Raw genomic sequence first — 95,490 nt, 5'->3', positions numbered from 1 at the left:
GGACGTAACTGGCGCGAGATCATGCGAGATCAGCTGCCAGCTACATTGAATCTGGCGACTCCTATCCCCGTCATCCGCGGCTAGACGCAATACGTCGACGAAATTCGCTAAGGCCCCAAGCGTGAAACGAGGCTCGAGAATAAGCCCAACCGAAAGCCGAGGGCCATGGTGTGGTCTCCCCTCTACTTGAGAAGTTCGCCGTGCGATGCCTTGCATACCGACCGTCCCATTTATCCTCTAAAAATGTCGCAACCATCCTTTAGTATTTATCGCAGGCGATTAATAGTGGCGAATGCGTGGATCGGCCAACAACTCGGCCGTATTCGGACCAAATGGCCTAATAGAAAGAGTCATTTTTCAGATGAGCGCCGCCCACAAAGCACCTCGTACAATTGTATTCTATCTGCTTCCGCATTTTACCTTAATTGCATTTTCAAGCGCCGTAGAAGCGCTTCGATTGGCAAATAACGTCCTCGGTTTCAATGCCTACAGCTGGAGATTTGTTTCTCTCGATGGTGAAAATGTGACGGCCAGTTGCGGTCTGGAAATCGCCGTTCACAATTCGATTGCTGTCGAACGAAGTCACCTGGGCGGCGACAAGCACCCTACGATGGCGATCGTGTGTGGCGGCCGCAATGTGGAAAGGCACAACAACAAGGCTGCAATCGCTTGGCTTCGCGAAAGCCGACACAAAGGAGTCGCGCTGGGAAGCGTTTGCACTGGGGCCTTTTTCTTAGCACAATCAGGGCTGCTCGACGGAAAGCGTTGCACCATCCACTGGGAAAACTATCCGGGATTTGTGGAACGGTTTTCGAATGTGCGTGCAACTACTGGCATCTATGAAGTCGACGGCGGGTTCTATACCTGCGCTGGGGGAACTGCCTCCTTTGACATGATCTTGCACCTCGTCAGCCAGGAATTCGGCGAGCAGGTGCCTGCAAGCATTTGCGATCAAGCGCTCGTTGAACGCATCCGTAAACACGACGATCGGCAGCGACTTCCTAGATCGATCAAGATTGGCACAACCAACCCCATTATTCTGAAGCTGGTGGAGAAAATGGAGGCAACTCTTTGCGAACCCATGCCCGTGGACGACCTGGCTTCGTATGTTCGCCTGTCAAGAAGACAAATTGAACGCCTGTTTCGAACAGAGCTGAGGTCCTCCCCTTCGCGCTATTATATGGAACTGCGACTGGAGCTCGCTCGGCAATTGTTGGTACAGACAGCGATGCCGGTGGTTGAGGTGGCAATTGCGAGCGGATTTGTTTCGCAGTCTCATTTCTCTAGGTGTTATCGCGAGGCATTTGACTATTCGCCACACGAGGCTCGGCTTCCCCACCCTACCCGGTCATTCCAAGTGCCACCGTCGCGCAAGGATCCATTGTTGGAAAAGGCTCACCATTTCCCGGCGGAAAGACATGGTCAATTGGCTTGAAACTTGAAACACGCGAAACCGGTGTCGCCTTCAAAACCGCCTATAGGCACCAGGTCTGAGTTGTTCGACCATTTTGCGGCAGCGCTGGAGCGATCAACTTTTCACGCCGCGATAGATGATCTCATAGTAGCTGAGAGCGATGGCGGCGGCATGCTGCCTACCGTCTGGTTTGTACCACCGCGACATCCAGTTCAGCATCGATAAGATACCTTTGGCACAAATCGCGATGTCATCAATGGCGAAGCACCCCGTGCTTGCTCCTTCAGAAAGCAGGCCCCGAAGTAGCGCTTCATACCTGTCTCGGGTTTCGAGTTGACGGTCGCTGCGGGCATTCCTAGCGATACCACTTGTACCGTGAAATAATGCAACGAATGCAATATAGTGCGTTTCAAAAAATTCCGCGTGGGACGTCATAAATATCTTAAGTTTATCTCGGGGTAATTCGTCAGAAGTTATCTTCGCGTGCACGTGATCATACAGCCCATCCAGGAGATAGACGACGATTTCATCGTATATCACCTGCTTTGACTGGAAGTAGTGATAAACGGCCGCTTTGGTAACCCCGACCGCGTCCGCGACATCCTGGAGAGAGGTTTGTTCGAAGCCCTTCTCTGCGAACAGGCGCGCTGCTGCACTCTGAATTGTCTGCCGGGGTGCGTCCATCGTTGGGGGCCGCCCCACCGGTCCTTTGGTCGACTGCTTCATGGCTATCCATATCCTATTGACGTTGGTGGCCGTATATTTTATTACCGGCCGCACGGTATGTAATTATAGATTGCACCAAAGGGGTTTACGAAATGGGCCAATTGCCTCTTTCCAACGTGGTAGTTGTCGACCTGTCGAGAGTGCTCGCGGGCCCCTTGAGCTCGATGGTCTTGGGCGATCTGGGTGCAGACGTAATCAAGGTGGAGCATCCTTTGCGGGGTGACGACACGCGAGATTGGGGAATCCAAATCTCACCCGGTAATACGTCCTATTACTATAGCTTTAATCGAAACAAGCGGTCGATTGCCCTCGATCTTACAACCGACGAAGGGCGCGAAGCCGTACGAACGCTCTGTGCGAAGGCGGATATCATTGTCGAAAACTTCAAAGCTGGAGGAATGGAGAAGTTTGGGCTCGGATACGATACCCTTAAGCAACTGAACCCCCGGCTGATCTATTGCGCAATCTCCGGCTATGACCGCTACGGCTCTGAAGGTCCCCGCCCCGGCTATGACCTTGTCATCCAGGGTGAATCTGGCTTGATGGCAATTAACGGCGAGGCAGAACAAGCGCCACTGAAGTTTGGTGTAGCAGCTGTCGATCTTTTTACAGGCATGTATGCCGCGCAGGCTATTTTGGGGGCGCTGTACGAGCGTGAACGTACAGGCCAGGGCCGCAGGATCGATTTGGCGCTCTACGACTGCGGCATAATGATTAGCTCCTATTACGGGCTTGAGGCCCTGCTCAAAGGTGAAGATCCGCCACGTTTTGGCAACTCCCACCCTTCAATTGTCCCGTATGGCGTCTTCGACGCTGCAGATGGGCAATTGGTAATCGCCGTAGGCACCAACCGTCAATTTGCCAGCCTCTGCGAAGTCCTTGGCTGTCAAGATCTTGGTCGCGATCAGCGCTTTTCAACCAATCTCCTACGGTCGAAGAACAGAGACACCCTGCTCCCATTGCTAACCTCGAAGCTGGCAGTGCATTCCCGGTCGGAACTTTTGAGACAGATTGCTGCTGCGGGCATCCCCTGTGGTGAAGTCGTCGGATTACACGACGCTCTTACCAGCCCTCGGACTCGTGAGGCCGGACTGGTAACGCAGCTCGACCATCCAGAAGCGGGGGAAACACCAGTTCTTACACCGCCTTGGCGGTTCGATGGCAGCCGGGTCCCAGTTCGACGTCCACCAATGCTGAACGAGCATTCCGCCGAAATCCGCGCCAGCTTGCTTGCTAAGTAAAGGGCCAAACGACATGGATCTCTCATTTTCACAGGACGAAATCGCATTTCGCGATGATCTTAGAGCTCTGTTTCGCCGCGAAATCCCATCTCGCATTCGAGAAATGGTGAGTGCAGGACATTCCCTAAGCAAGCAGGACCTGATTGATTCACAACGCATCCTGAACAAGCTAGGGCTCGCGGTACCGCATTGGCCAGTGGAATGGGGTGGTCGCGATTGGACGGCAATTCAACGCTATATTTTCATCGAAGAATTGCAACGCGCAGCGGTCCCCCTGCCCCTGCAGTTCAACTGTTTTATGGTGGGCCCTGTCATTGCCCGGTTCGGCACAACGGAGCAGAAAACGCGCTTTTTGCAGCGTGCAGCCAACCTAGACGATTGGTGGTGTCAGGGATTCTCTGAGCCGGATGCAGGATCAGACCTTGCATCGCTCAAAATGAAGGCCGAGCGGAGTGGCAGCGGCGGTTACATCCTGAACGGTCAGAAAACTTGGACGACCTACGCCCAATACGCCGATTGGATCTTCTGCCTCGTCAGAACTGATTCCAACGTCAAGAAGCAGGCGGGAATCTCCTTCATCCTTGTCGATATGAAATCGCCGGGGATAACCGTGCGCCCCATCATTACGGTTGATGGCCGACACGAGGTCAATGAGGTGTTCTTCGACAATGTCGAGGTTCCGAAAGACAACCTGGTCGGCGAAGAAAACCGCGGTTGGGACTATGCAAAATTCCTTTTGGCCAATGAGCGATCGGGAATTGCGCGCATCGGTCTTTCTAAGGAGCGAGTGGCCCGCGTTCGTAGGCTGGCGCAGCGAACGCGGGCCGGAGGCGGGACTGTATGGGACAGTGAATCGTTTCGAACTCGCGTGATCCACCTGGAGACCGATCTCAAGGCTCTGGAGATGACGCAGATGCAAGTGCTTGCACGCCAATCGCTGAATCCGGAAACCACACAACCCGACCCAACGTCTTCCATTCTGAAGATTCGAGGTTCTCAGCTTCAACAAGCCGCCACGGAACTCCTCATGGAAATCGCGGGGGCAGACGGACTGTTGGACGGGGGAGATCCTGCCTCTGCCCTGACAGACAACAATGCAACGACGAACACCTCGTCAGCAATGTCCCTCTACCTGAACTTCAGAAAGGTCTCGATCTACGGCGGATCGAATGAGATCCAGCGCAGCATTATCGCCAAGACAATTTTGGGGCTTTGAAACTATGAACTTCGAGTACGCCGATGAGCAAAAGATGCTCGACGAGAGCATCGTTAGACTTCTGTCCGAACACGAACCGGTTCACGTGTCCGACGCCGACGATGAAGCCCGCCTATGGCCAAATTACGCCGAACTAGGTCTTCTGGGAATGAGTTTCGATGAAGCCGACGGCGGCCTTAACGCTGGCCCGATCGAAACCATGATCATCATGAGGGCCATCGGAAGATATTTGTGTACGGCACCGTATCTGGCAAGCGCGGTCTATGGAACGCGCCTTTTCAAGTCGTTAGCTGTCGAGTCCCAGAAATCAGAATTGGTTGACGCTCTGGTCTCTGGCGCGGCGCAGCTCGCAGTAGCGCACACCGAACCAGGTGCAAGATATCGGCTGTCTCATGTTGGCCTGACTGCTAAGGCCGACGATGAATCGTATGTCCTGACGGGGACCAAACAACTGGTTCTGGGAGGCGCTTCCGCAAGTCATTTCATCGTCAGTGCGCGGACATCAGGAGGGACTGCCGACTGCGAGGGGATCACGCTATTTCTGCTTTCGCGTTCAGTCCAAGGATTGGTCGTTGCAAGGGCGCGCGCCATTGATGGACGAGCCTTGGCCACGGTCCATCTCGAAGGTGTTCGGGTAGGCAAGGATGCTGTTCTGGGGAGCGTTGATGGCGGCTTCGAACCTATTCTAGGGTGTTGTCACGTTAACTGGGCTACAGTTGCCTGCCTGACGGTTTGGGCGTAAATTTTGGCGATGCAGACATCAGATATCATCTTCAAGCGTCACCGTTTTCCGCCACAGATTATTGCTCATGCGGTGTGGCTTTATCTGCGGTTCAACCTTAGTCTGCGTGAAGTTGAGGAAATGCTGCTTGAGCGTGGAATCGACGTATCATACGAGACAGTTCGTCGTTGGATCGCCAAGTTCGGCCCCCAGATCACACGCAACTTGCGGCGGCGTCAGGCGCGCCCCGGCGATATTTGGTATTTGGACGAAGTGGTCGTCAAATGCGCTGGAGAAAAATTCTGGCTTTGGCGTGCGGTGGATCAACATGGCTCCGTTCTCGAAGAAATCTTGCAGAAGCGGCGTGATAAAAGGGCGGCAAAGCGATTGCTTGTGGCGTTAATGAAGCGCTATGGCTTTGCTCCCAAACGGATCATCACCGATAAGCTCCGCTCCTACGGTGCAGCAAAGGCAGAAGTGGCACCCGGCCTTGACCATTGGTCGCACAAGGGCCTCAATAATCGGGCCGAAAATAGCCATCTGCCGTTTAGGAAACGGGAGCGAACCATGCAAGGTCATCGGTCACCTGGAGCGTTGCAACGGTTCGTCTCCATGCACTCAGCGACCCGCAATTGTTTCTCTGTTCCATCTCGTCGCCGAGCCGCACACACAATTCGCTACCATCGCCTCGAAGCTTTCGATGCATGGAAAATTGCGGCCTGTTTCGCCTGAATATCTACGAGCCCCTGGCCTTTCCGGCCAGAGAAACTTAACGTGACAACACCGTTCGAGACCAAGGGCTGGCCGGCTCCCGGCTTCGCTGCCTTCGTCTCTTCAGTCATCGAGGGCGGTGTCGATCCGTCGGAAATGGATGGCATCCGCGTCAAGCTCAAGGAGGTAGGCCTTGAGCCTTATGATTGCCTGTCACCGGCGCTGATGGATTTCCTTGCAACCTGGACCGCGAAGAAATCCGGCGTTCTTGCTGCGTGACCTAAAAGGCGGGCCGCTCGAGTGGCCCGCCACATCTAAAGCCAACACCGAGACCAGTCATGAAAGAAATCTCTGCCAGCAAGTCGTTCGGCGGCACGCAATATCTCTTCTCGCACTCATCCGAAGCCTGCCAGTGCGACATGACATTCGCAGTCTTCATGCCACCGCAGGCGCAGACAGCCAAGGTTCCGGTCCTGTGGTATCTTTCGGGGCTCACCTGCACGCACCAGAACGTCATGGACAAGGGCGAATATCGAAAGGTTGCCGCCGAACTGGGCGTTGCCATCGTCTGCCCGGATACAAGTCCGCGTGGCGACGACATACCCGACGAGCCGGACAACTGGCAATTCGGCAAGGGAGCCGGATTTTATCTGGACGCCACCCAAGCGCCCTTCGCCACGAACTACAATATGGAAACCTACATCCTGGAAGAGCTGCCCAGATTGCTGGACGAAAGCAGCCTTGCGCTGGATTTCGGTCGCCAGAGCATACTCGGTCACTCCATGGGAGGGCATGGCGCGCTGACGCTGGCGCTGAAGAACCCCGAGGGGTTTGCTTCCGTATCCGCCTTTGCACCGATCACCCAGCCGTCAACGGCCGATTGGTCCCGCCCCGCGTTGGAGAAGTTTCTGGGGGCAGACCCGTCCGCATGGCGGGCTTTTGATGCGACCCTGCTGATTGAAGACGGCCGCCGCGTGAAGGAAATCCTCGTCGACCAGGGCACCGCCGATCCGTGTCTCGAAACGGGCCTGCGCCCTGAGCTGCTCAAAGCCGCTTGTGACGAGGCGGACATCCCGCTCACGCTCAACCTGCGCGAAGGATACGATCACTCTTACCTTTTCATCTCGACATTCATGGCGGATCACATCCGCTGGCATGCGGAACGCCTGCAGCGCTGACGGCGGCCGTTTCGACTTTCGGATTGGAATCGTTCTTGGCGACAATCCAAAAAACCGCGCTGGACGCAACGTTTGTTTGATGCGGTCTGCAGTAGCGACCGTAACATCCGGTCGTCTTTCGACGCCGGATGCCAAGGTAGGACAGCTCGCCTGGATGATCTACTGGAGATCATCCCGGCCTCTTTTCATCTCAATCAGGCGAGTGCTGCCTTGACGGTGTTGTCACGTTAAGTTTCTCTGGCCGGAAAGGCCAGGGGCTCGTAGATATTCAGGCGAAACAGGCCGCAATTTTCCATGCATCGAAAGCTTCGAGGCGATGGTAGCGAATTGTGTGTGCGGCTCGGCGACGAGATGGAACAGAGAAACAATTGCGGGTCGCTGAGTGCATGGAGACGAACCGTTGCAACGCTCCAGGTGACCGATGACCTTGCATGGTTCGCTCCCGTTTCCTAAACGGCAGATGGCTATTTTCGGCCCGATTATTGAGGCCCTTGTGCGACCAATGGTCAAGGCCGGGTGCCACTTCTGCCTTTGCTGCACCGTAGGAGCGGAGCTTATCGGTGATGATCCGTTTGGGAGCAAAGCCATAGCGCTTCATTAACGCCACAAGCAATCGCTTTGCCGCCCTTTTATCACGCCGCTTCTGCAAGATTTCTTCGAGAACGGAGCCATGTTGATCCACCGCACGCCAAAGCCAGAATTTTTCTCCAGCGCATTTGACGACCACTTCGTCCAAATACCAAATATCGCCGGGGCGCGCCTGACGCCGCCGCAAGTTGCGTGTGATCTGGGGGCCGAACTTGGCGATCCAACGACGAACTGTCTCGTATGATACGTCGATTCCACGCTCAAGCAGCATTTCCTCAACTTCACGCAGACTAAGGTTGAACCGCAGATAAAGCCACACCGCATGAGCAATAATCTGTGGCGGAAAACGGTGACGCTTGAAGATGATATCTGATGTCTGCATCGCCAAAATTTACGCCCAAACCGTCAGGCAGGCAACTGTAGCCCAGTTAACGTGACAACACCTCTCGAACAGTTCCGGATGGATGAAGGACAGGCGGAGGCGTCGCCTTAACCGGCTGGTGCGGATCGAGGCAATAGTCTATCGGGTGGCGTCGCCTTAACCTGACGTAGGAGGCAATCATTTCTTTGTCCTGAATTTCAGGCTTGGATCGGCAACGCGATCTCACGCCAGGTGGCGCTGGCGAGGGCGCGGAGTTGGCGATGATCAGCGGCATTCAGGTGTTTTCGATGAAGTTGGAAAAGATTGGCAATTTGGCCGTGGGTTGAGACGAAACGTTGGCATTGACCTGCCGACTTGAACCGCATCATGCGTCGCTCTCGTCGTCGAACGGGAAGGTGAGAATTTTCTGCGAGGTTGTTGAGCCCTTTGTGCGAACGGTGTTCGATCCCCAGCATGATCTCTCGCTTTGCGGCGGAATAAGAACGCAGCTTGTCTGTCACCATCACGCGCGGCGCAACACCTTGGCTCTTCAACAATTTGCGCATCAGCCGAAGAGCGGCTCCCTTGTTTCTGCGGCTTTGCGGCAGAGCATCGAGAACGTAGCCGTTGGCATCGACGGCGCGCCACAGCCAGTATTTCTTGCCCTTGATCGATACGACCATCTCATCGAGATGCCATTTGTCTGCGAAGTTGCCGATCGACCGCCGCTTGAGTTGGTGGGCGAATTTCAGGCCAAACTTAGTCGTCCATTCTGAGACGGTCTGAAACGAGACGGCAATGCCGCGCTCGGCAAGCAGGTCTTCGATATCGCGCAGGCTCAGCGGGAACCGGTAATAGAGCCATACCGCATGCGCGATGATCTCGGCTGGAAAGCGGTGGCGTTTGTATCGGGCGGACGCATCGTCAGTCATGCCGATAGACTATTGCCTCGATCCGCACCAGCCGGTTAAGGCGACGCCTCCCTGCCGCACTCAAGCAGCACGGCGGAGCCGATTCGCCAGTACGCGCTGGGCGTCCCCGTGCCGCTTCTTCAACTACAGTACTGTCGAGATCGGCAATAGCGCCACCGAACAGGCGATCCGGCCAATCGCATTCGGCTCTAAGGACCGGTTGTTTGCTGAAGCGGACAAGGGCGTCGCTCTCGTCGCTCATCGAAACCGCGAAGCTCAACGGCTATTGCCGTAGTACATCGCCCAGCACCCTCACCGGACGTTTACCAGGCACTCTGGTGTCGGCTTCCCCTCGTATCTCTGACGCCTCCGTGATCGACGTGAAAGAAGGAATCACAGTCGATTCATGGGGCACAAAGACTATGAACGATGTAGGTAATTGAGGGTTTGGGCGGTCGGATGCATTAGTGCGATAGTATTTTCGAAAGAAACATTTGCGCTCGCTCACTTCGAGGAGTGCCGAAAAAGTCACTCTTCGTCGCATCTTCGACAATTTCGCCCTTGTCCATAAAAATTACGCGGTCTGCTACCTTCTTCGCAAACCCCATTTCGTGCGTGACAACCATCATGGTCATCCCTTCCTGCGCGAGTTCGACCATAACGTCGAGCACTTCGTTGATCATCTCAGGATCGAGTGCTGAGGTGGGTTCATCGAAAAGCATGCAAATCGGGTCCATGACAAGCGCACGCGCAATCGCCACGCGCTGCTGCTGGCCTCCCGAAAGCTGGCCAGGGAATTTTTCCGCGTGCGCCTTCAGCCCAACTCGATCAAGGAGTTTCATAGCCTTTGCCATCGCCTCATCGCGGCGCCGGCCAAGTACCTTCATCTGACCCAGGCAGAGATTCTCATAAATTCGGAGGTGGGGAAAAAGTTCGAAATGTTGGAAAACCATACCCACCCGGGAGCGAAGCTTCGTAAGATTCGTCTTCTTGTCAGTAACTTCAACCCCGTCGAGAACAATTCTCCCCTCTTGGATGGGCTCCAAGGCATTAACGCATTTAATGAGCGTTGATTTCCCGGACCCGGATGGACCGCAAATCACGACAACTTCGCCCTTGTTGACGTTTGTCGAACAATCCGTCAGCACGCGAAAAGACTGCCCGTACCATTTGCTAACATGGCTGAGTTCGATCATGGCTGCTCCTTCGAGCGGACGCGAGGTGTTGGGGGACACTTGGGATTGGATCGTAGCAGACATTTGATCACCGTATGATTGCTGTGCGCGCTTCGAGGCGCTTGACCAGGAAGGAGGCGGCGAATGAGATCACGAAGTATATGATCGCCGCGAAGAGATACATTTCCACAAGGCGACCATCGCGCTGTGCGACTTTAGAAGCAGCACCGAGGAAGTCTGTCAGCGAAATGACATATACGAGAGATGTATCTTGAAAGAGGATGATCGTTTGCGTCAACATGACCGGCAGCATATTGCGGAATGCCTGCGGCAGAACGATATAGCCCATCACCTGTGAGTAGTTTAACCCTATTGCATACCCGGCGCCGGTCTGTCCGCGAGGGATCGACTGGATTCCGGCTCGCATGATTTCTGAGAAGTATGCTGCCTCGAAAAGGGTGAACGTGATGAGTGCCGACGCAAATGCGCCCACGGCGATCGGCTGGCTCGCTCCGATGAGCCAGGCCCCAATATAGGGGACGAGGAAGTAGAACCAGAAAATTACAAGTACGAGCGGAAGAGACCGCATCAGGTTCACGTACCCGCCGGCGAGTGTCGACAAGGCTTTGATCGAGCTAAGCCGCATGAGTGCTAGGAGGGTTCCAAGCACGATCCCCCCGATGGTGGCGAGCGCGGTCAGTAGCAGCGTGAAACGCATGCCATCCCAGAATAGATAGGGAAGAGAACGGGCGATGACGTCGAAGTCAAAACTATAGAACATCGTTAACGCCCCGCAGTATAGCCAGGTACAGCAACCCGGTGTTCAAGGTAGCGCATCCCGATCGTTACCAGGATGTTGACAGTGAGATAAAGGACAGTCGCGACGGTGAACGCCTCGAATATCTGAAAGGTGAATTCCTGCATGGCTCGGGCGCGGGCAGTGAGTTCTACCAGTCCGATCGTGAGTGCCACCGACGTATTCTTGATCGTGTTCAGGAACTCAGACGTCAGTGGAGGCAGGATGATCCGAAATGCCATTGGCAGCAGAACATATCGATAGGTTTGCGGTGTCGTAAGCCCGATTGCGGCACCCGCCAGCTTCTGACCACGGGGCAGTGAGCTGATGCCCGCACGGAGCTGTTCCGCGACTCGTGCCGACATATAAAAGCCGAGCCCCAAGACCGTCGTCCAGAACGCCGAATTTGGCAACGCTTTCAACCAGTTGCCCATGCTTTGCGGTAGCAGTTCAGGCAACACGAAATACCAAAGGAAAAGCTGTACAAGGAAAGGAATGTTGCGAAACAATTCCACATATGCGCTCGCAATCCTTTGGGCAGGCCCGGACGGCATCGTCCGCATCACCCCGACGACAAGACCCAGTGACAGCGCAAGAAGCCATGCACCTACTGCGGTGACTAGCGTTACTTGCAGACCCCGCAACAGCATTTCCAAGTAACTACCCGACCCATCCAGCGATTGCTGGAAGAGAATTCCCCAGTTCCAGTTATAGTTCATAGAGCCCTCCGTACGCTCCAAGCCTCATGGCGACGTTCTTTCGCCATGAGGCAGTTGTTGGAATTATTGCAGGTAGGAGGCCGTGTCGGCGGAGTCGGAAGGGTTCTCGAACGCGCGCTTCAATGCCGGGTCAAGCGGGACGTTCAGGTTAAGCCCGCGGGGCGGGATGGCCTGGTTGAACCACTTGTTGTAGATATCCAGCATCTCCGGGCTCTTGTAGAGCGCGGCGGTCGCGTCATCTACGAGTTCCTTGAACTCCGCATCGTCGCGACGGAGCATGATTGCATAGGGTTGGGGATTGGAAAATGCCTCCTGCGAGATTGCATAGCCGGACGGATCGCGCGACCCGGCAACGAGCGAGGCCAGCAGAATGTCGTCCATCACGAATGCTGCCGCACGACCCGTTTCGACCATAAGGAACGCTTCCGCATGGTCGTTTGCGGCAATGATGTTCATGCCGAGTTGCTGCGCCGTATTCACTTCGTTCAGCTCTTGGATATTGACCGTTCCGGATGTCGACACGACTGACTGGCCTTTGAGGTCGGCAATCGAGCTGAGATTGCTCGATTTCTTGGCAACGAACCTGTTTGCAGTCAGAAAGTATGTATTGCTGAACGCCACCTGCTTCTGGCGCTCTGCAGTATTGAAGGTTGAGCCGCACTCGAGATCAACGGTCCCGTTTGCGATCAACGGGATGCGCGTTGCCGAAGTAACGGGGTTAAATCGCACCTCAAGCTTATCAAGCTTGAGCCGCTCTTTGACGGCGTCGACGACCTTCAGGCAGATATCAACAGCATAACCGACCGGCTGCTGCTTGTCGTCGAGATATGAGAAGGGCACGGACGAGTCGCGGTAGCCGACCGTGATCACTCCTGTGTCCTTGATCTTTTTCAGCGTTCCGGTGAGATCATCTGCCGACGCACCACCACACATTGCTGTCATGACGACTGCAAAAGCACAAAGTTTCTTCAACATCGTATTCCTCCAGAGGTTGCAATTAGAAAGAGATAGCTGGCTGCTGGTTTCTTGGTCGCGTTGCAGACCCATGTGGCGGATGTTCAATATCCAATTGGTACGTTGCCTTGCGACTGCTCCCAAACAGAAAAGGCACCGGCCACGACACACCGCCTCACAACACGGTCAGTCGCATGTGACGTTCACGCAAACCATTTTGACCGTCGCTGCCTCTTCCTAGAGGGTATAATAAATGCGATAGGTGACTGCCGGTCAAATGCATTATAGCGGCCGATCTATGTGCAAATATTATATGATGGAGAAGATTATGCTGAAGCATAGGCAGGTGGAGGCGTTCCGCGCGGTCATCATCAGCGGTTCAGTGTCGACTGCGGCGGACATTCTCGGAATCACTCAACCTGCGGTCAGTCGGCTCGTGAAAGATTTGGAATACGAGACGCGCTTGAATTTGTTCGAACGCTCTGGAGGTCGACTTGTTGCAACCGGCGACGCGATGGCACTCTATCGCGAGATCGACCGCTCATTTGTTGGACTTGAGCGTATCGCCGGCTTGGCGCGCGATTTGAGAGAAAGACGAGGAGGTTCTCTGCGCATCGCGGCACTGCCGGGACTAGCAAACGGGTTCCTGCCGGCCTTTGCCGCAGGTTTTCTTGCCAAAAGGCCATCGTTAAATATGTCGCTTCACGGCATGAATTCTCATTTCGTCCTCGAATGGATCAGCACCGGCCATTGTGATCTCGGAATCGTCGAGAACACGCAACTCACCAACGTCACCATCGAAGAACTGCCACCCTGCGATATGGTAGCGGTGCTCCCTCTCCAACACCGGCTCGTGGAACGCGAGCGAATCGTTCCCGAGGACTTTGACAATGAGGATTTCATCTCACTCATACAGCCGTCGGTAATGCATGTCATGGTCGATGCCATAATGCGCGAGCGAGGAATAATCAGACGTATTAAGGCTGAAACTCCACTCTCCATGATTGTTTGTGGTATGGTTTCAGCAGGATTCGGCGTTTCGATCGTCGATCCGTTTACTGCCGATAGATATTCTTCATCTTTGGTAGTTCGGCCAATCGATCCGCCAATCTCTATCAATTGGACAATCGTGCTACCGACGCACATAAAAGCGTCTTCGATTACGAACGAGTTTATAGTCGAGTTTCGAAAAAGCTTTCGAAATTTTCTTTCGGAGCGATCGACTTCAGCAAAGCTTGCCTAGCCGTATGTTATCCTCATCGTCATGAACGACTGATATCGCGAAAATGGGTTTGGGGGCACATTCTTCAGCGCGGTCACTACAGAGTGCGGGCTGATCTGGCAATCCAAGTCCGACGTCAAGCAATCTCCCTCAATGTCAATCGCGCGCAGAACTAAAGCTCCACTTCCAGGGCGAGCCCTCGCGCCCGAGCAATATCCACCGCAACTGACGCCACCGCGAGATCCTGGAGGCCAACGCCCGTGCCGTCGAACAACGTGATCTCCTCCGGCGAGGTCCGCCCCGGCGCCAGGCCGGCGATCACCGCGCCGAGCGGCGTGATGTCGCCGGTCGCGATCAATCCCTGCGCCACCGCGTGCTGCGCCTCACCGATGGTGACGGACTGTTCAACCTCATCGGCAAAGAGCCGAGCGCGTGGGAAAAGAGCCGCCTCTACTTCCTGCTTCCCTTTAGTGTCGGTCCCCATGCAAGCGAGATGGGTTCCTGGGCGAATATGCCCGGAAAGAAGAATCGGTGCGAAGCTGGATGTGATCGTGATGATGACATCGGCCTGTGCCCCGAGTTGTGGCAGGTCGACCACCTCGAAAGGCAGGCCGAGTTCGACCGCCGTGTCGGCCAGCCGCGACAGCATTTCGGGGTGCAAGTTCCAACCAACCACCTTGTCGAATTTGCGCGCCCGCACTGCGGCGCGCATCTGGAAGGCGGACTGGTGACCGGCCCCGACCATGCCGAGCACGCGGGCGTCGGGGCGGGCCAGATGCTTGATCGACACCGCCGAGGCGGCGGCCGTGCGCAGCGCGGTCAGCAGGTTACCGCCGACCGCCGCCTTGATCCGGCCGGTGTCCGGGTCGAACAGCAGCACCGTGGACTGGTGGTTGGTCAAGCCCTTCGCCATGTTGCCCGGCCAGTAGCCGCCCGCCTTGACCCCAAGGACGAGCCCCGCACTGTCGAAGCCAGCCTTGAAGCCGTAGAGCGCGTCGGCATAGCCGATCGCCTCTCGGATGACGGGGAAGTTACGGGCCTCGTCTCGCGCCATGGCAGCGAAGACGCTTTCGATGGCTTCAAAGACAGCGGCCTCGCTCATGAGGTCGGAGATCAGACGCTCCGGTACGATGATCATGGATTGACTCCTCCAAGAATAACACCGGAGCGCCCAGTTGCGCTTCGCAGGTACGTTCTCAATACGCCTTGCCGCGTGCCGACACCGGCCAGACCGTCTCGACCTTACCGTTGCGCACCCCGACATACCAGTCATGGACGTTGCAGGTCGGATCGCAATGGCCGGGCACCAGCCTGAGCTTGTCGTTGACCTTCAGCACGCCCTTGGGGTCATCGATCACACCGTGCTCGTCGCTGCACTTGATGTATTTCACGTCGTCGCGGCCGTAGATGAAGGGCAGGCCGCTGTCGACCGATTGCGCCTTGAGGCCGGCGTCGCAGATGGCGCGGTCGGGCTTGGCGTGGCTCATCACGCTGGTCAGGATGAACAGCGCGTTCTCCCATTCGCCCTTGTCGATGCGGTGGCCATCCTTATCGAGGATGCGGCCGTAGTCAGCGTCCATGAAGGCGTAGGAGCCGCATTGCAGCTCGTTATAGACGCCCGAGCCCGTCTCGAAATAATAGGAGCCGGTGCCGCCGCCGGAAACCAGTTCCGGCTCCAGCCCGACAGCCTTCAGGCCCTCGACGGCGTCCTTGACCATGGCGATCGCCGCGTCGAGCTTCTCCTTACGCGCCTCATAGCTGTCGATGTGCTGCATCGCGCCCTGGTAGGCCTGGATGCCGGTGAACTTGAGGCCCGGCGCCGCGTCGGCGGCCTGGGCGATCTTCACGACGGCGTCGGTCGAGGTGACGCCGCAGCGGCCGGCGCCGCAGTCGATCTCCACGAAGATTTCGAGCTGCGTGCCGTGCTTTTCGGCGGCAGCAGACAGGTCAGCGATGTTGGCAACGTCATCGACGCAGACGATGATGCGCGAGCCGAGCTTGGGCAGGCGGGCCAGCCGGTCAATCTTGGCCGGGTCGCGCACCTGGTTCGACACCAGCACGTCCTTGATGCCGCCGCGCACGAAGACTTCCGCCTCGCTGACCTTCTGGCAGCAGACGCCGACCGAGCCGCCGAGCCTCTCCTGCAGTTTCTGCACGTCAACCGACTTATGCATCTTGCCGTGGCTGCGATGGCGCATACCGTTCGCCTTGGCGTAATCGCCCATCTTGCGGATATTGCGCTCCAGCGCGTCGAGGTCGAGGATCAGGCAGGGCGTCTGGATCTGGGATTCGTCCATGCCGGGGACCGCCGGCACGTCGAAACCGACGTCGAGTTGTTCAGTTTGAGTCGTCGCGTTCATGCTCTTCTCCTCAGTTCCACGGTAATTTGTCGAGATCCACATTGCCGCCCGTCACGATCACGCCGACGCGCTTGCCGGCAAAGACATCAGGGTTCTTCAGGATGGTCGCCAGCGGCACGGCGCTGGACGGCTCCATCACGATCTTCATGCGCTTCCAGATCAGCTTCATCGCGTCGACGATCTCCTGCTCGGAAGCCGTCAGGATGTCGGTGACGTTGTTCTTCACGAAATGCCAGGTCAGTTCCTTCAGCGGCACTTTCAGGCCGTCGGCGACCGTTTCTGGCGCGTCGTCGGCGATGATGCGGCCGGCCTTGAAGCTACGGTAGGCGTCGTCGGCCTGCTCGGGCTCGGCGGCGTAGATCTTTACGCCGGGCGCGAGATTGGAGAGCGTCAGGCAGCTTCCCGACACCATGCCGCCGCCGCCAATCGGCGCGACCACGGCGTCGAGACCGTCGACCTGCTCGATCAACTCGGCAGAGCAGGTCGCCTGCCCGGCGATGACACGATGGTCGTTATAGGGATGCACGAATTCCGCGCCGGTCTCGGCAACAACCTCGGCAAAGACGGCCTCACGCGACGAGGTTGACGGCTCGCATTCGACGACACGACCGCCGTAGCCCCGGACCGCATCCTTCTTAGCCTGCGGCGCGGTGCGCGGCATCACTACGGTGCAGGGAATGCCGCGCCGACCAGCTGCATAGGAAAGGCAGGTTCCGTGATTGCCGGACGAGTGCGTTGCAACACCCTTCTTCGCCTGCTCGTCGTTCAGGCCAAACACCGCGTTCGACGCGCCGCGCGCTTTGAAGGCCCCAGCCTTCTGAAGGTTCTCGCACTTGAAGAAGAGTTCGGCGCCAGCAAGTCCATTGATGAATGTCGATGTGAGAACGGGTGTGCGATGAATATGGGGTTCGATTAAGGCTCGTGCTGCAAGCACGTCGGTAAGATTCGGAATGTACATATCCAAGCGCGCTCCTTACGCTGTAATCGCTGCGGCGCCTCGATCGGTATCGCTCGGATCGAGAGCAACAGCATCAAGTTCGATGAGGTATCCATGATGAAGCGCCGGCACTGGAACGACCGACCGGGCAGGACGCGCTTCACCGAACGCCTTGGCATATGCTGCGTTGAAGCTGCTCCAATGCTCGACGCCGACGATGTAAGCTGTGACTTTCACGACATGAGAAGGCGTCGCACCAGCCGCCTCGAGTACGGCCAGCAAATTCCGGAGAACGAGACTGGCCTGGTTATCGAAGAGATCGTCAGATTGCTCCGACTGGCCTTCTGGTTTGATCGGAAGCTGACCGGAAACATGAATGAATCCACCCGCTCGGGCCGCCTGACTGTAGTGACCCAAAGGCTTCGGGGCGTGACTCGTTAATATGTGTTCTATTTGCGCCATTTCGCGTCTCCGAGGTGATTGCGAGGTGCAGATTGATCTTGACACCGGCTCTGCGCTGTACTCACGACCGCGTAAGTACTTAACTTGCCGGACCCGTTTGCTTGGATTTGCCAATACCAAAGCGGTTTGGTGCGAAGGGCGAAATGTCGATTGAGGTCTTTTCGCCTGCGAGGAGCTCTGAGACGAGCGTTGCGGTCATCGGCGCCCCTGTCATGCCGAGATGACCATGGCCGAAAGCATAGATTACGTCGGGTGTCCGGGTTGCCCGGCCAATCACGGGGAGCGAATCCGGGATGCTCGGCCGGAACCCCATCCATTTGGAATATCGTTCTTCAGAACTCGCAGGCGCGAGGGCTGGAAGAAGTTTTCGAGCGTGCGTATAGAGCACATGCGCACGTTTCCAGTTAGGAGCGGCTGTGAGCCCAGCGAACTCAACCGTACCCGCCACGCGAAGCCCCATTTCCATAGGTGTCGCGATGAATTTTCCTGACGCATCGGTCGTCGGAATGCGTGGAGCGGCTTCCGGATTCGCGATGACGATATGATATCCACGTTCGGTATCGAGCGGGATGTCATCGCCTAGCGAATTAGCAAGTGATTTCGAGTGTGCGCCGGCTGCGACAACCGCTGCATCAACGGCCAGAACGCCGTTCGTGGTTGTAATGCCTTTAAGCGCCCTACCTTCAGTCTCAAAGCCGATGACACGCGCAGATACGAATTCGCCACCGTTCGCGATAAAACGCCGAAACAAGAGGGTCACGAGCCCTTGCGGATTAATCGTGTGACCGTTCTCTTCTATAAGAATGCCCTTGGTAAACGCATGCGACAAGTTCGGATCGAAATCCCGCAACGCATCGGCGCTGAGGATCTGCGTGCGAACACCGTTGAGACGCCGCAGTTCCCAACCTCCGCGGTCCTTGGCGAAGTCTGCTTCTCCACGATATACGGTCAGATGACCTTCATGGCGGATCAGATGGCTCGCATCAGCCTCCTCCGCCAATGACTTGATCAGAGGCACCGTGGACTTGATGAGATTGCGGAGTGCTTTCGCCTGCTCCTTCACCTTGTTTGGTCTTCCGGCTAACAGAAAGCGAATCAACCAGGGCATGATGGTTGGAAAATAGCTGAACCGGATTGACAACGGCCCCATCGGGTCAAGGAGCCACTTCGGCACGCTCGTCAAGTTTCCCGGCATGGACATAGGGACGACGGATGAGCCGTTGAAGCATCCGGCATTCCCAAACGATGCACCTTCGCCAGGAGGGTTCGGGTCAATCAAGGTGACTTTGAATCCGCGGCGCTGAAGCATCAGCGCCGTGCATACGCCGACGATTCCGGCTCCAGCGATGCCTACTTTTTTGTGGTTCTCAGACATAGGATGCTCCCGCGGAGCCGACAGTCTCTCGCTGCCTAGCCACCGTTTCGCGGTAGGTGATAAAATTCGGCGTGCCTTACCTTGCTGCGGTAACGACGATTTCGATCAGGACGTCCTGGCCAAGATCTGAAACCCCTATCGTCGCACGCGCGGGCAAATCCTGTGCGTCGAGCCAAGAAGTCCAGACGTCGTTCATCTCTTGCTTCAGGTTCATGTCAGTGATGAACAAGGTCGCGGAAATTAGTTTCGTCTTGTCGGTTCCCGCTTCTGCGAGGAATTTGTCGAGCTTGGCACAAACTTGCGTCGTTTGGGCCCGCATCGAGGCGCCCTTGAGTTCATCGGCCAGCACGCCACCGAAGTAAATCACATCAGCATATTCAACTGACCGATGCATGATTGGTGTTCTGTCTCGACGTGTGATCATCGTCTTGCTCCTGCATTCATGGAATCGTGCCAACTACAGGTCGCGCTGTAGGCAGGATTCGGTGTTAGGCACTGCAGCTACGTCCGGCTCCACACCTCAGCCCTGGCTGCCTTCATGCCGCCTATATGCATAATATTTCAACATGATAACGCTTAGTCAAATGCCAATTATTGCGCTATCTATAATCAAATATTATATTATCGACGGAGGTTAGAAATATGGTGTTGTCACGTTAACTGGGCTACAGTTGCCTGCCTGACGGTTTGGGCGTAAATTTTGGCGATGCAGACATCAGATATCATCTTCAAGCGTCACCGTTTTCCGCCACAGATTATTGCTCATGCGGTGTGGCTTTATCTGCGGTTCAACCTTAGTCTGCGTGAAGTTGAGGAAATGCTGCTTGAGCGTGGAATCGACGTATCATACGAGACAGTTCGTCGTTGGATCGCCAAGTTCGGCCCCCAGATCACACGCAACTTGCGGCGGCGTCAGGCGCGCCCCGGCGATATTTGGTATTTGGACGAAGTGGTCGTCAAATGCGCTGGAGAAAAATTCTGGCTTTGGCGTGCGGTGGATCAACATGGCTCCGTTCTCGAAGAAATCTTGCAGAAGCGGCGTGATAAAAGGGCGGCAAAGCGATTGCTTGTGGCGTTAATGAAGCGCTATGGCTTTGCTCCCAAACGGATCATCACCGATAAGCTCCGCTCCTACGGTGCAGCAAAGGCAGAAGTGGCACCCGGCCTTGACCATTGGTCGCACAAGGGCCTCAATAATCGGGCCGAAAATAGCCATCTGCCGTTTAGGAAACGGGAGCGAACCATGCAAGGTCATCGGTCACCTGGAGCGTTGCAACGGTTCGTCTCCATGCACTCAGCGACCCGCAATTGTTTCTCTGTTCCATCTCGTCGCCGAGCCGCACACACAATTCGCTACCATCGCCTCGAAGCTTTCGATGCATGGAAAATTGCGGCCTGTTTCGCCTGAATATCTACGAGCCCCTGGCCTTTCCGGCCAGAGAAACTTAACGTGACAACACCGCCATTGCGCAGGATCGTGTAGGCGATGCCCGAGGCCTTGAGCTCGGCTTCGGTTGTCTTGTGTTCGTCGGCAAGGCTTAGCGGCGAGGTATCTGCGGCGAGCAGGCTTGTATAGACGATCCATTTCACGCCGGCTTTCTTGGCCGCAGCAATCACGTTGCTGTGCTGGACGGCGCGCTGACCGACTTCGCTCGACGAGATCAGGAGGAGCGTCTCCACACCCTGAAGGGCGGCAGTCAGTGTCTCCGGCTTGCCGTAATCGGCCTGACGCGCAGGCACGCCGAGGTCGGCAGCCTTTTCCGGCGAGCGGGCAAGAGCGACGATCGAATTTGCATCGACCTTCTGCTTCAGCTTTTCGATGACAAGGCGACCCAGCTGGCCGGTGGCTCCTGTTACTGCGATGGTCATTTTCGAATTCCTTTGTTCATGCAATGACAAAAGTGATATAACGCCGAAACGAACTATTCGTAAGTACCAACAAAAAGGTAAGCGATAAAAAATATGAAAGACCCCTCGCAGACCGAAAAGCCAACGGTGCTGCAGACGCTTGGGCGGGGAAATCTGCTTGCCTCTGAATGTCCATCGCGTGTCGTCCTGAAACACCTGACCAGCCGCTGGGGCGTATTGGTTCTGATCGCGCTACAGGGCGGCACCCATCGCTTCAGCGACCTTCGACGGAAGATCGGTGGCGTCAGTGAGCGAATGCTTGCACAGACCCTGCAGTTTCTGGAGGCGGATGGCATCGTCCTTCGACGGGATTTCCAGGTGGTGCCGCCGCATGTTGACTATTCGCTGACACCGCTTGGCGAGGAAGCCGCCGCCCAGGTTCGCTGCCTGGCAGACTGGATCGAGACGAACCTGCCCCAGATCGGAAAGAACTGGGCCGACGGATCGATTGTGGTGGATCGCGACAAGGCGTGACCAGAGTCTTTTGGTCAAATTTACGTCATCTGCCGAGCAATCGTTCGCTTGTGCAACCTGCCCGCTCTTCAATTACCGGAACGCTGCATTCGGACAGTGGGCAGAGGTTTTTTATTGCCGGTCCCTACGATCACACCCAATGCGCCGACGATAATCACGCTTTCGTTCGGCAGACATCTTTCGCCGGGCGGTCACGCAGCGCGAGTGTGTCTTAAAAGAGACGGTTCTGGCCCCGTGAGCGGACTACACTCTGAAAGGTTCAGAACAAGGAAAAAGCCACCGGCCGCCCTGCGACCGATGGCGCTTTCAGGACGGGATCAAGCGGCGCGGTTTACGTCCGCATGAGATCCAGTTAAACGATGGGGCCTTAGACGCATTGCCGTCTACTACCATTTCGGCGCTCCTCGACTGGTAGCCGTCTTGCAATTTGAACTGGTCGAGCAGTTTCGTTAGTGCCGCTGCTTGAGCTGCAAGGCTGTGGCTTGCCGCCGTAGTCTGCTCCACCATCGCGGCATTCTTCTGCGTGCCCTGATCCATCAGGTTGACGGCGCTGTTGATCTCAGTCAGGCCGGTCGATTGTTCGCGAGAGGATACGACAATGGTCGCGACATTGTCGTTCACTAACCTCACCTCCGAAACGATCGTATTAAGGGCTTCCCCCGTTTGGTTTACGAGCGAAACACCGTCACGCACTCTTTCGCCCGAAACGGTGATGAGAGCCTTGATTTCCTTGGCGGCGTGGCCGAACGCTTGGCGAGTTCACGAACCTCCTGAGCGACAACCGCGAATCCCTTCCCGGCTTCACCGGCGCGAGCCGCTTCAACGCCAGCGTTTAGCGCAAGAAGGTTGGTTTGGAACGCGATATCGTCGATGACGCCGATGATGTTACCGATTTCGTTGGATGATGCTTCGATAGCCTCCATGGCGATGACCGCCTGTCGCACGATCTCACCGGACCGCTCTGCCCCAGCTCGGGTACGATCGACCAGATGGCCCGCTTCGTTGGCGCGCCCTGACGAGTCCTTGACCGCCGTCGTTACCTGAGGCGGAACCGGCAACGAAGGCCTGGTTCGCGATCAAGATGGTCCCATGACATATGGCATCTTCGATGCATTCCCGGACGATGCCGGCCGCGACGCCCACCTGGCAGGGAAGGTAGCGGATGCATTGACGACGCGCGCGGAAGAGCTTTTTCGCGCGCCACCTCAGATCGAAAAGATCGATGTGATCGCAGCCAAGCTGCCATGAACCGACACGAGCGGGCGTTTCACTGTCGGCGGTGGAAAGGCGCGATCGCGTTCCTGCACCTATCGGCCAGGCAGACATTCGACAAGCTCGGCATTCCGAGGCAGACCTTCGATCGCTGGCATGCCGGTTGCTGAGCGCGAGCAGTAGAGGCAGTTCGGCAGTTCCATGCTGTTCGAACTAGACGAGACCGATCGCCGCAATCCAGTTTTCGACCGGATCACCGCTGCTCATCTGTGGCTGAACGAGGCCGTCAACCATGAATGTCGGGCTAACATGGATGCCGTTCTGTCGCGCATATCTGGCGTGCCACTTCATCTCGCAATCGAGATCGGGAATGAGAAAGGGCTCGGCCACCGCGATCCCGCTATGTGCTTCGATCCGGGCGATCAATTGCCGCGGCGTGCTGGCGAGATTAGGCCCGGAGCAGTGATGTTCGAACTCGAATTCCTCGCGACGGGCAAAGACCGCCTTCATGACCGTCCTTGCCGCCTCGCGGCCACCCGGTCCGGTCGAGGCGGCGAGGATCGCCCGGGTGACGATTCCGGAAAACAGGTGCCAGGGCTGCGACTGGATGCGGATCTTCACCGTAACGCGATCTTCGCCGGCCTTTTCGAGCAGTGGCTCCAGCTTCGCGAAAGCCTTGGCCGAAAACGGGCAAGTCGGCTCCAGGAACATTTCGACGATGCGGGGACCGTGGCCCCAGACCAGCGGATCGGCCTGCCATTGGCTGTCGCTCATGCTTCTCTTTCTCCTTGACTCGTATGGCTTTGTCAGACCGGCGCTTTGGCGCTGCCCCTCAGCTTAAAGGTGTCTGCGGCCAACATGCGCACGTGCTCGGCGATCGGCATAGCCGAGGTCGCTGCGGGTGACGGCGCGTTGCAGATATGGATCGTCCGCGCCGTGTTGAGGATCAGGAAATCGTGGACCAGCGTTCCGTCGCGCATCACCGCCTGGGCGCGGACCCCCGGAGGGTGAGGCTGCAGGTCGTCGATGTCCAGCGAAGGGCAATAGCGTTGGCAGGCCTTGAGGTAGCGCTGGCGAAACACCGAATTCGCCATCTCAGTCAGCCCCGAAGACAAATTCTGGGCCAACGTGCGCCAGAAACCGGGGAAGGACGCCAGCGCTGCCACGTCGCGCGGATTGAACGACGTCTTGCTGTATCCCTCCCGCGCCAACGACAATACGGCGTTCGGCCCGACAGTAACATAGCCGCCGATCATGCGCGTGAGGTGAATGCCGAGAAAGGGCAGTTCCGGATCGGGCACCGGATAGATCAGGTGCTTGACGATCGCGTCGTGGCGCGGCGCGAGGCGAGGTGTTGTCACGTTAACTGGGCTACAGTTGCCTGCCTGACGGTTTGGGCGTAAATTTTGGCGATGCAGACATCAGATATCATCTTCAAGCGTCACCGTTTTCCGCCACAGATTATTGCTCATGCGGTGTGGCTTTATCTGCGGTTCAACCTTAGTCTGCGTGAAGTTGAGGAAATGCTGCTTGAGCGTGGAATCGACGTATCATACGAGACAGTTCGTCGTTGGATCGCCAAGTTCGGCCCCCAGATCACACGCAACTTGCGGCGGCGTCAGGCGCGCCCCGGCGATATTTGGTATTTGGACGAAGTGGTCGTCAAATGCGCTGGAGAAAAATTCTGGCTTTGGCGTGCGGTTGATCAACATGGCTCCGTTCTCGAAGAAATCTTGCAGAAGCGGCGTGATAAAAGGGCGGCAAAGCGACTGCTCGTGGCGTTAATGAAGCGCTATGGCTTTGCTCCCAAACGGATCATCACCGATAAGCTCCGCTCCTACGGTGCAGCAAAGGCAGAAGTGGCACCCGGCCTTGGCCATTGGTCGCACAAGGGCCTCAATAATCGGGCTGAAAATAGCCATCTGCCGTTTAGGAATCGGGAGCGAACCATGCAAGGTCATCGGTCACCTGGAGCGTTGCAACGGTTCGTCTCCATGCACTCAGCGACCCGCAATTGTTTCTCTGTTCCATCTCGTCGCCGAGCCGCACACACAATTCGCTACCATCGCCTCGAAGCTTTCGATGCATGGAAAATTGCGGCCTGTTTCGCCTGAATATCTACGAGCCCCTGGCCTTTCCGGCCAGAGAAACTTAACGTGACAACACCCGCCAAATCCTTCGACGCTCCCATTGAGTAAGCTACAGCATCAATGTTTGACCATTTCCGCTCTGCCATTCCCCCGGCCAAACAGACGGCTATTTCTCTGACCAACATTTGCCAAACATCCTCAAGCGTATCTGCAGCAATCAATGGATTTCTATGAACGGACAATCCTAGGTCGCCATCAACTGCCCTGCGATAAACAGATACGCCCACAATTTCCGCACCGAGAACTGATGCAACAAGGGCGTGACCGGCTTCGTGTTTCGCGGTGGAGCGCCGTCCTTGCGGTGCATAGAGCCACCAAATCCATCGCGTGAGCCGTCGAAGCCATTGGATGCATATAACAGCGCTCAGCGTCAAAAGCACGGCTAACACCGCACCTGAAAAAAAAGCAAAGTTCAATGCGTGATCGACGTCAATTGGAGCGTCAGATACAGGTGGCGGTGCAATCATGCTATTATAGCGCCTGTGCAATTAGATCAAAGACGCGGCTTGGCAACCTTGTCCATATCGACGCCCTGCTTCAACTTGGCCTCTATGGCAGCATCCAGGGCGGTCTGATGACCATAGGCCCGCTTGACATCGACAAGGGTGAATTCTGCCGAGTTTAGTTCGGGCTGGAATGTGCTCATGCTGACGACCATGATCCCGTCGCACCGGTCATCCTTAATAACAGAATTTCGCTCCCCAACCTGATATTTCCCTAAGTACTGCCATTGACTGTGAAAGAATGCTGCGCATGGCTTCTGCGCGATCTCAATGTTTCGATTATCGGATGACCGCTGGACTTCTACAAAATCGCAAAGGCTTCCTTCGTTGACGCGATTGCAATTTTCCTTGGTTTTGGGAGCTTCGGTATCCGAGACCAAGCGGCCATTCGCGTAGAGATAGTATAGCTTGAGGAATCCGCCTTCATCTTCGACAATAGAAGGCTGACCGTATTTCTCGGCAACTTGCTTTCGGAAAACGTCTGCGGTCGTAAAGGTCTCAAATCCCACGATACGACGAATCGAAAGCGCTCTGTTATCGTAGACCTCGGAAGCAAAATTCACGTAGACCTGATTCTTTCCGTCACTAGTTCCAGAAGCGATCTCGTTGACGAACTCAATCTCGGCGCGTGCGCCTTCAGGCGTTGATACCGATCCCTTCAGCCGGGTTTCTTCCGGCTCACGACCGTCCGGAAATTCGGCCTTCAGCTTCGTCTTTACGTCCTCTATCGTATCGCCGGGGTGAATACCGAGAATGTCGAAGTTGGCGGATTTCTCGAAACGATCGCCGGCCGGGCTCCTATCGACGGTCTCGAAGGTTTGCGCGATCGCTGTCGAGGCACTGAGCGCCGAGAGGGCGGCTACGATGACAAGGCAAGATTTCATGTCCCCTCCCCTCCCATTTATCGCCAGACGAGCGGCGTAGGCTTGCCGTCAGCGATCGGCATGTCCGACTGGCCGCATGTCTTGCCCTTGTAGGTCATGCCCTTGGAAACCGGTTTTCCTTCGTCAGTGAGGCAGACTGCGGTCAGGTCATAAGGGCTTTTTTGGGCGGCCGTGCAGCCAGCAAGGGCGACCATGGCAAAGGCGATGTAGGTGAACTTCATAAGCGGAAACCTCGTTATAGCTGACGGGAATAGCGATACTTAGCAAAATGCCGCATAAAGCATCAACCGCATCTGCTACATCTCGAAAGTCTTGCCCTGCTCATGTCCCTGCTGGTGGCTGTGAGCCGCCTGCAGGGTGTTGGCCTGCTCGAAGGTTTCTGCGCGTGAGACGATGAACTGCGCGCGCGAAAAGCCCGCCGTGAATGCCTCAAGTCGTTCCGGCGAAGCATTCGGAATCGCACGCGAAAGGCGGTCCCGGTCGAGCTCCAGCGAACCGGGAGCGCCAAAGCGGTCACGAATGTTGGCGATAAAGCCGCGCAATTCGGTCAAGGCTTGCTTATGGTCGCCCTGTCCGAGCACCGCGCCCAGCTCGTGGGCGGGTGTCTTTTCAATCCGGCCGACCAGCTCGCGGGCAGCGGGTGACAGATCGTTGACCGGCTCGCGCATAAGAGTGCGAAAGCGCTCTTCGTCGCGACGAAGGTCCACGGCCAGGGAGCCACGTACCTGCCCGTAATCATGGAGCGCAGCGACGGCGAGCGGAACGGCAGCAAGCGCCTTTTCGCGGGCCGCGTCATCGCGGCCGAAAAGGCTGCGGTTGCCGTGGAGCGAGCCGAAAGCCTCCGGATTGGTTCGCATTTCCTGCGCAAATTCGGAAACGGGACGGCGTTCAACCTCGATGCGGTTGCGCAATTCGGCAAGGACCGCTTGCGGATCTTGCCAGACTGCCGAAACCGCCGTCTCAAGGCGGCTGTTCGCGGCCTGCATGGTCGGCCGGGCCGAAATCCTCTCCGCCACGGTCTCATCGATGCTTCGCGGCCAATCGGTAACGGCGGCAATGAGCGGCGCTTGTGCCTGCTCATACGCGGGTTGGAGTTGGCGAGGATCGGAAGCGGTGAAGGAGAGCCGCGCGCCTGATTCCGGGCGCGGCTCCGGCAGATCGACCACGTTGCCTATGATGATCGCGCCATCATCCCTCTGCATCATGAAGTTGCGACCGGCAGCACCGCTGAAGACGCCGCTATAATCCTGCCCCGGTTCGGTCGTCGCCATATAGATACCGTCCCATGCCGTGACGTGCGGGGCCTGCACAGGGCGGAAGCGCTCAATAGCCTGCTGCGCGACCTCGAGCGCGTTCACGCGATCGGGGTCGGTGATTTCCGCGAACATGCGACGCATGGGCGCCAGGTCGCCGCGTTCATGGGCGGCGACTGAGACGAACGTCATGCGTTCGTCGGAAATCACGCCGAATTCGAGCGGATGCCCTGCCCTTTCGGCAAGGGCCGCGAAGAATTCACGCTGAGTCCGGCCGTTGCCTTCGCGAAAAGGATGGATGGAATTCATCCGGGCGAAGGCGTCGGCCGCTTCCGTTGCGAAGGTTTCGCGATCAAGGCCACGCAAGAAGTTGCGGGATTCGAGATCCGACATGAGGCTACTCAAGCCTCTGTCGATCTCGTTGCCGATCGCGAAATCCTTACCGCCAATCTTGTGCATGGCAGGCATCGAGGCCTGCGTACCGTCAGCGAAAGTGAATGGATGATGGCGCAGCTCGCCCGCCCATTCGAACACGTCCTGAAACAGGTGCTTATGAAGCGCCTGAAGATAGGCCGTGTCGAAAGTGGGTTCGGGGCCGCGACCGCTTCGCAGTTCGAGAAGCCGGATCGCAAGAACCGGGTGCTCGGCCGCTTCTAGCGCCTCGTGTGTCTCAGCCCCTATCTTGTTTCGAAGGGTCTCGCCGTCGGCGAGCGTAAACGACATGCCTACTGGATGCCGAGAATGGACTTAACGCGCGGCATCATCTCGTCAAGCTCGATCTCGCCTGCAATGAACGCGTCAAATACCGGCTGGCATGCCGGGTTCGGGCGAAGACCTTCCATAGCGTTCGAACGAAATGCGCTACGAACCATCTTGCGACGGCGCTCCATTTCATCGGCGGTGATGGCCGGGGCCTTTTGCTTGAGGGCTAATGCCATATTGTCCTCCTGTTCGTTGCGGAATACTCGGAACTCTGTCACATCGGCCTCGCCCTTCGCAAAGGCGAGCGCCTGCTTTGCTGATTCCAAAATCCGTGATCCGGCCTTGCTCATCATTTCGTCCTATCGATGCGTCCGCGCATTTCTCTCAGATAGCGGCGGAAGCGTATCAAAATCTGGTCCATGAAAGGGGCGCTGAACCGGCCTCGTGGCTTCTGGTTCGGATCGAAATAGAACGATCTTTCCAGAACATCATAATTGTACTCGCTGACTGTAATCCAGCCAGCTTTGAAATCGGCCAAACCGGCACGGCGCAATTCCAGCGCCGGGATTGCCAACGCATCCTGATCCGGGCGCGGTTGCGTCGACGATATAGGCAAGATGATCAGATGCGTTATGCCCTGCTTGCTGTCCTTGATGACCATGGCAAGGCAGACAGGCCGCCCTTTTTCTGCGTTCGTGCGGCCTTTCTGCGCCTGCCACTCCCACAGATATTCATACTCCACGATCTCGCCATCATCGAACCGCTTAGTCATCCTGCGGCTCGTCCGAAACATGAGCTAGGCGCTTGTCCAGCTCGGACAGGAGCATGTCAGCCAGCTCGGGCGGGGTTTCACTCGTCCGGTAAACCTTTCGAGGATCTTCGGTGACCTTTGTCATTCGCTCATACAGCTCCACCGGCATAACGACCACGGAAGCACGGCCATGTTTGGTGAGAACAATCGGTTCCCGCATGGCCTCATCATGATAGCGTCCGAAGTGCCGAACGAACTCGACAGAGGAAATTGTTCTATCATTCATGGCTTTAGCCTTCATCTCCTCGTTTTCTGGAAATTCTGTAATAAACAGATTTTACAGAAATGTCAAGCCTTTTCCGTGATTTGGCCGGTCAACAATGAAGAAAATGGGGGGGGTGGACGCGGCTGAGTTAGCGGGGGCTAGGAACCGGTAGGGCTCCGAAACCGCGTCCATCCGTATATAAGCGATTGTTGATATATGGAGCAACCTCCCGGCTGCTCACATCTTCACCACATATTGCCGGGGCGGCGGCGGGATATCCCCCTGCGCGTTGACCCAACAAGGTGAGGGTGGCTGATCTTCCTCCGGTCCCTGCCAGATGATGCGATTTCCTTTCCAGATCGTGACGAAAGCACCGCCGCGCTTTGGCGCTTCCTGTGGTTTCGCCTCGAAATTTCCGCATCGATAATCGCCGCTCGTCGCCGAAAACGAAACCTTGCCGCCGATCAACACGCGGTCGCATGTCCCGCTCGGTCGCTTCACGCGCCGCCCTTTGCCGGTCATCTTGAAGAGCCGATATTCGCTCTCCCAGGACTCGGACGGCGCGCACCAATGCCGACACATGCGGCATTTGCCGTCGATTGCGGGCCGCTCGCTATCGAGTGACGGCCCGCCATTGTGCCCCATACCGCTCATATTCGTGCCCTCAGAAGCGGCACGCGATGCAAAGGGCCTGATTGGCCCGATGGCACGCAAGCGCATAGGCGACAATCTGCGCGACTAAATCCGGGTCGGCTGCGCCGGCCCCTTCCGCCCTGCTCCGAAACTCGGCGGAAAGCTCATTATCATCGGTTCCAACATGGCGGTTTCCGACAAGCCAGCGAATTTGACCGGTTGGGACTTCGGCGCGGGTGGTGACGGTCAACGCTGACACGCGCCCCTTGCGGCGGCTGGCGGCGGCTCCCGCCGCCTGAGCCTCGGCCTCGGTCGCGAAATAGGCTTTGACCAGATTGCGGCGCTGCGCCTCGTGGCTGGCGACAAAGGTTAGTCCGCCGTCTTCTTGATGGTACAGGCACCAATCGGCGGCGTCCCCGCCGAAGAATGGATCGCCGGTCCCGAAAAACTCCATCGCCTGAAAAATCGTGATGCTGCTCATTGTGGATTCCTCGCTCAACGCTTGCGCAAGCGCATGACGCGCTGATTGATGAGTAGGTCACGGCGGGTCTGGAACGTGTATCCGTCCCAATCCTTCCAAGGTTCCCAACCGCTCGGCGTTGCGCGCCCGTACCAGACGCGCACCTCGACCGTTTCCGAATCGATCTCACTCGCAATCGAGACGGTGAAACTACCCCCTAGATTTGAGGGGGTATCGAAAACCGTAACGCTTTCGCCCTTACGCATGGCTCTGCCCTCCCCCGATCCGGATCATGACCTTGCTGCGCCGGATTTCGAGCCGTCCAAAGTCGTTCCATTCCTTTCGCTCGATGACGACGCAGGCGGTATCTCCTGCCCGTTCGGTTATGGAATATCGACGGTGACGGGTGACGCCTTCGCTCCATCCGCGCCGGAGGATTTCCGCGATATGGCGCTTGTCGGTTGCTGTGAGGTGCAGGCCTTCGATAAGGCTGATGCTAATTTTCGACATTGCCCGATCTCCCCTCACAGCAAGGCCAGTTGCTCGGCCTGCCGCATTATTTGCGGCATGGGTCGGGCGGCGATCCGGTCACGTTCGGCCTTCATGCGTTCGCGGCATTCGGCAAATTCAATGCAAACGATCTCGCAAAGGGGGGCAACGTCCTTCCATTTGTCTTGATAAAAAGCCGTGTCGATACCTGCGCCGCCCACCATTTCAAGGCCGGTCTGACGCTCGAAATCGACGCCGCGCCCCTTCTCAAGACGTTGGTAAAGCTGCGTTCCGGAATAGCGAAAGCTGGCGGACTGCTGCGGCACGATGAAAGCGCCATAGTCGGCAAGCTCAGAAGCGATATCGATAACGTGAAGCTCGAAGTCCTGACCGCGATAACGCGGGCCATTCCCCTGCCGCTTCACCCTCCCGAACGGCGGGTTCCCTATGGCGCAATCATACCGGCCTAGATCAAGCTCGCGCCAGTCGAAGACATCGGCATTGATCCAACGGGCCTCCGGCAAGAGTTTGCGCCCGATCTCCACATAACGGGGGTTGATCTCAACGCATGTGATATCGGCCCCCCTACCGCCGCCCCACAGGCTGCGATGATGGATGAAATAGCTCAAAATGCCGATGCCTGCGCAAAGGTCGATCACGCGCCCGCTGCGCGTATCGATCTGGAAATCTGCTGCCATGTCCCACGGCGTGAAGAATGCGCCAGCCGCGCCGGTCTCAAAGTTTGCGCCCTCATGCCAGTTCTGGAAAACAAAATCCTTTTCGTCCTCGGTCAGGCGGTCCTTTGTCAGGATCGCCTCTGCCTCGGCATGGGCCTTGCGCTGTGCTTTGCTGAGTTTCGCCATGGTGTTTTCTCTCCTGATCCGCGAAGCGGTCTTCCTGTCCCGGTGAGGGGCAGGAGCCCGGCTCCTGCTCCCGAGCAGTCGGCGATCCGACCGGAGAGAGGGGGGCAACAGGCAAAACCGGAGGGGGATCACCCGCCCGTAGGGACAGGTTGCGAGGATCCGCGCGGGACGCGCAAAATCCGCGCACCTGGTCCTGCACAAGGGGGAGTTCGCCGGCAACGCCGGCGAGCTCGCCCGCGGAAGGACGGGGAAACCGGTTTTGCCTGTTGCGGGGGAGAGACCGGCGGCCGATCTCTCCCCCTCGAGACAAACAAGCAAGAGCCGCAACGCGGCTCTCCGCTCCTGATTATTTGGGCGATCTTGGCGGGGCTGGCGGCGGGAGAACAGGCGGTTGCTCTGTCGATTCCTCGGGGTTGGAGTGCCGGGAGTCCGAAGTACCGGCCTCTCGTTCCTGTTGTGAGCGTCCGGTCCGGTCAGGTTCTTCAGCGAAAGCGAACGAGCCAAGAACCAAGACGCCGGACATCGCCAGTTGAACAAGCCTTCTCATATGCATGATGAGCATCCTTTTTCTCGTTGACGTGAATAGGACGGCCTACGGCCGGCTTTTATTCTGCGATGGCATGAGCGAAGCGATGGCATCGCCGCGTCAGTCCGGTCGTCACCCGTATGGGCCGAAACGGACGTGCCGGGAGCCTTGACGAAGCAGGCAAGTGACGGGCTTGCGGAGCAAAAGACCGGAAACGCCGTTGCTAAGGCTGGCGAGCGGTGAGGATGGTTCGGTGAGCCGGTAAAGCCGGCGAATAGGGCGGCGGTGCCATAGGCAGACGCAAACAATCCTGCGATACCTCACGCTTCCCTAGTCGCCTTCTCAAAACGGAAACTCATATATCCAGTAACGCAAGCAAACCGGCCGTTAGGTTCCAAATCGCATAATTCTGCATGAAATATCAGCGGTCTAAACTGTGCGCAAAAACCGCATCAACCGGCAAAAATTTCCAGCCAAAGGCCCTCACCCATCACTGTTGCAAGTGCGCTCACCAAGACGATACTGGACGCTTCCTGAAATCTCAACCGATCGACCAGCTCAGGCGAGCGAACCAACAAAGCAGCGACGATCGCCACACCCAAAAGCGCAAACCAGCTCAAAACTGGCTTGGGAAAGCCCAGCGAAGCTGCACCTAGGAAGGCCGCCGCTGCCGCATATCCTGCAATTCGCATCAAGTTCCGATCATCAATCAGCATATACACACACCTTTTTTGGAAACCGCCGTCATTATGCCGCGCGATCTTCGGCTGGTTCAAGACGACGACTTTAGGAATTGCACGGTCGAAACAGCGAGCATGATCGGCGCCAGGACGGGAGATATAGCCAAGGTCAGCGGAAAGACGATCCAATGACCGGTTCTCGACGTATAGAACCTGTTTCGCGACCATTCGGCGATTATCTGTGCAACTGGACCGGTGAACAGGGCTGCAAAGCACATGCCGACGATGATGACCGGAACCGTCATAGCAGTCCCGATATGCCCCTGCAGGAGGATTAGGAAGAGCGTCGCGGCGATCAGAAGCCCGGCGAGCGCAGCGCGCCGGGCATAGATCCGCCGCGAAAGCCTGGGGCTGCTAACCGCGTTCGCAAACGCTTGCCAGCCCTCCCCTACCCGGCCGCCGGGCATTAGCCCTGGGCGGCCGCCTGTTCGGCCGCGCGAGCGCGAGGGTCTATGCCCTCGTCAAGTTCTTTCTGAAGTGCGCCAAGTGCGAGTTCCAGGACCTCGGCAATCGCGTTGCATTCCAGGCGGTCGGCAAACTCATAGATCAGGTTGTTCGTCTCGACCTTCAGCTTCACGGCAAAAGGAGTGTTACGATTGGTGGTTCGTTTTCTACCACGGCGACGTGCTTCGCCCTCTCCTTCTGATGCAACTGGCGCTACTGGCGCGGCCGGTGCAGGTACGGAGTCGGGTTTCGGGGAAGGTTTCGGCTCATTGCGGGTCTGTTCCGGTGCATGGCGTGTCTTGAAACCGGTTGCCTCGGCAAGCTTTTCCACGGACGCCTTTGCAGCAGGATCGGCCTTCTTAGCCTCTGGTTTAAACTCATCCAGATCAAGGCGAATATTGTGCGTGCTCATGTGCGGTGCTCCTTCAGCAAGGCGATGATTTCACCGGTGAACGCGGCGGCGTTAGCCCGAGCCTTCTCAAGTGAGGGAACCTGATCTTCGGTCAGGTTCTCCAGCGTCCTGCCGTAGTTGAAGATGCCCCTGAAGGCTTCTCGTTCGATCAAGCTGGTTTCGAGAAAGCCGATTCCTGCCTCCTCGAATTGCGAGCCGATATCGCGAGCGCTGCGCGTAATATAAGCGGCTGGCGTGCGAGCCCAAAATACTCGTGCAGGCATTGTCTTCCCACTGCTTTTTCCCTGTCTGAGGATGAACTTCAGGGTTTTGGCCGCTTCGTTGGCATCGAGTTTGGACGGCTGCAACGGGATAAGTATCAAATCGCTTTGGGTCAGCGCGTAGCCGGTCGATAGGTTTGCCGAGCCTTCGAGATCGACAACCACAAACATATGCTTGGCGGATTGTTCTTCGATCGTCTCGATGATGTTGTCCTCATGTACATCGCCGATCACCGTCAACGATTTAGGATGAACCGCCTCTGTGGCCCAACCGACAAGCGGCTGATTGGGGTCGGCGTCGATCATGCATACCGAAGCGCCCTGCTCTGCTAGTACGGTCGCAAAAAGCGTGGCGCTTGTGGTTTTTCCACCGCCGCCTTTGGTGGTCATGAAGGAAACGACAGCCATACGATCATCTTCCGTATCTAGTTGCTATTCGGATAGTCGACACATCCGAAACCATGCGAATGTCTTCACTATCGGTTTTATCATCGGATTATGAACGGATGGTAAACGCAATTCCTACGTTTCGCAAAGGTTTTATTATGGTATACCTATTTAAAGCCTATGGAAAACGTTTTGCTTGTATTTGCCATTAGGAAATGAATGCGAAGAAAAAAATAGCCGCTTATTCAGCGGCTAATGGGAGTCTGCCCGCCTGTGTCTCGACAGGTTCGGACTCCGTTAATGCCGGAGCCTTCTGAGCGGGTATCGGGGGAGGGGAGGGGGAGCGGCGATATTCGAATCCGTAGTCTACGGCTTCGCGATAACGTCTCTGATAGAACGCCGGCCTCCTATGGCCGGCAAAGGTGGCCCTGATCGTCCTGAGAGCACTCGGGAAACGATATCCAGCCCTTTCAACGAGCCAGAACACAAGCATTGCTGCCAGGAGAAGAACGGCGGTCCAGACCGCAAGATGGACCGCCAGAAGCAGGAAAAAGAAGACCAGGCGGGCATCAAAGATCATGAGACGGGGTTCTCGCATGGAGTCGCGCCAATGGACCTTTCTTTTGAAGCGGTTGCCGTCTTCGAATTCCTGTTCACTCATCGCGTAGCAACCGAATTAAGCGTGGCCTGAACGTTGGGTACGCCCTGCATGAATAGGACGCCAATGGTGTAGCCGCTGCCAAGCTTGACGAGCGGTCCACTCGGGGCCATGTCCTCGATTTCGCTGGCGAGCTGATCGCCAACACGGCCAGCGCCGGCATATAACGCGTCCTTCAGCTCGGTCTCGCGATCAACGACAGTCGTGGAGTTATTGCCAATGATGATTTCCTGGCTTGGGCGCGACATGGTTTCGCCAAGGCCGGAAATGAAGGCACCGGCAAGTCGCGGCCCATAGCGGGCAAGCCACCGATGATCTACGTCTGATTTGACGGCGATGGAGCCTTTGGCTCCATCAACGGCATATGCCGAGATCGGTACTTCGGTGCCATCTGCCATCACAAGGCGGCTAAATTCGACAATCAATGCGTTCGTGTTGCGGTTTTGCTGAAATGACCCGAGCATTCGAGCGCGATAGAGAGGGCCTTTCTGGAATATCTCGGCGACGACGGGACCGGGCGTATCGGAGTCGGACGCATTGACGGTGCGTGCAAATAGGATCTGACCGGCTTTGATGAGCATGTTTGCGCCGTCGACAACGCCGCCATTGCCAGAAAGGGCGGCCTGTCGTGCTGCCTCGGCCTCGGCCTGTCGCTGTTCGGGCGACTTGTAGAGCGTCTGATTGAGAACGATCGTATTAACTGATCCCTTGGGAGACCATTGCGACGCAAGGCTTGCAGCTTGGGCGGCCATCGCACCGGCAAGTGTATTGATGTCACTGTAGTCATCCGGGGTCATGGCCTGGCGGCGGTCAGGAGTGAAATTCTCAACTCGCTGCGTCGGAACTTCGTTGGCAGGAGCCACCGGACGTTGGCGAGGGTAGGGCTCCTTCGTGACGTCGCGAATATCGTCAATATTGCGCAACGGTTCGTCTGGCGTAGCGAGGAAGCTGCCCCCGCTTTGATCGGCCGTTTGCGCGCCCTGCTGATTAACCGCATCAAGCGATTGCTGATACCGTTCGGAATCGGCCTGCTGCTGTCCGGCTGGCGTAGCATCGACATTGGGGCCACGCGAAATACGGGATGGTGCAAGGTCGTTTTGCTTGAACATGGAGTAGCCGACATAGCCGACGGCTGACGCGAGCAAACCGATTACGACGTAGGTCTGAACTCGTGATCCGCGTTTGCGGCTCGAACGGTTGACGGTTGCTGCACCGGCCAGTTCCGGAGCGGCGTCCTCGCGCTCGGCCGAATTCTTGGCGTTTTCGTCGCTTGCGTCGCTCATTGGGAAATCCTCACTCTGGAAATCGTGCCATTGCGCGAGATCAGCACAACGGGGGAGGGCTTGATTTTCACGGCATGGACACCTCCCGGTCCCGTCAGCATGGCTTGCGGCGACGGAGAGGTGTATGTGTCAGATGTCCGGAGATAATAGGCTCCATCGAGAAGCCAGGCCTCAACATTGCTGTCAGATGTCCGCAATTTGATTGCCGATCTTGGAAGATCCGCACCTTGTGCGAAGGCCATCATCGTGCCGTTGGAAGGCGGCTCTTTAACGGAAACTTCCGTCGGCGAGACCGCGGCATTTGGGCCGTACCCCTCAACGGTGATGTCACGGCGGAAATGTGTCTTGGTATCGCTTGTCTCGAGATTGATCACGATCGGGCGATCTTCCTCGACAAGCGAGATTATCAGGTTCGAATAGCCGTGCGTCACGAGCGGCGTGACTGCGATCTGGTTCGAACCTTCCTGCAGCGCATAGACTTGGAAAGAATCGGCTCGACCAACGACAAAGCTGGCAATCGGCCATGCTTTGCCTGTGCGGTCGTAGAAAGCCATTACCGATACCGTGTTTGGCGTCGTGTACAGGGTTTGGAGCGCCTGATTGGACTTGAGCGACATACGCACGGAATCAGATATTGGCCGGGCTCTGAAACCGCTTGGCGGCATCGCCGCGGCCTTCTGGCTTTCATCGACCCTACGCCGATAATCGCGGATGATTTCCGGAGACATAGGCATTAACGACTGAACAGTTGCGCCATAGGCCGTAATCTCTTCTGGCGTCAGGGGACGGTCCAGTTCGGAAAGTGACTGCATCAGACGGCGGGCGCCGATGATCGGGACATTCGGGGCTTGTCGTGGCTGGCGTTGCGCGGCCTGTCCGGGCATTGCTTCGCCGTATTTGGAGTATGCAGGCTGGCCTTGCCCTTGAGTTTCCTGCTCGTCGGCAGGTTGAGATACCTGCTCTTGTTGCTGAGGCTGTTGGACAGGCAGTTCGGCGGCGGCCTCTGGCGTTGGAGGCGTGTATGTTTGCGCAGGCTGTGCAGCCTGTTGAGCAAGTGCGGACCCACTCAAGGCAAGGAGAAAAGCGATATTGCCGGCGAACATTCTCATCAAGCACCTCCGGGGGCCGCGAGGAAGCGGGAGATAGCCGCGCCGCGCGGGTGTTCATAGCTTTGCAAACGCTGCAGGGTGATCGTGACCATCAAATTTTGGCCTGTCACTTCGGATGCAGACTGATAGGTGACGCGCACCGGCATCTGAACGATCCACTCGTAGACGCCATTGGCATTGACGCCTTCTCGCACGATAACTGCGCGTTGTGCGATCGCAGTCGTGTTGAGACGGCGGTTTTTCACAAGTTCGAGCGTTCCGGATTTCTGAACAGCATCAACGAATGAATTCCAGCCTTGCGGCTTGGTGAAATACTGCTGCGCGTCCTGAAAATCCTGCTGGTACGTGGCGAATGAATAGGTAAAGGACCGGGTGACGGCTTCTGCCGCATAGGTCGCTATCTCAGCGGCGCTCAAATGTGGTTGATCGAGCGGTATGAGCGGCTGAATGCGCCCGTCGGCTGTCGTTGCGAAATATCGCGGCTCCGGCCTTGTCAACGCGAGGCTAACCGCCGCCAGGACGGCGATCACGGCGACGACAAGCAAGGCAAGGGCGATGATGCTCATGCGACGATAGGCGGTCCGATAAACGTCCGCCCGCATGAGGATTGTTTCGATCTGGCCGTAATCGGCGTTCTGGCTCATTGGGCGGCGGTTCCGGCGTTGTTGGCGGTAGCGGCTGGCTGCGCGTCGGGGAGAGCGGTTGCTAGTTGTGCATCATTGAGAGCGCCAAAGGCGAACTGAGCACCTTCCTTCGTGCGATAGAGATAAAATGGGGTTCCGGGAACGCCATTGAGACGCATCCAATCGACATTGCGTTGCATAGCTGCGACCACGGCGTTGTCGAAGTTCTTCGGATCGACCTTCGGCGCTGGCTTGCCCGATCCGATCACGGATGCGAGCTGGTCACGCAAGCTCGTAGCAATATCCTCCTGATGCATGATTGAAGCCGCGATCTGCGCAGCCTCGGGCGAAAGGATCGGGGCCATGATGACGCGCAGGTCAATCGTGTTGTCATCGATCCGCTGCTTCAGATGCTCGAACGACCATGCGCAATGCGGGCAGGTGGGATCAACGAAGACGTAGACGAGAGGCGAACCGGGCTTTGGCTTATTGGCAGGGAACCACATAGCGAAATCCTGAGCCTGCTGCATAAGCTGTTCAATGCTGGCTGCCTTGGGAACGTCTGGAACGGTTTGCGAGCCCACCGATGCGAGCTGTTGCGGAGGGGTAGCGGTTTGCGCCTGCTGTTGCGGCTGAGCCTCTGGTGGCGGCGTTGCGGCGGTAGGGGCCTGCGTGGATTGATCGGCTTGCGTTGCGGGTGCTGCCGATGCAGCGACCGAATTGTTGCTTGCTGGCCTCTCAACAGACGGGGCAGCCGAAGCAGCCTGTTGCGGCTCTGCCGTGGATGGTTGTTCAACCGGGGCAGGGGAGGACTGTCCGATTTGTGGTGCGGCGGCCGCGGCCGCTATCTGCGCGGCGGTTCCTACTCCGGGAACCGACCGGATAACATTAGCGGCAGCCTGAGAGGTCGTCGTTGATGAGGTGGCTGGCGACTGCGGATCGAACGGCGAAGGTTCCGGTGTGACGGTTGGTGTGGTCGCCAGAAGAGCGGCGGAAATGTCTTCACCCTGCGGGCCGACGATGCGACCGTAAATCGTCAGACCGTCCGGTGTGGTGAGCGCGATTTGCTGGCCGCCATCAGCAGTTGGAACCGCCCATGCGTTCATCCCGGCAATTTGCATGAGCGGGCGAACCTTCGACGCGTCCTTGAAAAGGACCTGCGTTGTATAGGGTGAAGATGAGACCGAGCAGCCCACAAAATTCTGCTGCCAGAGATTCAATTCCGCCTTGGCGGGCAGACCTGTAGCGAAAATGGCACATGACGCGAGGAGGATTTTGTAGGCATTCATTCCCGCATTTTCCTTTTGCTTTATATTGCAATATCGTCTGAATATGCCATAAAGAGTCTCATTGTCACCCCCAAAAGGCCACAATCGAAAATTGTTCGATTCGTGTTGTCGAAAGCACACGCAGAGCACAAGATGAGTATAGGCAGGCATGATGACAATCTATCTCGGCTACCTACGGAGGATAGCGACAGAGGCATGCTATTCCGGGTAGTCTTGATAGTCGGAATTTGTGCAATTGCTGGTGGCGGACTATATTTTGCTGCGGGTAGTGCGCACGGCGAAAAATCAGATTTAGTCAAAATAGAAAAAACATCTACGCCAACCCCGATTGAGCGTGAAATTATTGCGTTAAAACGTCAGGTAGCTGATTTGCGTGCCGACAACGATGCATTGCGTGCGGAGGTCACAACGCTGACTTCGCAGAACGGCGTTGTGGATACGATCATCACGCATCTGCGAGAACTCAAGGCACAGGATCAGGCAATTATCGGCCTGATCCAGCCGGGAGGAAACGGCTATTCCGCTCAAGCTGGCAATGACGGGGAAGCTCCGGCAGACGAGGCGGTTTTCGGCAATGCCCGACATCAGATTGTGACCCCGAAGGCGAAGGCACCACCCGTTCCAACTCCGAAGCCGGAAAAGGTAGCGGAAGCGAGCGCCGCCGGAGATAAACCGAAAGAGGATGCTGCGGCGACGCAGTAAAATGGGTGAGCCATGGGCGGAAACGGTGAAGCACTGAATGGCTTGGTGGGATTGGTTCAGCGGCTCGCTGACCTGATCCCGCCGGCACAGGCGCTTGTTGCCGCGACATGCTTCATTATCGGTATTGTTCTGGCTCTATCATCTATCCATGGGTTCGCGTTAGCGAGCGAACGTCGCTCGTCTGGTCAATTCATTGGGCGAGGTGATTCTGTAGTTTGGGGGCCAACGGCAGGGATCATCACTGCCGTCCTGCTAATTTCCCTGTCATCTACAATATCGGCATTCCTGATGTCGTTTTTCCAGGTGGACGAGACGGTCGCAGCCTCGGAAATTTTTGCTTACGCGCCAGAAATGCTCGCTCCGCTCGATCATGAACAAGCACGGTCTGTTCTGATCGCTCTCCTGCGGGTTGTCCAGTTTATCGGATTACTCGGATTCATACGCGGTCTGCTGATGTGCAACAGGTCTGTAACTGCGCATTCGCCGGACCTTCTAGGCTTCGGCATCGCACACCTAATCGGCGGCACACTCGCGATGAATATCGTGATGTTCGTCGGCTATATCGAAGAACTTGTGCTCGGCTAAGAAAGGAAAGCACTTATGAAGAAGGCATGGATACAAACGGCGGCACTCTTTGCCGGGACGTTTGCTTACCAGACCATGGCGCTCGCTCAATCGAGTGGCGGCCTTGGCGAAGTTCTGACGAATGTTCGCAATGATACGCTCGGCCCTGCCGGTGACTTCCTCGGCGCGGCTTCGTTCATCATTGGTGTTGTGTTCGCCATGCTGGCGATCAACAAGCTGGTGCAGCACAACCGCAACCCGCATGATACGTCTTCAAGGCCAGCTACGGCGATCTGGTTCGGCGTTGCGGCCGCACTGTTCATTGCCGTTCCGGAATTCCTCGGCATGGGTGTGACGACGTTCTTCGGCTCTGGTGCCGATACCACGTCGGTTGACGGAACCTTGCGGTCGATCAACTGATGATGGGAGGGATCGGAATTCTGGACACGCTGGCGGCTGTTATCGGTCGGTCGGCGCTGCGGAAGTCGCTGGACGGCTATTGCCGGCTTGTGACATCTGAAGGCGAAAACATGCTTGTTGCCGATGACGGTTCGTTGGTGACGGTATTTCGGCTTGAAGGCTTCCGGTCCATGCCGGGCGAGAAGGAAATCAGCAAGGCGGTGACGGATCTCCGCCTTGCCTTCAGCTCGCAATTGGGAACTGCCGGCTATACGCTTCAGTTCTGGTTCGGGCACACCCCGGAACTAGGTGCGGCCGACATCAATCGTGCACTTGCGGTAACTGAAGGCGTTGCGGCCGATACGGGCCTCGATATTCACGATCTCATAGACGAGCGGCGGCAATTGTTGCCGAAACGTCTGACCGGCGAGCGTTGTTTCATGGCGCTGTGGTCGCGGCCTACCTTGCTCACGCGCCAGGAGCTGAAAACCAGTTCGGAAAAGGCCCGCAAAGATATGCAGGGTGCGCCGCAAATGCGGCATGCACAGTGGCCGGCGCTGGCGATCGACGCCCTCGTTACAAGGCATCGCTCCTTCTGCGAGGCTATGGTGCGAGAAGCCAACATTGTCGGTATCGAAATCGAGCCGCTGGAAGTGCATGAGGCCCTGTCGCAGATCAAAGGCGTGCTGAACCCGGAATATCTGATCGCGGGGGATAGCTGGAAGGCGATCTTACCCGGAGATTATGCGCGGGCTCGTATGCCCAAATCTGTCAAAGAACTCAAGAAAAGCGAGGTTTCGAACCTCCTTTGGCCGTTGCTTTCTCGACAGCTCATCAATGAGCATGGCGAAATCATTGACCAAACGACGGTGCAACTTGGTGAAACAGTCTTCTCCGGTTTCGACATATCGCTTGGACCGGAAGTCGTTGTGCAATTTAATGACCTGATCCGGAGGGTGCTCGACAGCAATCAACGCATTTCCTGGCGGATGTCGATGCTGATCGATTCCGGCGGTTTCCAAGGGCAGATGTTCAAGGAAACATATACGAATATCATGACGTGGACCGCACCGATCCACAATTCACGCATCAAGAAGGCTTTCGAGAAACTGCGTCTTGATGACGGCGCGGATGATACCGTCGTTCGGTGGCGCTGCTCGTTTGCAGCATGGGCGCCAAAGACGGATATAGAGACGCTGCAGCGGCATGTGGCGACCCTGCGGCGGACGGTAGAACGATGGGGCAACTGCCAGACGGACGCACTGGTCGGAGATCCCGTCCAGTGCGTGATGTCGTCGGCTCTAGCGCTCAATGCACAATCGACAGCACCGGCGGCCGCCGCCAGCCTTGCCGACGCTTTTGCCCTTGCGCCGATCGCACGACCTGCAAGCCCATGGCAACAGGGTTCCGTCATGTTCCGGACGAAAGACGGCAAGCTGTGGCCGTATCAACCCGGTTCCTCGAAACAGTTGGGCTGGGTTGACCTGATCGTCGGCACGCCGGGTTCCGGCAAATCGGTCCTGATGAATTCGATCAATCTCGGCGTGGCGTTGTCACGCCAGTCAGGTCGAAGCAGGTCTAACGAGGGCCTGTTGCCGCGTATTTCGATTATCGACATTGGTCCATCGTCGTCAGGCCTGATCAGCCTCATTCGCGATGCTCTACCGGTCCAGCGCCGCCATGAAGCCGTCTTTCATCGGCTGAAAATGTCGGAACAATATTCGGTCAACCCGCTCGACCTGCAACTGTGCATGCGTCACCCCTTCGAATATGAGCGAGCTTACCTTGTAAACCTGCTCTGCCTCATATGTACCCCGGACGGTGAGGAGGCGACCTATGACGGTATCAGTGCGCTTGCGGGCGCAACGATCGACGAAGCCTATAAGTTCTTCAGCGATAGCCGCTCACCGAAGCGCTATTCCAAATCCGATTCCTTCGAGGTTGACGCCGCGCTCGAAGAGCTTGGTTTCGAGATCGACACCGCGACGACATGGTACGAGATCACCGACTATCTGTTCTCGAAGGGGAGATATCATGAGGCTGCACTAGCGCAGCGCTATGCCGTCCCGACCTTGGCCGATCTCGTGAATGTCTCTAACTCCGAAATCGTACGAGAGCCATTCCGAGATATGAAGGCACCAACCGGCGAGGATGTGCTGAAAGCTTTCCAGCGCATGTTGACGGCGGCTTGCCGCGATTATCCGATCCTGGCCCGACCGACGCGGTTCGATGTTTCGAACGCCCGCATCATCGCGTTCGACCTTGCCGGCGTAACCGCGAAGACAGGTCCACACGCCAAGCGACAGACCGCCATCATGTATATGGTCTCGCTTCAGACCCTGACCACCGATTTCTGGATGGATGCTGACGAGATCCGTGCTCGTGATCTAAGCGACGAGGTTCGCGCCTATCATCTTCAGCGGATCGAGAACAACCGGCAGATGGGCAAGCGCCTCTGCGTCGACGAATATCATTTGACTGGCGGCCTGGACAGCTTCCGCGACCAGATGATCAATCTCGGCCGCGTCGGTCGTAAGGCCGGCGTGCAAATCACGCTTGCGTCTCAGCTTCTCGAAGATTTCGACACGAGCATTCAGAAACTCGCCAACAGCTTCTGGTTCTGTAACGTGCCGACGGAGGAATCTATCCGTCAGATTGCATCGACCTACAATCTTACCCCATCGATCATGGACATTATGCGCGGGCTTCGTGGTCCGATCGAAGGGGAGGGCGCACCGCTGCTGGCGATGCTGAACCTGCGGTCAGGCACGTATGTCCAGCACGTATTCAACCAGCTCGGCCCGATTGAAATTTGGGCGCTCTCAACGACGGCTGAGGACACCTCGCTACGCACGATGCTTTACGAAAGCCTCGGTTCGAAGGCAGCCCGGCGCATTCTCGCGCGCCGTTTCCCTTCAGGTTCGGCAAAGGACACGATCGAGCGCCGTCTTGCAGACATGGAAGATCGTGGCGTCGCAATTGATGACAAGGTTCGGGGCAACGCAATTCGCCAGCTCGCGGACGAACTGATCAAGGAGGCCTCGTGATAAAGGCAATTACAGCCGCGCTGTTGGCAAGCGCGATTGGTAGCGTTGCTCTGGCTCAGTCCAACATTGACGACCTGGTGACGGAAACCATCAATTTCGAAAAGCAGGACTCGGATGCGACGGCGACGGCGCGGAAAATGTATGGGCGTGATTTTCGTATCGTGCAGGCAAAGCGCGTCTGGCTCGAAGAACCGACAGATGGTTACGACCAGATGGTGGTCTTGCTCGGCGAGGCCCGCGGTTGTGCGACCGGGTGTTTCGTGTCCGCTTTGTACTATGACGATAAACAATGGCTTGAGGTTTGGCGGGTGCCGGGCAAGTCCGTTGGGCTTGGTCCCGTTGCAGCGACGGGCATGAAGCCGCTCTATGATGGTCATCGCCTCTGGCAATGGTCGGGAACGGCTTATATGGCTCAACCCGTACCCCAAGAGCGCAAGAACAGAACTCCGACAGAAGATGAGCTGAAGGCCGCAACCGAAGCGCTGAAAGAGCGCTTCAAGGGAGGGTCAGAACCGCTCGAGCCGTCGAATGTTCTCGCTCAAGACGTCAATATTAAGGATGGTGACGAGACCGCTATTCTGGTGCGGTCAAATTACTATTGCGGCAATTCGGCGTGTCCCGTGATCTTTCTCGATGGGAAAAAGCAGCTCATCGACGTTCTCGAAGCATGGGGACCAGATTTTTCAGTCATTGACGAGCGTGACGACAATAATCGTCATCTGATCGAAGTCGCGACGCAGGACGGCGTTGCGACCTATTCGCTTGGCGACAAAAACCCGCGCTCCGTCATCAACGCCATGAAGATCACGATAGCGGGGCAGAAGCGATGAAACGCTCGATTATGGTCATACTGTGCTTGGCATTGCTGCAGCCGTTTACTGCGTGGGCGGACTATAATGAAAACACGTCCAAGCTCGAAGGCGGCAACTCCTATTCAATCTTCAACGGAAACGGCGGTAGTGCCGTCGGTCGTTATCAGATCACGGCCGGCACATGGGAATCTCTCGGATATTTCAAATATACGGGTAGTGGTTCCACCGGCAATTGGAACAATTATGTCGCTACCGACAAGGCCAGAGCCGCAGGCGTCAATAGCCTGAATGATCTTCGCTATTCGAGCGCGGGGGCCGCTCTTCAAGATGCGGCGAATATGGAGCTCGCTTCCCGCAATTGGTCATCCCTGAGCAGTCAGGCGCGCGGCCTCGTCGGACAGACGATCAACGGTGTCGAGATCACCCAGGACGGATTGCTCGGCGCGGCTCACTTCCTCGGCGCCGGTGCGCTCAACGATTGGGTCGCCAGCGGCTTTGACCCCTCTGTCTTGCCTGCCTCGTATCTGACGGCGAATGGCTTCTCCTCCTATGCAGAGCTTCAAGCTCACTTGCTGAAACGCATGGCGGCCATGAACGGTCAATCCTTCGCAGGTTTGGAGGGCGGATTAGGCGGAGAGACTGGCGGCGGCATGTACGACCAGACCGAAGGGTTCCCCGGAATCGGCACAAAACGGCCGATTCTCATCCGAGAAATCCCACCATTCCAAGGGGAGAAAGCAACGCTATGAGAATCATCCGACTTCTATCGGTCTGTGCCGTTAGTGGCCTGGCAATGGCGACCTCGCCGGCTCATGCAGACCAAATCGAGCAGCTTTTCAAAGATAGCGGCAAAGGCTGCGTCGATACGGTGAAAATCAACCTCGTCGAGGCCATTCGCGCGGGTATCGACAAGGAAGTGAAGCGCCATGAAGCAGCCCTTCAAAAGCCACCGTCACTGGATTCGCTCGGCTGCCTCGACAATCTGATGAAGGTCAATCTTGATTTTGCAATCCAGGTTCCGGACCTGAGCCAGATTTTCAATCAGGCTTTGTCGAACGCCGAACAGCAAATCTGCTCCTATGCGCAAGAGCAATGGAACAAGGTGACTGAACCGCTCCAGTCCGCGCTTCAATTGCCATCCTTCGATTCCTTGCAGTTGCCCGGCGGTATGGGCGGCGGGTCTGTGCCGACGTTGAACTATGATTACAAGGGCGGCTCGCTAAATATGGACCAGCCCTCGGTCAACAACTCCGGGCGGCGTGAGAATGACGGCTCGCTTTTGAATAATCTCTATAACGATCTCTATGGACCGGGAGGCCTGTGATGAAGGCAGTCATCAAATCGTTGCTGTTTGCTGGAACGGCTTTCGCGTCCCTTTCCGTCGGTAATGCGGCACTGGCCGCTTGCTCCTGCGGCGGTGTTCAAAACATCGTCTACCGCGCTCAGGAGAACATCAATTCTCATACGACTGACGTTGGCAACCAGATTGCGCAAACCATTCTGAAGGGCGTCGCGCAATTGAGTGCCTATCAGAACCGCGCGATCGAAGCTAACTCCCGGACCCAGGAAGCCGCTCAGATGGCAGAAACCATCCGTGAGCGACAGAAGGCCCGAGCTGCAGCGGAAGGCGGTCGGTACGATCCGGCTACCTCGGCCTGCCTCGACTTGTCGGGCATCTTCAGCATGGGCAAGCCAGGGCAGGGGGTCGCGGGCTACGGCGGCAACGATGTTGCCAACGCATCCCGCAATTGGTCATACGGCAACGAGGATATTGGCAAACCGGTAACGGAAGGTGGGTTGGCGGTCGCAAACGCGATCATTGCAGACCGTGACGAGTTGAGGAATGTCGCCGGCTTCGCTGATCCGACTTCAGATGTTCGCCTCCTAACCGACGCGATCACTCTCGATACGTCGGATGGAGAAGTATCCAAGGCTTACGTCCGGATGATCAACAACATGGTCGATCCGATTCCGCCAAAGCCGATCACTCAAGCGGAAATGAGATCGCCGGCCGGCAGGGCGCAAGTTGCGGCTCGTCAGGTCGATGCTACCCGCCGTTCGGCAGCACATTCGATCTACAGCTATCTTGGTGACATTGCGGCTCCTACGGGTGGCAAAGAACTTGCGGATTGGGCGAAAAAAGCCGTGACGGAATCCTATCCCTACGAAGTAGGCGAGCATGTTTCCGAACTGCAGGCGGTAGATATTTTCGTCCGCTCCCGCTTTTCCAATCCAGAGTGGCACAAGGAACTGGCTGGCATGTCTCCCGCCGCTGTGCAGCGCGAACAACTGCTAACCCAGGCTCTCAACCTTCATGTCGATTGGATGAGGTTCAATCTCGAGCGCCGCCAAGCAGCGGCAATTGCAGCGCTGTTGTCGAACAGCCTTGACGAGCGCGACAGTCGCACGACCGTAACGACAGCGAGCGCAGCGCAATGAGTGAGCAAGGTCGCATCCGTCGTTTCGCCTCTTGGAACCTGAAACGGGCTTTCGGCATCAAGGTCTTTTTCAACGCAGCATCACATGCTGCGGAAGATGCTGCCGACAATGTTCAGAACACGATCGACGAGTTGCGGCCGAAAGGCCGGTTGAAGGCGAGAAGCTTCGGAGATCGATATGCCGATGGCGGCATTCAGCGCTTCAAAGAACTGAGTGACGGGCTCGACGCAAAGGAAATAGATGCAGCGCTGGCGGCGTGGGACAGGGATTCCAGCATCTACATGGTAGCAGGTTGCATTGCACTCGCTGCTATCCCGGCTCTCTACGTTCTCGGCTATCGGTCCTTCTATCTTCTCATCGGCGGGTGCCTGGTGGCAGTCATCACCTTCGCTTTGGCGATGAAGGCTGACTTTCGGGCATGGCAGATCCGTCAAGGCCGGATCGGCGCTGTGCGCGATTACTTTAACGACCGTCTGCCTTCAAACATGCAGATCCTATCAAAGGACGATTAATCATGAACCGGGTGGGACTTCTCGCTACTTTTTGGATGATCTCGGCAAGCGTCGCGCACGCCGACGACATCAATATTGCCGATATCATCAAGGGCGAGGGAGACGCACGGTCCAATTCCTTCTTGAATATGATCTTTGGGCCGCTCTTCACCGGCCCTAACGACGAAACCCTCATTTCCTCGCTGATCGCGAATTTCAATGTTCTGTTCTTCGCGATTGCGGCAATCCTGTTCATCTACAATGTTGTCGTAGGCGTCACGGAAACCGCCCACGAGGGCGAGATACTTGGAAGACGGCATTCAGCAATGTGGGTGCCGTTGCGCACTATCCTCGCGGTAGGTGCCCTCATTCCCATGCCAACCGGATATAATGCCGCTCAGCATGGCATTGCCTACATGGTCAACGTGAGCACGGCCACCGCCTCATTCTTCTGGAATGAGACGGTCGATCTCATCGTTGAACAGCGATTGCCAGTCGTGGGCGGTGACTATGACGCCCTTGACGGTCAATTCTTGCAGGGATTGTGGCGGGCCGAACTTTGCCAGGCGGTGTACAATCTCGAAGTGTCCAAAGGAGGTGATGGACTAGACGGAATCTCGCGCGGGTCTTGGCGAACGGTATCAGGTGTACCGCAAATGGCATATAGCCTGCCGAATTCTTATGGTGCTTGTGGCATCGTCAGCCTGCCCGGCCAAACGACGGGTTTCCAGCGACTGGCTGAAGCTGCCGGCAAGTCCTATAACGACTACATTCAAGCCATGCAGCAAGCTGTTACCAAAACCGCTGACAGCTTCTCTGGCACTGCTGCGCAGCTCGCCCAGGCGATCAGCAAGCGTGAACAATTGCCGGCCTATCGTGATCTTCGCAAAGATCTCAACGACTGGCGCAAGCAGCACGCGGATATCCTGAAGCAATATATCGGTGATGATAAATTGCAGAAAGCCGGCAAAGACGTTGCGGAAGCAGATGATCCACTGCAGGTGACGCCCGTCGGAGATTCACAAAGCCAGGCACTAGCCGGCAATCTCAAGAACGGCGGCTGGTTGCAAGCGGGATTCTATTATCAGCTCATCGCACGGCTGTCGGCTGACTCTAATTCGGTAGCAACTGCGCTTCCGAAAGTGACGCCAGGAGGAGCGATCGGCGCCGCGTCGAATCCGGGTGGATCGGTGCGCAATGCGATTGCTTCCCAATACGCGGATAACAACTGGTACTTACTCGGCTCGGCTGACGGCGACGCCAAGAAGTTCCTCGACCAGATTTCGGCGACTTACAACGGTACCGTTGAGTGGTGGAACGAAAGCGTCGCCAGAAGCGGGATCAGGGCGTTCGTAAATGAACGCGTCGCGTTCGCGGACAGCGGCGGCGATATTTCCGACTGGATGCCATCTGCTGGTTCGCTTTACGAGGCACTGGAGTTCCTTAATCCTATGAGGCCCACCAACGATCCAATGATCGGTCTCGTCACGTTTGGAACGCAGGTCACGTTCTATACGACCGCTGCGATCATCGCGTTGTCTGTCCTTGCAGTGGTGCCATACGTGGGAACCGGTATAACAGTCCTTTCGAACTTCGTCGGTTGGGTCATAAGTGGCATTGGGGCCATGGGCATGTTCCTTGCCTTCGTGCTTCCAATGGTTCCGATGGTGACATGGGTGATCGGAATTGGCGCGTTCTTCCTTCTGGTAATGGAAGCCATCTTCGCCGCCCCACTTTGGGCGATCGCGCATCTCTCTATGGAAGGGAAGGGGATGGGCGGCAGCCAGGCCCGGCGCGGTTATGTCATGGTGCTGGCGCTCACTCTGACGCCGGTCCTCATGCTTTTTGGGCTCCTCCTCGGAATGATCCTTTTCCGGATCATGGGTGTTCTCATTAATGGCGGGCTCTACTACGCTCTGACCTCTGCTCAATCACTCGTGGGAGATAGCTTTGTCAGCTTGGCATGGTTCCTCGGTATTTTTGTCGTCATGTTTTTCATGGCGGCGGTCTATCTCGTCATCATTGAGCGATCGTTCTCCCTGATCGCAGAATTTCCGGGCCGGGTGTTCCGGTGGTTCGACCATATCGGCGACGACCTCGATGCACATTCTGCGATGCGAGCTAATATTGCAGCCATGGGTACGACCAAGGAACTCGGCCGACTTTCTGAAGGGGCGAAGCATATCCCAACTACAGTCGGAAAACTCCTGCCTCGGAAGTAACAGGTGCCGGCCGAACCTTCCTATAAAAGCGGTTCTGAGTTATGGTTCAATGATGGCAACAACGGCGCGAAAGGAGCCGATATGACCTTACCGAAGTATCTGCGTCCCATTTACGACGTTGACGCCCACGGTCTGACAAAGACTGAAAAAGTGGTGCGGATGGTGATCTTCACTCCGCTGCTTATCGTTTTCTCTGTCCCGACGGTCCTCGCCGTCGTCTTCGTCTGCTTGGCCGGCTATTGGGCTTTCATGCTGCTAACGAGTGGAGTTGGAAACATCTTTGCTAATCCCGCCCAATATAGCTTCGAAATATCGATTTTTGCGGCACTTGCCGCGTTGCTGATATTCTCAAACGTGATCGCCAGGAAAATTCGGCGTCATTTCCTGCCGTTCGGCTAAGAACGGTCGTCCAAGTGCAGAAGGCCCGCCTTGCGGGCCTTCTTCATTTCCGCCACCAAGCAAACGGCCCATACCGTTGCATAAGAAAAAAATTCCTCTTGACGGGAACCGCCTCTCCGTTGTTCTGTTTTTGTTCTATTCAGGAGCGAAGACAGAATGCGCAAGCCGGAGACGATCGAACGGCTCTACCTAGATTTTGACGGATTCTTCGCAAGCGTTGAGCAGCAGTGTGACCGACGCTTGAGGGGGCGGCCGATCGGCGTCGTGCCGTTCGCCGGCACGACCCGCACGGCAGTCATCGCGTGCAGTCGTGAGGCAAAGGCCTACGGCGTCAAGAATGTAATGCCGATCGACGAGGCAAAGCGGCTCTGTCCAGACCTGGTGCTTGTTCCACAAAAGCCCGACCTTTATCGGCGGGCGCATAACGCGCTCCTGTCCGAAATAGAGACCGTTATTCCGATCGACGCGGCTAAATCGATTGATGAGCTGACTTGCCGCCTCGATGAGACCGGCCGCAATGACCCGGAAGGGTTGTCGGCTCGCATCAAGGCCGCGATCGCAGAGAATGTCGGTTCCTTTATCACCTGTTCGATCGGCTTCGCCGCTAATCGCCAGCTTGCGAAAATTGCCTGTAAGGAAGGTAAGCGCGGGGCAGGGCGGTACGGCGACGGATTGGCGATCTGGCGGCCGGCTGACCTGCCTGCGCCGTTGTTCGCGGTTGCGATGGAAGATATTCCAGGAGTCGGCGGGAATATGGCGAAGCGGCTCTATCGATCGTCCATCTACACAACCGAACAGCTTTATAATCTCCAGCCCAAGCACATGCGTCGGCTTTGGAACAACGTCACTGGGGAACGACTCTGGTATGCTCTCCATGGCTACGACATACAGGCCCAGGCATCGAGCCGGGGCATGTTCGGCCATGGGCGCGTGCTTCCTCCGGAATCGCGCACCATGGCCGGCGCGCGCGAGATCTCACGGTTGCTTCTGATAAAAGCGGCGCGGCGTCTGCGGCGCGAGAATTTTTATGCCGCCGGCCTCTGGCTCTGGCTCTCGATTCGTGATGGATCGTGGATGGGAAAGCGCCACCTACCGGTCGTCAACGACGACCAGGCCATCCTTGCCGCCCTTTCCGAACTTTGGGAAAAGGTCGCGCTGGACTATCCGCGCGGACTCACGATCTTCCGGATAGGCGTCACCCTCTATGATCTGACGCCTGCGCATGAACGCCAGCTTGATCTACTTCACAATGATGACCGCCAACGCCGGCGTTGGGAAAACGCCAGCAAGGCAATCGACAACCTCAATGCGCGCTATGCTGCCACTGTTGTCAGCCTCGGCCAATGGCGGCCGCCGGCCGGCGGCCACGTCGGCGGCAAGATCTCGTACACGCGCATTCCATCCGCGGAGGATTTTTGGTGATGGGCTGGAAACAAAGCGTCAAGGTCGGCGACCTGGCCGACAATCAGAAGCTCGAGGCGCGGTGCAAGAAATGCGGTCATGTGCATTACCTCACCCGTGCCATCGTATGCGTCTCGCCGGAACGCGAATTCCTGTACATCGACGAGCTCGAGCGCGAAACAATCTGCAGAGCGCGCGGCTGTCGTGGCACAGTACGGATTTCGATGGTGCGGCTTGATGAGTTAAGCGGGTTTGTCGGCGGCCTTGCGTAACGCCCTTACGACAAGAACAGCCACGCCAAATAGCAGATTGCTGCCAGAATCATTAATCCAACTGGTATTTCATACCACCGCTCGCCGGGCCTCTTGCCACCACACTTAGGACAGTATGGAGCGTTGCTGGCGACAGGTGAGTACGAACAATGACGACAAGAAGTAGTAGCCATATTTATTCCAATAAATTCAATGGCTTGTTTTAGCAAGTTAGGGATGCGACGTTTTTAGCAAGATAGAAATGCGACAGGTGCTGACGTTCAGCCCCCATTCCGAGAGGCTGGTCAGGGTTGCAAGCGAGGAATGGGGGCGGGTGAATATCCACCTCTTCGGCTTTAGCTTTGAGAGTGCCAAATGTCATTAAAGATGGGCATTTCACTCGGCTGCAGCCAACCGGGCTAATGCTTTTTCCCGACGTGCAGTAACTTCAGGATCGTTCATGTAAGCGGTGCGCGATTTGCGCTCACGCTTCTGATAACCGTTGGCTGTGCTGCCGTCGCGAACACCAAACATGTGGTTCGTCTGCCCCGTTCTGCGTGGTCCACTCTTACTGCGTTGCAATTCCCGACCTGCCTGCATCTCGGCCACAATCGATAGCATGTCATCCAATCGCTTGTTCTCGACAACAGGCGACCGGTGAACAGAACGAAGCTTGTCGAAGGTTGTATAGGGCAGGGTGTCCGTTCCATGCATGATCTCCAGACGGCCATCCGGATAATCGCAGACAATCACCTTCTGTCGGGCCAGCCGCTTTGCAAGCTCCGTCGGCTCCAGGATGAACAGCACCTTGTCGTAACGCAGCGTCAGTGTTTGCGAAAGTGTCCGTACTTCCTTCCGGCACATCGCGCTGTCGATGTTCTCATGCCCGGCCAGCGGTCGATGCATATCCTTCGGATTGCGCGGCTCCTTGCCAAACCGGGCATTGAAGTCTGCAATATATTCCGGCGCATAAGCATTTGCTGCTTCGATTGTATCAATGCCGCGCAGTCGCAATTCCTTCACCAGGCGATCCTGCAAAGTCCTGTTGGCCCGCTCGACACGGCCTTTGGCCTGCGGAGTATTGGCACAGATAATATCGATGTTGAGCTCATAAAGTGCCCGACCAAACTGTGTCAGGCCGCTTGTTCGATCTTTCTCTGAACCATGTGTGGAGCGAAACACACCATGCTTGTCGCTGTAAAAGGCCAGCGGCTTGCCCCATTCCTGCAAGTAGGCCTTCGTCGCATGAAAATAATCGAATGTATTCTCTGATCCGGCAAAACGCAGATGCAGAAGCTTGCCGGTGGCATCGTCAATATAAACGAGGAGGGCGCATTTGGGACCCCGCTCCTCAAACCACCAGTGATGCGACCCGTCGATCTGCACCAGTTCACCGAAACAATCCCGCCGGCCGCGCGGCTGATGCAGTTGTCGCTTGCGTTCACGACGCGACGTCCACAACCCAGCCACCGTCATCCATTGCCGCAGCGTCTCCTTGCTGACCGAAAGCTGGTGTCGTTCGGCAAGCTTCTCACAGGCCAGTGTCGGACCGAAATCCCGATAATAACCCCGCACCAAATCCAGAACACCATTGCGGAAATCTTCGCTGTAACGATGATTGCTCAGGCGACCGCGTCTTCCCGAAACCAGTCCAGCACTCCCAAGTTTATCGTAAGCCTGTAAAAGACGATGAATCTGGCTGCGGCTGAGATCGAGCAATGCGGTGGCCTGTATAACGGTCAGGCGGCGATCCCGTATCTTCTGAATGACTTCCAATCGATTGAGTTCTCTCTGCGACATAGTAATCAAACAAGACATGGCAACTCTCTAAACTGATACACATCAATAGAGAGCCAGTCTTCCTTTCCTCGTTCGATCTGAACAGAGCACGCGACCTAAAAATGTCGCATCTCTATCTTGCCCATCTGTCGCATCTGTATATTGCTGTTATATGGCTTAGTCGCATAAGGTTTATTATGGAACTAACTTGTTGATTTTATTGAGCAATATCATATTGCACTTTGTTAGTCACCTTCGCCGGGTGTCCTGAATCGAGCAGAAACCGGCGATCCATCCGTCAATTTAGCGCAATTCCAAACGGCTAGCATATCCGTGCCAAATTCTGCTTTGCATCGTGAGACACTTGCCGCATCGATTTCTCTGATCGAGCCAAGGGCAACGGCGACCTTATCCCATTTCGCAATGCAATCACTTGTGCTCTCATACGGACTAGGTTTTTTTTCACAGAACGTTCTCGCTGATTCATCCGCGGGTGAGCGTACTGAAAAAATCACAAGAACGATCAGAAAGTTTATGACAATAACCATCATGATCCTATGCAGCATCTTTTCATTGGGGGTCTTTGGTTGAGGTCCGCCAAACAAACTACCGACAATGGATTCTATCAACATGAAGCTTGCTCACGTAAATATTGTACTGATGATTTCGTATTGATCCTTTAGCTGTTTAGTTGGACGACGGCCAACTTCCTCCAGCCAACCCACTTTTCACCAACCCGGTATGCTTGGAGATCAATCCAGAAATGGGCTGCCATATCAGAAAGGTTGGCTATCATACGCGCAGTATGTTTTGTGATGCTTATTTGCTCTCGTCCATCAGAGCAAATGCGAATGGTACCATCTGCCTCGAAGCTGACTTTGAGAAGATTACCCTCGTGATCCTCTAAAAACCCCACAACCGAAGGCGAATCGGTGCCATCATCAAAGATTAATGCTCTGTTGGTCGGATAATCATCAGTGGCCCTTATCGTCAATATTCTTGCATCTCCTATACCTTTCGGATCGATGTCCCGCTGTAACCTCGTGTATCAGCGCGTCGGCCGAACAATAGATTTCGCCCTACAGCCCAAATAACTTTTGCAACAAGAACGGCTGCAACTGTAATGATAAAAATCCGCATTTCCTGATCCGACATGCGCTTTGTCTCCTATCAGCCTCATGATCACTTAGTTAGCCATATAATGAAAGAACGCATCACCCGCTTTGTTACCCAACGGCCAAAATACTATAAATATTAAGCCTATCAGGATTGGCCATAAAATCCCCATGGATTTGCGCACTTCTTTCTCGCCATAGAAACACCATTTAATGAACTTTGACACCAGCTATCTCCTTTACGACATTACCGCTGACATGTGAGAATAGCATTGCCACCTTTCCATATTAGTGTGAGCATAAAAACTACTGTAAGGACACCGGATAGTGCCCCCATGGCCTTGTCCGCATATTCCAAGGGATATCCATTGCCCGTCATCAAAGCATTGCCATTGGAACACAGCATTTCTATAAAAAATGATGCTGCGCCGATACTAATTGAGTCGAATACTACTACCAATATGAGTAATAATAGTATTCTTATCCTTGAGGATCGACCTAAGCCGATGCTTCCAGCATACTTCACATAAAAATAAAACTCACCGCGCTGCTCTTGCGGAACTAAATCGGTTTTCGTAAGAATGACGGCCGTTCCGGCTTGCATCACCAAACTTACCAACACGGCGATTGCCAAATTATCAAGGACAACGCGTGGCATTTGAGCAAACGTATTGAGAAGATAATCCATGTCATCGTGCCTTTTTTGGGTGCCTAATTGCTCCGCGGCCTGACAGCCTCTGAACGTTTCCTTTTGTCGTCATTGTTCCTTCACTCCCAGGAAGCGCAGCCCCTTGTCGGTCGGATCTAACGACCTCACGCTTCCCTGGGTGTGCACGGGAAAAGAAATCACGACGAGCTCGTGATCTAAAAGCCTCCTTAATCGACCCCAAGGTAGGTCCAGTTCTTCGCCGCGTATGATCATAGTCAAATCTACCCGCGCGTCTCGTTCCTGGGCCTCGGTCATAGGCCTAACTGCATACCAATCCTGATCAGCCATCCCGTTTCTCCATTATGCAAGGATCTCGAACATCGACCGCGGAATAAAGCTCCGTGCCTCGCTCATCGTGATCCAGCCTTCATCGACGAGTTTCATGGTGGATTGCGCGAGCGGTCGTGCAATCACCTTGTCGGACTTCATGCCTTCCTTCAGGAGCTGGCGCACCACAGCGGACCATCCGTCGATCGGCTTATCCAGAAACCGGTCGCGAACATCATCATCGAACACAAGGAATTCGCGGACTGCAAAGCGCCTTGTACCGTCCGACGTGCGGATAAGATGCTGTGTGATGAAGATCTGTAACGAGCTGATCAGGTCGAATGCTCGCGCTGCCTGCTCCTCGGCAGGGAACTCCATCGCCATGCGCCGTAGGCCCTCGGCAACCGACCCGGCATGAGTGGTCGTATTGACGATGTGGCCCTGAATGCTGGCCGCGATGCAGCCGCTCATAGAGCCATGATCGCGTGCCTCACCGACATTGATGATCGCCGGCGCTCGCCGAAGGGATGACCAGATTCCGGCTGCAAAGGTCGGAAGGTCACGGCCCTCCCCGATCTCTGATTGGCCGATCAGGCTCGCAGAATCGCCCTGCTCGCTAAGGATGTCGGCGAAGGTGAATTCGATCGGTGCCTGAAAGTCGACAATCTTTCGAGGATTCTCATGGTTTTCAAGGTGATGGCGGGTGATCGCCGCCATGGTGGTCGATTTTCCATGTCCAGTGCCGCCGGCAATGACGATTATGCCGGACTTTGGATTGAGAAACGGCCTCAACTCTTCTTCAAACTGAACGTCGTCCAGGGTGGGAGTGCGCGACGGCAATGAGCGCATCGTCAGTTCGACGCCGGAGCCACCGTTTTTCGTGATTGGTGTTGCGTTGACGCGGAAACGATGCCGCTCATGGCGACTGACTTGGACTTCATAGGAGAAGTCGAGACAACGGCCCTGCCGCAAGATGCTCGGCGCATCGCTCGATCGCCAGATATATGACAGCAGCAGATCGACCTCGGAGCGAAGCAACATGCGCTTGGTGCCGAAATGCTGGCGAGAATTGATCTGGATGCGCGGCCGGGCTTCCGACTGGATGGTAATGTCAGACGCCCCGCGCTTGCCGGCCCCAACGATGAATGTGTCGAAAATCTCGGGCGAGGAATCGAACCGCGTCGGCTCTTCCTTCAGAACGGGTACGAAGGAGTCGGTTGGCTTGAATGGAGTATCGTCCAGACGCGATTCGTCAATCATTTCCCTCGCCTATAGAGCCAATAGCCAGCAACCACAGCAATCAGCGCTACGACGATGACGAGACCGCCATACCCCCCTTCCTGCTTGCGAAGGCCAAGGGGGTCGGCGGGATCGACCGTGCTTGTCTGGCTCGATATAGAATTTCCGTTCACTTGGAGACCTCGAATCTCCGAGTGATCGGTTTCCAACGCCGCGGGTCGGAAACGAATGTTGCGGCATTCTCGATCTTCACCCGGCGTTGGCCGATAAACAGCTCTTCCGGCGTGCCCTTGGCACGAACCTCGCTCGACGTCACTACAAGGCTCTTGACCAGGCCAGCATCAACAAGACGCCGATATTCGACCATTCCCAAATAGTCGCGGCGAAGAAGATTCATGTTCTCCTTCAACGCTTCCTCGGCCTGCATCCGCCCCTGCCGCCAGCCTTCAGCCATATAGCGGTCCCAAATCTTTCGCTCTTCCTTTCCAGAAGGAAGAAACTGGTCTGAGGGATCTGGAGTCTTATCGACGCCGATAACCAGATAATCGCGCCAGCTCGGTATCACGGCCACGAGGCGACCCGGCTTCTCGATGCGGTAATATTCATCGGCCGCAACGCTTTCGCGGCCGCCGTCCGTGATGGTGATCGCTTCCTTGGCCCTGCTCACAACAGGAGGAACGACATAGCCCGCCTCTTTCGGTGCCTTGTAGACCACATCATTGAAATTGAACTCTTGCGAAAGCCTCGACGACTGCGCCTCAAGCTCTCTCAGGATCTCCCATGAACGTCGCTCATAGGCGGCCTGAGCGGCATATGAGAGCGCTGCGTCGCGCAGTGCCGAATACCGCTCTGAATCGACCGCGTTCGCGCCGGTCCCGCTGCGCGTCTTACGGGCAAACTGCTCGTAAGTCATCGGTGCGGCCGTCCCGCCAGTTAGGTTGTCCACTCCGCCAAGGGTTGGAGGTGGAGGCGGCTCGTCCGGATTTGATGAACCGGTCGTGGTGCAACCGGCCAGGGCAACGGAGACGGACAGTGCGGCAAGGATTGTTGGAAACTGCTTCATAGCTTGGTGTCGTCCAGGTGCGGGACCGGGCTTTTTTCAGGCCGGGCGTAGTGGATGGTCATGACGCGTGCAAACTGGTCAATTTCCAGCCATGCACGCCCCTTTCCTTGGCCGAAGGCTTCCCGCAAAAGGCCAAGAAGCGTCATGTCAGCCCAATGGACCGAAACCAAGATTGGAGACCCTGAACGTTCTCCATTCGCCCTAACGGAATAACCGGCCATGCGGGCCGCCTTCCGTGTGATATCATCCAGAGTACCGTTCCAACGGGCATGGACCGGCTGTAAAAGCTCTTGTCCGGCGGTCTCCGGATGCAGCCTGACAGTATTACTTGCATGAGGCTCTAGTGCTCTCGGATATAGCGAAGCATATCGCTTTTCCTCGTTCACAGTCACCAACGACGAATCGAGATATTTTCTAACCGATAGAGTATCGAAATTCTCTTTCTTGTTCGCGCAGGCACCCAATAGGAATGCCAGAGCTACAATTACTGAGTTCCGCATCAAAAGTCGCCTTGTCTCTCATTATGGACAAGCGATCAATGGAATGATCACCCTCTCAAATTCAGTCCTACCCAATTTGACGGATTTTGCAATATACAGCATCACCAAAGCGGGCATTTTCCTACAATCTTAATACGAGATTCCGTGCCCCTTCTCTCGTCCGCGCGTTTGCTGCTGCTCGTGTGCCATCTCTATTTTCTGCGCCTGTTGAGCGGCCTGAACAGTCGTCACAAGCTGGTCAGCTTTCGCGTACCCGGCTGCGAACGCTTCAACCCGCTCCTGATCAGCACCGGGCATCGCCTGGGCGAGGCGATCGCGATCAAGCTCATTTGTTCCCGGCAAACCGAACCGGTCGCGAACTGTCTCGACAAACCGGCGCAACTCACCCATTGCCTGCTGATCATCCGCCGATCTAATCAACGTCCCTAGACGATCTGCAGGCGTTCTCTCGATACGACCGACAAGCTCGCGTGCAGCCTGCGAAAGATCATCAACTGGCTCCCGCATCAGGGTACGGAACCGCTGCTCGTCCTTGGTCAGATCATTCCTCAGATTGCTTCGAACCTGGCCGTAATCCTGCAAGGCCGAGATCGCCGGCGAGACCGCTGCCAGCGCCTTCTCTCGCACGCCGTCATTTCGGCCGAACATGCTTCTGCTGCCGTGAAGCTCGCCAACAGATGCTGGATTATCCCGAATGGACTGCGCTAAATCGGCGACTAGAACCCGCCCGTCATCTATCAGGTTCCGCAGCGCAGAAAGCACGGCTTCAGGCCGCTGCCAGACGGCTGCAACCGCCGTCTCGAGACGGCGTGTTGCTGATTGCATGACCGGCCGGGTTTCCATCCGTGCCGCAACCGTCGCCTCGATGCTATCGCGCCAGTCGGAGATTGCTGCAACAAGTGGCTTTTCTGGTGTCGCAAACATCGCCTGCCTCCTTTCATACTGTTCGACTACCAGCCTCTCTTTCGCTTCGCTGTTGAGCGTCTGCGCGAGTTCGAGGCGCGTGAGATCCTGACCGGCTTTCTGCCCGGCATGGATCAGCGGCCAGTTGTCGATGAAAGCCTCTCGAACCGACTCCGGTAATAGCGACTGAACCTGATTGCGATCGTCGGCGCCGAGATCCGGACCGATGGCAACGACAGTCGCTTGCGGAATAATGGAAGCAATTTCCCGATTGAAGCGCTGAAGATCCGTGGCGGCTGAACCGTCCCTTAATTCATATCCAGCACTCGTGAACCAACGCCGACGTGCTCGATCCGTATCGGAGATTTGGGCATGTCCTAGATTATGCTCCAATCGGGAAAGGGCTTGACGAACCGCAGAAGTCATTTCGGGGAATGTGATGTCCGGAACCGTTACGACCTGCCGCTGTGACGGTTGATATTCCGGCCGATGTTCGGCGGCTTTGCCCTGTTGCTGCTCAGGCCGAATGACATGGGCGAATTTCTTGCCAATGGCTTCCAGCCGCTCGGCAACCTTCGTGAAGCGCTCTCGCAATGCCGCAAGCTGATGACGGAACATATCCCCAATTTCGCTGAATGATGGGATGCCGCGCCGTTCAGCAAATTCCTTCACGCTCAGACGGTAATCGTCAGTCCGTTCATAAGCGAGAGTGGTATCCTTCATGCGATCGCGTGAAAGTGTGTCCACCAACTTATCAAGAGTTCCGAATTCATCGGAACCTGCATAAAGGGTCGCACTGTCTCGATGCCGGCTCATCGCCACATACGTCATGTGCGCGTCCATCGTCGGGCTCGCCAGAACGTGGGCACGATCGACCGTCGCGCCCTGACTCTTGTGGATCGTCGCTGCGTAGCCATAATCGATATTCGCGTAACCGTTCTGTGCGACGGTGACGCTTCGGCCGTCAAACAGACCAATCACGAGACGGCCGCGACTAGCCTCCTCTACATTGCCGAATGAACCGTTCTCGACACCAAGTTCACGGCTCTTCTCCAGAAATACGATACGATCCCCAACCGCAAACTGACGCTGGCCCCGATCAGTCCGGAACCCATGTTCCTCCTGAAGACCGCCTCCCTCTTTGATAACGTTTCGGGCAGCCATATTCAGAGCAAGGACATCGACATTGCGATGCGCAAGCATCAACACATCGACGCCGGCCTCCCAATCACTCCGCCAATTGCCGATCAAAGAATTCCGAGCCGATGCACTGTCAGATTCGAGCTGGACGAGATCATGTTCGACGTAGCGCCCGATCGCGTCCGCGGTATTCCCCTTGCCGAATTCAATAGTCGCATTCTGCATCCATTCTTCGCGCTGGCGGCGAACGCCCGTAAGCTCGATGTACCCTGCGTCATCGGCAATAGCCCGGAAGGCGGCACCAGCTTCAATCGGCTGCAACTGGCGCGCATCACCGAGTAAGATGAGCTTCGCTCCGGCTTCTTCCACCGCAGAAACAAATCGCTGCATCTGCGCTGAACCGACCATGCCTGCTTCATCAAGTACGAACACATCGCCCGGCCCCAACTGGCGAAGGCCGTTCTTCCAAGACGCCTCCCAGGAGGCAAGTGTGCGGGATTCAATGCCTGCACTTTCCTGCAAGCCGACTGCAGCCTTGCCGGCCAACGCTCCGCCTACGACACGTCTCCCCTCTCCCTCGTAAACCGCGCGTACAGCGTTCATCACAGTCGATTTGCCGGCACCTGCGTAACCGACCATGACGGCGATACCCGCCTTTTCAGTTAGGCGAGAAATGACAACCTTTTGCTCTGGATCGAATTTGAAACCGGCACGTTTCTCAACCTCTGCGACAACCTTATCAGCGCTCTTCTGATTGACCGCAAAACCGTCCCGACCGACTAGCGACCGCGCAGAAGCGATCATAGTTCGTTCGGTATCGAGCACTTCCGTCGTTGTATATTTTGCGCGCTCAATGATCTTGTCTGTCATAGGATCGAAGATCGGTGATGCGATCATCACCTGATTTTCAAGCGCGCCTACGCGGAGGAACAGCGCCTGAAAATCCTCGTAGGAATCGGTGTAGCGATGGACTGTTCGCGCAACGTCGCGCTCATCGAAGACAGACTTTTCAGCGGTGATCAGCTTCAGGATGATGGAAGGATCTGCCATCACCTGCTGGCGGCGTGTCGCTTCGATCTCTGCATTGATCTCTATGCGATCCGACTTCACCCCTTTCCGGTCCATCCCCTCGGCGGTAGGCCCGCGGTGCATGGTTGGTTCGATCGCAATTCCCTGCTCTGAATAGGAGCGGTGGTCAACACGAATATCGAACCCGTGTGAGGCAAGATGATGGTTCTGCACATCCGCCCATGCTTCTCTCAGTGCAGGGATGAGCTCCTTGTCTCCGGCGAACTGGCGATAGAGGGCATGGCCGTTCTTCGAGAATTTCGGCTCACCATTCTCATCAACCGCGCGAACATTTTTTGCTCCAAATCCCTCATCTGTCAGAGGCCGCAAAGCGCTCATGATATGAACGTGCGGATTGCCCTTGATCTCGTGATACGCCCAATCCGCCACGACCCCCTTCTTTGAAAAGTTCTCCTCCACGAATTCGCGGACCAGGGCAATGTTCTGTTCTCGCGAAAACTCAATGGGCAGGGCAAGTGTCATTTCACGAGCAAACTGCGCGTCCTTCCTGTTCTCGGATGCCTCAACTTTATTCCAAAAGGCCTCCGACGCCTGAACCGGGGAAAGGTTCGCGAGAGCCTGCGCCCATTCCGGCGCATTAGCTGGTATCGCGAATTCGCTGTGAACGTTTCCCTTCTTGTTGGAAAAATCATAGGACCGTTCATAGGTCTGATTAGTCATGGCGGCGCAATGGCGATATGATGCTGCTGCGACCGCGCTTTGCCCGGTCGCCCTGCTTAAAACCTTCGCATGAAGATGAAATATCGCCATGCGAACACACATAACAAGCAGGTATCGACTTGTCGATACATAAGTGCGCCCTTAGAAACCGGAGCGCTGCGCGGCTCCGGACGGGACTGACAATGCGTTGGCTCCGCCAACACTTTGTTTTTCTTATTGGCTCGCTACCGCTCGACAGCTCATCGAGTGGAATTCAATCTTGCCGTATAGAGCAACTGGCGGTATCAATGACGAGTGTACAGCGAAACAACGGAGGCTACTCGTGGCACGCACCTCAAAGGTATCGAAGATTCAGGAAGAGATCGCACGCTTGCAACAACAGCTCGATGCGGAACGCGCAAAGGAAGCTGAACGGCTAGGTGGACTGGCTGTCAAAGCTGGACTTGCTGACGTCGATGTGTCCGACCGCGAATTACTCAAGGCTCTGAAGGAAGTGGCCGACCGATTTCAACAAACACCCGCTGAGTGAAGCAGGGCGCTTAGCACTCCTGCTTGGGAAGCGACATAGGGAGTATCGAGACAGGATGGCGGCAAATCGACAGAAGGATGCGCATGAGAAAATCATGCTTGGCGGCCTCGTCGTGAAGGCGGGTCTTCGCAATGAAAACCCCGCTTTCATCCTCGGTGTGCTGCTGACGGCTTTTGAGCAAAAGGATAACGAGAAGCTTCGCACTGCGATGATTGAAAAGGGCAGGAAGGCTTTTGAGAAATGATACGGAAACCGCCTGAACCTGCTGTTGGAGTTCTCGTTATCGCCGCTATTGTGGCGGCGGTCATGACGCCGCTCTTGTGGTACTTCCGCTTCGTGAACCCATCATGGCCTACGGCGAATGGTCATTTCGTCCAGCTCTCTTTTTCGCAGGCATGGGATTGCCTGACGATATGGAAATGGGGCGCTTGCCGATCCCATCTTGAAGCGATTGGAAGCCCCCTCGCCGGTTCAGCTATTCGCAACCAGGTAGTCGTTATTGCGCCTCTTATAGTCGCTCTCGCCCTCCTCGGAGTATTCATTTATCAGAAGTGGCTCGTGGTTCGGCAACGCGTCATTATCTCGGGAATGGTCGTAGAGGGAATGGACGCTTTGTTGCGTGCTGCTCGTTACGAGCAGAAGCACAATCGCTATCCGAAGACTCGCGGAATCCATATGTTCAATGGATGGCATTACACGCTCCCTCGCGAGACAAATCACACATTCATCCTTGGCGCTCCCGGGGGTGGCAAGACGGTAACTTTTCGTCGCATGATCGGCTCCGTTGTCGAACGCGGGGACAAAGCTATCATCTTCGATGAGAAGGGTGACTATACCCGCATAACACCTCCATCGGTTCGTGACGGAAAAGAGGTTCCTCCGCTTCTTCTGGCGCCACAGGATGACCGTTCGGCGGTTTGGGATATTGCGGCCGATTTGATCGTGTCACAGGACGCTGTTGAATTGGCGCAACGTATCATTCCCGATGACGGACATCCGTTTTTTACGCAGAGCGCTCGCGCTGTCCTCGCCGGCTGCGCTATCAAGCTGATGGCGGAAAAACCGAAGGAATGGACATGGCTCGATCTGCTCAATGAAACGCGTCAGGATCAGGAAAAACTGCTCCGGATCATGCTCAAGTATCAGCGCGGAGCCGACATCTTCTTGACCGCAGATTACAAGCAGGTCATGTCCACGCTCGGCCAGCTCGAAACGAACATGCGTCTGCTCGAAATGCTGGCGACAGCATGGCCCACCTATGAGGGAAGGCAGCGCTTCCGGTTACGTGAATGGTTGGTCAACAAGACCGATCAGAGAACGGTTATTGTCCAACACTCCGGCCGGTATGCCGAACTCTCCGACGGCTGGATTTCCGCGCTATACGCTGTTGCTGTCTCAACCGTCACGGACAGCAACCTGCTTTCAGATCATGACCTGCGCCGCATTTGGTTCTTTCTCGATGAATGGGGGCAGCTTCCGGAAATTCAGGATTTCGAGCGCTTCGTTACTCTCGGTCGGTCCAAGGGGGTCTGCGCCGTACTTGGTCTGCAAGACCTGTCACAGATCGCCAAAAACTACGGACAGGAAGTCCTCGACGTCCTCATAGCGTCTGTTGGCACAAAGGTCATAACTCGCATCAACTTTGGACCCACAGCAGAACGCATGGAACGTGACCTGGGCGAGACGACATTCTATGAATATCGCCGGGACATGATGACCGATGGCACGACGAAATGGCTGAAGGAGACGCATCGCGCCAGCCCTATCGAACGATCGGAATTCAGCACGGAATTGGGCGTCGATGATAAAGGTGTGACCGCCTTCGTTACCGGGATCGGCAAGAACGTCTATCAGGTCAAATTCCCCTTCCCTGAAGACGCAAAGGATCATCGCCCGTCGAACGTTCCGGCCGAGTGGACCTACACCTTTAAACCAACCGGCACCTTCACCAGTGACGCCGATATCGACGTCTATGTGAAGGCGGTTCTTGGTAAGAACTCACCGCCGCCACGAGGTGCGCTGCCTTCGACCGAAGATACCGAACAAGAGGACTTGCCGCTTGAAGAAGCCTTCAAAGCGGCGGCCGCGGCCGCACGCAAAAATGCGAGTGCTCCGGCACATTCTGAGGAGGCCGGAGACAAGCCCGAACAGGTCGATCTTTTTGAGAAGTACCGCTAGTTGCCCTAGTGGTAGGCCTCCATATCGGACGCCGCCCGCACATCAATCGACACGTGCTTTATGACATTCCCGTCCTTGTCTTTCGCGACAAGCATTTTGGGATTGTAAGCATAAACGCCGTTGTAATTGACGCGATAGATCACGCCGATCTTTTGCCAACGCTTTTTGGCGCGCATCACTGTATCTCGAAAGACTTCGAGTTTAGCCGCCAACTCGTCATTTGTCGGAGTTGTCCCATCCGCTCGCGGATTTAACACCAACTCCCGAAGCATCTTAGACCAATGCCTGTTTTTTGGAGGAGGGTTATCCGCGAGTTCTGTCAACCAAGAGAGATTCACGCCGGCTTCACCCGGTTTTATTTTCTCTGGTTCAGGTGGGCCGTCAAACGTTATTACCTTTGAGATGCCCTTCATCTGTTCCGCCCGTCTGTCGTTCCCACGTTCGATTTTATTTGGTGCGCTTATTGGTGTACTTTTATACAAGAGAACGTCCTAACCGTTATCATCTCCCTTAATGGAGTCAATGTTTTGCTCCATCCAGCAGAATCATTTCACAATGAATCCTGCGACATTTTCAATGTCAAATACGACTAGCTTGGCAGGAGCTTTTTCCCCTCGGTCCGCAAGGTGCCGTCTGGCCCGACATGCCGATAAAGGGTCGATCGGGTAATGCCTAATTCCCGGCATAGTTCCCCGACCTTCGTTCCCGGCTGGCTCATCGCAGCCATAGCCAAACGTAACTTCGCCTTTGTCATTTTCGGCGGTCTCCCTCCTACTCTCCCGCGCGCTCGCGCAGCAGAGAGGCCCGCCACAGTACGTTCTATTGTCAGTTCGCGTTCATACTCAGCCAGAGCGGCGAAGATCCCGAAAACCATCTTGCCCGCCGGCGTCGTCGTGTCGATTGATGCGAGTCCTATCCGGACATGGCGAGAAAACCCGTAACAAAAACAACATATCAAAAACGTCAGTTTTGGGACAGCGTTTTACGGCGGCCTTCGGCCGCAGGGTTTTCCCACAGGCTCCGGCCTTCTCTACGGCGCCATTGGGGGCGCGCTCAGGCCTCCGCCTGCTACGCCTGCTTTCCCTCGAAAGCAGGCTTCGGCCCTCCGGGCTGGAAAAACCCTTACTGCATGGAAGGCCGGCTTCGCCGGCGACTATTTCCTTGTTGAAATGCACCGATCCTCGATCCGGTCAAATTGCAGAGCCTCGCCATGCTCGCGGGCTCGCCGCTGCGCGTGGCTCCGGTTCCGGTCGCAAGCGACCGAGTTTGACCGGATCGGGCGGTTCGGTGCCATCCTGACCTATCGGGACGAGGGGCATCGCCCCTCGCCCGTTGGCGAGAAAGTTCGATCCGCCTCCGGCGCGGATCGAACAAGGGGCAAGTCCTATTCGAGGAGAGACAGGGCACGTATGAGCCCGCTTTCACTGTCGGGCGTCCAGCGTTGATAGTCGTAGACGCGGACAATGGTGCCGGCGGGTTCATCAGCGCTCGAGATGAGCGGAACGATCAGCTCGGGCAGCGTATCGAGCGATACACACGGATAGCAATCCAGGGCGCCATTTGGGCGTTCGAGCTCCACACGAAACAGGTGGGTTTGGGAATCAGTCATTGAACTCTCCGTCTCAGGGAAGGCGAAAGGGAAGCCCCCGCCGAAGCGGGGGCCGGGTGGATCAATCCCAGGGGATGACCGCCATCAGGCTTTCGTCATCCTGCCCCGGATAGCGGCCCAGGTTCGCGTTCAGCTTTGCAAAGCCGGTGTTGACGGTGAGCGTATAGTATTCGCCGCCCCTCTGGTTCTTCTTTTTCCAGATGCCGCCGATCTCGATCCGGCGGTTGCGCGGGGACTTCGCGTAAAGCCGGTAGACCGGAGCCTGAGGGTTCGTGCTCTCAACCGGCTCGCCGGTGATGTCGATGTCGAAGGTCAGCGTTGCGAGGTTGCCGGTCAGCGTGTCGGTTTCGGCGTCGATCTGGATGAAGTTTACGAGGTCAGACATTGCGCGATCTCCTTTGCTTGCGTTGTCGATGGACACGAGAAAGGACCGCACAAAGACCGGGCTGCACCCGAAGGGCCGCAGCGCAGCGGAGGACGGCATTGGCGGGCGATTTTGACTCGCGAGGAAGCGCCGCAGGCGCGGGGAAAATCGTTCGGTTATGCTGTTGCTGGCCGGGCGGACGGTCCTAGTGGCCTATTCGATCGACAACGCTGCCATGCAAAGGGATTTGATCGCTATGTCTTTGCTCTCGTCCCATTTCATTCCATAGCCGAAACCGGCATTTTGACCGGCACGGCTTCACAGTGTTCGTCCCGACGACATTGACATCAATGGCCTAGGCGTCGCGCGCACGAAACTTCCTGCTCCGTGCCGCCAGCTACGCTACACAGCTTTCGCGCCCGTCTATCGAAATGACAGTCGGCAATCTGGAACATGAACCAGGCCGGTAGCTTGGTCCTTCACCTCAAACTGTCAGCGCCGCTTTGCAAAGCGTGCACAGCTCCCTACATCTTGCCGGCAGGACCTCGATGCCAATGACCATCATCGGTATTCGCGCCGTCCCCCCGGCCTGCTTCGGCGGGGGCTTCCCTTTCGCCTTCAACAATTCGAGCGCCCTAGTTCATGGCAGATTTCGCCAAGGCCCGCAGTGTCGGCGCGAGGTGCAATTCACCCTTCGGCGAGCGGTACAGCATTGACAGGAAGTAGCGCGCCGGCTTCGCGATCTCGGCCGCGCCCGGCTTCAGCGCGGCGGACCGCACCAGCTTCTCAGCCACGATCGCGAGCGCCGCGGCCGCGTTCATCCGGCCGGCGACCTGTACGCCCGCGACCCATGTTTCGCGCGGTATTTGTATGAGCGCCCGGATTGTGTCGGCCTGCCCCTCCAAATCGCGCCAGGACGAGAAACTGATGCCATATTCGGCCTGAAGCTGGCGGCAAGCTAGCCGTAGCAGATCAAGGGTGGTTGCAGGATCATCATCACTACGTTCCCGGTCTTGCGCAGACGGTTCCGCTCGCACAGGCTCTTTTTCGAGAGCCCATTGATCGGCGGAGCCGATCTCAGAACTAAACTGAATCGATCGTGCGTTAGCGCGATGCCGTTCTCTTCTTACTAATGTCGTGGGGGTTGTAGTTGTATATGGGGGGACAGAATTGTCCTGCGCGGGGGACTCTTTACGGCTTTGATCGGCAGAATCATCATTCTGTGGCGATGACCCCGAAGGTTGCTCGGACGGCTCATACAGTGCAAGTGCGTCCTTCAGGAGGTCCACGAGCTGCGCAAGGTAGTCAGGATTTGCCCTCTGTTGGTGAAAATCGACTACGAGCGCATTGAACTTCTCCTCGAAACCCTGCGTCTCATGACCATCACGGCGAAGCTGTTCGAGCGCATCGACGATCTGCCGGGCGACACCTTGGCTTTGCCGTGTCGTCTCGCGCATCGATCGCCACTCATCAACATGAGCGCTCGCCAGTTCTTCGAGTTCCGCGAGCCGCGCTCTGGCGGGCGAGAAATCAAGGCCGAAGCTGCCCCCGCCTTCCCGATTTACATAGCGGCGACCGGTCGGGCTGTCGCGATAAGCGACAATGCCCGCCTCCACGAGCGAACGAATGGCGCGGGTGACGGTTTTCTCGCAGACGCCAAGATCATAGGCCAAACGGGCATTTGATATGGCAACGACGGGACGCTTGCCCTCTGTCCAGTCCTCTGCCGGGGAGATAGCAAGAAGCGTGTCGAGGATCTGGTAGGGATAGCCTTTTATGCCAAGGCGACCGGCGCATTTCTTTAGCGCGCTCGCAACCTGCGCCTTGGTCGCGGGGCGGTTGTCTTCCCTCATGGCAAGGGCAGCGCTGGCAAGAATGCCAGGCGTCACCCTTCTGAAACTGGCGATGGTCTGCATCGGATTCCTTTCTGAAATCCGGGCAAAGCTCACCCGTTCGCAAAAGCTGCGCTCGATATTGACAGTGAGGGAAAGGAGCCTTAGATTGAGACTTGAGTTTTTGAGATGGGTCTCTCGGAGCGACGGCAATCGCTTCTAAGATCATTCTTTCCCCCCGATGTAGCTTGCTGCGTCGGGGTTTACTTTTTCCGGGTTAGGGTTTCTCCTCGTTCCAAATCACACGACTCGCAATCGCGTCAGCCGCAAACGCTAACCGATTTGCTTGATAAAGCAAAATGATTCGGGAAATTTTCCGAGCTACAGCTTTCAAGCGAACCGGTCACAACTTGACAAGCGCTTGCGTCGTAAGGGTTTTTCCTAAACCCAAAGCCTGTGGGATCGCATTGTCGCACAAGCGCAATCGCATCATCGTGGCCGGCTTTACGAACACTTCCGGCACTGATCATCAATGACTGATTCTCTCGGTACTGGCGAATCTGCCCGCATCGTTACCCACTGCCAGGGAGAGGTGGAAGGGTTTGGGAAGGAGGAGGAGGGAACCGTCCCTCCTTCCCATGGGAGGGTGTTTGAGGGAGGGGCGGCTTGCCCCCCCTCTTTCGAGGGGTTTGGTCCGGTCGATCCGGGACAAACTCCTGTGCCCGCGATTTGAACCGGGCCACTAGCGCCCGTTGGATACGCGGCGGCCAGCACGATAAAAGCGCCTGCGTCAAAGGGCTGTCAGGATCGCGGTCCATGACCTCCTTTGTGTAACCAAGATTCCAGCGCTTCCACTGAAATGAATTCTTCATGTCAGCCTTCGGCCTCTATCGGACTTGAGGACGGGCAGCCTCGATAAAGGCTGCGATGGCATCTTTCCGCGTGGCGAAACCGTCCCGCATAGGGCGATCATCATTGAAGATCACAAACCATTCGCCGGTTACGAAAGTGCAATCGATAATGCCGCCTGCGTCATGTGGGTTCGTCATCATCCCGTTCGGGATTTCGCTCCATCCCGGCACGAAAGAATTCAGGGTCTCCAAATCAGTCATAGGCCGTCCTCCTTCATGGCATGGCGAGCAAGCTCCGCCTTTTCCGCAATAATCCGGTGCAGTTCCGCAACTCCGGCCTCAAGGCAGGCTCTCCCTTCGAGATGCCGGAATTGCATCCAGAAGGCGGCGCGTTCCTCGCGCGCCGGTCCTATGCCTGCCTGTTGTTCCAATTCTCCAATGGTGCCCATGGCTCATCCTTTCCCGCGCCGCTCAAGCGGCGCGACGTTCCTCGATCTCGTCAACTTCGGCTGTGATCTCGCCCGCGTCAGGCTGAAGGCTATGCAGATAGGTAACGGCACGCTCTGCATGGGATGCCGCCTGAAAAATCGCCCGTTTGTCGTTGTTCAGGACCTTGAGCCAACTCGCGATATAGGCGGCATGATCGTCGCGGGGATCGATGGCAAGGCCAAGATCGGCGGCTAAAAAAACGCTCCCAAGTTCGGCACACAATTCTTCCCGCGAATATCCCTCATCGCCCCATGCCTTGCGGCCAAAATCCCGAGCAAGGCGCGACGGGTGGCGGGTCCAGTGGATGCATTCGTGCCCGAGCGTGGTCGCATGTGCCTCGGCCGAAACAAAGGCGTCAAAAACCGGCATGCCGATGAAATCAGCATCGATCCGGTAATACGCCTTGTTTCCACCTTCGCGGATGTCAGCGCCAAGGTTGGCGAAAAAGGCATCCACTTGCGGAATGCGTTCCTTACTCTCCGATCCTTCTGGCGCGGTCGCCTTGGCGTAATACTGCTCTGGCAGGTCATCGATCTGATCGGCGCAAAAAACGCTATATCCTTTCATGAAAGGAATGCGCTTTTCGATCTCCTCGCCGCTTTCTGTCGTCTCCGTGCGCTCGATGGCGTTCGCATAGACGACAAGGGCCGATTTCTCGCCTTTGCGCACTTGCCCGCCAAGCTCCTGCGCCTGCTTGTAGGTCATCCAAAACGGCGAAGAATAGCCGCGCTCGCTGGCTTCCATCCACAAAAGCACGGTATTGATACCGCGATAGGGAACGCCATTATGCCGCAACGGGCGGACCGGCGTTCCGCAAGCGCCCCATGGCTGCATCCATGGGCGAGTACCCTGCTCAAGCTGTTCAATGATCCGGTTGGTGATCCGCTCGTAAACGTCAGCGCGGGGCTGTGTGGTGCTGCTTTTGGACTGTTTGCGCATGGTGTTTTCTCTCCTGATCCGCGAAGCGGTCTTCCTGTCCCGGTGAGGGGCAGGAGCCCCGCTCCTGCTCCCGAGCAGTCGGCGATCCGACCGGAGAGAGGGGGGCAACAGGCAAAACCGGAGGGGGATCACCCGCCCGTAGGGACAGGTTGCGCGGATCCGCGCGGGACGCGCAAAATCCGCGCACCTGGTCCTGCACAAGGGGGAGTTCGCCGGCAACGCCGGCGAGCTCGCCCGCGGAAGGACGGGGAAACCGGTTTTGCCCTGTTGCGGGGGAGAGACCGGCGGCCGATCTCTCCCCCTCTAATTAACAGCGTGAGCCGCTATGCGGCTCGCATCGTCGAGGCCGAAGGACGGGAAAAGGCCAAGGCCGCCGAAGCGGCCTTGGCTGCACCGCATTAGCGGTGCTGGTCCCGATCCCACTCGGTTTTGAACGTCAGGTCTGCCTCGAAGAAGAAGGGCAGTTTCACCGCGATTTTCAGGGCGATACTGCCCCGGCGGAAGAAGTTACTGACGATCTTCGCGAGGAAAGTGCGGAGGCTGCGGCCGGTGGCTTGGAGATATTGGATAAAATTCTTCATGGTGGTAGCTCCTGTGATCTGCGTTATTGCGGAGTTACGCGAACGCCCGGACAGGGGCTTGCACCCGGAGGGGCGCAGCGCAGCGGAGCACCTTTGCGGACATGAATTTTGTTGCGCGAGGAGCGCCGAAGGCGCGGGGAAAATTCTTGGCCGACAAGGTTGCTGGCCCCTGGCCGGGTGGTAGTCTACGCAGCAATGAATAACGCAGCTCACAGGAGCGGGGCATGAAGCACATTGCTCCCTCCAAGCCACCGGCCGTAGCCGGTTTCAACGCGGCAGGATTGGAACATTATTGCGCTGGCCCGACGGCCTCATGCGGTGAAACTGCCCTTCTTCTTCGAGGCTGCGCGCAGCGCGTGGGATCGGGACCTGCGGCGCGATCGCGCCGCACCCAATGGCTTCGCGGCCTTGGCCAGCGACCATATTCCGCGTCAGTCCGATCGTTACCCGAATGGGCCGAAACAGGCTGGCCGCGCGCCCTGTCCGGAACAGGCCGGGATCGGCACGCTTGCGTGACGGTGCTGGCCGTTGTGTAGGCTGGCGCGCGGCCTGACTGGTTCGGTGAGCCGGTGCGCCAGAACCGGCGAATAGAGCGGCGGTGCCGTAAGGCAGACGCCCAATAGACGCCCCTGCTTTTTTCTAATTGTCATGAGGCTGCGGATGGTCATATTCAAAGTTGATGCGGCAATACAACTTATGCTTTCCAAGGGTCGCCGTTCGTGATGTACGTACCGCGATCCGTCATGACGTTAATTACTCCGCTCCATTCGGTTTGCCTGACGAGCGGAATCTAGGACCGAACGGCCCTGCGCCAACGCCTGCGCTGACGAATTTCCCCGCGCCTTCGGCGCTCCTCGCGAAGCAAATTCGCCAGCCTTTCGGCGTCCTCCACGATGTTGCGGCCCTGACGGGTGACGCATGTCCCGTGTTCGTTCCGGTGTTTCCGCATCGGCAACCGAAAAGAGGAGTAATACCGATGACTGACCTCGTGAATTACATCAAGATCGACGGCGACAAGGTCGCAGGTAACATCGCCACCATCACCTTCGATATCGACGTGACCGGCGAGCCCGTGCATAGCGACAACCTTCAAGCTCCGGTCTTCCGCCTCTACGGCAAGTCTCCACGCAATCGCCCGATCGAAGTTGGCGGCATCTGGAAGAAGAAGAACCAGCGAGGCGGCGAATACTACACTCTTTCGGTCAACACCGGTTTCGCGAAGCTGAATGCGAACCTCGGCCGCTATCCGGGACAGGACGACGACACCCTGATGGCGGTCATTCCTTGGGACTGACGCGGAAGCGGGCGGCGCTCAGCGCCGCCCGCCTTTGGCTGCTTATCGCAGCCGCGTCGATCTTCCCCCTTGCATGCGCGGCATAAAGTTGATTCTGCTTTATAAAGCGAAAATGCAAAGAGGAAGCTCTGAATGAGATTGCCGCGACTGCTGTTGAGTATATCCCTCCTGTTCGCCCTCCCCTCGGGCGAAATGTCGGCGCAAGCCGCCGATACGAACTGGCCGATTTGCGGTCGCGGCAAGCGTATCACCTGCATAGTGGACGGCGATACTTTCTGGATGGATCGGGTCAAATACCGTCTTCAGGGCGTGAACGCTCCTGAAGCTGGCGATGGCGCGCGCTGCGCCAAAGAGCGGAACATGGCAGACGCTGCCACAGTGCGGCTCCAGGAGCTCATGCAAAGACCGGGGCTGACGTTTCAGCGCCGGGGCAATGACCGCTATGGGCGCGTGCTTGTGACTGTCCGGACCGCCGACGGCGAAGAGGTCGCGGCGCTGATGGTCAAGAGCGGACACGGGCGAACCTATTACGGCGGATATCACGATCCTATGGAGTGGTGCCGTTATTGAATGCACCAGTGCTCGGCTTGTGCAAGTGGTGGGTCCTCGCCATGCTCGCGGGCCTTACCCGCTGCGCGTGGCTCCGGTCCCGGCCCGAAGGCCGCCCTTGCACAAGCCTGCGCGCCGGCGCGGTGCTGAAAGCATCGGGACGAGGGGCATCGCCCCTCGCCCGCTGGCGAGGAAGTTCGATCCGCCTCCGGCGCGGATCGAACAAGGGGCATGAGAAAACTGGCGGAACGCCAAGCACCCGGGCAGGTTCGATACCTGGCCGGGCGCTAATGGGTTTTTGGGGGAGCTGGACGCGCCGGAGAGGAGCGCGACCAGCTAACGGCTTATTCAGCCGCTTCGGGGAACTGTTGCTCGGCTTCGACCTCGGTCATGGGAATGCGAACCGGTTCGGGAAGCCAGCCGGTGTTTGCAACCATCCGCTCGGCAATGGCAACGGCCTCGGCCTTCTTGCCTGCTGCTCGGATAGCCGTCGCGGCTTCTTCCCCTTTCACCTCGGCAACCACAGCCTCGATGCTCTTTTTGTTGAGGTGGGAAAGATAGGCATCGCCGGTCGGTTCAAACCAGTTGCGCATATCGACATTGAGGGCGCGGCCTATTTCGTTGGCATGAGCAAGAGCCTTGTCGCGTCCATGAAATTTTGCTTCCACGGCATTGAGGCTATGAGAGGCGGCGAAGGCCAGCAAGACCAGCAACTGGTCGCGAGGCTGATCAAGGCACCATTCCCATAGATCGGCTGGATTGCCGGGGATATGATCGCCATAGCGTTCCTTCAACTCCTGAAACGCAATCCCGGCCTTGCTGTTTTCGGGCTGCTTCATGGACCCTTCCAAGGGCTGATAGGTCAACTTGATTTCCAAGGCGGTGTGTTCACTCGCATAGCGGTAGACCGCGCTCAAAAGCAGGGCATGAACCACGGCTGCGAGGGCTATATCGGGATTGTCGGCCAGTTCCACGCGAAGGGCAGCGGTCTTCTGCGCTGTCAGGTCCTCGACCAATGCCGCCGAATGGGTCAGCTTGATCGGCACCGCCTCGCTTTCTCTGCTACCCTCATTCTCGCCGCTGCGCTGGCCTTCCTCCTGCTCCTGCTGTTCATCCTCATCGTTGACAAGGCCACGATGCACGGTTGCCCGCCCGTAGTAGTCGAGGCAAACGATCGCCCCGGCGCGCGCCAAATCCTCCGCCTTATAGGCTTCCTGCCGGTCCTTGAGGCTGTCCATTTCCTTTTCGATGGCTTCAAGCTTCGGTTCGGCGTCCTCGTCGGCGTCTCCTGCCTCGATCAATTCGGCAAGGCTGTCATATTCCTCGGCAAGCTGATCAAGCCGCTCCTGATCTTCTGCGCTAATATCTACAGGCTCCGGATAGACGCGGCTCATGCTGTAAATGTCGTCCGGCTGTGCGGAATGAACTTCAACCCATTTCCAGCCCTCAGCCTTGACGCCTTCGGCTTCGGTTTCGAGCTTTTCGAGCACCAGCCTTTCGACTAGGCCGGAATCGGTGGCATAGCCGCCGCTCTCACCGTCGAACAGATCGCGGCGAACGGTCCCGCCAGCCGCTTCAATGGCATCCAAGCCGCCAATGAAACGGATACGCTTGTCGGAAGCCGGGATTTCCTCGGAAGCCAGCATGCGCTTGATGGTGTGGGCATAACGGTTGTAACTGGCGAGGCTATTCCAAACCTGCTCCTGCCGTTCGTGGTCATCCGTGATGGTGAAGGCTGCAAGCTCGTCATAGCTCATCTCACCATTGCGGAAGAGATCGAACAGGACCGGCGACACGCGAGCCAGCGCCATGCGGCGCTTCACGTTTAGCTCCGTGGTCCCGAAACGTACTGCAATTTCGGCAGGGCTTTTCCCCTCGTCGGCCAAGGTCTTGAAGGCCATGAATTCGTCGGCGGGATGCATCCCCTTTCTGACGAAATTCTCGGCAAGGCTGATTTCGGTCGCGTCTTCGCCATCCCACAGGCCGCAATCGACGCCATGGGTTTTTCCGATTTCGCCCTGCTCTGCAAGCAGATTGAGGCCAGCCAGACGCAAACCGCCAGCGGTGACGAAATAGCGGCCCTTCTTTTCGCCCGGACGAATGACAAGGTTATGGATCAGCCGGAAATTACGCGCCTTTATGGAAGCGGCCATTTCCGCGATTTCTGCCGCCTCGTAGGTCTGGCGCACGTTCCGGGGGTCGTGGTCGAGCTTGTTGAGCGGCACTGTGATGTTGTTGGTATCGGTCATGATGTTATCTCCTATTTCCCTTTTCCCGCGAAGCGGTCTTCCTGTCCCGTAAGGGGCAGGAGCCCCGCTCCTGCTCCCGAGCAGTCGGCGATCCGACCGGCGAGAGAGGGGGGCAATGGTGAAAACCGGAGGGGGATCACCCACCCGAAGGGACAGGTGGCGAGGATCCGCGCGGACACGCGCAAAATCCGCACACCTGGTCCTGCACAAGGGCGAGTTCGCCGGCATCGCCGGCGAGCTCGCCCGCGGAAGGATGGGGAGACCGGTTTTCGCCATTGCGGGGGAGAGACGGCCGCACGGTCTTTCCCCCTGAAGGGGATCAACACGCTTGCGAAGCAAGCTCCGCTATTATCGCGTTGAGACAAATCGCTTCTTCGAGCGTTAGGGCGGCATGGCGAAGCACTTGAGCGGTATGAGAACACGAACCAAGATCAGCGACCCGATGCCCCGGCGCATCGAGCCATGCCTTGCGCTGCTTGTGTCCAAACCACCAGCAGGGCCGGACTGGTCATTTGAAATCAAGTGGGATGGCTACCGCCTTGCGGTCCATGTCGAACCTGATGGCGTCCGGGTGCTGACCCGAGGAGGACACGACTGGACGCCAAGATTCACACACATTGCCGACGATGCGCAGCAACTCGGCCACGATACAATGATCCTCGACGGCGAGGCGGTCGTTCTGGATGAACAAGGCCGATCTGACTTCGGCTTGCTGCAGCAAGCTCTCGGCGGACGTGGCGGCAGGCGTTTTGCCCGTGAGGCCATATTCTTCGCCTTCGATCTTCTCTATCTCGACGGTCGCGATCTTACGCACGAGCCCCTTTCCAAGCGGCGGCAGACGCTCGAAAAGGTACTGAACGGCCGTGAAGGCATAATACGCTACTCTGAATCGATTGATGCGGATGGGAACCAGCTCCTCGAGCGCGCTTGCGAACTCGGCCTCGAGGGAATTATCGCAAAGCGTCTCGATCGTCTGTATCGTTCCGGCCGTCATGGCGAATGGCAAAAGATCAAATGCGTGCAGAGCGACACATTCGCGATCGTCGGCTACGAACCGTCGGAAGCGATGCGCGGCGGAGTCGCCCGTCTGCTGCTTGCGGCTCGCAAGAGTGGTGAACTGGTCTACGTCGGTGGCGTCGGAACCGGCTTCACACATAAGTCCGCGCGCGATCTGAAAACCATACTGGACAGGATTTCGGCCCGAAAGGCCCCTGTGGCTCTGAAGCGAAAGAATGCTATCTTTGCCGAACCACGCTATTTCGCGGAAATCGAATATCGCGGATGGACGCGCGAGCCAAGACTACGCCACGCCTCATTCAAAGGGTTACGAGAACCTGCTGATAATTCCGAAGTGTTCGAACTGAAAGACTAGCTAACACCGGAACCTTTCCTATAGCGCTCAGAAGATGAGTGCAGCGGAGGCACTTGGGGGGAGTGTCGCAGTAGGGGTGGTTTGCTGCCTGTCGGCTTTCGTGCAGGATAGGAGTTCAGCGGACACGGGCTGCCAACTTCAACATCATTCGGAACCGCCATATGATCGACTTGACTACACTAATTACCTACAACGCAATCGTACTTGGCTTCGTTTTCATTCCTGGCCCTGCAACACTTTTAACTGTCGCGCGGGCGACCAGCTCGGGCACAAAGGTCGGTATCGCGACCGGCGTCGGTATCGCGGCTGGTGACGTTGTTCACACGTTCATGGCCATCATCGGAATCTCTGCTGTGATCGCCGCATCGGCTACTCTGTTCAGCATCGTGAAATATGTAGGTGCAGCCTATCTTGTCTATCTCGGCATACAGGCGATCTTAGCGAAAACTCCCTCGGATCCGACCGCCGCCAGAGCACTTCCGATCACCGCGCAGAAAGCATTTAGGCAGGCCATTTTGGCGGAAGTGCTCAACCCGAAGACTGCGCTATTCTTCCTGGCGTTCCTGCCTCAATTCGTCCATCCAGAGAATGGTTCCGTTGCACTTCAACTGATGGTGCTAGGCATCGTCTTTGTGCTTCTGGGCTTGCTCAGCACGGTGATCTTCGCCGTGTCAGCCGCAAGTCTCGGCAACTTTCTCCGCCGCAACCCGATCGTGCTGAAATGGCAGGGTAAGGTGGTCGGTGGAATCTACTGCGCATTAGGTGTCCGATTGGCGTTGCAAGAACGCTGAACTTCGCGAAGTCGCCTGAGTTGCTCGCACAATGCGTAACAGCATGCGCGTAAATTTGGGCGATTTCCTGTCGAGTGACACGGAATTTGGCCCTTGAGGTTATTCAAAGTCATTGAAAACAAACGGTGTTGTCACGTTAACTGGGCTACAGTTGCCTGCCTGACGGTTTGGGCGTAAATTTTGGCGATGCAGACATCAGATATCATCTTCAAGCGTCACCGTTTTCCGCCACAGATTATTGCTCATGCGGTGTGGCTTTATCTGCGGTTCAACCTTAGTCTGCGTGAAGTTGAGGAAATGCTGCTTGAGCGTGGAATCGACGTATCATACGAGACAGTTCGTCGTTGGATCGCCAAGTTCGGCCCCCAGATCACACGCAACTTGCGGCGGCGTCAGGCGCGCCCCGGCGATATTTGGTATTTGGACGAAGTGGTCGTCAAATGCGCTGGAGAAAAATTCTGGCTTTGGCGTGCGGTGGATCAACATGGCTCCGTTCTCGAAGAAATCTTGCAGAAGCGGCGTGATAAAAGGGCGGCAAAGCGATTGCTTGTGGCGTTAATGAAGCGCTATGGCTTTGCTCCCAAACGGATCATCACCGATAAGCTCCGCTCCTACGGTGCAGCAAAGGCAGAAGTGGCACCCGGCCTTGACCATTGGTCGCACAAGGGCCTCAATAATCGGGCCGAAAATAGCCATCTGCCGTTTAGGAAACGGGAGCGAACCATGCAAGGTCATCGGTCACCTGGAGCGTTGCAACGGTTCGTCTCCATGCACTCAGCGACCCGCAATTGTTTCTCTGTTCCATCTCGTCGCCGAGCCGCACACACAATTCGCTACCATCGCCTCGAAGCTTTCGATGCATGGAAAATTGCGGCCTGTTTCGCCTGAATATCTACGAGCCCCTGGCCTTTCCGGCCAGAGAAACTTAACGTGACAACACCCGATGAGTAGATCAGCGATCTGCTCGTTCTCGTCGTTCAGCTTGGCGCTGTAACGATAGCAGGTCTCGCTGACCTCGAAGGTGCGGCAGGCGAGCGCAATGCTCACCGCGCGCAACGCCACTGCTTTCCCAGCCATCTCCCGGCGTTGAGATGGCCGCGTCATTTTTTTCCAAGAGCCTCCTTCAGCAGCTCGGCCTGCATGCTCATCTCGGCATACATCTTCTTCAGCCGACGGTTCTCGTCCTCCAGAGCCTTCATCTGGCTGATCATCGACGCGTCCATGCCACCGTATTTGGCTCGCCATTTGTAAAAGGATGCCGTGCTCATTCCGTGTTCGCGGCACAACTCCGGCACTGGGACCCCACCTTCCGCCTGGCGAAGGATTGCAAGGATCTGGGGTTCGCTAAATCTGCCCGTCTTCATCAAAATCTCCTCGATCATAAAGCCCGAGAAAATTCTACTTTTGAAGCCCGTTATTCGGCGGGGGGATTACCCCCCAACGCTCCGATGATCGCCGTCAATACATCCACATCACCGCATTCCAGCGTCAGCTTCACGCCGTTCGGCAGTGATACGCTCACCTTGGCTGGAGAGGAAAAAGGCGAAGCCCCTTTGGAGGCCGACCCACGCACTTCATCGAAAGTCGCCGGCAAATCCACCGTAGCCACGTTGCTCTGTCGCGAGAGGGCCTTGTAGGCTGCACTTTCGATCCGAACCGGGATGAACGCCGGTGGTGAAGACGGCGGGAGAGCCTGGGTCTCCGTGCGCTTCTTTATCCACTTGCGCAGAAGGTTCGCATTGAGACCATGTTCGAGCGCAAAACTCGATACCGACACGCCAGGCTCAAGGCAGGCCGCGACAAGACGGTCCTTCGATGCGGGGTCGTATCGGCGGCGACCGTTCCGACCAATAAGCCTCACCCGCAGTTTTTGATCTTCTTCCACGATCTGGTGTCCACCTATTTTGGTGGACACCTCATGCCGCAGAGCACTCAACACCAAAAGGTGCGCAGAAATTCGCGCTTACCGATGAACTGCTTCCCTGGAATTGGTCGCCAGTCACCGCCATCTCCGCCGAGGCCGCCTGATGGCAACCGTGACCCATGTGTTCAGCATCGACTATGTCGGCAAATTGCTCGATGCCGAACTCCTTCAGGCGATCGTCAGCAACGATGACAATCTGAGCTACGGCAGCATCATCAGCGTCTACACCGGGCCGGACGAGGCCATAACTTCGCTGACCCGCGACGGAATTGAAGAGCTGCAGCAAATGCTTGTCCATGCTCGCCGCACCGCCGACGAATGGAGCAACTTCCTCGACGCCTTCGTCGATGACGAGAAACTCGTTGCTCGCATCAAAGGTAAGCGCGCATTTCTACGCACCTTTTGCTGTTGAGTGCTCTGATGCATGAGGTGTCCACCAAAATAGGTGGACACCAAGTGATGGAAGAAGACGAGCAGAAACTGCGGGTGAGGCTTGTCGGTCGGAACGGGCGACGCCGATACGACCCCGCATCGAAGGACCGTCTTGTCGCGGCCTGCCTTGAGCCTGGCGTGTCGGTATCGAGGCTTGCGCTCGAGCATGGGGTCAATGCGAACCTTCTTCGGAAGTGGATAAAGAAGCGCGCGGAGACCCAGTCCCTGCCGCCGTCCTCACCACCGGCGTTCATCCCGGTTCAGATTGAAAGCATTTCCGATCGGGCCTTGCTGCGACAGAGCAGCATGGCTGCGGGGGATGTGCCGGGGACTTGCGATGGAGTGCGTGGGTCGGAATCCAAAAGGGCTGCATCTTTTCCCTCTCCAGCCAAGATGAGCGCGTCGCTGCCGAACGGCGTGAAGCTGACGCTGGAATGCGGTGATGTGGATGCGTTGGCAGCCGTAATCGGAGCGCTGTGTCATGTTCACACTGGGCGCTAATCTGAAAGTCTACCTGCACCGCGAGCCGATCGACTTTCGGGCCGGGATCAACAGCCTTGCGGTTTTGGTTCAGGAGACGATGGCGCTCGACCCGTTTGCTCCGGCGATTTTTGCGTTCTGCAATCGCCGCCGCGACCGGATGAAGCTCCTGTTCTTCGATCGGTCGGGCTTTGTGCTGGTCCTGAAGCGGCTGACCGAGGACAGGTTCAGGTGGCCGCGCCGGGAGGCTGCGGTCGTCCAGCTTACGACCGAGCAATTGCACTGGATTCTCGACGGCATCGATATTGACGCAATGGTCCGCCATCCGGTGCGGCAATATCAGGTTGCCGGTTGAGGGCTCTCGAATTGAGCGGTTGACGCTGCGGTATGCTTTCGATTCAAGAATCTGATGAGTCGACCCGGCGAACCGACTGTTGAAGAGTTGATGGCGCGCATTGCCGCGCTGCAGGCGGAGAACCGTCAACTCGCCGAACGCGTCGTCAAACTCGAGGAAGAGCTGGCGCTTGCGCGGCTGCATCGTTTTGCGCCGAAGAGTGAAAAGCACATTGACCGCCTCTTCAATGAAGCCGAACAGGCCGCGGATGAGGACGACGCCGACAGCGAAGATGGCGATGTCGTTGTCCTGCCGGACACGGGCTTGCCGGCGAGCGAAGGGGCGACGGGAAAGAAGCGCGGCCGCAAGGCCTTGCCGGAAAACCTGCCGCGCGAGCGTGTCGAGTATGACCTTCCCGACGCCCAGAAGGCTTGTCCTTGCTGCCGTCACCAGATGCATCGCATGGGCGAGACCGTTACCGAGCAACTTCATATCGAGGTGAAGGCGAAGGTCCTGCAGAATGTGCGGTTCAAATATGCTTGCCGTCATTGCGACCGCACCGGGATCAACACGCCGGTCGTGATCGCGCCGATGCCCACGCAACCTTTGCCGGGCAGCATCGCTACGGCCTCGACGCTGGCCTTCGCGCTCGTTCATAAGTATGTCGACGGCACACCGCTCTACCGCCTGGCGCAGGCCTTCGAGCGCGCCGGCGTTCCTGTCAGCCGCGGCGCTCTTGCTCACTGGGTGATCGGCTCGAGCGAAAAGCATCTCTCCCGCATCTATGACGCGCTGAAGCTGCGGCTCAGATCGCAGCCCCTCATCCATGGTGACGAGACCACGGTCCAGGTGCTGAAGGAAATGGACAGAGAGGCCGCCAGCACCTCGTATATGTGGGCTTACCGGAGCGGCGAGGACAGTAACGAGCCGATCGTGCTGCTCGATTATCAGCCGGGCCGCGGCCAGATTTATCCGCAGGCCTTCCTCGGCGATTACCGCGGCATCTTGATGAGCGACGGCTATTCCGCCTGGCGCACGCTGGAAGGGGCAACGCATCTTGGATGCATGGCCCATTCGAGGCGACGCTTCGTCGATGCCCTAAAGGCGAGGAAGAAAGGCGGCGGCCCGCCGGAACAGGCGCTCCGGTTCTTCGAACAGCTCTATCGGGTTGAAAGGCAGGCGCGGAACGAAATCCCCGATGACGGCGAAACGCGAGATCACTGCATTCGCCGCTTCCGCCAGCAACATAGTGTCCCCATCCTCCATGCTCTCAAGGCATGGCTCGACGACATCGCCCCAAAAGTCTTGCCGGACAGCAAGCTCGGCGACGCCGTCTCCTACACCCTGAACCAATGGGGATATCTGACTCGTTACACCGAGGACGGCAGCATGCCGATCGACAATAATCTTCTCGAGCGTGACATCAGGATTTTTGCAACTGGCCGGAAAAGTTGGCTGTTCAGCGATACCGTCGACGGAGCCAGGGCCAGCGCCGTCATCTACAGCCTGATGTTGACCTGCCGCGCCTGTGGCGTCGAGCCGCTAGCGTGGTTGCGCCACGTCCTCACTGAACTGCCTCAGTGCCCCGAGAACGTAGCTATCGACGATCTCCTGCCCTTCAACTTCCTCAAAGCCGCCGCAGCCTGACCCGACGCGTCCGTCTGAAAGCGACGATCAGTTGTTGCAAGGGCCGTCAACGTGCGGGGAAATGAGCGCTTACCATCAAAGCGAAATATCCGCGGTAACAACCGGGCGGTTACGGAGATCCTGAGCGAAAAGCAGAAACAAGATGCGCGTGTCGAGCTGACGGCCGGACTGAGCGTTTCGGCCGTCGCCAGGAAGTTCGCAACAAGCCGCCAGACTATCATGCGGATACGCGACGAGCGTTCACGCTCCGTTCGGTCTTAGCGCAGGATTTTGAACTGCTCTTGTCCTGACCCCAAAATGGCCGGTCACGCTCAGTCAGGACGTTGATCGAAGCGTCCAGCTTCCTGAAAGTCGTCGCAATGACGGACGGTCACGAGCAAAAGCGCGCAGCCGTCCGTAGGGTCCATTTCAGAGACAAAGCGTCAGCCAGGAACGCTTGATCGTGAGTTGCGCCAGGCCAACGCCGCCTGGAGCCCCTGCTCATTCCGTATTCGGTTGAAAGTCTCGCCTTCAGGCCCGCCGCTAGATTCGATAAAAATGTCCATTTCCAGAGACTGCAGTAACGCCTGCCTAAGTCCCATTATCTCGTAAGTTCTATTGATCGCTTTTTTCGTGAACTTCACGGAAGATGAAGCCGCAGATACTATTTTGGCTGCTGTTGCGATTGCACTATTAAGCACCTCGTCGTCCGGAACAACGTTATTGACGATTCCCAACTGCAAAGCCCTAGTCGCGGTAAGCCGATCCTCTCCAGTTAGAAGAAGTTCCTTTGCTTGTTTTGGCCCCGTAATCCATGGGAGTAGCATCGCGACGATACCCGAGCCAAATCGAACTTCCGGCTCGCCCATTAGTGTCGATTCACCTGCAATGGAAATATCGCACGCCAAGGCCAGTTCAAACGCTCCACCGATACAATGACCGTGGACCGCGGCAATCGTCGGCTTAGGGCTATCCCAGAAGCGAAGAATTAGATCGAGATCGGCTTCGAGCACAGATCTCCATCGAATGGGATCCATGGGTCCTCGTTCGGCGGCGGCTTTGAGGTCAAAACCCGCCGAGAATGCACGCCCCTCGCCAGAAACGATTGCAACTTTGATAGCGTCGTCACTGTCTACTCGATCCATCGCGAGATTGAGTTCGCTGACCATTTGCGGATTGATAGCATTCAATGAACGAGGGCGATTGAGCGTGATGTACGCTATCCCGTCGACTACTCTGAAGTTAATGGTAGAAAAATCGATATTCATTTCAATAAGAGATCCATTCCGCATGGGCAGAAGCCGGGTGATGATGTACCCGGCCCGCCATTTGATTTACACTCTCAACCAAGCTGGAATTTTTGCCATTCGTCTTCGTATTTTATCACATACGCCGACACTTCAGCATCGTTTTGAATAACTGCATCCTTGATGTTGTCAGGATGCGTTACAATAAACTTCGCCTGCTCCAGGGTGGCTTTTGCGGAAACATCTTCAAGAATAGGACCGTATGTCCCAACCGGAAGCAGCCGTTCTTGCGAGGTAGGAGACACTGCGTAGTTAATCAGCTCCATCGCCAAGTCACGGTTGGGCGTCCCTTTGGGCACCACATAGGCATTACCCCACGCAATAGCGTCCTTGAAAGTCATCGCAACTGGCGCACCCTCATGGATTGCATCAGCCACTCGCCCACTCCACGCCATGGCCATAGCAACCTCGCCCGTCGACAACAGTTGGGGTGGCTGAGCTCCTGCTGTCCACCAAACAGACACGTGTGGCTTGATCTCTTTGAGTTTGGCAAACGCGAGCTTCATCTTCTCTTCAGTAGCCGGATAAATCTCTTCTTTGGAGACACCCGCTGCGCGAAGAGCAGCTTCGTAGTTATACCAGAGCCTCGAATAGAGGCTTCGTGGGCCAGGAAAGTCCTTAACATTCCAAAAATCTGCCCACGATTCCGGGCGCGATCCCTCTGGGAACGCATCAGTATTGTAAGCAATTACTGACGCCCCTGTGGTGGTGTAGACGCCGTATTCGGTTCGCCAATGCGGAGCCAAATGATCAGCCTTCACGATGGAATAGTCGATCGGCTCCAGTAGATTGGTGTCTTTTCCCGTATAGATAAAGTATCCACCAACGCAGACAGCATCCCAGTCAACTGCATTGGCTTCGACCATTGCCTTCAACTTCGCGTAGTTTGTAGGAGAGACATTGGCAATCTCGATGCCCTTCTCCTTGGCAAATGGGTCAACAAACGCCATCTTCTCGACTTCTGAGAGCGCACCACCCCACGAGCAAAACGTAAAGGGGCGGCCTTGCGCCCAACTGCGTTTACCGATCGCACTACCAAATGCTGAAGCCGCGCCCAGCACTGCACCAGCATGCAAAACATTTCGACGTGTAATCATTCACTTTCTCCCATTTATACTGACCCGCGATCGCCAATACGCTTTGACGGTCTGACGTTCGCTCGAAAATACTAGCTAGAAAGAACACGCGCATCGGCATTGCGCCAAGTGACCTCGATCCGGTCTCCAACGTCAGCCGGACTAGCAGACATCGATCGCATCCAGAGTTCTTTGCCGCAATCCAACGTGACGCGCCGAGCAGTCAACTCACCCAGGTAAACAACCTCAGCAACCCGCCCCGCCAAACCGCTCTGGCCCTCTTCAGCAATCTGTAGCCCTTCCGGCCGAATAAGAAGAGATGCAGCCCCTTTGACCGAAGTGTTGCCAGCATCGGCGAACCGAACACCTTCACACCCGTCGATTGTAAATGAGATCTGGCCGCCGTTCTCTCCAAGTACGCATATTGGAAGTATATTCGACTCTCCCAGAAACTTTGCCACGAATATGTTCTTTGGTGTTGCGTACAGTTCGTGGGGCGTCCCAATCTGCTCAATACGGCCCTGACTCATAATAGCTACACGATCAGACATCACCATCGCCTCTTCTTGATCATGCGTCACAGAGATAGTTGTCCGCGGTGCGGCTAGATGAAGTCGTCTAATTTCCAACTGCACATGCTTTCGCAACTGTCGGTCAAGAGCCCCCAATGGTTCGTCCATCAACAGAACGTCCGGTTGAATGACCATAGCGCGCGCCAGGGCCACTCGTTGCTGTTGACCACCCGACAATTGCTGGATTGCTCGACCAGCGTAGCCGTCCAACTGAACCATGGTAAGGGCTTTGTTGACGAGAGATTCAACTTGAGCCTTCGGATACTTGCGAACCTTCAGACCATATGCGACATTCTCTCCAACATTGAGATTGGGAAAAAGAGCATAATTCTGAAACACCATCCCGATATTTCGATCTCTAGGCGGAACGTGGGTGACGTCGCGCTCACCCAGCAGCACCTGCCCAGTATCCGGGCTTAGAAAACCAGCCGCGATGTTTAACAGGGTCGTCTTACCGGAGCCACTTGGTCCGAGAAGCGTGAGAAACTCGCCTGAGCGAATATCTAAAGAGATAGGATCCAATGCGCGAACAGAACCAAAGTCCTTCCCCACGCTTTTAAAGCTAACCTGCACTCCGCTTTCAGCACTTTTCGTCATTTTTACACCTGCGCCTCTTTGCCTGGGGTTCCCCGGGAACGAAGCATTTGTACTGCTACGAATAGAACCACGGTAAGAATTAGAATTATTGTTGAGCCTGCAGCGGAGACTGGTGTGAACTCCACTCTAATCTGTTCCCACAACTTCACCGGAAGTGTCTTCGCGCCATATCCGGAAATGAATATTGAGACGATCACTTCGTCGAACGATGTCACGAACGCGAAGGCTGCACCACCAGCAAGGCCCGGCTTGATGGCTGGCAGGGTTACGGTCTTAAACACTTCCCAGCTCCCCGCCCCAAGTCCAGCCGCAGCGCGCAAAAGACTGGGATCGAGCCTCCGCAATGAGACACCAACGTTGATTACCACGAATGGCAAGCACAGAAGTGAATGGCCGAGCGCCAACCCGAGAACTGTTCCGTACAGTCCAACCTGCCTACTTACATAGTATATCGATATTGAGATCATTATAGCAGGGACAATTATTGGGGCTACTAGCAGACCAGTTAAGAGCATTCTCGTCGTTGCTCCTACCCTAGTAAGTCCGACTGCTATCATTGTCCCCACAATTACCGTAAAGATACACGCTATCGTCGCCACCTTGATGCTGTTCAGCATCGAGGAAACCCATCCGGCGTCTGCGAAGAATGCCTCATACCACCTAAACGAATAGCTCTCGGGTGGTATCTTCACAAACGATTGGTCACTAAGGGATGCTGGAACAACCGCAAATATCGGTAACAACAGAAAGGCCAGAACAAGTGCGCCAACTACATGACTTAACGTTTTTACGATCGAACTGTTCATCTCATCCCAACCATCGAACCGAGTGATAAGAATCTTGAAGCCAGAGCAAGGATACCCAGAACCAGGCCCAGCAAAATGAACGACGCAGCCGCAGCCAACGGCCACACAAGTCGCTCATTGACGAAGTTGTCAATCAACATCGCCGCTGTAAGATTCTGTAATCCACCGAGAAGGGTCGGGGTAATGTAAAAACCCAAAGCTAGGAGCAATACAAACGCCCCGCCAGCCAGCACGCCGGGCATAGTCAGTGGAAGATAAACACGGAGAAACGTCGTCGATCCGCGTGCGCCAAGCCCTTCACTAGCCTGCAAAAGGCGATTGTCTACTCGAAGCATCGATGAATACATCGGGAATATAGCATATGGAAGCAAGACATGAACCATGCCAAGATATACAGAAAAGTTATTGAACAGCATATTGATCGGAGACGTCGTGATTCCTGAATACATCAGGAAATTGTTTATTGGGCCATTGCGCTCAAGTAGAAGCATCCAGCTGAACGTTCGAACCAAAACACTTATCCAAAACGGAACAAGAACACAATATAGAGCGACTGAAAACCAAAACCCGCGAAGTTTTGTAAGCAGATATGCCGTCGGATAAGCAAGTACGACGCATATAATTGTCACTATGCAGGCAAGCACCATCGTGTTGACAAATACGCGTCTAAACACCGAACTTCCTATCAGCTCGGAATAGGAGGCTAGCGGACCTGCCTCCGAACTGAGACTGAGCGCAAATAGCTGTCCGAGCGGGATGAGAAACCAGGAGGCAATAAAGACCAGCGCTGGGAGAATGAGGAAGAGTGTCCCCCAATTTTCCCTGGACTTTAGAGTAGTCCCGGATGTTTGACGGAGCGTGTGGACCATTTTTTCGCTCCTACCACCCTGTATAGATGTCTAAGCCACGCTTGCGAATTTGACCTCCGATGATTGATCGCTGGATCTCCGAGGTTCCCTCCCAAATTCGGTCAACGCGAATATCTCGGTAGAGCCGTTCGACCGGATTTTCTCGCATGTAGCCACGTCCTCCCAATATCTGCAGAGCCGTGTCGATCACTCTCCCCGCCGCTTCTGAACAGAACAGTTTGGCTGCGCTGGCCCGCGCGTGAATTAGCTTTCGGTCGTCCACGTGATCGATTTCCCAAGCGATACGATACGCCATGGACTTAGCCGCCATAATCGTCACAGCCATGTCCGCGATCATGAATTCGATAGCCTGGAAGTCCCATATCGGCCGATTGAATTGGATGCGGTTTCGCGCGTAGCTCTCAGCAGCTTCCGCCGCGCGCGTTGCCGCGCCGATGCAATGAGCTGCAATTTGGAGCCGTGCCTCGACGAACCAATCTTTGGTCAGGTCATATCCCTGCCCCGGTTGGCCCAACATCGAATCCTCGCTAAGCGCAACGTCTTCGAAAACGACTTCCGCGTGGTCGTGCGCGTAGTTGTGCATGAATTGCGGAGAGCGAATATGTCTAACTCCGCTTTGGGCTTTGTCGACAATGAACAAGGTTGGCAGTGCCGGATCCCCATTGAGATGCGCATGGACAATTACAAAATCAGATGCGTTCCAATTCGTGACAAACCATTTTTCGCCGTTGAGCCGATAACCACCGTCGCAAGGCTCAGCGCTAGTCGTTACAGCCCCAGCATCTGACCCCGCACCAGGCTCGGTAATAGCAAAAGCCCCTCGCTTTTCTCCGCGACAGCTAGGAGCCAGATATAAGCGCCGTTGCTCCGCACTACCAAATTTCAGTGATACAGGCGGTTGCCAAACCACAGTCCAAAGACCGTTCGTTGCCCGACCAATTTGTTCATTGATCAATAGTTGCTCGAAAACCGTGAAGCCCTGGCCACCTTCCTCAACGCTGTGATTGATAGCCCCCAGTCCAGCATCGCGAACTTCCTGCCGAATCTTTGCTCTGTGTTCCTCAGGCAGCTCGCCATGCTGGTCAACGATCAGCTCCATTGGAGCCAACACGCCTTCAAAGAAGTCGCGACCACGCCGCTGGAGGTCCTTATGACGTTCGTTCAAAGAGAGATCCATCAGTGCCCCCTATCTGAAAGCATCGGCAGCACGAGGGCATCTACAGCCACACAACCAGCGACATTCACGATCAATGGATTAACGTCGATCTCGCCTATGCAACCAGAGAAGTCGTTTGCCAGCCAACTCAATCTCACTAGGCTATCGATCAACTTGTCTCGTTCGATGAAGTCCGTTCCTCGGTAACCGTCCAACAATTTGCTAATCTTGAGCGATGCAATCATTTCTGCGGCTTCATCGTAAGAAATGGGACCCAGAGCAGCTGCGCTGTCGTCTAACAACTCCATGAGAACCCCACCTGCCGAAATGACGACGACGGGCCCCCATTGGGGATCAAAGATGGCCCCAAGGGCTAACTCAATCCCCTTGGGGACCATCTCTGATACAAGTGCTTCCAACCCAAGCTTGTCGCTCATCGCGCGGTATGCAGAGTGCAATGCCGATGAATCTTTGATGTTGAGGACAACTCCACCGACGTCGGATTTATGCAAGATGCCTGGGGCCGCGGTCTTGAGGACAACGGGGAATGAGAGCTCTTCGGCGACAGCGGCGAGTTCACTTTCATGGGCGACCGCCCTGCTTTTCGCCGTTGCGATCCCATAGTCGGCCATAAGCGAAAGAGCTTCACGTTCACTTAGGGCCGATCCCTCTGCAAGCCGCATTCTCCAAGACTGAACTATTTCTGAACCGCCACAGCCGCTTGGACGTTGCGGTCCCGCCAGTCGTTGACGATCGCGCCAGTACAGCATGTTTTTTACGGCCTTGAGTGCAACACGCGTGCCGTCAATGACGGGGACACCCGCCGATGTCAGCTTCAACACGAGCTCTCGATGATTGACCATCGAATAGTTAGTGACCAACGCTACAGGCTTTTCCGTACATCTGTGAGTAGAAATTGTCGCGTCAACAAATCCATTAGACACGTAGTATCCGTCTCTGATGTCACAGAACATCATGCCAATGGCTGCGCTGTCGTCTTCGACGAGGGCGGTAAAACTCTCAGTAAATACAGATCTAAAATCTCGGGCTCCACCCCACGCATCCAATGGATTTGCCGGAATAAGCTCGGAATCGATTATCGTTCCAATCTTATCTTTGGTAGATTCGGACAACTGCGGATAAGTCACCCCGACGGCATCCGCAATGTCCGCAGCGAGTTCACGTTCGCCCCCGGAATCGTGAATAGCGACCAATCCACCGCGTCCAGGCCGTCTCGGGTATTGAAAGAGCGTTAGCGTAGCGGCTAGTTCATCCTCGTCGTCGACTTGAATTACGCCGTATCGCTTGAAAAGAGCTGTATAGGCAGCGTCGCTTCCCGCGATAGCACCCGTATGGCTAAGAGCCATCTCAGCGCTCGCAGCCGTTCTTCCAACTTTCAATATTACGACAGGGACATCCCTCGTTGCAGCTAGTTCGAGCGCCGCAGCAAAGCCAGCCGGGTCCCGAACCGACTCCAAGAACATACCGACAACGCGGATATTCTCATGATCGGCCATCCACCGAAGATAATCGGCAGCTGTAGTTACCAATTCCGCTCCGGAGGAAATTGCTACGTTGAACTTAAGTCGCTCATCGTTATGCGCCAATGCGCCGAATACCGAACCCGACTGTGCAAGCCACCCAATTGAACCGGGCTCCATCGCCTGCAGAGCGGGATAACCCGCAACCCGCAGCCCAATCTCGTTGTTGTAGAACCCCATGCAGTTACCGCCGCAGATGGACATTCCCGCGGCCCTCGCCTTGGTAGCCAAGCTCTCGCGTAACTTTCCACCATCTCCGTGAACCCCACAGGATGCAAAAATCGTAGCAGCTCGGGCTCCATGGGCAATCGCATCATCAAGAGCAGCCTCCAGGCGCTCATTGCCGACGCCAAGAACAACATGGTCAACCGTCTCGGGAAGCTCAGCAATGCTTCCGAAACACGGCATCCCATCTATTTCTCGATACTTGGGGTTTATCGCATAGACTGAACCGCCGTAACCTCCGACACGCGCCATGTCGACCATCGCGCGCCCCAGTGTATCCTGCCTGTCAGAAGCCCCGACCAGTGCAATAGAGCGCGGTTGTAGCAACGCTCTCATTGACCCTTCCGATTGGCTCATCATGCTTTCGGCCCCTACGCCAAACCGATGAACGTTCATTCCTACTAGCCTCCTCGAAAAACCTGACGATTTGTTCACACAAGCTCAAACAGCCGCTCATTCCGACTGCGTCCCACCACCCATCGCCCTGAATATCACTGACCGAAATTGCTCAATTGGAGCCGTCGATCTCTCCAGTTTTGCTTGCAAAATCGCGCCCTCCCAAGCAAACCAAAAAAACTTCGCCATCTCCGGAACATTTAGCTCTTTTGGCAGATCACCATGACGCTTTGCCTCTTCTAGGCAACTAGCTATGTATTCGGCCCACGATGAAAAAACAGCAAGAATACGGTCTCTAAACTGATCATCTAAGGCCCCCATCTCCTGACCAATATTTCCAATGAGGCACCCCCTCTTGAATGCGTACTTCTCAAGGCCCCGCACGCCCTCAGAGATATAATTGTCTATCCGATCGAGCGGCCGGACCGCGGGATCTCGAAGCAGCCGCGTCAACTTTTGGGCCCAGATGTATTCGTAATTTTCTATTACAGCGAGGCCGAATGCGGCCTTGCTCTCAAAGTAGTAGTAGAATGACCCCTTGGGTACGTCCGCAGTGCTAAGTATTTCTTCGACACCTGTACTTGAGAACCCTTTTTGGGAAAGCACCTCAGTGCCGATAGTAAGGAGCCGGGCGCGCGTTTCGTTTCGCGCCGATGCTTTAGCTTTTGGTTTTTGAAGTGTGCTCATAGAGATCAAATTAGACCGGTCTCTTAGTAGTGGTCAACACAATTTCTGCCTGGCTCAGATTTTCACGATGAGACGGCCACGTACTTGACCAGCTAGCAAATCCTGCGCGGCCGCTTCGACGTCCGCCAATTCGATTTCGCTCGTTATTCTGTCAAGTACCGCGCGATCGATTGCGGTTGCGATCCTCTCCCACGCAACGCGACGGACTGCTCGCGAAGCCATCACTGAATCGATTCCCGCGAGAGTGACGCCCCGCAAGATGAATGGCGCTACCGACCCCGGGAAGTCCATCCCCTGCGCAAGACCGCAGGCCGCCACTATTCCACCATACCTGGTACTGGCGCATGCATTTGCGAGAGTTACACTTCCCACACTGTCGATGACTGCAGCCCATTCTTCCTTTTGCAACGGCTTTCCAGGCTCAGAAAGTTGCTTGCGATCCATTACACGAGATGCACCGATCTCTTGCAAATATGATGACTCACTCAACCTGCCCGTGGACGCGACAGCTGCGTAGCCTAGTGTTTTCAGTAACATAAGCGCCATCCCGCCTACCCCGCCAGACGCCCCCGTCACCAAGACAGGTCCATCCTCAGGACGAACTCCGTGCCTTTCAATTGCTAAGATACAGAGCATAGCGGTGAGCCCCGCAGTTCCGACGCCCATAGATTCCCGCGATGACAATCCCGTCGGCAGTTCAGTGCTAAACCTGTCCGGGAGCGATACCGCTTCAGCTAGACAACCCCAACGAGTTTCGCCAAGCCCCCACCCGGTTGCCACGATCTGGGCCCCTTCGGGTATGGCAGAAGAAGTGCTTCGAATGACCCTCCCGGCACCGTCGATCCCTGGAACCATAGGCCATTTACGTACCACAGGCCCCTTGTTGGTGATGGCCAACGCGTCCTTATAATTCAGCGAGGAGTAGGCCACTTCGCACAAAATATTATCGTCACCGTCGCTGGGTACCTCCAGCTGCTCCAAGCGCGCTGAAAATTCAGATCCGTCTTTCTTTAGGACAATCGCTCTCATCAAAATTCCAATATGCAAAACCCAATTCGGCGAGTTTATAGAATCTTTTAGACTGGTCGTCTACAACTATTTTTGAGTCCGCCTTCGCAAACGTACCGATACCCTCACGCCAGCTGAGCGATCTGAAACCAATCTGGCTATCGCAATACTGAACCGCCCCGGGTTTGCCGGAGGCTCCAACTTCCAAATAGGATGGAGCCATGACGAGCAAAACGACGAACAAGTTTTCCCCTGAGGTGCGCGAGCGTGCCGTGCGGATGGTGTTGGATCACGAAGCTGATCATTCCTCCCGCTGGACTGCCTGCCAGTCGATCTCCGCCAAGATCGGCTGTTCGGCGCACACTCTACTGGATTGGGTAAAGAGGGCCGAGATCGATGCCGGCAGGAGGGCCGGCTTGCCGACGGACACGGCCGAGAAGATAAAGGCTCTTGAGCGGGAGAACCGCGAGCTCCGGCAGGCCAATGAGATCCTGCGCAAGGCGAGCGCTTATTTTGCCCAGGCGGAGCTCGACCGCCCATTCAAACGATGATTGCGTTCATTGACGATCACCGCGAGGCGCATGGGGTCGAGCCGATCTGCAAGGTGCTGCCGATCGCCCCATCGACGTACCACGATCATGTCGCCAAGCGCACTGATCCCGCGAAGCTGTCGGCGCGGGCGAAGCGGGACCTGGAGCTCAAACCGGCGATCGAACGCGTCTTCGCCGAGAACTTCGAGGTCTATGGCGCGAGGAAGGTCTGGCGGCAGATGGTGCGGGAGGGCTTCAATGTCGCGCGCTGCACGGTCGAGCGGCTGATGGCCGATCTCGGCCTTCACGGTGTTGTTCGTGGCAAGCCGATCCGCACGACGGTGCAGGACAAGGCCGCGCCGTGCCCGCTTGACCATGTGAATCGGGTCTTCCACGCGCCGGCTCCGAACAAGCTCTGGCTCTCGGATTTCACCTACGTCAGCACCTGGTCGGGCTTCGTCTACGTGGCCTTCGTCATCGACGCCTATGCGCGCCGTATCGTCGGCTGGCGGGTGAGCAGGACCGCCCACGCGAGCTTTGTGCTCGACGCTCTCGAACAGGCCCTGCACGAACGCCGGCCCGTTCATCGCGGCGGTCTGGTTCATCATTCCGACCGCGGATCGCAATATGTCAGCATCCGCTACACCGAACGCCTCGCCGAAGCCGGCATCGAACCGTCTGTGGGCAGTGTCGGCGACAGCTACGACAACGCGCTGGCCGAGACGATCAACGGCCTCTACAAGGCCGAGGTCATCCATCGGCGCGGACCATGGCGAAGCTTCGAGGCCGTCGAGTTCGCCACGCTGACCTGGGTCGACTGGTTCAACAATCGCCGGCTGCTGGAGCCCATCGGCAACATCCCGCCGGCCGAAGCTGAGGAACGCTACTACGCCATGCTGGAAGAACCCGCCATGGCGGCATAACTTAAACCAGAAGGCCTCCGGCAAACCCGGGGCGGTTCAATACCACCTTTATATTTTCGCGATACTGTTGCGGTCCACTCCCGAAATAGGCACGGAATTGGCGACTGAGATGCGAGGCATCACAGAACCCACACTCGATTGCGATGGTCGAAACTTGCCTATCTGTGGTCTCCAACAGATGGCGGACCCGTTGGAGCCTTATTCCTCGATAGGCAATTGAAGGTGTAACTCTTAGCGCCGCTTTAAATCGCCTCTCTAAGAGTTTTTTATTTACTTTAAGTTTGCTCGCAATTTGAGTGACCGATACGGGAGCGTCTATCGTCTGCTGCATAAATAGCAATCCTCTTTTTACTATCGGGTCGTTTGTTTGATAGACGAGCGGAGGCCCAGGTTGCGGCGCTTCTCCCATCTCGGCCTCATTGATCATCATAATATGCAAGCTCTTCATGGCCTGCGATTTACCAACATGACGGTCCACTAGGAACGCCGCTAAATGGGCCGTACTCGTCCCTCCCGAACACGTCAGCCGATCACGATCGACGACAAAAATCTGGTTTGAAACCAGGTTGACGCCTTCGAATTGGGCAAGAAATTCCGCGTCGTGAAACCAGCTTACGCAGCAACGGTACCCACTCAAAAGACCCGCTTTGTGCAATGTGAGTGACCCACTGCATAGGCCAATCAATGGAACTGATAAAGCAGCCGCTCTTCGGAGGTAGTCATCGACCTTCCGTACTCGTTTGTGATCACCAGCTACCAGGCCGCCGACAATAGCAATGTAGTCGAATTTGGCCGGATCCGTGAGCAGGTTTTGCGCTTGAACTACAATGCCGCAGCT

104 protein-coding genes, 7 pseudogenes and 1 other annotated feature are annotated in these 95,490 nt (G+C 56.4%); of the genes and pseudogenes, 41 read left to right on the top strand and 70 right to left on the bottom strand.

Annotated features, from left to right (window positions below; all coding sequences use genetic code 11):
• Window positions 1–216: pseudogene (locus ABDF71_RS24705) on the bottom strand (GlxA family transcriptional regulator); the annotation flags it as partial.
• A gap of 145 nt (window positions 217–361) precedes the next feature.
• Between ABDF71_RS24705 and ABDF71_RS24700 the strand changes: the two are divergent.
• A complete protein-coding gene (locus ABDF71_RS24700) occupies window positions 362–1,435 on the top strand; it encodes a GlxA family transcriptional regulator (RefSeq protein WP_454623499.1) in 1,074 nt (357 codons plus the stop codon).
• A 93-nt stretch (window positions 1,436–1,528) separates the two neighbouring features.
• Here ABDF71_RS24700 and ABDF71_RS24695 read toward each other — a convergent pair whose 3' ends face one another.
• Window positions 1,529–2,140 carry a TetR/AcrR family transcriptional regulator gene (locus tag ABDF71_RS24695; RefSeq protein ID WP_454623498.1) on the bottom strand — a complete coding sequence of 204 codons (612 nt, stop codon included), beginning with the start codon at window positions 2,138–2,140 and terminating at the stop codon, window positions 1,529–1,531.
• 92 nt (window positions 2,141–2,232) lie between these two features.
• Between ABDF71_RS24695 and ABDF71_RS24690 the strand changes: the two genes are divergently transcribed.
• The 6 genes and pseudogenes from ABDF71_RS24690 to fghA all read left to right on the top strand — a co-directional run bounded on the left by ABDF71_RS24690 (window position 2,233) and on the right by fghA (window position 7,207).
• Window positions 2,233–3,381 carry a CaiB/BaiF CoA transferase family protein gene (locus ABDF71_RS24690; RefSeq protein WP_500061832.1) on the top strand — a complete coding sequence of 383 codons (1,149 nt, stop codon included), beginning with the start codon at window positions 2,233–2,235 and terminating at the stop codon, window positions 3,379–3,381.
• Between the two features lie 13 nt (window positions 3,382–3,394).
• On the top strand, window positions 3,395–4,597 hold the full coding sequence (locus ABDF71_RS24685) for an acyl-CoA dehydrogenase family protein (protein ID WP_500061831.1): 1,203 nt from the start codon (window positions 3,395–3,397) through the stop codon (window positions 4,595–4,597).
• A 4-nt stretch (window positions 4,598–4,601) separates the two neighbouring features.
• Window positions 4,602–5,339, top strand: a complete 738-nt coding sequence (locus ABDF71_RS24680) for an acyl-CoA dehydrogenase family protein (RefSeq protein WP_500061830.1) — start codon at window positions 4,602–4,604, stop codon at window positions 5,337–5,339.
• Window positions 5,340–5,348: 9 nt separating this feature from the next.
• The gene (locus tag ABDF71_RS24675; RefSeq protein WP_055661736.1) at window positions 5,349–6,050 is read left to right on the top strand and encodes an IS6 family transposase; all 702 of its coding nucleotides are present in this window, start codon (window positions 5,349–5,351) and stop codon (window positions 6,048–6,050) included.
• 54 nt (window positions 6,051–6,104) lie between these two features.
• Window positions 6,105–6,308, top strand: a pseudogene (locus tag ABDF71_RS24670) (S-(hydroxymethyl)glutathione synthase); the annotation flags it as partial.
• A 59-nt stretch (window positions 6,309–6,367) separates the two neighbouring features.
• Window positions 6,368–7,207, top strand: a complete 840-nt coding sequence (fghA, locus tag ABDF71_RS24665) for an S-formylglutathione hydrolase (RefSeq protein WP_376711401.1) — start codon at window positions 6,368–6,370, stop codon at window positions 7,205–7,207.
• 268 nt (window positions 7,208–7,475) lie between these two features.
• Here fghA and ABDF71_RS24660 read toward each other — a convergent pair whose 3' ends face one another.
• Window positions 7,476–8,177, bottom strand: coding sequence for an IS6 family transposase (locus ABDF71_RS24660; protein ID WP_055661736.1), 702 nt, complete (start codon window positions 8,175–8,177; stop codon window positions 7,476–7,478).
• Window positions 8,178–8,374: 197 nt separating this feature from the next.
• On the bottom strand, window positions 8,375–9,088 hold the full coding sequence (locus tag ABDF71_RS24655; protein ID WP_454623496.1) for an IS6-like element ISRsp9 family transposase: 714 nt from the start codon (window positions 9,086–9,088) through the stop codon (window positions 8,375–8,377).
• On the opposite strand from ABDF71_RS24655, the gene ABDF71_RS24650 reads away from it, so the two are divergent.
• Complete coding sequence (locus ABDF71_RS24650) at window positions 9,033–9,362, top strand: IS66 family transposase (RefSeq protein ID WP_454623552.1); 330 nt, start codon at window positions 9,033–9,035, stop codon at window positions 9,360–9,362. The genes ABDF71_RS24655 and ABDF71_RS24650 overlap by 56 nt on opposite strands.
• A 169-nt stretch (window positions 9,363–9,531) precedes the next feature.
• Here ABDF71_RS24650 and ABDF71_RS24645 read toward each other — a convergent pair whose 3' ends face one another.
• The 4 genes from ABDF71_RS24645 to ABDF71_RS24630 all read right to left on the bottom strand — a co-directional run bounded on the left by ABDF71_RS24645 (window position 9,532) and on the right by ABDF71_RS24630 (window position 12,699).
• Window positions 9,532–10,263, bottom strand: a complete 732-nt coding sequence (locus ABDF71_RS24645) for an amino acid ABC transporter ATP-binding protein (protein ID WP_041544187.1) — start codon at window positions 10,261–10,263, stop codon at window positions 9,532–9,534.
• Window positions 10,264–10,330: 67 nt separating this feature from the next.
• Complete coding sequence (locus tag ABDF71_RS24640; protein WP_011578820.1) at window positions 10,331–11,023, bottom strand: amino acid ABC transporter permease; 693 nt, start codon at window positions 11,021–11,023, stop codon at window positions 10,331–10,333.
• A 2-nt stretch (window positions 11,024–11,025) separates the two neighbouring features.
• Window positions 11,026–11,757 (bottom strand): amino acid ABC transporter permease, encoded by a 732-nt coding sequence (locus tag ABDF71_RS24635; RefSeq protein ID WP_281720408.1) that lies wholly within the window; start codon window positions 11,755–11,757, stop codon window positions 11,026–11,028.
• A gap of 63 nt (window positions 11,758–11,820) precedes the next feature.
• A complete protein-coding gene (locus tag ABDF71_RS24630; protein WP_454623517.1) occupies window positions 11,821–12,699 on the bottom strand; it encodes an amino acid ABC transporter substrate-binding protein in 879 nt (292 codons plus the stop codon).
• 325 nt (window positions 12,700–13,024) lie between these two features.
• Between ABDF71_RS24630 and ABDF71_RS24625 the strand changes: the two genes are divergently transcribed.
• Complete coding sequence (locus ABDF71_RS24625; protein ID WP_205518827.1) at window positions 13,025–13,954, top strand: LysR substrate-binding domain-containing protein; 930 nt, start codon at window positions 13,025–13,027, stop codon at window positions 13,952–13,954.
• A 151-nt stretch (window positions 13,955–14,105) separates the two neighbouring features.
• Here ABDF71_RS24625 and bhcD read toward each other — a convergent pair whose 3' ends face one another.
• The 6 genes from bhcD to ABDF71_RS24595 all read right to left on the bottom strand — a co-directional run bounded on the left by bhcD (window position 14,106) and on the right by ABDF71_RS24595 (window position 19,491).
• Window positions 14,106–15,071, bottom strand: coding sequence for an iminosuccinate reductase BhcD (gene bhcD / locus ABDF71_RS24620; RefSeq protein ID WP_011578816.1), 966 nt, complete (start codon window positions 15,069–15,071; stop codon window positions 14,106–14,108).
• Between the two features lie 58 nt (window positions 15,072–15,129).
• Window positions 15,130–16,293, bottom strand: a complete 1,164-nt coding sequence (bhcC, locus tag ABDF71_RS24615) for a 3-hydroxy-D-aspartate aldolase BhcC (protein ID WP_055976388.1) — start codon at window positions 16,291–16,293, stop codon at window positions 15,130–15,132.
• Between the two features lie 10 nt (window positions 16,294–16,303).
• The gene (gene bhcB / locus ABDF71_RS24610) at window positions 16,304–17,251 is read right to left on the bottom strand and encodes a beta-hydroxyaspartate dehydratase BhcB (protein WP_162707492.1); all 948 of its coding nucleotides are present in this window, start codon (window positions 17,249–17,251) and stop codon (window positions 16,304–16,306) included.
• 15 nt (window positions 17,252–17,266) lie between these two features.
• Window positions 17,267–17,692, bottom strand: coding sequence for a RidA family protein (locus ABDF71_RS24605; protein ID WP_011578813.1), 426 nt, complete (start codon window positions 17,690–17,692; stop codon window positions 17,267–17,269).
• 79 nt (window positions 17,693–17,771) lie between these two features.
• Window positions 17,772–19,067 carry an NAD(P)/FAD-dependent oxidoreductase gene (locus ABDF71_RS24600; protein WP_055976397.1) on the bottom strand — a complete coding sequence of 432 codons (1,296 nt, stop codon included), beginning with the start codon at window positions 19,065–19,067 and terminating at the stop codon, window positions 17,772–17,774.
• A gap of 76 nt (window positions 19,068–19,143) precedes the next feature.
• Window positions 19,144–19,491, bottom strand: a complete 348-nt coding sequence (locus ABDF71_RS24595) for a RidA family protein (protein ID WP_011578811.1) — start codon at window positions 19,489–19,491, stop codon at window positions 19,144–19,146.
• A 282-nt stretch (window positions 19,492–19,773) separates the two neighbouring features.
• Between ABDF71_RS24595 and ABDF71_RS24590 the strand changes: the two genes are divergently transcribed.
• A complete protein-coding gene (locus tag ABDF71_RS24590; protein ID WP_055661736.1) occupies window positions 19,774–20,475 on the top strand; it encodes an IS6 family transposase in 702 nt (233 codons plus the stop codon).
• Here ABDF71_RS24590 and ABDF71_RS24585 read toward each other — a convergent pair.
• Entirely contained in the window at window positions 20,421–20,936 is a 516-nt protein-coding gene (locus tag ABDF71_RS24585; RefSeq protein ID WP_445558114.1) for an NAD(P)H-binding protein, read from the bottom strand. The two genes, ABDF71_RS24590 and ABDF71_RS24585, sit on opposite strands and share 55 nt — an antisense overlap.
• Window positions 20,937–21,029: 93 nt before the next feature.
• On the opposite strand from ABDF71_RS24585, the gene ABDF71_RS24580 reads away from it, so the two are divergent.
• Complete coding sequence (locus ABDF71_RS24580; RefSeq protein ID WP_240579666.1) at window positions 21,030–21,449, top strand: winged helix-turn-helix transcriptional regulator; 420 nt, start codon at window positions 21,030–21,032, stop codon at window positions 21,447–21,449.
• A 306-nt stretch (window positions 21,450–21,755) separates the two neighbouring features.
• On the opposite strand, the pseudogene ABDF71_RS24575 reads toward ABDF71_RS24580, so the two are convergent.
• Window positions 21,756–22,492: pseudogene (locus tag ABDF71_RS24575) on the bottom strand (methyl-accepting chemotaxis protein); the annotation flags it as partial.
• A 46-nt stretch (window positions 22,493–22,538) separates the two neighbouring features.
• Between ABDF71_RS24575 and ABDF71_RS24570 the strand changes: the two are divergent.
• Window positions 22,539–22,697 (top strand): hypothetical protein, encoded by a 159-nt coding sequence (locus ABDF71_RS24570; protein WP_225246722.1) that lies wholly within the window; start codon window positions 22,539–22,541, stop codon window positions 22,695–22,697.
• 177 nt (window positions 22,698–22,874) lie between these two features.
• Here the strand turns inward: ABDF71_RS24570 and ABDF71_RS24565 are convergent, their stop codons facing one another.
• Both ABDF71_RS24565 and ABDF71_RS24560 read right to left on the bottom strand, forming a co-directional pair.
• Window positions 22,875–23,435 (bottom strand): DsbA family protein, encoded by a 561-nt coding sequence (locus ABDF71_RS24565; protein ID WP_500061829.1) that lies wholly within the window; start codon window positions 23,433–23,435, stop codon window positions 22,875–22,877.
• A 32-nt stretch (window positions 23,436–23,467) separates the two neighbouring features.
• Window positions 23,468–23,986, bottom strand: a pseudogene (locus ABDF71_RS24560) (FAD dependent oxidoreductase family protein); the annotation flags it as partial.
• Window positions 23,987–24,073: 87 nt separating this feature from the next.
• Between ABDF71_RS24560 and ABDF71_RS24555 the strand changes: the two are divergent.
• A complete protein-coding gene (locus ABDF71_RS24555; RefSeq protein ID WP_240579667.1) occupies window positions 24,074–24,775 on the top strand; it encodes an IS6 family transposase in 702 nt (233 codons plus the stop codon).
• Here ABDF71_RS24555 and ABDF71_RS24550 read toward each other — a convergent pair.
• The 21 genes from ABDF71_RS24550 to ABDF71_RS24450 all read right to left on the bottom strand — a co-directional run bounded on the left by ABDF71_RS24550 (window position 24,721) and on the right by ABDF71_RS24450 (window position 39,345).
• On the bottom strand, window positions 24,721–25,278 hold the full coding sequence (locus ABDF71_RS24550; RefSeq protein WP_240579668.1) for a M41 family metallopeptidase: 558 nt from the start codon (window positions 25,276–25,278) through the stop codon (window positions 24,721–24,723). The two genes, ABDF71_RS24555 and ABDF71_RS24550, sit on opposite strands and share 55 nt — an antisense overlap.
• A gap of 26 nt (window positions 25,279–25,304) precedes the next feature.
• Window positions 25,305–26,198, bottom strand: a complete 894-nt coding sequence (locus ABDF71_RS24545; RefSeq protein WP_100560367.1) for a hypothetical protein — start codon at window positions 26,196–26,198, stop codon at window positions 25,305–25,307.
• A gap of 17 nt (window positions 26,199–26,215) precedes the next feature.
• Window positions 26,216–26,419: a hypothetical protein gene (locus tag ABDF71_RS24540; protein WP_113439536.1), complete on the bottom strand. Its 204-nt coding sequence runs from the start codon at window positions 26,417–26,419 to the stop codon at window positions 26,216–26,218.
• A gap of 75 nt (window positions 26,420–26,494) precedes the next feature.
• A complete protein-coding gene (locus ABDF71_RS24535; protein ID WP_240579669.1) occupies window positions 26,495–28,174 on the bottom strand; it encodes a Fic/DOC family protein in 1,680 nt (559 codons plus the stop codon).
• Between the two features lie 2 nt (window positions 28,175–28,176).
• Window positions 28,177–28,479 carry an antitoxin VbhA family protein gene (locus ABDF71_RS24530; RefSeq protein WP_240579670.1) on the bottom strand — a complete coding sequence of 101 codons (303 nt, stop codon included), beginning with the start codon at window positions 28,477–28,479 and terminating at the stop codon, window positions 28,177–28,179.
• A gap of 23 nt (window positions 28,480–28,502) precedes the next feature.
• The gene (locus tag ABDF71_RS24525; RefSeq protein WP_240579671.1) at window positions 28,503–28,925 is read right to left on the bottom strand and encodes a hypothetical protein; all 423 of its coding nucleotides are present in this window, start codon (window positions 28,923–28,925) and stop codon (window positions 28,503–28,505) included.
• Window positions 28,918–29,190 (bottom strand): type II toxin-antitoxin system Phd/YefM family antitoxin, encoded by a 273-nt coding sequence (locus tag ABDF71_RS24520; protein WP_151591840.1) that lies wholly within the window; start codon window positions 29,188–29,190, stop codon window positions 28,918–28,920. Before ABDF71_RS24520 ends, ABDF71_RS24525 begins: the two co-directional genes overlap by 8 nt.
• A 216-nt stretch (window positions 29,191–29,406) precedes the next feature.
• Entirely contained in the window at window positions 29,407–29,823 is a 417-nt protein-coding gene (locus tag ABDF71_RS24515; RefSeq protein ID WP_240579672.1) for a hypothetical protein, read from the bottom strand.
• A 10-nt stretch (window positions 29,824–29,833) separates the two neighbouring features.
• Window positions 29,834–30,283 carry a hypothetical protein gene (locus ABDF71_RS24510; protein WP_240579673.1) on the bottom strand — a complete coding sequence of 150 codons (450 nt, stop codon included), beginning with the start codon at window positions 30,281–30,283 and terminating at the stop codon, window positions 29,834–29,836.
• 14 nt (window positions 30,284–30,297) lie between these two features.
• Window positions 30,298–30,528, bottom strand: coding sequence for a hypothetical protein (locus ABDF71_RS24505; RefSeq protein WP_240579674.1), 231 nt, complete (start codon window positions 30,526–30,528; stop codon window positions 30,298–30,300).
• Window positions 30,521–30,772 (bottom strand): hypothetical protein, encoded by a 252-nt coding sequence (locus tag ABDF71_RS24500; protein WP_240579675.1) that lies wholly within the window; start codon window positions 30,770–30,772, stop codon window positions 30,521–30,523. Before ABDF71_RS24500 ends, ABDF71_RS24505 begins: the two co-directional genes overlap by 8 nt.
• Before the next feature lie 14 nt (window positions 30,773–30,786).
• Complete coding sequence (locus tag ABDF71_RS24495; RefSeq protein WP_240579676.1) at window positions 30,787–31,614, bottom strand: class I SAM-dependent methyltransferase; 828 nt, start codon at window positions 31,612–31,614, stop codon at window positions 30,787–30,789.
• A gap of 978 nt (window positions 31,615–32,592) precedes the next feature.
• Window positions 32,593–32,856 (bottom strand): hypothetical protein, encoded by a 264-nt coding sequence (locus ABDF71_RS24490; protein ID WP_240579677.1) that lies wholly within the window; start codon window positions 32,854–32,856, stop codon window positions 32,593–32,595.
• A 56-nt stretch (window positions 32,857–32,912) separates the two neighbouring features.
• On the bottom strand, window positions 32,913–33,287 hold the full coding sequence (locus tag ABDF71_RS24485; protein ID WP_240579678.1) for a hypothetical protein: 375 nt from the start codon (window positions 33,285–33,287) through the stop codon (window positions 32,913–32,915).
• A complete protein-coding gene (locus ABDF71_RS24480; RefSeq protein WP_113397795.1) occupies window positions 33,287–33,736 on the bottom strand; it encodes a hypothetical protein in 450 nt (149 codons plus the stop codon). Before ABDF71_RS24480 ends, ABDF71_RS24485 begins: the two co-directional genes overlap by 1 nt.
• Window positions 33,733–34,404 (bottom strand): AAA family ATPase, encoded by a 672-nt coding sequence (locus tag ABDF71_RS24475; RefSeq protein ID WP_100560340.1) that lies wholly within the window; start codon window positions 34,402–34,404, stop codon window positions 33,733–33,735. The genes ABDF71_RS24480 and ABDF71_RS24475 overlap by 4 nt, the downstream gene beginning before the upstream one ends.
• Window positions 34,405–34,624: 220 nt before the next feature.
• Window positions 34,625–34,963 (bottom strand): IcmT/TraK family protein, encoded by a 339-nt coding sequence (gene icmT / locus ABDF71_RS24470; RefSeq protein ID WP_240579700.1) that lies wholly within the window; start codon window positions 34,961–34,963, stop codon window positions 34,625–34,627.
• A gap of 77 nt (window positions 34,964–35,040) precedes the next feature.
• Entirely contained in the window at window positions 35,041–36,324 is a 1,284-nt protein-coding gene (locus ABDF71_RS24465) for a TrbI/VirB10 family protein (RefSeq protein WP_240579680.1), read from the bottom strand.
• A complete protein-coding gene (locus ABDF71_RS24460) occupies window positions 36,321–37,433 on the bottom strand; it encodes a DotH/IcmK family type IV secretion protein (protein WP_198513220.1) in 1,113 nt (370 codons plus the stop codon). The genes ABDF71_RS24465 and ABDF71_RS24460 overlap by 4 nt, the downstream gene beginning before the upstream one ends.
• Window positions 37,433–38,077, bottom strand: a complete 645-nt coding sequence (locus tag ABDF71_RS24455) for a type IVB secretion system apparatus protein IcmL/DotI (RefSeq protein ID WP_100560336.1) — start codon at window positions 38,075–38,077, stop codon at window positions 37,433–37,435. Before ABDF71_RS24455 ends, ABDF71_RS24460 begins: the two co-directional genes overlap by 1 nt.
• Window positions 38,074–39,345: a thioredoxin domain-containing protein gene (locus ABDF71_RS24450; RefSeq protein ID WP_240579681.1), complete on the bottom strand. Its 1,272-nt coding sequence runs from the start codon at window positions 39,343–39,345 to the stop codon at window positions 38,074–38,076. Before ABDF71_RS24450 ends, ABDF71_RS24455 begins: the two co-directional genes overlap by 4 nt.
• Window positions 39,346–39,714: 369 nt before the next feature.
• Here ABDF71_RS24450 and ABDF71_RS24445 point away from each other — a divergent pair, with 369 nt between their 5' ends.
• From ABDF71_RS24445 to ABDF71_RS24385, 13 genes are all read left to right on the top strand, one after another.
• Window positions 39,715–40,047: a hypothetical protein gene (locus tag ABDF71_RS24445; protein ID WP_112700681.1), complete on the top strand. Its 333-nt coding sequence runs from the start codon at window positions 39,715–39,717 to the stop codon at window positions 40,045–40,047.
• Window positions 40,048–40,059: 12 nt separating this feature from the next.
• Window positions 40,060–40,632 carry a hypothetical protein gene (locus tag ABDF71_RS24440; RefSeq protein ID WP_240579683.1) on the top strand — a complete coding sequence of 191 codons (573 nt, stop codon included), beginning with the start codon at window positions 40,060–40,062 and terminating at the stop codon, window positions 40,630–40,632.
• 15 nt (window positions 40,633–40,647) lie between these two features.
• The gene (locus ABDF71_RS24435; protein ID WP_100560328.1) at window positions 40,648–41,031 is read left to right on the top strand and encodes a hypothetical protein; all 384 of its coding nucleotides are present in this window, start codon (window positions 40,648–40,650) and stop codon (window positions 41,029–41,031) included.
• Entirely contained in the window at window positions 41,031–44,057 is a 3,027-nt protein-coding gene (locus ABDF71_RS24430; RefSeq protein ID WP_100560326.1) for a putative type IV secretion/conjugal transfer ATPase, read from the top strand. Before ABDF71_RS24435 ends, ABDF71_RS24430 begins: the two co-directional genes overlap by 1 nt.
• Complete coding sequence (locus tag ABDF71_RS24425; protein WP_183657164.1) at window positions 44,054–44,887, top strand: hypothetical protein; 834 nt, start codon at window positions 44,054–44,056, stop codon at window positions 44,885–44,887. Before ABDF71_RS24430 ends, ABDF71_RS24425 begins: the two co-directional genes overlap by 4 nt.
• Window positions 44,884–45,618 (top strand): hypothetical protein, encoded by a 735-nt coding sequence (locus ABDF71_RS24420; protein ID WP_100560323.1) that lies wholly within the window; start codon window positions 44,884–44,886, stop codon window positions 45,616–45,618. Before ABDF71_RS24425 ends, ABDF71_RS24420 begins: the two co-directional genes overlap by 4 nt.
• Complete coding sequence (locus ABDF71_RS24415; protein WP_100560321.1) at window positions 45,615–46,193, top strand: hypothetical protein; 579 nt, start codon at window positions 45,615–45,617, stop codon at window positions 46,191–46,193. The genes ABDF71_RS24420 and ABDF71_RS24415 overlap by 4 nt, the downstream gene beginning before the upstream one ends.
• Window positions 46,193–47,308 (top strand): conjugal transfer protein TraW family protein, encoded by a 1,116-nt coding sequence (locus ABDF71_RS24410; RefSeq protein WP_240579684.1) that lies wholly within the window; start codon window positions 46,193–46,195, stop codon window positions 47,306–47,308. Before ABDF71_RS24415 ends, ABDF71_RS24410 begins: the two co-directional genes overlap by 1 nt.
• Window positions 47,305–47,820, top strand: coding sequence for a hypothetical protein (locus tag ABDF71_RS24405; RefSeq protein ID WP_100560318.1), 516 nt, complete (start codon window positions 47,305–47,307; stop codon window positions 47,818–47,820). Before ABDF71_RS24410 ends, ABDF71_RS24405 begins: the two co-directional genes overlap by 4 nt.
• A 2-nt stretch (window positions 47,821–47,822) precedes the next feature.
• Window positions 47,823–50,021, top strand: a complete 2,199-nt coding sequence (locus tag ABDF71_RS24400; RefSeq protein WP_100560316.1) for a DotA/TraY family protein — start codon at window positions 47,823–47,825, stop codon at window positions 50,019–50,021.
• 3 nt (window positions 50,022–50,024) lie between these two features.
• A complete protein-coding gene (locus tag ABDF71_RS24395) occupies window positions 50,025–50,420 on the top strand; it encodes a hypothetical protein (protein ID WP_100560314.1) in 396 nt (131 codons plus the stop codon).
• A gap of 156 nt (window positions 50,421–50,576) precedes the next feature.
• Window positions 50,577–51,842: a Y-family DNA polymerase gene (locus tag ABDF71_RS24390; RefSeq protein WP_240579685.1), complete on the top strand. Its 1,266-nt coding sequence runs from the start codon at window positions 50,577–50,579 to the stop codon at window positions 51,840–51,842.
• Window positions 51,842–52,093, top strand: a complete 252-nt coding sequence (locus ABDF71_RS24385) for a hypothetical protein (protein WP_112700661.1) — start codon at window positions 51,842–51,844, stop codon at window positions 52,091–52,093. The genes ABDF71_RS24390 and ABDF71_RS24385 overlap by 1 nt, the downstream gene beginning before the upstream one ends.
• Window positions 52,094–52,468: 375 nt before the next feature.
• Here ABDF71_RS24385 and ABDF71_RS24380 read toward each other — a convergent pair whose 3' ends face one another.
• From ABDF71_RS24380 to traA, 9 genes are all read right to left on the bottom strand, one after another.
• Window positions 52,469–53,890, bottom strand: coding sequence for an ISNCY family transposase (locus ABDF71_RS24380; protein WP_151610612.1), 1,422 nt, complete (start codon window positions 53,888–53,890; stop codon window positions 52,469–52,471).
• 206 nt (window positions 53,891–54,096) lie between these two features.
• The gene (locus ABDF71_RS24375; RefSeq protein WP_240579686.1) at window positions 54,097–54,483 is read right to left on the bottom strand and encodes a hypothetical protein; all 387 of its coding nucleotides are present in this window, start codon (window positions 54,481–54,483) and stop codon (window positions 54,097–54,099) included.
• A 47-nt stretch (window positions 54,484–54,530) separates the two neighbouring features.
• Window positions 54,531–54,845 (bottom strand): hypothetical protein, encoded by a 315-nt coding sequence (locus tag ABDF71_RS24370; RefSeq protein ID WP_240579687.1) that lies wholly within the window; start codon window positions 54,843–54,845, stop codon window positions 54,531–54,533.
• A gap of 368 nt (window positions 54,846–55,213) precedes the next feature.
• Complete coding sequence (locus ABDF71_RS24365) at window positions 55,214–55,654, bottom strand: hypothetical protein (protein WP_240579688.1); 441 nt, start codon at window positions 55,652–55,654, stop codon at window positions 55,214–55,216.
• 321 nt (window positions 55,655–55,975) lie between these two features.
• Window positions 55,976–57,202: a type IV pilus twitching motility protein PilT gene (locus ABDF71_RS24360; protein WP_121987183.1), complete on the bottom strand. Its 1,227-nt coding sequence runs from the start codon at window positions 57,200–57,202 to the stop codon at window positions 55,976–55,978.
• Entirely contained in the window at window positions 57,199–57,354 is a 156-nt protein-coding gene (locus ABDF71_RS24355; RefSeq protein ID WP_162995425.1) for a hypothetical protein, read from the bottom strand. The genes ABDF71_RS24360 and ABDF71_RS24355 overlap by 4 nt, the downstream gene beginning before the upstream one ends.
• Window positions 57,351–58,244, bottom strand: coding sequence for a type IV secretory system conjugative DNA transfer family protein (locus ABDF71_RS24350; RefSeq protein ID WP_100560303.1), 894 nt, complete (start codon window positions 58,242–58,244; stop codon window positions 57,351–57,353). The genes ABDF71_RS24355 and ABDF71_RS24350 overlap by 4 nt, the downstream gene beginning before the upstream one ends.
• Entirely contained in the window at window positions 58,241–58,744 is a 504-nt protein-coding gene (locus ABDF71_RS24345; RefSeq protein WP_240579689.1) for a DotD/TraH family lipoprotein, read from the bottom strand. Before ABDF71_RS24345 ends, ABDF71_RS24350 begins: the two co-directional genes overlap by 4 nt.
• A gap of 129 nt (window positions 58,745–58,873) precedes the next feature.
• On the bottom strand, window positions 58,874–62,626 hold the full coding sequence (traA, locus tag ABDF71_RS24340) for a Ti-type conjugative transfer relaxase TraA (protein WP_240579690.1): 3,753 nt from the start codon (window positions 62,624–62,626) through the stop codon (window positions 58,874–58,876).
• Between the two features lie 232 nt (window positions 62,627–62,858).
• On the opposite strand from traA, the gene ABDF71_RS24335 reads away from it, so the two are divergent.
• The 3 genes from ABDF71_RS24335 to ABDF71_RS24325 are packed head-to-tail and all read left to right on the top strand — an operon-like array spanning window position 62,859 to window position 65,243.
• Window positions 62,859–63,065 (top strand): TraC family protein, encoded by a 207-nt coding sequence (locus ABDF71_RS24335; protein ID WP_151678445.1) that lies wholly within the window; start codon window positions 62,859–62,861, stop codon window positions 63,063–63,065.
• A 55-nt stretch (window positions 63,066–63,120) separates the two neighbouring features.
• Window positions 63,121–63,309, top strand: a complete 189-nt coding sequence (locus ABDF71_RS24330) for a conjugal transfer protein TraD (protein WP_240579691.1) — start codon at window positions 63,121–63,123, stop codon at window positions 63,307–63,309.
• On the top strand, window positions 63,306–65,243 hold the full coding sequence (locus ABDF71_RS24325; RefSeq protein WP_240579692.1) for a type IV secretion system DNA-binding domain-containing protein: 1,938 nt from the start codon (window positions 63,306–63,308) through the stop codon (window positions 65,241–65,243). The genes ABDF71_RS24330 and ABDF71_RS24325 overlap by 4 nt, the downstream gene beginning before the upstream one ends.
• Before the next feature lie 5 nt (window positions 65,244–65,248).
• Here ABDF71_RS24325 and ABDF71_RS24320 read toward each other — a convergent pair whose 3' ends face one another.
• The 9 genes and pseudogenes from ABDF71_RS24320 to ABDF71_RS24280 form a co-directional block, all read right to left on the bottom strand.
• The gene (locus ABDF71_RS24320; RefSeq protein ID WP_100560291.1) at window positions 65,249–65,656 is read right to left on the bottom strand and encodes a hypothetical protein; all 408 of its coding nucleotides are present in this window, start codon (window positions 65,654–65,656) and stop codon (window positions 65,249–65,251) included.
• Between the two features lie 176 nt (window positions 65,657–65,832).
• Window positions 65,833–66,150 (bottom strand): annotated as a pseudogene (locus ABDF71_RS24315) (recombinase family protein); the annotation flags it as partial.
• A gap of 477 nt (window positions 66,151–66,627) precedes the next feature.
• The gene (locus ABDF71_RS24310; protein WP_100560287.1) at window positions 66,628–66,852 is read right to left on the bottom strand and encodes a hypothetical protein; all 225 of its coding nucleotides are present in this window, start codon (window positions 66,850–66,852) and stop codon (window positions 66,628–66,630) included.
• Between the two features lie 61 nt (window positions 66,853–66,913).
• The gene (locus tag ABDF71_RS24305) at window positions 66,914–67,237 is read right to left on the bottom strand and encodes a DUF736 domain-containing protein (RefSeq protein WP_100560382.1); all 324 of its coding nucleotides are present in this window, start codon (window positions 67,235–67,237) and stop codon (window positions 66,914–66,916) included.
• A gap of 614 nt (window positions 67,238–67,851) precedes the next feature.
• Window positions 67,852–69,132 carry a plasmid replication protein RepC gene (gene repC, locus ABDF71_RS24300; protein WP_100560285.1) on the bottom strand — a complete coding sequence of 427 codons (1,281 nt, stop codon included), beginning with the start codon at window positions 69,130–69,132 and terminating at the stop codon, window positions 67,852–67,854.
• An 803-nt stretch (window positions 69,133–69,935) separates the two neighbouring features.
• Entirely contained in the window at window positions 69,936–70,160 is a 225-nt protein-coding gene (locus ABDF71_RS24295; protein ID WP_100560283.1) for a hypothetical protein, read from the bottom strand.
• Window positions 70,157–70,348 (bottom strand): hypothetical protein, encoded by a 192-nt coding sequence (locus ABDF71_RS24290; protein WP_100560281.1) that lies wholly within the window; start codon window positions 70,346–70,348, stop codon window positions 70,157–70,159. Before ABDF71_RS24290 ends, ABDF71_RS24295 begins: the two co-directional genes overlap by 4 nt.
• A 22-nt stretch (window positions 70,349–70,370) precedes the next feature.
• Window positions 70,371–71,327: an ArdC family protein gene (locus ABDF71_RS24285; RefSeq protein ID WP_454623511.1), complete on the bottom strand. Its 957-nt coding sequence runs from the start codon at window positions 71,325–71,327 to the stop codon at window positions 70,371–70,373.
• A 398-nt stretch (window positions 71,328–71,725) separates the two neighbouring features.
• A complete protein-coding gene (locus ABDF71_RS24280; protein WP_240579694.1) occupies window positions 71,726–71,908 on the bottom strand; it encodes a hypothetical protein in 183 nt (60 codons plus the stop codon).
• A gap of 224 nt (window positions 71,909–72,132) precedes the next feature.
• On the opposite strand from ABDF71_RS24280, the gene ABDF71_RS24275 reads away from it, so the two are divergent.
• The 3 genes from ABDF71_RS24275 (at window position 72,133) to ABDF71_RS24265 (ending at window position 73,772) form a co-directional block, all read left to right on the top strand.
• A complete protein-coding gene (locus ABDF71_RS24275; RefSeq protein ID WP_500061828.1) occupies window positions 72,133–72,444 on the top strand; it encodes a hypothetical protein in 312 nt (103 codons plus the stop codon).
• A gap of 440 nt (window positions 72,445–72,884) precedes the next feature.
• Entirely contained in the window at window positions 72,885–73,202 is a 318-nt protein-coding gene (locus ABDF71_RS24270) for a DUF736 domain-containing protein (RefSeq protein WP_113439530.1), read from the top strand.
• A 132-nt stretch (window positions 73,203–73,334) separates the two neighbouring features.
• Complete coding sequence (locus tag ABDF71_RS24265; RefSeq protein ID WP_240579696.1) at window positions 73,335–73,772, top strand: thermonuclease family protein; 438 nt, start codon at window positions 73,335–73,337, stop codon at window positions 73,770–73,772.
• A gap of 323 nt (window positions 73,773–74,095) precedes the next feature.
• Here the strand turns inward: ABDF71_RS24265 and ABDF71_RS24260 are convergent, their stop codons facing one another.
• Window positions 74,096–76,000 carry a ParB/RepB/Spo0J family partition protein gene (locus tag ABDF71_RS24260; protein ID WP_240579697.1) on the bottom strand — a complete coding sequence of 635 codons (1,905 nt, stop codon included), beginning with the start codon at window positions 75,998–76,000 and terminating at the stop codon, window positions 74,096–74,098.
• 412 nt (window positions 76,001–76,412) lie between these two features.
• Here ABDF71_RS24260 and ligD point away from each other — a divergent pair, with 412 nt between their 5' ends.
• The 3 genes from ligD to ABDF71_RS24245 all read left to right on the top strand — a co-directional run bounded on the left by ligD (window position 76,413) and on the right by ABDF71_RS24245 (window position 79,051).
• Window positions 76,413–77,372: a non-homologous end-joining DNA ligase gene (gene ligD / locus ABDF71_RS24255; protein WP_264813638.1), complete on the top strand. Its 960-nt coding sequence runs from the start codon at window positions 76,413–76,415 to the stop codon at window positions 77,370–77,372.
• Between the two features lie 161 nt (window positions 77,373–77,533).
• A complete protein-coding gene (locus ABDF71_RS24250; RefSeq protein WP_113334177.1) occupies window positions 77,534–78,163 on the top strand; it encodes a LysE family translocator in 630 nt (209 codons plus the stop codon).
• A 186-nt stretch (window positions 78,164–78,349) separates the two neighbouring features.
• Window positions 78,350–79,051, top strand: coding sequence for an IS6 family transposase (locus ABDF71_RS24245; RefSeq protein WP_055661736.1), 702 nt, complete (start codon window positions 78,350–78,352; stop codon window positions 79,049–79,051).
• Between the two features lie 54 nt (window positions 79,052–79,105).
• On the opposite strand, the pseudogene ABDF71_RS24240 reads toward ABDF71_RS24245, so the two are convergent.
• Together ABDF71_RS24240 and tnpA (ABDF71_RS24235) are read right to left on the bottom strand one after the other, a co-directional pair.
• A pseudogene (locus ABDF71_RS24240) lies at window positions 79,106–79,527 on the bottom strand (transposase); the annotation flags it as partial.
• Window positions 79,528–79,577: 50 nt separating this feature from the next.
• On the bottom strand, window positions 79,578–80,051 hold the full coding sequence (tnpA, locus tag ABDF71_RS24235) for an IS66-like element accessory protein TnpA (RefSeq protein ID WP_454623519.1): 474 nt from the start codon (window positions 80,049–80,051) through the stop codon (window positions 79,578–79,580).
• 139 nt (window positions 80,052–80,190) lie between these two features.
• On the opposite strand from tnpA (ABDF71_RS24235), the gene ABDF71_RS24230 reads away from it, so the two are divergent.
• From ABDF71_RS24230 to ABDF71_RS24210, 5 genes and pseudogenes are all read left to right on the top strand, one after another.
• The gene (locus ABDF71_RS24230) at window positions 80,191–80,499 is read left to right on the top strand and encodes a hypothetical protein (RefSeq protein ID WP_454623510.1); all 309 of its coding nucleotides are present in this window, start codon (window positions 80,191–80,193) and stop codon (window positions 80,497–80,499) included.
• Window positions 80,500–80,546: 47 nt separating this feature from the next.
• On the top strand, window positions 80,547–81,020 hold the full coding sequence (gene tnpA / locus ABDF71_RS24225; protein WP_454623518.1) for an IS66-like element accessory protein TnpA: 474 nt from the start codon (window positions 80,547–80,549) through the stop codon (window positions 81,018–81,020).
• Window positions 81,001–81,354, top strand: coding sequence for an IS66 family insertion sequence element accessory protein TnpB (gene tnpB, locus ABDF71_RS24220; RefSeq protein WP_120019434.1), 354 nt, complete (start codon window positions 81,001–81,003; stop codon window positions 81,352–81,354). The genes tnpA (ABDF71_RS24225) and tnpB overlap by 20 nt, the downstream gene beginning before the upstream one ends.
• A gap of 54 nt (window positions 81,355–81,408) precedes the next feature.
• Window positions 81,409–82,980: an IS66 family transposase gene (tnpC, locus tag ABDF71_RS24215; protein ID WP_454623509.1), complete on the top strand. Its 1,572-nt coding sequence runs from the start codon at window positions 81,409–81,411 to the stop codon at window positions 82,978–82,980.
• 120 nt (window positions 82,981–83,100) lie between these two features.
• Window positions 83,101–83,241 (top strand): annotated as a pseudogene (locus ABDF71_RS24210) (recombinase family protein); the annotation flags it as partial.
• 161 nt (window positions 83,242–83,402) lie between these two features.
• On the opposite strand, the gene ABDF71_RS24205 reads toward ABDF71_RS24210, so the two are convergent.
• From ABDF71_RS24205 to acuI, 9 genes are all read right to left on the bottom strand, one after another.
• Window positions 83,403–84,227, bottom strand: a complete 825-nt coding sequence (locus ABDF71_RS24205; protein WP_454623508.1) for an enoyl-CoA hydratase/isomerase family protein — start codon at window positions 84,225–84,227, stop codon at window positions 83,403–83,405.
• Between the two features lie 74 nt (window positions 84,228–84,301).
• On the bottom strand, window positions 84,302–85,363 hold the full coding sequence (locus tag ABDF71_RS24200) for an extracellular solute-binding protein (protein WP_454623507.1): 1,062 nt from the start codon (window positions 85,361–85,363) through the stop codon (window positions 84,302–84,304).
• 71 nt (window positions 85,364–85,434) lie between these two features.
• Window positions 85,435–86,511, bottom strand: coding sequence for an ABC transporter ATP-binding protein (locus ABDF71_RS24195; RefSeq protein WP_454623506.1), 1,077 nt, complete (start codon window positions 86,509–86,511; stop codon window positions 85,435–85,437).
• A 2-nt stretch (window positions 86,512–86,513) separates the two neighbouring features.
• Complete coding sequence (locus ABDF71_RS24190; protein ID WP_454623505.1) at window positions 86,514–87,317, bottom strand: ABC transporter permease; 804 nt, start codon at window positions 87,315–87,317, stop codon at window positions 86,514–86,516.
• A complete protein-coding gene (locus tag ABDF71_RS24185) occupies window positions 87,314–88,186 on the bottom strand; it encodes an ABC transporter permease (protein WP_279772890.1) in 873 nt (290 codons plus the stop codon). Before ABDF71_RS24185 ends, ABDF71_RS24190 begins: the two co-directional genes overlap by 4 nt.
• A 10-nt stretch (window positions 88,187–88,196) precedes the next feature.
• Window positions 88,197–89,363 carry an acyl-CoA dehydrogenase family protein gene (locus tag ABDF71_RS24180; RefSeq protein ID WP_454623504.1) on the bottom strand — a complete coding sequence of 389 codons (1,167 nt, stop codon included), beginning with the start codon at window positions 89,361–89,363 and terminating at the stop codon, window positions 88,197–88,199.
• Entirely contained in the window at window positions 89,363–91,504 is a 2,142-nt protein-coding gene (locus ABDF71_RS24175; RefSeq protein ID WP_454623503.1) for an acetate--CoA ligase family protein, read from the bottom strand. The genes ABDF71_RS24180 and ABDF71_RS24175 overlap by 1 nt, the downstream gene beginning before the upstream one ends.
• Before the next feature lie 57 nt (window positions 91,505–91,561).
• Window positions 91,562–92,191 (bottom strand): TetR/AcrR family transcriptional regulator, encoded by a 630-nt coding sequence (locus tag ABDF71_RS24170; RefSeq protein ID WP_454623502.1) that lies wholly within the window; start codon window positions 92,189–92,191, stop codon window positions 91,562–91,564.
• 54 nt (window positions 92,192–92,245) lie between these two features.
• Window positions 92,246–93,220: an acrylyl-CoA reductase (NADPH) gene (gene acuI / locus ABDF71_RS24165; protein ID WP_454623501.1), complete on the bottom strand. Its 975-nt coding sequence runs from the start codon at window positions 93,218–93,220 to the stop codon at window positions 92,246–92,248.
• 200 nt (window positions 93,221–93,420) lie between these two features.
• On the opposite strand from acuI, the gene ABDF71_RS24160 reads away from it, so the two are divergent.
• Window positions 93,421–94,652, top strand: a protein-coding gene (locus ABDF71_RS24160) for an IS3 family transposase (RefSeq protein WP_113334188.1) whose coding sequence is annotated in 2 segments (ribosomal slippage) — window positions 93,421–93,712 and window positions 93,712–94,652 — 1,233 coding nt in all. Because the reading frame shifts where the segments join, the coding sequence is not laid out codon by codon here.
• Window positions 93,705–93,821 (top strand) — a sequence feature (AL1L pseudoknot). It overlaps the preceding gene by 117 nt.
• Window position 94,653: 1 nt before the next feature.
• Here the strand turns inward: ABDF71_RS24160 and ABDF71_RS24155 are convergent.
• Window positions 94,654–95,490 (bottom strand): GlxA family transcriptional regulator (locus ABDF71_RS24155; RefSeq protein WP_500061826.1); only part of this gene is annotated, 837 nt, incomplete at its 5' end.

This window comes from Ochrobactrum sp. WV_118_8 (assembly GCF_039631535.1).
GTDB lineage: Bacteria > Pseudomonadota > Alphaproteobacteria > Rhizobiales > Rhizobiaceae > Brucella > Brucella anthropi.
This window is presented reverse-complemented; position numbering and strand designations above follow the sequence as displayed.

Coding starts and splice junctions, on each gene's coding strand:
- ABDF71_RS24295 (WP_100560283.1), bottom strand. CDS start 70,160: ATGACTGATTTGGAGACCCTGAATTCTTTCGTGCCGGGATGGAGCGAA.
- ABDF71_RS24405 (WP_100560318.1), top strand. CDS start 47,305: ATGAGTGAGCAAGGTCGCATCCGTCGTTTCGCCTCTTGGAACCTGAAA.
- ABDF71_RS24375 (WP_240579686.1), bottom strand. CDS start 54,483: ATGTTGATAGAATCCATTGTCGGTAGTTTGTTTGGCGGACCTCAACCA.
- ABDF71_RS24480 (WP_113397795.1), bottom strand. CDS start 33,736: ATGAGCACGCACAATATTCGCCTTGATCTGGATGAGTTTAAACCAGAG.
- icmT (WP_240579700.1), bottom strand. CDS start 34,963: ATGATCTTTGATGCCCGCCTGGTCTTCTTTTTCCTGCTTCTGGCGGTC.
- ABDF71_RS24345 (WP_240579689.1), bottom strand. CDS start 58,744: ATGCGGAACTCAGTAATTGTAGCTCTGGCATTCCTATTGGGTGCCTGC.
- ABDF71_RS24380 (WP_151610612.1), bottom strand. CDS start 53,890: ATGTCTTGTTTGATTACTATGTCGCAGAGAGAACTCAATCGATTGGAA.
- ABDF71_RS24690 (WP_500061832.1), top strand. CDS start 2,233: ATGGGCCAATTGCCTCTTTCCAACGTGGTAGTTGTCGACCTGTCGAGA.
- ABDF71_RS24650 (WP_454623552.1), top strand. CDS start 9,033: ATGATCTCGGCTGGAAAGCGGTGGCGTTTGTATCGGGCGGACGCATCG.
- ABDF71_RS24600 (WP_055976397.1), bottom strand. CDS start 19,067: ATGTCTGAGAACCACAAAAAAGTAGGCATCGCTGGAGCCGGAATCGTC.
- ABDF71_RS24205 (WP_454623508.1), bottom strand. CDS start 84,227: ATGAATATCGATTTTTCTACCATTAACTTCAGAGTAGTCGACGGGATA.
- ABDF71_RS24635 (WP_281720408.1), bottom strand. CDS start 11,757: ATGAACTATAACTGGAACTGGGGAATTCTCTTCCAGCAATCGCTGGAT.
- ABDF71_RS24495 (WP_240579676.1), bottom strand. CDS start 31,614: ATGGCGAAACTCAGCAAAGCACAGCGCAAGGCCCATGCCGAGGCAGAG.
- ABDF71_RS24365 (WP_240579688.1), bottom strand. CDS start 55,654: ATGGATTATCTTCTCAATACGTTTGCTCAAATGCCACGCGTTGTCCTT.
- ABDF71_RS24485 (WP_240579678.1), bottom strand. CDS start 33,287: ATGCCCGGCGGCCGGGTAGGGGAGGGCTGGCAAGCGTTTGCGAACGCG.
- ABDF71_RS24605 (WP_011578813.1), bottom strand. CDS start 17,692: ATGGCGCAAATAGAACACATATTAACGAGTCACGCCCCGAAGCCTTTG.
- ABDF71_RS24545 (WP_100560367.1), bottom strand. CDS start 26,198: ATGAAATCTTGCCTTGTCATCGTAGCCGCCCTCTCGGCGCTCAGTGCC.
- ABDF71_RS24260 (WP_240579697.1), bottom strand. CDS start 76,000: ATGACCGATACCAACAACATCACAGTGCCGCTCAACAAGCTCGACCAC.
- ABDF71_RS24510 (WP_240579673.1), bottom strand. CDS start 30,283: ATGAGCAGCATCACGATTTTTCAGGCGATGGAGTTTTTCGGGACCGGC.
- ABDF71_RS24550 (WP_240579668.1), bottom strand. CDS start 25,278: ATGATTGCACCGCCACCTGTATCTGACGCTCCAATTGACGTCGATCAC.
- ABDF71_RS24580 (WP_240579666.1), top strand. CDS start 21,030: ATGAAAGACCCCTCGCAGACCGAAAAGCCAACGGTGCTGCAGACGCTT.
- ABDF71_RS24285 (WP_454623511.1), bottom strand. CDS start 71,327: ATGCGCAAACAGTCCAAAAGCAGCACCACACAGCCCCGCGCTGACGTT.
- repC (WP_100560285.1), bottom strand. CDS start 69,132: ATGCAGACCATCGCCAGTTTCAGAAGGGTGACGCCTGGCATTCTTGCC.
- ABDF71_RS24540 (WP_113439536.1), bottom strand. CDS start 26,419: ATGAAGTTCACCTACATCGCCTTTGCCATGGTCGCCCTTGCTGGCTGC.
- ABDF71_RS24595 (WP_011578811.1), bottom strand. CDS start 19,491: ATGATCACACGTCGAGACAGAACACCAATCATGCATCGGTCAGTTGAA.
- ABDF71_RS24520 (WP_151591840.1), bottom strand. CDS start 29,190: ATGAATGATAGAACAATTTCCTCTGTCGAGTTCGTTCGGCACTTCGGA.
- ABDF71_RS24420 (WP_100560323.1), top strand. CDS start 44,884: ATGAAACGCTCGATTATGGTCATACTGTGCTTGGCATTGCTGCAGCCG.
- ABDF71_RS24585 (WP_445558114.1), bottom strand. CDS start 20,936: ATGACCATCGCAGTAACAGGAGCCACCGGCCAGCTGGGTCGCCTTGTC.
- ABDF71_RS24175 (WP_454623503.1), bottom strand. CDS start 91,504: ATGAACGTTCATCGGTTTGGCGTAGGGGCCGAAAGCATGATGAGCCAA.
- ABDF71_RS24195 (WP_454623506.1), bottom strand. CDS start 86,511: ATGACGAAAAGTGCTGAAAGCGGAGTGCAGGTTAGCTTTAAAAGCGTG.
- ABDF71_RS24200 (WP_454623507.1), bottom strand. CDS start 85,363: ATGATTACACGTCGAAATGTTTTGCATGCTGGTGCAGTGCTGGGCGCG.
- bhcD (WP_011578816.1), bottom strand. CDS start 15,071: ATGATCATCGTACCGGAGCGTCTGATCTCCGACCTCATGAGCGAGGCC.
- ABDF71_RS24695 (WP_454623498.1), bottom strand. CDS start 2,140: ATGAAGCAGTCGACCAAAGGACCGGTGGGGCGGCCCCCAACGATGGAC.
- ABDF71_RS24330 (WP_240579691.1), top strand. CDS start 63,121: ATGGCGGCAAATCGACAGAAGGATGCGCATGAGAAAATCATGCTTGGC.
- tnpB (WP_120019434.1), top strand. CDS start 81,001: ATGTTCACACTGGGCGCTAATCTGAAAGTCTACCTGCACCGCGAGCCG.
- ABDF71_RS24280 (WP_240579694.1), bottom strand. CDS start 71,908: ATGAAGAATTTTATCCAATATCTCCAAGCCACCGGCCGCAGCCTCCGC.
- ABDF71_RS24185 (WP_279772890.1), bottom strand. CDS start 88,186: ATGGTCCACACGCTCCGTCAAACATCCGGGACTACTCTAAAGTCCAGG.
- ABDF71_RS24400 (WP_100560316.1), top strand. CDS start 47,823: ATGAACCGGGTGGGACTTCTCGCTACTTTTTGGATGATCTCGGCAAGC.
- ABDF71_RS24410 (WP_240579684.1), top strand. CDS start 46,193: ATGAAGGCAGTCATCAAATCGTTGCTGTTTGCTGGAACGGCTTTCGCG.
- ABDF71_RS24325 (WP_240579692.1), top strand. CDS start 63,306: ATGATACGGAAACCGCCTGAACCTGCTGTTGGAGTTCTCGTTATCGCC.
- ABDF71_RS24590 (WP_055661736.1), top strand. CDS start 19,774: ATGCAGACATCAGATATCATCTTCAAGCGTCACCGTTTTCCGCCACAG.
- ABDF71_RS24305 (WP_100560382.1), bottom strand. CDS start 67,237: ATGTCTGACCTCGTAAACTTCATCCAGATCGACGCCGAAACCGACACG.
- ligD (WP_264813638.1), top strand. CDS start 76,413: ATGAGAACACGAACCAAGATCAGCGACCCGATGCCCCGGCGCATCGAG.
- ABDF71_RS24440 (WP_240579683.1), top strand. CDS start 40,060: ATGGGCGGAAACGGTGAAGCACTGAATGGCTTGGTGGGATTGGTTCAG.
- ABDF71_RS24475 (WP_100560340.1), bottom strand. CDS start 34,404: ATGGCTGTCGTTTCCTTCATGACCACCAAAGGCGGCGGTGGAAAAACC.
- ABDF71_RS24455 (WP_100560336.1), bottom strand. CDS start 38,077: ATGAGCCAGAACGCCGATTACGGCCAGATCGAAACAATCCTCATGCGG.
- ABDF71_RS24180 (WP_454623504.1), bottom strand. CDS start 89,363: ATGGATCTCTCTTTGAACGAACGTCATAAGGACCTCCAGCGGCGTGGT.
- ABDF71_RS24320 (WP_100560291.1), bottom strand. CDS start 65,656: ATGAAGGGCATCTCAAAGGTAATAACGTTTGACGGCCCACCTGAACCA.
- ABDF71_RS24385 (WP_112700661.1), top strand. CDS start 51,842: ATGGGCTGGAAACAAAGCGTCAAGGTCGGCGACCTGGCCGACAATCAG.
- ABDF71_RS24675 (WP_055661736.1), top strand. CDS start 5,349: ATGCAGACATCAGATATCATCTTCAAGCGTCACCGTTTTCCGCCACAG.
- ABDF71_RS24435 (WP_100560328.1), top strand. CDS start 40,648: ATGAAGAAGGCATGGATACAAACGGCGGCACTCTTTGCCGGGACGTTT.
- tnpC (WP_454623509.1), top strand. CDS start 81,409: ATGAGTCGACCCGGCGAACCGACTGTTGAAGAGTTGATGGCGCGCATT.
- ABDF71_RS24350 (WP_100560303.1), bottom strand. CDS start 58,244: ATGAAGCAGTTTCCAACAATCCTTGCCGCACTGTCCGTCTCCGTTGCC.
- ABDF71_RS24460 (WP_198513220.1), bottom strand. CDS start 37,433: ATGAGAATGTTCGCCGGCAATATCGCTTTTCTCCTTGCCTTGAGTGGG.
- ABDF71_RS24270 (WP_113439530.1), top strand. CDS start 72,885: ATGACTGACCTCGTGAATTACATCAAGATCGACGGCGACAAGGTCGCA.
- ABDF71_RS24655 (WP_454623496.1), bottom strand. CDS start 9,088: ATGACTGACGATGCGTCCGCCCGATACAAACGCCACCGCTTTCCAGCC.
- ABDF71_RS24700 (WP_454623499.1), top strand. CDS start 362: ATGAGCGCCGCCCACAAAGCACCTCGTACAATTGTATTCTATCTGCTT.
- ABDF71_RS24565 (WP_500061829.1), bottom strand. CDS start 23,435: ATGAGCGACAGCCAATGGCAGGCCGATCCGCTGGTCTGGGGCCACGGT.
- ABDF71_RS24250 (WP_113334177.1), top strand. CDS start 77,534: ATGATCGACTTGACTACACTAATTACCTACAACGCAATCGTACTTGGC.
- ABDF71_RS24660 (WP_055661736.1), bottom strand. CDS start 8,177: ATGCAGACATCAGATATCATCTTCAAGCGTCACCGTTTTCCGCCACAG.
- ABDF71_RS24275 (WP_500061828.1), top strand. CDS start 72,133: ATGAAGCACATTGCTCCCTCCAAGCCACCGGCCGTAGCCGGTTTCAAC.
- ABDF71_RS24685 (WP_500061831.1), top strand. CDS start 3,395: ATGGATCTCTCATTTTCACAGGACGAAATCGCATTTCGCGATGATCTT.
- ABDF71_RS24515 (WP_240579672.1), bottom strand. CDS start 29,823: ATGAGCGGTATGGGGCACAATGGCGGGCCGTCACTCGATAGCGAGCGG.
- ABDF71_RS24490 (WP_240579677.1), bottom strand. CDS start 32,856: ATGCTGATTGATGATCGGAACTTGATGCGAATTGCAGGATATGCGGCA.
- ABDF71_RS24680 (WP_500061830.1), top strand. CDS start 4,602: ATGAACTTCGAGTACGCCGATGAGCAAAAGATGCTCGACGAGAGCATC.
- ABDF71_RS24310 (WP_100560287.1), bottom strand. CDS start 66,852: ATGACTGATTCCCAAACCCACCTGTTTCGTGTGGAGCTCGAACGCCCA.
- ABDF71_RS24640 (WP_011578820.1), bottom strand. CDS start 11,023: ATGTTCTATAGTTTTGACTTCGACGTCATCGCCCGTTCTCTTCCCTAT.
- tnpA (WP_454623518.1), top strand. CDS start 80,547: ATGGAAGAAGACGAGCAGAAACTGCGGGTGAGGCTTGTCGGTCGGAAC.
- fghA (WP_376711401.1), top strand. CDS start 6,368: ATGAAAGAAATCTCTGCCAGCAAGTCGTTCGGCGGCACGCAATATCTC.
- ABDF71_RS24645 (WP_041544187.1), bottom strand. CDS start 10,263: ATGATCGAACTCAGCCATGTTAGCAAATGGTACGGGCAGTCTTTTCGC.
- ABDF71_RS24570 (WP_225246722.1), top strand. CDS start 22,539: ATGACATATGGCATCTTCGATGCATTCCCGGACGATGCCGGCCGCGAC.
- ABDF71_RS24190 (WP_454623505.1), bottom strand. CDS start 87,317: ATGAACAGTTCGATCGTAAAAACGTTAAGTCATGTAGTTGGCGCACTT.
- ABDF71_RS24415 (WP_100560321.1), top strand. CDS start 45,615: ATGAGAATCATCCGACTTCTATCGGTCTGTGCCGTTAGTGGCCTGGCA.
- ABDF71_RS24170 (WP_454623502.1), bottom strand. CDS start 92,191: ATGAGCACACTTCAAAAACCAAAAGCTAAAGCATCGGCGCGAAACGAA.
- ABDF71_RS24535 (WP_240579669.1), bottom strand. CDS start 28,174: ATGTCGTTTACGCTCGCCGACGGCGAGACCCTTCGAAACAAGATAGGG.
- ABDF71_RS24430 (WP_100560326.1), top strand. CDS start 41,031: ATGATGGGAGGGATCGGAATTCTGGACACGCTGGCGGCTGTTATCGGT.
- ABDF71_RS24555 (WP_240579667.1), top strand. CDS start 24,074: ATGCAGACATCAGATATCATCTTCAAGCGTCACCGTTTTCCGCCACAG.
- traA (WP_240579690.1), bottom strand. CDS start 62,626: ATGGCGATATTTCATCTTCATGCGAAGGTTTTAAGCAGGGCGACCGGG.
- ABDF71_RS24450 (WP_240579681.1), bottom strand. CDS start 39,345: ATGAATGCCTACAAAATCCTCCTCGCGTCATGTGCCATTTTCGCTACA.
- ABDF71_RS24505 (WP_240579674.1), bottom strand. CDS start 30,528: ATGCGTAAGGGCGAAAGCGTTACGGTTTTCGATACCCCCTCAAATCTA.
- ABDF71_RS24360 (WP_121987183.1), bottom strand. CDS start 57,202: ATGATTGACGAATCGCGTCTGGACGATACTCCATTCAAGCCAACCGAC.
- ABDF71_RS24465 (WP_240579680.1), bottom strand. CDS start 36,324: ATGAGCGACGCAAGCGACGAAAACGCCAAGAATTCGGCCGAGCGCGAG.
- bhcC (WP_055976388.1), bottom strand. CDS start 16,293: ATGAACGCGACGACTCAAACTGAACAACTCGACGTCGGTTTCGACGTG.
- acuI (WP_454623501.1), bottom strand. CDS start 93,220: ATGAGAGCGATTGTCCTAAAGAAAGACGGATCTGAATTTTCAGCGCGC.
- ABDF71_RS24390 (WP_240579685.1), top strand. CDS start 50,577: ATGCGCAAGCCGGAGACGATCGAACGGCTCTACCTAGATTTTGACGGA.
- ABDF71_RS24290 (WP_100560281.1), bottom strand. CDS start 70,348: ATGGGCACCATTGGAGAATTGGAACAACAGGCAGGCATAGGACCGGCG.
- ABDF71_RS24230 (WP_454623510.1), top strand. CDS start 80,191: ATGGCAACCGTGACCCATGTGTTCAGCATCGACTATGTCGGCAAATTG.
- ABDF71_RS24500 (WP_240579675.1), bottom strand. CDS start 30,772: ATGTCGAAAATTAGCATCAGCCTTATCGAAGGCCTGCACCTCACAGCA.
- bhcB (WP_162707492.1), bottom strand. CDS start 17,251: ATGTACATTCCGAATCTTACCGACGTGCTTGCAGCACGAGCCTTAATC.
- ABDF71_RS24245 (WP_055661736.1), top strand. CDS start 78,350: ATGCAGACATCAGATATCATCTTCAAGCGTCACCGTTTTCCGCCACAG.
- ABDF71_RS24265 (WP_240579696.1), top strand. CDS start 73,335: ATGAGATTGCCGCGACTGCTGTTGAGTATATCCCTCCTGTTCGCCCTC.
- ABDF71_RS24630 (WP_454623517.1), bottom strand. CDS start 12,699: ATGACAGCAATGTGTGGTGGTGCGTCGGCAGATGATCTCACCGGAACG.
- ABDF71_RS24625 (WP_205518827.1), top strand. CDS start 13,025: ATGATGGAGAAGATTATGCTGAAGCATAGGCAGGTGGAGGCGTTCCGC.
- ABDF71_RS24525 (WP_240579671.1), bottom strand. CDS start 28,925: ATGACTAAGCGGTTCGATGATGGCGAGATCGTGGAGTATGAATATCTG.